91 protein-coding genes, 3 tRNA genes and 1 pseudogene (1 of these 95 running past the window's edge) are annotated in these 115,343 nt (G+C 38.4%); 41 read left to right on the top strand and 54 right to left on the bottom strand.

Annotated elements, in window-relative coordinates:
- A protein-coding gene (locus BFL47_RS07285) for an RNA polymerase sigma factor (RefSeq protein WP_069659142.1) crosses the window boundary here: on the bottom strand, window positions 1-376 show its 5' portion. It extends 140 nt beyond the left edge of the window; only the first 376 of its 516 coding nucleotides appear in the window; the start codon lies at window positions 374-376; the stop codon falls past the left edge of the window.
- Window positions 377-390: 14 nt separating this feature from the next.
- Window positions 391-1,284, bottom strand: a complete 894-nt coding sequence (locus BFL47_RS07280) for an alpha/beta fold hydrolase (RefSeq protein ID WP_069659141.1) — start codon at window positions 1,282-1,284, stop codon at window positions 391-393.
- Window positions 1,285-1,648: 364 nt separating this feature from the next.
- Here BFL47_RS07280 and fucP point away from each other — a divergent pair.
- A pseudogene (fucP, locus tag BFL47_RS07275) lies at window positions 1,649-2,819 on the top strand (L-fucose:H+ symporter permease).
- Window positions 2,820-2,938: 119 nt separating this feature from the next.
- Here the strand turns inward: fucP and BFL47_RS07270 are convergent.
- The 11 genes from BFL47_RS07270 to nirB all read right to left on the bottom strand — a co-directional run bounded on the left by BFL47_RS07270 (window position 2,939) and on the right by nirB (window position 17,625).
- A complete protein-coding gene (locus BFL47_RS07270; protein ID WP_069659140.1) occupies window positions 2,939-3,556 on the bottom strand; it encodes a molybdenum cofactor guanylyltransferase in 618 nt (205 codons plus the stop codon).
- A complete protein-coding gene (locus BFL47_RS07265) occupies window positions 3,537-4,004 on the bottom strand; it encodes a molybdenum cofactor biosynthesis protein MoaE (RefSeq protein ID WP_069659139.1) in 468 nt (155 codons plus the stop codon). Before BFL47_RS07265 ends, BFL47_RS07270 begins: the two co-directional genes overlap by 20 nt.
- Window position 4,005: 1 nt before the next feature.
- Window positions 4,006-4,239, bottom strand: a complete 234-nt coding sequence (locus BFL47_RS07260; protein WP_069659138.1) for a MoaD/ThiS family protein — start codon at window positions 4,237-4,239, stop codon at window positions 4,006-4,008.
- A 4-nt stretch (window positions 4,240-4,243) separates the two neighbouring features.
- Window positions 4,244-5,206: a GTP 3',8-cyclase MoaA gene (locus BFL47_RS07255; protein WP_069659137.1), complete on the bottom strand. Its 963-nt coding sequence runs from the start codon at window positions 5,204-5,206 to the stop codon at window positions 4,244-4,246.
- A gap of 45 nt (window positions 5,207-5,251) precedes the next feature.
- Window positions 5,252-6,745, bottom strand: coding sequence for a rubredoxin domain-containing protein (locus BFL47_RS07250; protein WP_069659136.1), 1,494 nt, complete (start codon window positions 6,743-6,745; stop codon window positions 5,252-5,254).
- Between the two features lies 1 nt (window position 6,746).
- Complete coding sequence (locus BFL47_RS07245; RefSeq protein ID WP_069659135.1) at window positions 6,747-10,262, bottom strand: nitrate reductase; 3,516 nt, start codon at window positions 10,260-10,262, stop codon at window positions 6,747-6,749.
- 27 nt (window positions 10,263-10,289) lie between these two features.
- On the bottom strand, window positions 10,290-11,600 hold the full coding sequence (locus tag BFL47_RS07240) for a NarK family nitrate/nitrite MFS transporter (protein WP_069659134.1): 1,311 nt from the start codon (window positions 11,598-11,600) through the stop codon (window positions 10,290-10,292).
- A 940-nt stretch (window positions 11,601-12,540) separates the two neighbouring features.
- Complete coding sequence (locus tag BFL47_RS07235) at window positions 12,541-13,737, bottom strand: molybdopterin molybdotransferase MoeA (RefSeq protein WP_069659133.1); 1,197 nt, start codon at window positions 13,735-13,737, stop codon at window positions 12,541-12,543.
- 3 nt (window positions 13,738-13,740) lie between these two features.
- Window positions 13,741-14,691, bottom strand: coding sequence for a bifunctional molybdenum cofactor biosynthesis protein MoaC/MoaB (gene moaCB, locus BFL47_RS07230; protein ID WP_069659132.1), 951 nt, complete (start codon window positions 14,689-14,691; stop codon window positions 13,741-13,743).
- A 29-nt stretch (window positions 14,692-14,720) separates the two neighbouring features.
- A complete protein-coding gene (gene nirD / locus BFL47_RS07225; protein ID WP_069659131.1) occupies window positions 14,721-15,095 on the bottom strand; it encodes a nitrite reductase small subunit NirD in 375 nt (124 codons plus the stop codon).
- A gap of 25 nt (window positions 15,096-15,120) precedes the next feature.
- Window positions 15,121-17,625, bottom strand: coding sequence for a nitrite reductase large subunit NirB (nirB, locus tag BFL47_RS07220; protein ID WP_069659130.1), 2,505 nt, complete (start codon window positions 17,623-17,625; stop codon window positions 15,121-15,123).
- An 873-nt stretch (window positions 17,626-18,498) separates the two neighbouring features.
- On the opposite strand from nirB, the gene BFL47_RS07215 reads away from it, so the two are divergent.
- The gene (locus BFL47_RS07215; RefSeq protein WP_069659129.1) at window positions 18,499-19,629 is read left to right on the top strand and encodes a glycoside hydrolase family 26 protein; all 1,131 of its coding nucleotides are present in this window, start codon (window positions 18,499-18,501) and stop codon (window positions 19,627-19,629) included.
- 10 nt (window positions 19,630-19,639) lie between these two features.
- Here BFL47_RS07215 and BFL47_RS07210 read toward each other — a convergent pair whose 3' ends face one another.
- The gene (locus BFL47_RS07210) at window positions 19,640-20,116 is read right to left on the bottom strand and encodes a rhodanese-like domain-containing protein (protein WP_069659128.1); all 477 of its coding nucleotides are present in this window, start codon (window positions 20,114-20,116) and stop codon (window positions 19,640-19,642) included.
- 1,129 nt (window positions 20,117-21,245) lie between these two features.
- Here BFL47_RS07210 and BFL47_RS07205 point away from each other — a divergent pair.
- The 3 genes from BFL47_RS07205 to BFL47_RS07195 all read left to right on the top strand — a co-directional run bounded on the left by BFL47_RS07205 (window position 21,246) and on the right by BFL47_RS07195 (window position 26,919).
- On the top strand, window positions 21,246-22,037 hold the full coding sequence (locus tag BFL47_RS07205) for a rhamnogalacturonan acetylesterase (protein ID WP_083257057.1): 792 nt from the start codon (window positions 21,246-21,248) through the stop codon (window positions 22,035-22,037).
- Window positions 22,038-22,116: 79 nt separating this feature from the next.
- Window positions 22,117-24,894 carry a glycosyl hydrolase gene (locus tag BFL47_RS07200; RefSeq protein WP_069659127.1) on the top strand — a complete coding sequence of 926 codons (2,778 nt, stop codon included), beginning with the start codon at window positions 22,117-22,119 and terminating at the stop codon, window positions 24,892-24,894.
- Between the two features lie 516 nt (window positions 24,895-25,410).
- Window positions 25,411-26,919 (top strand): amino acid permease, encoded by a 1,509-nt coding sequence (locus BFL47_RS07195; RefSeq protein WP_069659126.1) that lies wholly within the window; start codon window positions 25,411-25,413, stop codon window positions 26,917-26,919.
- Between the two features lie 120 nt (window positions 26,920-27,039).
- Here BFL47_RS07195 and BFL47_RS07190 read toward each other — a convergent pair whose 3' ends face one another.
- Window positions 27,040-27,489, bottom strand: a complete 450-nt coding sequence (locus BFL47_RS07190; RefSeq protein WP_069659125.1) for a hypothetical protein — start codon at window positions 27,487-27,489, stop codon at window positions 27,040-27,042.
- Between the two features lie 253 nt (window positions 27,490-27,742).
- Between BFL47_RS07190 and BFL47_RS07185 the strand changes: the two genes are divergently transcribed.
- Entirely contained in the window at window positions 27,743-29,077 is a 1,335-nt protein-coding gene (locus BFL47_RS07185) for an MATE family efflux transporter (RefSeq protein WP_069659124.1), read from the top strand.
- A 59-nt stretch (window positions 29,078-29,136) separates the two neighbouring features.
- Here the strand turns inward: BFL47_RS07185 and BFL47_RS07180 are convergent, their stop codons facing one another.
- Together BFL47_RS07180 and rpoN are read right to left on the bottom strand one after the other, a co-directional pair.
- Complete coding sequence (locus BFL47_RS07180; protein WP_016195223.1) at window positions 29,137-29,328, bottom strand: cold-shock protein; 192 nt, start codon at window positions 29,326-29,328, stop codon at window positions 29,137-29,139.
- An 89-nt stretch (window positions 29,329-29,417) separates the two neighbouring features.
- Window positions 29,418-30,890, bottom strand: coding sequence for an RNA polymerase factor sigma-54 (gene rpoN, locus BFL47_RS07175; protein ID WP_069659123.1), 1,473 nt, complete (start codon window positions 30,888-30,890; stop codon window positions 29,418-29,420).
- Between the two features lie 112 nt (window positions 30,891-31,002).
- On the opposite strand from rpoN, the gene BFL47_RS07170 reads away from it, so the two are divergent.
- Window positions 31,003-31,587, top strand: coding sequence for a riboflavin synthase (locus tag BFL47_RS07170; protein WP_069659122.1), 585 nt, complete (start codon window positions 31,003-31,005; stop codon window positions 31,585-31,587).
- A 27-nt stretch (window positions 31,588-31,614) separates the two neighbouring features.
- Here the strand turns inward: BFL47_RS07170 and BFL47_RS07165 are convergent, their stop codons facing one another.
- From BFL47_RS07165 to BFL47_RS07155, 3 genes are read right to left on the bottom strand one after another with little or no spacing between them, the layout of a single operon-like run.
- Window positions 31,615-32,316 carry a methyltransferase domain-containing protein gene (locus BFL47_RS07165; protein WP_069659121.1) on the bottom strand — a complete coding sequence of 234 codons (702 nt, stop codon included), beginning with the start codon at window positions 32,314-32,316 and terminating at the stop codon, window positions 31,615-31,617.
- Window positions 32,317-32,322: 6 nt separating this feature from the next.
- Window positions 32,323-33,459, bottom strand: a complete 1,137-nt coding sequence (locus BFL47_RS07160; protein WP_069659120.1) for an NAD(P)/FAD-dependent oxidoreductase — start codon at window positions 33,457-33,459, stop codon at window positions 32,323-32,325.
- Window positions 33,460-33,463: 4 nt separating this feature from the next.
- The gene (locus BFL47_RS07155; protein ID WP_069659119.1) at window positions 33,464-34,570 is read right to left on the bottom strand and encodes a type III polyketide synthase; all 1,107 of its coding nucleotides are present in this window, start codon (window positions 34,568-34,570) and stop codon (window positions 33,464-33,466) included.
- Window positions 34,571-34,965: 395 nt separating this feature from the next.
- On the opposite strand from BFL47_RS07155, the gene BFL47_RS19750 reads away from it, so the two are divergent.
- Window positions 34,966-35,074, top strand: a tRNA-Asp gene (locus BFL47_RS19750).
- A 219-nt stretch (window positions 35,075-35,293) separates the two neighbouring features.
- A tRNA-Asp gene (locus tag BFL47_RS19745) sits at window positions 35,294-35,403 on the top strand.
- A gap of 304 nt (window positions 35,404-35,707) precedes the next feature.
- On the opposite strand, the gene BFL47_RS07150 is transcribed toward BFL47_RS19745, so the two are convergent.
- Together BFL47_RS07150 and BFL47_RS07145 are read right to left on the bottom strand one after the other, a co-directional pair.
- Entirely contained in the window at window positions 35,708-36,541 is an 834-nt protein-coding gene (locus BFL47_RS07150) for a universal stress protein (RefSeq protein WP_069659118.1), read from the bottom strand.
- Between the two features lie 238 nt (window positions 36,542-36,779).
- Complete coding sequence (locus BFL47_RS07145; RefSeq protein ID WP_069659117.1) at window positions 36,780-37,271, bottom strand: YajQ family cyclic di-GMP-binding protein; 492 nt, start codon at window positions 37,269-37,271, stop codon at window positions 36,780-36,782.
- Window positions 37,272-37,596: 325 nt separating this feature from the next.
- Here BFL47_RS07145 and ppk1 point away from each other — a divergent pair, with 325 nt between their 5' ends.
- The 8 genes from ppk1 to BFL47_RS07105 all read left to right on the top strand — a co-directional run bounded on the left by ppk1 (window position 37,597) and on the right by BFL47_RS07105 (window position 46,665).
- Window positions 37,597-39,660 (top strand): polyphosphate kinase 1, encoded by a 2,064-nt coding sequence (gene ppk1, locus BFL47_RS07140; RefSeq protein WP_069659116.1) that lies wholly within the window; start codon window positions 37,597-37,599, stop codon window positions 39,658-39,660.
- The gene (locus BFL47_RS07135) at window positions 39,657-40,538 is read left to right on the top strand and encodes a Ppx/GppA phosphatase family protein (protein ID WP_069659115.1); all 882 of its coding nucleotides are present in this window, start codon (window positions 39,657-39,659) and stop codon (window positions 40,536-40,538) included. The genes ppk1 and BFL47_RS07135 overlap by 4 nt, the downstream gene beginning before the upstream one ends.
- 31 nt (window positions 40,539-40,569) lie before the next feature.
- Window positions 40,570-41,406, top strand: coding sequence for a sulfite exporter TauE/SafE family protein (locus BFL47_RS07130; RefSeq protein WP_069659114.1), 837 nt, complete (start codon window positions 40,570-40,572; stop codon window positions 41,404-41,406).
- Complete coding sequence (locus BFL47_RS07125) at window positions 41,403-41,789, top strand: DUF1634 domain-containing protein (protein WP_069659113.1); 387 nt, start codon at window positions 41,403-41,405, stop codon at window positions 41,787-41,789. The genes BFL47_RS07130 and BFL47_RS07125 overlap by 4 nt, the downstream gene beginning before the upstream one ends.
- Window positions 41,789-42,622, top strand: a complete 834-nt coding sequence (gene murI, locus BFL47_RS07120) for a glutamate racemase (protein WP_069659112.1) — start codon at window positions 41,789-41,791, stop codon at window positions 42,620-42,622. The genes BFL47_RS07125 and murI overlap by 1 nt, the downstream gene beginning before the upstream one ends.
- A gap of 78 nt (window positions 42,623-42,700) precedes the next feature.
- Window positions 42,701-45,340, top strand: a complete 2,640-nt coding sequence (locus BFL47_RS07115; RefSeq protein ID WP_069659111.1) for a valine--tRNA ligase — start codon at window positions 42,701-42,703, stop codon at window positions 45,338-45,340.
- Between the two features lie 7 nt (window positions 45,341-45,347).
- Complete coding sequence (locus BFL47_RS07110) at window positions 45,348-45,995, top strand: hypothetical protein (protein WP_069659110.1); 648 nt, start codon at window positions 45,348-45,350, stop codon at window positions 45,993-45,995.
- 22 nt (window positions 45,996-46,017) lie between these two features.
- Window positions 46,018-46,665 (top strand): hypothetical protein, encoded by a 648-nt coding sequence (locus tag BFL47_RS07105; RefSeq protein ID WP_069659109.1) that lies wholly within the window; start codon window positions 46,018-46,020, stop codon window positions 46,663-46,665.
- Here BFL47_RS07105 and BFL47_RS07100 read toward each other — a convergent pair.
- On the bottom strand, window positions 46,662-47,126 hold the full coding sequence (locus tag BFL47_RS07100) for a type I restriction enzyme HsdR N-terminal domain-containing protein (protein WP_069659108.1): 465 nt from the start codon (window positions 47,124-47,126) through the stop codon (window positions 46,662-46,664). The genes BFL47_RS07105 and BFL47_RS07100 overlap by 4 nt on opposite strands.
- A 68-nt stretch (window positions 47,127-47,194) precedes the next feature.
- On the opposite strand from BFL47_RS07100, the gene holA reads away from it, so the two are divergent.
- Window positions 47,195-48,223 (top strand): DNA polymerase III subunit delta, encoded by a 1,029-nt coding sequence (holA, locus tag BFL47_RS07095; RefSeq protein WP_069659107.1) that lies wholly within the window; start codon window positions 47,195-47,197, stop codon window positions 48,221-48,223.
- A gap of 45 nt (window positions 48,224-48,268) precedes the next feature.
- Here holA and BFL47_RS07090 read toward each other — a convergent pair whose 3' ends face one another.
- Window positions 48,269-49,600 (bottom strand): dihydroorotase, encoded by a 1,332-nt coding sequence (locus BFL47_RS07090; RefSeq protein WP_069659106.1) that lies wholly within the window; start codon window positions 49,598-49,600, stop codon window positions 48,269-48,271.
- 81 nt (window positions 49,601-49,681) lie between these two features.
- Between BFL47_RS07090 and BFL47_RS07085 the strand changes: the two genes are divergently transcribed.
- Genes BFL47_RS07085 through BFL47_RS07070 form a run of 4 tightly spaced genes read left to right on the top strand, consistent with a single transcriptional unit; the run spans window position 49,682 to window position 52,099 of the window.
- The gene (locus BFL47_RS07085) at window positions 49,682-51,040 is read left to right on the top strand and encodes a DEAD/DEAH box helicase (RefSeq protein ID WP_069659105.1); all 1,359 of its coding nucleotides are present in this window, start codon (window positions 49,682-49,684) and stop codon (window positions 51,038-51,040) included.
- Entirely contained in the window at window positions 51,040-51,291 is a 252-nt protein-coding gene (locus BFL47_RS07080) for a hypothetical protein (RefSeq protein WP_069659104.1), read from the top strand. The genes BFL47_RS07085 and BFL47_RS07080 overlap by 1 nt, the downstream gene beginning before the upstream one ends.
- 49 nt (window positions 51,292-51,340) lie before the next feature.
- Entirely contained in the window at window positions 51,341-51,670 is a 330-nt protein-coding gene (gldC, locus tag BFL47_RS07075; RefSeq protein WP_016195245.1) for a gliding motility protein GldC, read from the top strand.
- 24 nt (window positions 51,671-51,694) lie between these two features.
- The gene (locus BFL47_RS07070) at window positions 51,695-52,099 is read left to right on the top strand and encodes a hypothetical protein (protein ID WP_069659103.1); all 405 of its coding nucleotides are present in this window, start codon (window positions 51,695-51,697) and stop codon (window positions 52,097-52,099) included.
- Here the strand turns inward: BFL47_RS07070 and BFL47_RS20200 are convergent.
- Window positions 52,096-52,890, bottom strand: coding sequence for a methylated-DNA--[protein]-cysteine S-methyltransferase (locus BFL47_RS20200; protein ID WP_083257056.1), 795 nt, complete (start codon window positions 52,888-52,890; stop codon window positions 52,096-52,098). The genes BFL47_RS07070 and BFL47_RS20200 overlap by 4 nt on opposite strands.
- Before the next feature lie 45 nt (window positions 52,891-52,935).
- Between BFL47_RS20200 and BFL47_RS07060 the strand changes: the two genes are divergently transcribed.
- Together BFL47_RS07060 and BFL47_RS07055 are read left to right on the top strand one after the other, a co-directional pair.
- Window positions 52,936-53,595, top strand: a complete 660-nt coding sequence (locus BFL47_RS07060; protein WP_069659102.1) for a heme exporter protein CcmB — start codon at window positions 52,936-52,938, stop codon at window positions 53,593-53,595.
- 71 nt (window positions 53,596-53,666) lie between these two features.
- Complete coding sequence (locus tag BFL47_RS07055) at window positions 53,667-55,322, top strand: L,D-transpeptidase family protein (protein ID WP_245681324.1); 1,656 nt, start codon at window positions 53,667-53,669, stop codon at window positions 55,320-55,322.
- 266 nt (window positions 55,323-55,588) lie between these two features.
- Here BFL47_RS07055 and BFL47_RS07050 read toward each other — a convergent pair whose 3' ends face one another.
- Together BFL47_RS07050 and BFL47_RS07045 are read right to left on the bottom strand one after the other, a co-directional pair.
- On the bottom strand, window positions 55,589-56,560 hold the full coding sequence (locus BFL47_RS07050; protein WP_069659100.1) for a beta-ketoacyl-ACP synthase III: 972 nt from the start codon (window positions 56,558-56,560) through the stop codon (window positions 55,589-55,591).
- A gap of 129 nt (window positions 56,561-56,689) precedes the next feature.
- Complete coding sequence (locus BFL47_RS07045; RefSeq protein ID WP_069659099.1) at window positions 56,690-57,841, bottom strand: AI-2E family transporter; 1,152 nt, start codon at window positions 57,839-57,841, stop codon at window positions 56,690-56,692.
- A 405-nt stretch (window positions 57,842-58,246) separates the two neighbouring features.
- Here BFL47_RS07045 and BFL47_RS07040 point away from each other — a divergent pair, with 405 nt between their 5' ends.
- Window positions 58,247-60,076 (top strand): MutS-related protein, encoded by a 1,830-nt coding sequence (locus tag BFL47_RS07040; RefSeq protein ID WP_069659098.1) that lies wholly within the window; start codon window positions 58,247-58,249, stop codon window positions 60,074-60,076.
- Here BFL47_RS07040 and fmt read toward each other — a convergent pair.
- A complete protein-coding gene (gene fmt, locus BFL47_RS07035; protein ID WP_069659097.1) occupies window positions 60,071-61,000 on the bottom strand; it encodes a methionyl-tRNA formyltransferase in 930 nt (309 codons plus the stop codon). The two genes, BFL47_RS07040 and fmt, sit on opposite strands and share 6 nt — an antisense overlap.
- Window positions 61,001-61,138: 138 nt before the next feature.
- On the opposite strand from fmt, the gene BFL47_RS07030 reads away from it, so the two are divergent.
- Window positions 61,139-62,359: an ABC transporter permease gene (locus BFL47_RS07030; RefSeq protein ID WP_069659096.1), complete on the top strand. Its 1,221-nt coding sequence runs from the start codon at window positions 61,139-61,141 to the stop codon at window positions 62,357-62,359.
- On the opposite strand, the gene BFL47_RS07025 is transcribed toward BFL47_RS07030, so the two are convergent.
- The 5 genes from BFL47_RS07025 to BFL47_RS07005 all read right to left on the bottom strand — a co-directional run bounded on the left by BFL47_RS07025 (window position 62,360) and on the right by BFL47_RS07005 (window position 70,048).
- Window positions 62,360-63,703, bottom strand: coding sequence for a hypothetical protein (locus BFL47_RS07025; protein ID WP_069659095.1), 1,344 nt, complete (start codon window positions 63,701-63,703; stop codon window positions 62,360-62,362).
- Window positions 63,693-64,274, bottom strand: coding sequence for an RNA polymerase sigma factor (locus tag BFL47_RS07020; protein ID WP_083257055.1), 582 nt, complete (start codon window positions 64,272-64,274; stop codon window positions 63,693-63,695). The genes BFL47_RS07025 and BFL47_RS07020 overlap by 11 nt, the downstream gene beginning before the upstream one ends.
- A 103-nt stretch (window positions 64,275-64,377) precedes the next feature.
- On the bottom strand, window positions 64,378-65,184 hold the full coding sequence (mazG, locus tag BFL47_RS07015; protein WP_069659093.1) for a nucleoside triphosphate pyrophosphohydrolase: 807 nt from the start codon (window positions 65,182-65,184) through the stop codon (window positions 64,378-64,380).
- Between the two features lie 296 nt (window positions 65,185-65,480).
- Complete coding sequence (locus BFL47_RS07010) at window positions 65,481-66,668, bottom strand: C1 family peptidase (protein WP_069659092.1); 1,188 nt, start codon at window positions 66,666-66,668, stop codon at window positions 65,481-65,483.
- A 128-nt stretch (window positions 66,669-66,796) separates the two neighbouring features.
- Window positions 66,797-70,048 (bottom strand): amidohydrolase family protein, encoded by a 3,252-nt coding sequence (locus tag BFL47_RS07005; protein WP_069659091.1) that lies wholly within the window; start codon window positions 70,046-70,048, stop codon window positions 66,797-66,799.
- 134 nt (window positions 70,049-70,182) lie between these two features.
- On the opposite strand from BFL47_RS07005, the gene BFL47_RS07000 reads away from it, so the two are divergent.
- Window positions 70,183-72,075: a RecQ family ATP-dependent DNA helicase gene (locus tag BFL47_RS07000; RefSeq protein WP_069659090.1), complete on the top strand. Its 1,893-nt coding sequence runs from the start codon at window positions 70,183-70,185 to the stop codon at window positions 72,073-72,075.
- On the opposite strand, the gene BFL47_RS06995 is transcribed toward BFL47_RS07000, so the two are convergent.
- From BFL47_RS06995 to recR, 15 genes are all read right to left on the bottom strand, one after another.
- The gene (locus tag BFL47_RS06995) at window positions 72,066-74,633 is read right to left on the bottom strand and encodes a cation-translocating P-type ATPase (RefSeq protein WP_069659089.1); all 2,568 of its coding nucleotides are present in this window, start codon (window positions 74,631-74,633) and stop codon (window positions 72,066-72,068) included. The two genes, BFL47_RS07000 and BFL47_RS06995, sit on opposite strands and share 10 nt — an antisense overlap.
- A gap of 190 nt (window positions 74,634-74,823) precedes the next feature.
- Entirely contained in the window at window positions 74,824-75,315 is a 492-nt protein-coding gene (locus BFL47_RS06990; RefSeq protein ID WP_069659088.1) for a hypothetical protein, read from the bottom strand.
- A 9-nt stretch (window positions 75,316-75,324) separates the two neighbouring features.
- Window positions 75,325-76,059 carry a rubrerythrin family protein gene (locus tag BFL47_RS06985; RefSeq protein ID WP_170827286.1) on the bottom strand — a complete coding sequence of 245 codons (735 nt, stop codon included), beginning with the start codon at window positions 76,057-76,059 and terminating at the stop codon, window positions 75,325-75,327.
- Between the two features lie 87 nt (window positions 76,060-76,146).
- On the bottom strand, window positions 76,147-77,514 hold the full coding sequence (locus BFL47_RS06980; protein WP_069659087.1) for a sensor histidine kinase: 1,368 nt from the start codon (window positions 77,512-77,514) through the stop codon (window positions 76,147-76,149).
- On the bottom strand, window positions 77,511-78,188 hold the full coding sequence (locus BFL47_RS06975) for a response regulator transcription factor (protein ID WP_069659086.1): 678 nt from the start codon (window positions 78,186-78,188) through the stop codon (window positions 77,511-77,513). Before BFL47_RS06975 ends, BFL47_RS06980 begins: the two co-directional genes overlap by 4 nt.
- A gap of 39 nt (window positions 78,189-78,227) precedes the next feature.
- Window positions 78,228-78,689, bottom strand: coding sequence for a DUF2231 domain-containing protein (locus BFL47_RS06970; RefSeq protein ID WP_069659085.1), 462 nt, complete (start codon window positions 78,687-78,689; stop codon window positions 78,228-78,230).
- Window positions 78,690-78,834: 145 nt separating this feature from the next.
- Window positions 78,835-79,605 (bottom strand): tryptophan synthase subunit alpha, encoded by a 771-nt coding sequence (trpA, locus tag BFL47_RS06965; RefSeq protein ID WP_069659084.1) that lies wholly within the window; start codon window positions 79,603-79,605, stop codon window positions 78,835-78,837.
- Window positions 79,605-80,786 (bottom strand): tryptophan synthase subunit beta, encoded by a 1,182-nt coding sequence (gene trpB, locus BFL47_RS06960; protein WP_069659162.1) that lies wholly within the window; start codon window positions 80,784-80,786, stop codon window positions 79,605-79,607. Before trpB ends, trpA begins: the two co-directional genes overlap by 1 nt.
- Window positions 80,787-80,791: 5 nt before the next feature.
- On the bottom strand, window positions 80,792-81,379 hold the full coding sequence (locus BFL47_RS06955) for a phosphoribosylanthranilate isomerase (RefSeq protein WP_069659083.1): 588 nt from the start codon (window positions 81,377-81,379) through the stop codon (window positions 80,792-80,794).
- A 197-nt stretch (window positions 81,380-81,576) separates the two neighbouring features.
- Complete coding sequence (gene trpD / locus BFL47_RS06950) at window positions 81,577-82,569, bottom strand: anthranilate phosphoribosyltransferase (RefSeq protein WP_069659082.1); 993 nt, start codon at window positions 82,567-82,569, stop codon at window positions 81,577-81,579.
- Between the two features lie 238 nt (window positions 82,570-82,807).
- The gene (locus BFL47_RS06945) at window positions 82,808-85,174 is read right to left on the bottom strand and encodes an ABC transporter permease (RefSeq protein ID WP_069659081.1); all 2,367 of its coding nucleotides are present in this window, start codon (window positions 85,172-85,174) and stop codon (window positions 82,808-82,810) included.
- Window positions 85,175-85,465: 291 nt separating this feature from the next.
- A complete protein-coding gene (locus tag BFL47_RS06940) occupies window positions 85,466-86,926 on the bottom strand; it encodes an AcvB/VirJ family lysyl-phosphatidylglycerol hydrolase (RefSeq protein ID WP_211480952.1) in 1,461 nt (486 codons plus the stop codon).
- A gap of 32 nt (window positions 86,927-86,958) precedes the next feature.
- A complete protein-coding gene (locus tag BFL47_RS06935) occupies window positions 86,959-87,678 on the bottom strand; it encodes a DUF1003 domain-containing protein (RefSeq protein WP_069659080.1) in 720 nt (239 codons plus the stop codon).
- Between the two features lie 260 nt (window positions 87,679-87,938).
- Window positions 87,939-88,754: an SDR family oxidoreductase gene (locus tag BFL47_RS06930; RefSeq protein WP_069659079.1), complete on the bottom strand. Its 816-nt coding sequence runs from the start codon at window positions 88,752-88,754 to the stop codon at window positions 87,939-87,941.
- Between the two features lie 163 nt (window positions 88,755-88,917).
- Entirely contained in the window at window positions 88,918-89,523 is a 606-nt protein-coding gene (gene recR / locus BFL47_RS06925) for a recombination mediator RecR (protein WP_069659078.1), read from the bottom strand.
- A 72-nt stretch (window positions 89,524-89,595) separates the two neighbouring features.
- On the opposite strand from recR, the gene BFL47_RS06920 reads away from it, so the two are divergent.
- The 4 genes from BFL47_RS06920 to BFL47_RS06905 all read left to right on the top strand — a co-directional run bounded on the left by BFL47_RS06920 (window position 89,596) and on the right by BFL47_RS06905 (window position 94,816).
- Window positions 89,596-90,300, top strand: a complete 705-nt coding sequence (locus BFL47_RS06920; RefSeq protein WP_069659077.1) for an LOG family protein — start codon at window positions 89,596-89,598, stop codon at window positions 90,298-90,300.
- Window positions 90,301-90,509: 209 nt separating this feature from the next.
- Complete coding sequence (locus BFL47_RS06915) at window positions 90,510-90,848, top strand: RNA recognition motif domain-containing protein (protein ID WP_069659076.1); 339 nt, start codon at window positions 90,510-90,512, stop codon at window positions 90,846-90,848.
- A 99-nt stretch (window positions 90,849-90,947) separates the two neighbouring features.
- Window positions 90,948-92,321, top strand: a complete 1,374-nt coding sequence (locus BFL47_RS06910; RefSeq protein WP_069659075.1) for an exonuclease domain-containing protein — start codon at window positions 90,948-90,950, stop codon at window positions 92,319-92,321.
- A gap of 8 nt (window positions 92,322-92,329) precedes the next feature.
- Window positions 92,330-94,816 (top strand): hybrid sensor histidine kinase/response regulator, encoded by a 2,487-nt coding sequence (locus BFL47_RS06905; RefSeq protein ID WP_069659074.1) that lies wholly within the window; start codon window positions 92,330-92,332, stop codon window positions 94,814-94,816.
- Here the strand turns inward: BFL47_RS06905 and BFL47_RS06900 are convergent.
- Both BFL47_RS06900 and BFL47_RS06895 read right to left on the bottom strand, forming a co-directional pair.
- Window positions 94,804-96,132 carry a sigma-54-dependent transcriptional regulator gene (locus tag BFL47_RS06900; RefSeq protein WP_069659073.1) on the bottom strand — a complete coding sequence of 443 codons (1,329 nt, stop codon included), beginning with the start codon at window positions 96,130-96,132 and terminating at the stop codon, window positions 94,804-94,806. The two genes, BFL47_RS06905 and BFL47_RS06900, sit on opposite strands and share 13 nt — an antisense overlap.
- A gap of 128 nt (window positions 96,133-96,260) precedes the next feature.
- The gene (locus BFL47_RS06895; protein ID WP_069659072.1) at window positions 96,261-96,719 is read right to left on the bottom strand and encodes a ferritin-like domain-containing protein; all 459 of its coding nucleotides are present in this window, start codon (window positions 96,717-96,719) and stop codon (window positions 96,261-96,263) included.
- A 127-nt stretch (window positions 96,720-96,846) separates the two neighbouring features.
- Here BFL47_RS06895 and BFL47_RS06890 point away from each other — a divergent pair, with 127 nt between their 5' ends.
- From BFL47_RS06890 to BFL47_RS06845, 10 genes are all read left to right on the top strand, one after another.
- On the top strand, window positions 96,847-100,332 hold the full coding sequence (locus BFL47_RS06890; RefSeq protein WP_069659071.1) for a response regulator: 3,486 nt from the start codon (window positions 96,847-96,849) through the stop codon (window positions 100,330-100,332).
- A complete protein-coding gene (locus tag BFL47_RS06885; RefSeq protein ID WP_069659070.1) occupies window positions 100,332-101,165 on the top strand; it encodes a CheR family methyltransferase in 834 nt (277 codons plus the stop codon). The genes BFL47_RS06890 and BFL47_RS06885 overlap by 1 nt, the downstream gene beginning before the upstream one ends.
- Window positions 101,158-101,454, top strand: coding sequence for a chemotaxis protein CheB (locus BFL47_RS06880; protein ID WP_069659069.1), 297 nt, complete (start codon window positions 101,158-101,160; stop codon window positions 101,452-101,454). Before BFL47_RS06885 ends, BFL47_RS06880 begins: the two co-directional genes overlap by 8 nt.
- A gap of 2 nt (window positions 101,455-101,456) precedes the next feature.
- The gene (locus BFL47_RS06875; protein ID WP_069659068.1) at window positions 101,457-103,058 is read left to right on the top strand and encodes a response regulator; all 1,602 of its coding nucleotides are present in this window, start codon (window positions 101,457-101,459) and stop codon (window positions 103,056-103,058) included.
- A gap of 74 nt (window positions 103,059-103,132) precedes the next feature.
- Window positions 103,133-103,214: transfer RNA gene (locus BFL47_RS06870), tRNA-Leu, on the top strand.
- Window positions 103,215-103,277: 63 nt separating this feature from the next.
- On the top strand, window positions 103,278-104,621 hold the full coding sequence (gene tig, locus BFL47_RS06865) for a trigger factor (protein WP_069659067.1): 1,344 nt from the start codon (window positions 103,278-103,280) through the stop codon (window positions 104,619-104,621).
- 101 nt (window positions 104,622-104,722) lie between these two features.
- Window positions 104,723-105,427: an ATP-dependent Clp endopeptidase proteolytic subunit ClpP gene (gene clpP, locus BFL47_RS06860; RefSeq protein WP_016195284.1), complete on the top strand. Its 705-nt coding sequence runs from the start codon at window positions 104,723-104,725 to the stop codon at window positions 105,425-105,427.
- Entirely contained in the window at window positions 105,420-106,664 is a 1,245-nt protein-coding gene (clpX, locus tag BFL47_RS06855) for an ATP-dependent Clp protease ATP-binding subunit ClpX (protein ID WP_069659066.1), read from the top strand. Before clpP ends, clpX begins: the two co-directional genes overlap by 8 nt.
- Window positions 106,665-106,712: 48 nt before the next feature.
- Window positions 106,713-107,576, top strand: a complete 864-nt coding sequence (locus BFL47_RS06850) for an AMP nucleosidase (protein ID WP_069659065.1) — start codon at window positions 106,713-106,715, stop codon at window positions 107,574-107,576.
- Window positions 107,577-107,700: 124 nt separating this feature from the next.
- The gene (locus BFL47_RS06845; RefSeq protein WP_069659064.1) at window positions 107,701-109,062 is read left to right on the top strand and encodes a pyridoxal-phosphate dependent enzyme; all 1,362 of its coding nucleotides are present in this window, start codon (window positions 107,701-107,703) and stop codon (window positions 109,060-109,062) included.
- Window positions 109,063-109,251: 189 nt separating this feature from the next.
- Here the strand turns inward: BFL47_RS06845 and murA are convergent, their stop codons facing one another.
- The 4 genes from murA to BFL47_RS06825 all read right to left on the bottom strand — a co-directional run bounded on the left by murA (window position 109,252) and on the right by BFL47_RS06825 (window position 115,130).
- Entirely contained in the window at window positions 109,252-110,577 is a 1,326-nt protein-coding gene (gene murA / locus BFL47_RS06840; RefSeq protein ID WP_069659063.1) for a UDP-N-acetylglucosamine 1-carboxyvinyltransferase, read from the bottom strand.
- Window positions 110,578-110,601: 24 nt separating this feature from the next.
- Window positions 110,602-111,279 carry a DUF4290 domain-containing protein gene (locus BFL47_RS06835; RefSeq protein ID WP_016195289.1) on the bottom strand — a complete coding sequence of 226 codons (678 nt, stop codon included), beginning with the start codon at window positions 111,277-111,279 and terminating at the stop codon, window positions 110,602-110,604.
- A 63-nt stretch (window positions 111,280-111,342) separates the two neighbouring features.
- On the bottom strand, window positions 111,343-113,622 hold the full coding sequence (locus tag BFL47_RS06830; RefSeq protein WP_069659160.1) for an ATP-dependent helicase: 2,280 nt from the start codon (window positions 113,620-113,622) through the stop codon (window positions 111,343-111,345).
- 83 nt (window positions 113,623-113,705) lie between these two features.
- Window positions 113,706-115,130: a hypothetical protein gene (locus tag BFL47_RS06825; RefSeq protein WP_069659062.1), complete on the bottom strand. Its 1,425-nt coding sequence runs from the start codon at window positions 115,128-115,130 to the stop codon at window positions 113,706-113,708.
- Window positions 115,131-115,343 lie beyond the last annotated feature (213 nt).

The following is a 115,343-nucleotide window of genomic DNA, read 5'->3' as shown; positions in this document are numbered from 1 at the left end:
AGATAATAAGTCTGTCTGGCGACTCCAGCTGACTGACGCAATACCTGAGATGATCCAGTTGTTGTTCTTCTTCCTGTTTTCTTAAAAGGGTATCCTCGTAAGGCAGCTGCATAAAATCGGGTAGGGATATATGCTGATGTTGTTTGTTCTTTAAATTGAAGTTAATTGCGGTGTTTATGGCAATACGATAGATCCAGGTACTTACTCTTGCTTTTCCTTTGAAAGTGGTGATGCTTTTCCAGATCTGAAATATAATCTCCTGGTACAAGTCATCGGCAAGAAAAGCATCATAGATATATGCTCTGCATATCCTGTAAATACTGGCATGATTTTCTTTAATCAGCGCATTAAATAATTCTTCCTGTTGATTTTGCATAACCCGATTGCAGATTAATCAGCTTGAATAAATGTATTCATTTCCTGGTAAAACCAATCAGGTGCATCATACATAATAAAGTGCTTAGATAAAGGGGCAACTTTTACTATGCAGGTTTTACATGCCTGATATTGTTGGCGATAGCTGTTCAGTACGTTTTCTTTGGTAAATTGTGGATACTGTGCTACAGGTGCAAAGGCGGCCAGAACTAATACAGGAACCTGTATGGAAGCAATATCCTGACGCATATCGTGACCGAGCATTTCCACCATCGAATAGGCCATTGTCTTTCGATCGGAAGCTGCGCCCCAACGGGCTATCCTTTCCCATTTAGTAGAATCAGCGCACAGTGTTTGGGCTACGGCAAGCTGACTTGCTTCTAATGCGGTATAATTCATTTGGTTATACGCATTGAGTAGTTGTTGCGCCTGAACTTCATTGAAGCCGCCTTTTGCTGCCGGATTAAAAATACCTGCATAAAAAGGAAGCGCATCCACCAGGATCACCCGATCTAAGTGCTCTTTCATTTTTGAAGCAATACACAAAGAAAGAAAACCTCCAATAGAATGTCCCACCAAGATTACCTTCTCAAGTTTTTTATTCTTGATGTATGTTATGATTCCCTTTTCGTAAGCATCCAGATAGGGCGTTTGATTGATGGCTTTTTCACCTGCATATCCCGCAAGGGTAAAAACATGGCACTCATGTGTCTTGCTGTAACGTGCAACGGTTTCTTTCCAGACTTCTCCACTACAGGTTGCTCCGGGAATGAATAACTTGGGCTGGCCTTTACCTGTTACGGTTACATGGAAAGGGCTTGTATCCGCAGTTTGTGCCGATAGGTTAGTGTGCATTAAGATGCCAAAAATGAGTACCATTGGCTGAAATAATACTATTAGCTTTTTCATTTTTTTGTTGTTTTAACTCCTTAGTAAAGGCAAGGGCTATTTTATTACAGATTTAAGATAATTATTTTCAAGATCGATGTTATGGGTACCATTCTCTGGGTTATCTGCTGATAATAAGGGAACCCTTTTCGGTTAACCTAAGTGATAAATTTTGTCGGGTGTTAAATCCGTTTTGTTATTCAAATGACCTTGGTATTCATGTATTTGAAGGTAATACATAAAGAAATTAGCTCATTTCATTTTGCCTTTGTACTTTTGAATACCAATAAAATAAATAAACCACTTAATGAAAGACAGTATTAACTCAGTCGAGCAGCCTGTAGCCGCAAAGCCTGCTTTTACAGATAGGAAATTCGTTACCACCATGATCTTTGTTACCTCCTTATTTATGTTGTGGGGAGTTGCAATCACGATGGGAGATGTTTTAAATAAACATTTTCAGCATGTATTGAGTCTGAGCAGAACGCAGTCTGCCTTTGTTCAGTTCGCTATCTTTGGGGCTTATTTTGTAATGGGCATCCCTGCCGGATTGTTCATGAAGCGGTTTGGTTATAAAAATGGGGTACTCCTAGGTTTATCCTTGTTTGCAACAGGAGCCTTCCTGTTTGTGCCGGCAGCCAATACAGCCTCGTTTGGTTTCTTTGGTGTGGCCTTGTTTATTCTAGGTTGCGGTTTATCAACCCTGGAAACGGTGGCACATCCTTTTGTGGCTTCTCTTTAGTGACCAGCGGGTTAATTTTGCACAGTCTTTTAATGCACTGGGTGCTATTTTAGGTCCTGCTATTGGTTCGTACTTTTTATTGCGACATAATGTGGCCGGAAGTACAGACCTTACATCTGTCAAAATATTGTATCTCGTGATCGGGAGTGTGATTGCCCTGATCGCGATAGCCTTTTCTTTTGTAAAAGTTCCGCCATTAACGGATCCACATGCCGTAGTGTCAAATGGAGATGCTGTGAACGTGGATTTAACACCAGGTAAAAAGTTGTTTGAGCATGTGCATTTCAGATGGGCAGTGGCCGCACAGTTTTTTAACGTGGCTGCACAAAGCGGTACCTGGGCATTCTTTATCAACTATGGTCATGAGCAAATGGGTTTCAGTGAAGTAACTGCTGGTACTTACCTGGTTTTGTTTATGGCAATTATGTTAGCGGGACGGTTTATCGGTACATTCCTGATGCGGATTATTGCACCTCCTACCTTATTGGCTGGTTTTGCATTAGCCAATATTGTGATGTGTATTATCGTAGCTCAAGGCTGGGGCTGGCCTTCTTTTATCGCTTTACTGGCAATTAACTTTTTCTTCAGTATCATGTTCCCCACTATTTTTAGCTTGGGGATTAAGAACCTGGGAAAACATACTCAACAGGCATCTTCCTTTATTTCAATGGGTGTAGTGGGGGGAGCGTTGTTTCCGCTAATTATGGGTAAGGTGGCCGATAATGTAGGAATAGCGCATGCGTATTACCTACCGATTATTTGTTACTTGGTAATCTTTGCGTTTGGTGCCAAATTTTATAAAGTCAAACATTAAGGGGATTAGTTCTAATTACTAAACTTTATAAGTTAAAAACAAATAGAGTCTATAAAGTAGAATGTTAAGAGGATTGTTTTAAACACTAAACTCTTTTATGGAGTAAGCAAATAGATCGTTCACGAAGCGAGATTCGTTGTATTGTGATTAGAAAACGCTTTTTTATCAATAACGGGTATGCTTTTGTAATTAGAGGAAGAGATCACCTTATGTAAGGCAAAAGAGGTTAACTCGTTTGCATTTAATTTATTCATAATCTCATCTAATGCCTTAGAGGTATAGATTGCACATAAAGGTTCAAGAAATTCATCCTGCCCATAAACGTAATAATCAAACCTGGTATCTGCTTGATAAATAGCTATTAAATGGTTTACTGTGGCCTGATCCATTTGGATCATATCGCAACCAATTAGCAATAAATCTTTTCCGGGATGCGCGTGGTATACACTGAGTAAACCGTTTAAGGGACCTCTTACGTTTATCTGATCAAGAACGAGTTGTTCTGGAGGGAACAGGGGGCTATAAGACGAAAGCTGGGTTTCATTGATCGAAATGACGAAGGGAAGATTGCAGGTAAAAAGCAGGTCCGCTACTTGTTGTGCCCATGTTCGGGATGTCCCAGGTACTAAAAGAAGCCCTTTATCGCTTCCCATTCTTTTGCTCTCGCCTCCACATAAAACTACTCCGAGGATGTTGTTATCTAAACTGTTTTCAATGCTATTGATCTGCTGATTCATAAATGTGTTTATTCGGATCACCAGTCTCTTTTTGACAATTACAATTTCCTCCCCACTCTTTTGTCCCATCAGAAAAGTACTCACATTTCCAGATCGGGACTTCATGTTTGATGCGGTCGATAATATACCTGTTGCTGGCATATGCTTCAGTACGGTGCGGAGAGGCGGTTATCACTACTACGGCCGACTCACAAACCTTTACTTTTCCGATGCGATGTTGTGCTGTAGCAATTGTTAAGTTCCAGCGGCTTTTGGCTTCTTTTAAAATAAGGGCTATCATTTTGGAAGCCATAGTGATTTGCGATTCATACTCCAGGTAGGCAACAGATTTCCCCCCGTTATGATCTCTGACTTCACCACTGAATAATACAATTGCTCCTGCTGCAGGATGGTGTGCCTCTTGCAGCATACCTACTAAATCAATAGGTTCTTCTGTAATATATTTCATATTAGCCTCCACTGCTTGGGGGAATGATCATGATGTTATCGTCCCCTGTTATCTTATAATTATCTACTACAAAATCATCCGCAACAGCGAAACGACATCTTGATAGTACCTCTACGGAAGAGGGATTAAGCGTAATTAAGTATTGTTTTAAGTCAGCAATGGTATCAAGTTTATCTGCAATTTCAAATTCTTTCTTAAAATAGTCTTTTAAAACTGCGAATACTTCTATTTTCATGGGTTTATCCTCCGATATGAAGCATACTTAGTGTACTTCCTGTAAATTTTAGAGCTTGTTTTTGTGCCAGAGCTTCTTTGATTTTCCCTTCCAGCTCTAACGGGTTAAGGGCTTCTTTAATAGGTACCGGATGGTTGCTGCTTAAACAGCCATAAATATTTCCGAAAGTATCCAGTCTTAAACGATTGCAGTCCAAACAAAAAGGCTGACTTTCATTGGCTACTATTCCAAAACGATTTCCATTTGTTGTTTGCCAGTAGTTGGCGGTAGAAGACGTGGTACGCAGCAGGGGCATAAAGGAATGATGCGTACCAATTAGCTGCAGCATATCTTCCTGCGAAAAGAAATGTTTATCAGAATTCCCAAAGAGATGTCCCATTGCCATGATTTCAAGGAATCGTATAGTCAGCCCTCTTTCAAAGGCAAAGTTTAAGAGGGGTATGATCTGATTGTCGTTGAGCCCTTTCATAATAACGGAATTGATCTTTACTTCAATTCCTTGTTGCAGTGCGGAATCTATTCCTCTTAATGTGCGGGTTAAGTCATGGCGTCTGCTCATTTGGAAAAATACCAATGGATCAATGGCATCCAGCGATACATTGATGGACTTTAACCCTGCAGCTTTAAGTGAAGGGCTGAGACGTTCGAGTAATAATGCGTTTGTAGTTAATTTAAGATCATTTATTCCCAGGTCATGGACACCTTCAACAAAGGTAGCAAGGTTTTTATATAATAGAGGCTCACCACCAGTAAAGCGCACTGTACTCAGGTTTAACTGTTCATGAAGCCGTTTAACAAGTGCCAAAAGCTCCCATGCGCTTAAAGATTTATCTTTTGCAAGAAGATGATTTTGCTTGCTGTCTTCATTCCCACAGCTACAATACACACAGGCAAGGTTGCAGGTATTAAGCAAACTTATCCGGAGTGTTTTGAAAGACCTGCCCAATTCATCTCTGATTTCAACCATCACATAAAAATATTAGTTTGCCTGCTGCATTGCGTTTAACAGGGTCTATGCAAGGATTGTTTTGTCAATCGCCATAAAATCGTTCTTTCCATAATCACAAACCGGACAACAATATGTAGGATCCAAATCCTTAAAAAGAGTGTTGGGCTCTATGTTTTGGTATGCATCACCAACTGTTTCATCATAGATACTCAGGCAATGTGTGCATTGATAAACAAATACCTGTGCTTCTTCTGTAATGAACGTATCCTCTTCAAAATAAGTATCCCCCGTGTTCGTGTCTGTAATCGCTTGTTGCTGATAATAGTAATCGGATAGTTCAATTAAAACCTTGCTAAGTAAATCTCGTGAAATATTTTCTTTATAAGGAATATAATTTTTAGAATTAGGGTTGAAGTCTACAGTATGCAGCAAATCGAACTGATCTGTTTTAGAATTCGTTGAATCCTTTTCGAAAGGATGTTTACGGATGATGACTGATCCGAATAATCCCGTCTTTGGATTGATTTTGATGGCAAAACAAAGGTTGAATGTTCGGAGATCTACTTTGTCAAACTCTTTGATCAACTCTAGTTTTAAGTCCAACGCATAGTTACAAAGATCTTCACTTTGCCAGTTTAATTCATTTGAGGCATGCCGCACATTGATTCGATGTTTCCCTAATATGACATTCCATAACCTTCTGTCAATTGCTTCCACTCCTTTAATAATGACAGATTTCCAGGTAGTGGTGTGAATTTGAGCAATCCTGGTTTTCATGCAAATGGTACAGATGTCCTTTAAAAAGGCTACCGAAAATAGTTCATTCCTCCGATAGATGCCCAGCCAGTGTTTGTCATTGTACTTGTTGAATCCTTCGTAATAGGGCAACTGGAAATCAGGATGTTTCAGCGGAACAGAGATGGGTTGAAGAAAGAAGTGTTCTGCTGAATTGACTTTGGTTTCCAATAACTGCCCATCAATGTTTTCCTGGTCATAAAACAGATCACTATCCAGAAGAATCGAACTTTCAACCTGCTTGCTTAGTGAACTGATATCTTCTGAATAAATGAGTGAAGACCAGCAATAGATTTGATTTGTTTTAGGGAAACGAATATACAGGTGCCAGTAATTGCTGACATCTGAGGAAATGAAATTGAGGTTTCCGGTAAAGAAAGGTACAAAGGTTTGTGTGCTGTCTACCAGATTAATCTTGAGCCCCGGTTTGTAATTAAAGGCATCTAAAATATCTTTATATACGCCTTCACGTAACCAGGTTGAACTATCAAAGATATCTTCGGCTACATAAGAGCTAATAATATTCGGATATTCATCTGTATTGATCTCATATTCAGTGTCTGAAATAAAGAAATCATGCTCCAGGTCCTCCAGCGTTTCAGGGTTGACTTGAAGGTAAAGTTGTTGCCTGTTTCCAAATCTAACCGTATCAATGCCTGCTTTTTCAGCAGCCTTAAGGATTTCATAAAAATCTCCTACAGATACAATTCCTCCCGGAAGATTAACCTTTATAGTATATATCGTCGTTTCTTTCACTGCCATGCTAGCCTATATTTTCAAGAAGTTCTTCTTTCAAAGCGTCTTCTAGTATGCGTTTAACTTCCGGACGGCATGATCCACACCCTGTTCCGGCACCTGTTGAAGTACACAGCTCTGTAAAGTCATGGCAACCGTTTGTGATCTTCATTTGTAAGTTTCCAAAACCTACACTGTTGCAGCTGCATACCAATTTTCCTAAAACGGGTTCTGTTGTTTGTCCGCTTCTTAATAAAAGCAGCCGCTTGTCGCTTAACTCTGTTTTGTTGGCAATGAGTGATCTGAATTCCTGGAATTCACTCTTGTCGCCAATCAGGATAGTGCCTACTAAACGATCCTGATGAATGATACACTTTTTATAGTACCGCTTGGCTTTATCAATAAGGACTATTTCTTCGTAATTTTTATCATCAGGACACTCGGGCAAACCAATGCTACAGAGGTCAAATCCATGGATTTTAATGATGTTCATAAAAAGGCTGCCCTTGTAAAAGCTGCTAATATCTCCATTCATATATTTCGCTACGATATCTGCCTGCTGCTCTGCTGCTGCTGTTATTCCGTATAAGGTACCCTGAAATTCGGCAATCTCTCCGATGGCATAGATTGCCGGATCGCTGGTTTGCAGTCGTTCATTTACAACCACACCACGTTTGCATTCCAATCCACATGCTCTTGCCAGTTCAATATTGGGCGTAGTGCCAATGGCAATAATCATGGCATCACAGTTGATCTTGCGTCCGCTTTTAAGTCCTATTCCAGTTAGTTTGGAGCGGCCATAATAAAGTTGCACTTCATCATTGTAATAAATATCGCATCCCTGGTCTACCATTTCTTCATGTAAAAGCTGACTTCCCAGAGGATCCAATTGCCGGTTAAGGAATCGGGATACACGTTGTACGATGGTGATTTTTACACCGGTTTCCCTTAAAGATGCTGCCATTTCTAAGCCTAGTAACCCACCCCCTACAATAAGGACGTGTGCATTTTTCGGTGTGTGCTTTTTGAAGTTGTCTGCATCCACACGGCTACGCATAGTGAAGATGCCAGGTAAAGAGGGAACGTTTTTGGGTAATGCTGCCCGACTACCAGTCGCCATGATCAATACATCATACTCAGCTTTTTGTCCCCTGGAGTCAATTATATATTTAGCCGTTCTGTTGATGCTTTCGACACTTACCCCTCTTAAAAGACGGATGTTATACTTCGGCTCTTCTTCATCTTTCATTTTTACCAGTTGTCCCCAGGTCTGCTCCCCGCTAATGTAGTCAGGAAGCATCACCCGGTTGTAAAAAGGAAAGTTTTCCTTGCTGAAGATAGTTATTTGATCTTCTTTATTAATCTCTCTGCAGGATTTGACAAAGCCAAATGCACCTGCACCAGCACCAATGATGACAATCTTTTGGAAGGGTTTTATAAACTTTTCTACTTGTACCGCACAGAACTTAAAATCAGGTTCTTTGGAGAGCGGATCGATGAGGTTGCTGGTAATATTGTTGGCACGGTTGAGGTCATTACCCAGGATTTTTCCCCAATGCATGGGCAGAAAAACTACCCCTTTTTTAATTGTTGTGGTTACCTTTGCCCTTACTTGCACTTCACCACGTCGGGAACGTACAATCACAATCTGGTTGTCTTCAATTCCGATTACTTCCGCATCTTCAGGATGAATTTCAAGAAAAGCTTCTTTCGTATGTTGCTTCAGCTTACTTACTTTTCCTGTCTTGGTCATGGTATGCCAATGATCACGAACGCGGCCGGTAGTCAGAACAAAAGGAAAATTCTGATCGGGCATTTCACTGTTCAGTTGATCGGAAGGGCTATGTATAACCGCTTTTTTACTGGGAGTATAAAATAATTGATTGGTAAATAAACGCTTTGTTCCAGTCTCTGTCTTTTTATTAAAAGGCCATTGTAGTGTGTTGTGCTTCTTTATTAACTTGTAATCCAGTCCGTTAATATTGATATTGGTTTTAGAGGTTAGTTTTGCATGTTCCTTAAAGATCTCCTCCATGTTGGCATAGTCAAAACCTTTATACCCCATTTTAGTGGCAAACCGACAAATTATTTCAGCATCTGGTAGTGCTTCTCCCGGAGCATCTATGATTTTGTTTAAATGACTAATGCGCCTTTCAGAATTAGTCATGGTGCCTTCCTTCTCTGTCCAGGCAGCTGCAGGTAAAATAACATCTGCATATTGTAAGGATTCTACTGTATTGCTCACTTCCTGAACGACTACAAACTTTGCTTTTTTCAGCGCTTCTTCAACAAAACGCGAATTGGGAAGACTAGTTATTGGATTGGTACAAAGGATCCATATTGCTTTCAGTCTGCCGTCATGTAAAGCTTCAAACATTTCTGTTGCTGTAAGTCCTGCTTTATCAGATATTGTTGTGCCTCCCCAAAATTTTTGCACTTCTTTACGGTGTTCTTCATTCGCCAGGTCACGATGTGCCGGAAGCAGATTAGCTAAACCGCCAACTTCCCGACCTCCCATGGCATTAGGTTGTCCGGTTAAAGAGAATGGTCCTGATCCTGGTTTACCAATATGTCCGGTAATTAGGTTCAGGTTAATCAGACTTAGGTTTTTATTTACACCAACAGAACTTTGATTAAGCCCCATAGTCCACATGGTTAAAAAGCCTTTTGCCGCTCCTATATAAGTAGCGGCTAATTGGATATCTTCCTGTTTAACGCCACAAATTAATGCAGATTCAGCAAGCGTACGTTCAAATACAAGCTCCCGGTATCGGTCAAAGCCTTCCGCATGTTGGGTTATAAATTCAAGGTCAATGGCTCCATTTTCTATTAAGACTCTTCCAATAGCATGGTTTAGGGTAATATCAGTACCCGGATTGAGTTGTAAATGCAAATCAGCAATTCCGCAGGTATCCGTTACACGGGGATCAATAATGATAATTTTCACTTCCGGATGAGCTGCTTTATGCGCTTCCACCCGTCGCCATAATATAGGATGACACCAAGCCGGGTTAGCCCCGGTAACAAATAGGCAGTCGGCTAACTCAATATCATCATAACAAACCGGGACACTATCTTCACCCAATGCCATTTTATAAGCAGTAACTGCACTACTCATACATAAACGCGAGTTAGTGTCGATATTATTGCTACCGATGAATCCTTTGATAAGCTTGTTAATTACATAATACTCTTCAGTTAAACACTGTCCGGATGCATAAAAAGCAACCGAGTCTGGTCCATATTTATCAATAAAAGTTTTAAATACTGCTGCAGTACGATTTAATGCATCATCCCAGCTCACCCTTTGTAAGGGCAGGTTTTTATTATAACGCATTTGAGGATAAAGGAGCCGGTCACTTACATCATTTACCGTGTATTGGAGGTTCATTCCTTTACTGCACAACATGCCACGGTTTACAGGGTGATCTTTGTCGCCAACCACAGTAACTGTATTGTTTTTACTAACGGTAATGTCTACTCCGCAACCTACGCCACAGTAACAACAAGTACTTTTAAATATTTTATCTTTATCCACCGACATATACATTTAGCTTCTAATTCGTTTAAATCAGACCTCTTGAAGTGCCGGATGCAAGACATTTGTGTCGGATGTATGTCTTCTGTGAAACTTTGTAATAAATACGATTATTCCTATAACTAACACGCCAATGCCGATATAGTGAAAGGCATCCGCATAGGTCAGACTGGCCGATTTGAATAGAAATCCTACCAGCATAGCGCCAAGATTTCCACCTGCGCCTACAATTCCGCTGACAGATCCGATGGCATCTTTATTGATAAAAGGGACAATGCCATAGGTGCTTCCATTAGCCATTTTTAAGAATAAGGCGAAGAGTAACATACAGGCGATTGCTATTCCTAAACTTTGAGATTGTGCAAAGAGCGTGATGCCAATCCCTTCAAGGATAAGCATACAACCTAGTAAAAGTCCTTTTCCCTTTAATCCGTAAGACCGTCCCACTTTATCGCTCACATATCCTCCTAATGCTCTTGCAAAAATGTTCATGCCACCAAATATGCTGGCTAATGCACCTGCAACAATCATGGTAGTACCAAACCGATCCATAAAAAACGTTGCTGCTACATTGTCTACCGTAATCTCTATACCGAAACAAGCGCCATATGCCAGAGCCAGGATCCAGGTACGGTAGTCTTTCATGGCCAGTAAAAAGGTGCCTTTCTTTTCTTTTTTGGCAGTTTTATCTAGCTCACTAAAGTTTCCTTGTGGTGTATCCTTCGTGTATTTATAATAAATGACAGCCATAACTAAGAGGATCACTCCGGGAACAACCATAGCTAAGCGCCATGAGTCAGCATGACTTACCAAGCCTAGTCCTGCAAATCCGGCAGCAATTAAAGGCATGACTAAGTTGGTAACTCCTCCACCAAGGTTTCCCCAGCCACCGGTAACTGCATTGGCAGTACCTACTACAGAGGGGGCAAACATCATGGAAGTATGAAATTGGGTGATAACAAATGATGCTCCAATAATACCGATAACAAAACGGAATAATAAGAAGCTTTCGTAGCTGTTACTGAGGCCAATACACATCACTGGAATAGCTCCAATTACAAGAAGAATGGTGTAAGATAAGCGGGGACCCAATGTGTCGCAAAGTTTGCCAATAATTAAACGGGCTATAATTGTGGCTGAAACGGATGCAATGATGATGTTTCCAATCTGATCTTTGCTTAAGTGAAGCTGTTCGCGAATTAATGGCATCAGTGGGGCTACTCCAAACCATCCAAAGAAGCAGAAAAAGAAAGTGATCCATGTAATGTGGAACGTTCGCATTTGAATGCCCTTGGCGGAAAAGACATTTAGTTTGTTTAAGGGTTTGAAGTTTTTAGTTATCATGTTGATTTAAATTTTCTTGAACTATATAGTTGGATTTGTTACGCTTTTTTTTGTTAATATTATTTATGAGTACGTAATTGTATCTAAATCTTAATGATATTGCTTTGTAATGCTATAAATATAAGATAAATGATGGTATAAAAGTAATAATTTGCTATAAATAGCAATAAAATATAATTTATATGATGTTAATAGCCTTATGTTTTAATTTTAATTGATTTTATTGATTTAATAAGAAGTTATATTTATATTTTTATTTGATTTAGTTGAATTTTGTTTGTTTTAATTGAATTATAATTCAAAATATCTGATTATTAGACTATGTGAATATAGATTTTCTTAATTATTAGCCCTTATTTGATTTTTTGCCTTCAGGTTTAGGCAAAGGATTAAAATGTTTAGTAAGATAAGGTGTGGTTAAGGTTGAAGAAGTTAGATCATGGTGGTGTGTAATATAATAGAACTGATTGGGTGGTTTGGGGGTATATGAAAACAGGTAAGAAGTAATAGATTATTGATTGTGAGTTATTTTGCAAATCTCGTTACAAGAGATTTGCAATTTGCAACATACAGAAGGATCGCATAATAGTTATAAATAGCCTGAGTAATTATGTTACTTCTCAGCAACACCTGCATTTGTCTTTCCAACGGTCTAAAACAAGCGGTGTAAGTTATTCTGACACTATGCTTAGTTTAATTATAGAGAGGGACATGTTTTGAAATTCATTTATTTCTGGATATTTAAAATGATCAGTTGATCAATTTAAATATAGGCTGAAGGGTGTTTGGGGATCCATTTATTTCTGGGTATTTAAAATGATTCAATTATCCTTTGTAACTATTCAGGTATAACAAATCTACAATCCCTGAAACCTATCAAGTTATTAACATAGGAGAGGTTAAGATTTATCCTTTTTATTAACATTACAGTGAAAGGGCTTTATAAATAGTTATTGAAAGGATAAAATTCGATAACCTCTCCCATTAGTATGTGTTCTTTTTCAGCAAGGTGTACTGCTAGTCCGTTTGCATGTAATCCAGCAGTGATATCTCCAGAGCCATTGTATTTTGCAAGATGAAGTCCAAATTGTTCAGTAGTTATTCGTACTGGGAAAAACTCAGTTAGCTTGTTCTTTTTACTTCTGTTTTCAAGGAGAGGGAGTTTGTAGGGTATTCTTTCTTTAAACCCAAAGCTTTTATAGAGGTAGGATTCAACAAAAAGAGTGAAGGTACAAAGACAGGAAAGTGGGTTTCCTGGAAGAGCAAAGACCATACCCCCTGATGGAGATTGTCCGGTCCATATAGGCTTACCCGGCCGCATGGCCACTTGATGAAAGATCTCTTTCACCCCCAGTTCATGTAAGATCTGTGGAACGTAATCTGCATCTCCAGCTGAAACGCCTCCGTTGATGATCGTGACATCGGATAAGATAGCTTGCTGAAGGGTCTCTCTTAAAGCGTCTTTATTATCCTTAACATGGATACAAACTGGTTTGTTAATATTCCATTTCCTCAGCAGGGAGCGGAGCAGGTATTGATTGCTGTTTCGTATTTGAAATGCGGCGATCGGTTCATCTGGCTTAACTACTTCATTTCCTGTGGTAATTACAGCAACTGTTGGTAGTTTATAAACAGACACCTTTGTTTTTCCTATGGAAGTGAGCAGGCTAATAATTTGAGGGTCGCAGCGTAAGGGTGCTTCAAGGATCAGGATCCCAGCTTTTGCATCTTCTCCTTCCTTTGCTATATTCTGATAGGGTTTTAGAGATTCACCGTTCAGTATTACTACGTTATCCTGCTCTATGGAATCTTCCCGCCTGATAACTACGGTGGCTAAAGGAGGTGTAGCTGCACCAGTCATGATTTTGTAGCAATAACCGGAGTGTAAGGGTTGTTCCGATGCCTGACCTGCATAGATTACTTCTATGATTTTATATTCTCTTAACCCGTTTTCCCAGTCGCTGTGCATGATTGCAAATCCATCCATGGCTGCCCTGTTAAAGGGAGGGTAGTTGCGGTCGGCAAAACAGTCGTCCGCTAAGATCCTTCCATCTGCATCTTCAAGTGGACAGAATTCTTTATCAAAAGGTTTTGCAAGGGAATTAATAGAGGCTAAGGCTTCCTGAAAGTTTTTCATAATCTAGTGTCCTCCGCCTTTCATCATCTTACGGGCATGAAATACAGCAGGTAAAATGGCTTCTAACGATTCCGAAGCTCCATTACTGCTTCCCGGAAGGGTGATAATTAAAGTTTGAGCAATTGAACCGGCTACTGCTCGGCTCAGCATAGCTAAGGGGGTGCGCATTTGTCCGTAGGTACGCATCGCTTCTGTTATTCCATCGGCATCGCGTTCTAAAATTTCTTTTACAGCTTCAACAGTATGATCACGGGGACCTAATCCTGTTCCTCCGGTAGTGAATATAAAGTGCACATCATCGGTCACCCATTCTTTTATTTGCTTCTGGATCTCATCCTTATTATCAGCAACTATTTTATAATCTACAACTTGTGCGTTGATTAGTTCGAGTTTTTTTTGAATTAACTTACCACTTTTATCTTCCCGTTTACCTGCTGCTGTAGAGTCTGAACAAACCAGAATAGCGCAGGTGGAAGAAGTTTTAAAAAAAAGCTTCCGGTCGCTTTTACCCCCACGTTTTTTCAGAAGTTTGATGTGACCTATTTCCAGGGCAGTATCTACCGGTTTTAACATGTCGTAAATTTCAAGTGCAGCAACAGAAACTGCGGTAAGCATCTCCATTTCTATGCCCGTACGGCCAATAGATTTTGCCTCACCTAAAATGACAATTCCTTGCTGTTGCAATGTTGCAGGCTCAAAATATTCCTGATGTTCTTTTTCGGATAAAAAGCTAAATGAAATATCCATGCCATCAATGGAAACAGGATGGCAGTGGGGCAGAAGTTGTGGTGTAAGTTTTGCTCCAATGAAACCGGCAGCGCGGGCAACGTCAAACAAATTGCCTTTGGGCAACTGATTATTTTTAATAAGTTCGGTGGTTTCAGCTGAACAGAAAATAACAGCTACAGCCCTTGCTGTTCTTAATGTAATCTGCTTGCCGGTTATATCGCGCATGGAACAAATATTGGTAAAATTTATCAGGGTTATTGTATCCCAATAAACACTTGACCCGCGGAAAGTTTTACCGGATATGTTTTTATCGTATAATCTTCTCCTGAAGTGCATTCTCCGCTCAAAAGTGAGAATGTCTTTTTATGAAATGGACAGGCAACTTTCGGCTCACAGCTTTCTCCCGCACTACCAATCATGCCCCTTGCCAAGGCCATTTGCTGTTTATGGGGACAAAGATTCTGTGTGGCGTACCATTCCTTGCGGCGTGTAAAATTAAAGATGGCAATTTGTTCGCCCTTGTAATTTATGCACGCACCTCCATTTTCGGGTACATCTTCCTCTTTACAGGCCAAAATCCATTGGATTGAAGCCTCAGCTTGTAATTCTGTATCCGTATTTATCATCATGACTTTTTAATTAATGTGGGTGGATCTATAACCAGTCTTTAGCTTTTATCTGAGTTCTGAAGCTGTCAAATTCTACTGTTGGGTCTTTCTTTTCAGGGGCATTGACAAAGTGTACGAAACGTTTTCTTAGTTCTGGATTGTTTACTACTTCCTTCCATTCGCAATGGAAACTGTCAACCAGGCCTTGCATCTCTGATTCTAATTGTCCGCATATTTCAATACTGTCATTCAGAATCACATTTTTCAAATAAGGTAGCCCACCCTCCATCTTATTCAACCAGGTGGCAGTACGGGTAAGCGGGTCTGCTGTTTTGATATAAAACATCAGGAAGCGATCAATATATTTAATGCAGGTTTCTTTATCAATATCACTCGCTAAAAGCTGAGCATGCTGAGGCTTTGAACCACCATTTCCGCAGATATATAAATTCCATCCTTTTTCGGTAGCAATGATGCCGAAGTCCTTGGACTGTGCTTCTGCACATTCTCTGACACATCCGCTAACGCCTCCTTTTATTTTGTGAGGAGCTCTGATTCCACGGTAACGTTCTTCTATTTCAATAGCAAAGGATACACTGTCATGCAAACCGAAACGGCACCAGGTACTTCCTACGCAGCTTTTTACAGTACGTAATGCTTTCCCATAGGCATGTCCGCTTTCAAAACCAGCATCAATTAATTCTTCCCATATATCAGGCAGGTCATTTACATGCGCGCCGAACATATCAATACGTTGTCCACCTGTGATCTTGGTGTATAGGGCGTATTTTTTAGCAATCTGACCTAATATAATAAGTTTATCAGGAGTGATTTCGCCACCCGGAATGCGGGGAACCACAGAATATGTACCTCCTTTTTGAATATTGGCCAGGTAGCGGTCATTGCTATCCTGAGTAGTGCCTTGTTTTACAATGACATCATTCCATAAACTGGAGAGAATGCTTGCTACAACAGGTTTACACGTTTCGCATCCATCACCTTTTCCAAAATGATCCAATGCCTCGTCATAAATCTTTACATTATTTATTTTGATGACATCAAGTAGTTCCTGGCGGGAATAGTTGAAATGTTCACAGATCACATTTTTTACATAGATCCCGCTTTCTTTTAAGGAGCCGGCAATTAGATCTTTCACCATAGGGACGCAACCGCCACAGCATGTTCCTGCTTTAGTGCATTTCTTAATGCCATCCAGCGTAGTAATGTGATCTTCCTTAACCGCATGAAGAATAGCTCCCTTGCTGACTGATTCGCAAGAACAAATTAAAGCATCATCAGGAAGTGACATCGCACCTGAGCCTTCATTTGTTGATTCGCCTCTTGATCCTAAAATTAAATCTTCGGGGTTAGGTGGCAATATGATGTGGTTTTTAACCGTTTGTAGCAGCATATTGTATGACGTAGCATCACCAACCAAGATCCCTCCCAGAAGATGCTTGCCGTCATTGCTAATGTTGATTCGTTTATAAACACCTTTATGGCTATCGTCCATTACGATTGAACGGCAATCAGGTTCAGCAATAAAAGGATCTCCGAAACTGGCTACATCGATACCGATAAGTTTTAGTTTCGTGCTCATGTCGTAACCGCTGAAGCTTTTTTCGCTATTACATAACGTATTAACAGCAACATCGGCCATTTCGTAACCTGGAGCAACAAGACCATAAATCATTCCTTCGTGCAGGGCGCATTCTCCTATTGCAAAAATGCTTTCATCACTGGTTTGCATGTAGTCATTTACGACTACGCCACCTCGTGTACCTATTTTTAATCCGGATAGTTGTGCTAGTTCATCTCTGGGACGAATCCCTGCAGAGATTATCAGCATATCTACGGGGATTTGTGTGTCGTCTGCAAAATGTAATGCATCTATTTTATCCTCTCCACCAATGCGTGATGTGCTTTTGTTTAAATGAATCTTTAGCCCTAATTCATTCAACTTCATTTGCAACATTTTGCTTCCAGCCTGATCAATTTGTCTGGGCATTAAACGTGGCGCAAACTCAATCACATGAGGTTCTTTTATTCCCAGATCGATTAGTGCCTTGGCTGCTTCAAGTCCTAAGAGTCCACCACCTATTACAGCAGCCTCCTTTGCATTTGCCGCATAAGCTAATATCAAGTCGAGATCTTCAATGGTTCTATAAACAAATACACCTTGCTTTTCAATTCCCGGGATGTCGGGAACAAAAGCAGATGAGCCCGTTGCTAGTATGAGGTAATCGTAATGCTGATTGATCCCCTTTAATGTATGTACGGTTTTCTCTTCCCTGTTGATTTCCTTTACAGGATCATTGAGATGAAGATGTATGCCATTTTCTGCATACCAGGTTAATGGTGACATCGAAAGATCTTCGGCTGATTTTCCATTAAAATATTCACTCAAATGAACCCTGTCATAAGCAGGGCGGGACTCTTCTCCAAATACAATAATTTCAAAATTGGAAGTTTTAGCAATAAGCTTCTCACAAAACTTGTAACTCACCATTCCATTTCCAATAATAACTACAGCGGGCTTTGTTGTTGTCATATGTTCTGTTTTTAAAGCATTAAAACTAAATATTGTACAAATATGCTATTTATGATATATTATTTTAGTATTTATTAGCAATTATATGAATTTAAACATCAAATATGATACAATTCGACTAATATTTAGTGATTATTTTATTTAATGAGACAAAATATGATTTATAGTCAATTTTATATAATTAATACTGCTTAAAGATTAGTTTTTCGATATTTAAATGAATAATATTTGATAGTTATTGCTTTTAATCTTTTTATTTATGTCTTTATTATAGATTAGTGTTATGAATACTTTGTTTTAATGAAAAAAGGTTTATGAGAATTGGGATATATGGTGAAATTCCAAACACTTGGCTTTGTAATCAGGTAAATCATTCTTATAGGAAAGATAAAATTAACAGATCAAGTGTTATGTTTCGGAACTGAATACATTCACCAGTTTAGTTCAATCTTCAAGTATTCTAATCCGTTTAGCTTAATTCGTTCAAGCTTGTACATGTAGGTAAGCTAGTTGTTATCATCGTATTCTAATCCGTTTAGTTCAATTCTTTTAAGCTTGTACATATAGGTAAGCTAACTAGTATCATAATACCTTATTTAGTTTAGTTCAATTCTGATGTATACTAATAAAGTGTAGCAAGCTCAAGACTTTGCGAGTTTGTTTAAATTAAACTCGTTTTAAATGGCAATGCATATTTAGGTTAAGATAGTTGCATGATCGGATATAAAACTATCATGTTAATGAGGTACATAATTGTAAGTTTGTAATACTAAGCAATAGACCAGTGTAGGCTTAAATCAATTTATAAGTATAAAAATTGAAATGCCAATGCCTGTATCTTATATTATTCAGACCATTTGATCCATTTAGATAATGAAAAGCAGTGTATTATTTTTTCTTTCGTTCCTGTTATGCTACGTTAATAGTGAGGCTCAACAGGCAAAACCTACCGATTTAAAAGCTACTAAAGAGACCGTTAGTCTTTATGCTAATCTAAAAAATGTAATGAAAAAGGGGTATCTGGTTGGCCATCAGGATGCCCTGGCATATGGGGTGAACTGGAAATATGAACCAGGTAGGAGTGATATCAAAGATGTAACAGGTGATTATCCGGCCTTATATGGTTGGGAACTTGGCGGGATAGAGCTTGGTGCCAAAATGAATTTAGACAGCGTTCCATTTGATAAGATGAGGCATTACATAGAGGATGGATATCGCCGGGGTGGTGTAATTACGATCAGCTGGCATGGTACTAACCCCTATACAGGCAAAACGGCATGGGATCCAACTCCAGGATCAGTTGCAGCTATTCTTCCAGGTGCAGAAAAGCATGACGTTTATCAAGCGCAGCTGGATAAAATTGCAGACTTTCTTTTGAGTCTGAAAGGTTCAAAAGGCGAGCTAATTCCAGTATTATTCAGACCCTTACATGAGTTAACAGGTGGCTGGTTCTGGTGGGGAGCAAAGAGTTCTTCGGTAGACGAGTTTAAAACGTTATTTCAGTATACCGTAAAATATCTGCGTGATGTAAAAGAGGTTCATAACCTGCTGTACGTATACAATACCGGAGGAGAGTTTAATAACGCAGAACAGTTTCTTGAACGGTACCCTGGGGATGATCTGATTGATGTAGTATCTTTTGATACGTATCAAGGTGGTAAAGCAGAAATCGACACTGCCTTCATCAATGATCTCGACCGTCACCTGACTATCATAGAAGCTGTAGCAAAGGAGAAGAATAAAATCCCTGCTGTTGCAGAAATGGGCTTTTCAAAGATTCCCTATTCTAAATGGTTCACAGAAGCAGTAGCTAAAGCATTCACCGGGCATCATTTTGCGTATACACTTTTCTGGAGAAATGCCGGATACAAACCGGGTGATCAAACAACTGAATATTATGTTCCCTTTAAAGGACATGCATCAGCTCCCGATTTTATTAGCTATTATAATCTTCCGCAGACTATTTTTCAGAAAGAAGCCAGCAAGCTTAATTTGTATAAGTAGTTCAGACGACCTATTTTGATAGTGGATAACCCTTGTTGATCCAGTCCACTTTGATGTTTGTTGCCAGGTTTAAAAGCTTTGCATTGCTATAACCCAGTTCATTCAAAGCGATGATAGCGGGACGAATATTGGGACATTTATTAAATGGGCAACATCCGCAGTATACAACGATAGCTGCATTTTTAGGAACTCCCCGAACTGCGGTTTTAAATGCAATAAGGTTTTTCTGTACACTTGCAGCACCAATATTCCGCGCACCTTTTATATTTTCCACTACCCCTATGTTAAAGATCAGAGGCTTTTTTGCTTTAGGATTATTCAGTATTGCTGCCAGAGTAGAAGGTTGCATCAATTGGTTATTCTTCCAGGGCTCATTAGTTTTCCAGGAAGGATTTCCTGCTCCGGGTACAGATTGAGCTTGTAAAGCAGGGCAAGAAAGGATGAGTAAAAGAGTAATAATGAAAGATGTTAGTGTAGCTGTTTTCATTGTAAGTGTTTCGATGATCTGTGTTTAGCGAAGTTATCATTACTTTGCCAATTTATTTACCCAATCTTGTCACGTTTTTCATTTACATAGGTAGGCATGATTCAATTGGTTTAACAATTGCCGTTTATTTATGAAGATAAATCTACCTCTTTTACTGCCGGCTATTTCCGATTGAGTACGCTAATTCTATATGAAAAAGAGATATATATTGTCATTTCGCTTTATGTAACTTGTAATTGTCTGTATACTTTTCTACCTGGAATGAATTTTTACCCGCTTTATGTAAGGTAGATTAAAAGGTAGAAAGGACACTCATTTACGGAGGAACAGAAACTGAAAAGAGAACGAATTACAATGTAATCAGCTGGCGTAACATGTCAAATGCTATTTTAAAGTAACTGAGCTGTTAGCCAATCGTCAATGAGATTGCGTTATGATTTGCTTTAGCCAAAATTTCAAATCAAAATAAAGCAACATAGTAGCTGTACTGATTATAATTCAAAGCAAAAATAAGCTAGTAAAATTCCGGTCTAAGTCCGACTTAAACTAGCTAAAGTTGGACTCATTCTGGATTCTTATTGCATTCTTATTAGAATCATTAACTATTATTTAGCATTTATAGCCTTCATTTGATGATTTTTGATCATAAACGTGAAGCGTTCAGTATGTTTTTAAAATCATCCAAATCATAATCAAACGGTATAGAAGGAAGCCTATTTTTGTTATCGATTCTTAAAACGTACAGGATGCTACAGGTTGCAGAAATGAATATAAGACCGTAGAATCGTATAAAGAATCATTTTTAAACTACAAAGGATCTTAAGTTTTTACTAGTTATTAAGTAAATCTTTAATTATTAAGCGATTACTTCTATTCATGAAAAGGAAAATTCGAATCTATTCACTTGAAGAGTAGTTCGTTTTTTCATAGAGAGCGGGTTTCCCGGTAAATTATATGAAAAGATCTTGTTACACGAAAGATAAAGGATCGTTTATTAGCTTTGCCAGTCACGTTCCTTTTATAAAGAATATGAATTTCAACAGAGAAGCATATTCAGTATTTTAGTGAACATGATCCTATTATTGCCAGATATAAATAAAAAAACACTAATTAAATAAAAAATAAAGCTTTGAAAAAGAATTTGTTATTCAGAATCAGTTTATTGTCCGCAATAGTACTACTATCCTCTTTTATTCTGTTAAAACCCAAAGAAAAACCGACACTTTTCTTAATTGGTGATTCCACCGTAAAAAATGGAAAGGGAAAAGGAGATGGCGCGTTATGGGGATGGGGTAGTTTTATAAACGAGCGTTTTGATACAACAAAGATCAATATAGAAAATGATGCACTTGGAGGCACCAGCAGCAGAACGTTCAGAACAAGAGGTCTTTGGGATTCTGTATTGGAAAAGATCAAACCTGGTGATTTTGTTATTATGCAATTCGGACATAACGATGGAAGTCCTTTAGATGATTCTGCCCGTGCACGTGGAACCATTAAAGGAACGGGTGATGAGTTTAAAGAGATCTATAATCCCATTACCAAGCAACAGGAAGTGGTCCATACCTATGGATGGTATTTAGCAAAGATCGTTAAGGAAGCGAAAGATAAGGGTGCAATTCCTATAATATGCTCTCTTGTTCCGCGAAGTGACTGGAAAGATGGTAAAGTGAAAAGAGGAGAGGGTGATTATGGGAAATGGGCCAGGGAAACTGCTTTATCTACTGGAGCTTATTTTATTGATCTCAATACCTTAACCGCTGATAAATATGATGTACTGGGTGAAGCAAAAGTAAGCACGATGTTCCCTTCAGATCACACGCATACAAATAGGGAAGGCGCAGAAATCAACGGGGCCTCTGTTGTAGAAGGGATGAAAACAATCCAGGATTTAGCATTGAATCAATACCTGATTAAATAGCGGATATAACCAGTAAAGGAGAGCTAATCTGTAGCATGTTATAGATGGTATTTAATAAATTCTTAAGTTTAATTATTCAATGAGATTTAAAAAAAAGGTTATTATACTCCTGCTTCTAACGGGAACAACTGTTTTTAGTAGTGTTTTTGCCCAGACTTCTGCTTGGCCTGAAGTAAAGAAAGAAATGCAACCCTGGGTGCGTTGGTGGTGGATGGGAAATGCAGTTAATCAGCAGGAGCTTGGAGCCTCATTGCAAACCTTCCATGAAGCCGGAATAGGCGGAGTGGAGATCGCTCCTATATATGGGGTTAAAGGTGCAGAAAATGAATACATTTCTTATTTGTCACCCAAATGGATGGAGATGCTTCGGTATACTGTCAAACAAGCAGGTGAATTTAACATGGGTGTGGATCTTACGAATGGTACAGGCTGGCCTTTTGGTGGTCCACAGATTACATCTAAGGATGCTGCATCCAAATTAATCGTTCAAACGTACACGCTTAGTGCTAAAAGCAAGCTTAAGGAGAAGATTCTGGTAAAGGATCCTAAACAAGATGCTGCAACGTTTCAGTTTCTTACTGCTTATAGTGATCGGAATGAGGTCTTGGATCTATCTGATAAGGTGGCTGCTGACGGAACTTTAAACTGGTCGCCTGTATCAGGAAACTGGGAATTGTATGCGGCCTTTGATGGTAAAACCCGTCAAATGGTGAAACGGTCATCTCCGGGAGGAGAGGGATATACCCTGAATCATTTTTCTAAAGATGCGCTATCGACTTACCTTAAACGGTTTGATCAGGCTTTTGATCATAAATCGCCAGGTGTAAGGGCTTTTTATAATGATAGTTATGAAGTGTACGATGCAGACTGGTCAGAGAATTTTTTGGCTCTATTTAAAGCAAATCGTGGGTACGATTTTAGGCCATATATTAAAGAATTTGTAAGCAAAGAGTCTTCAGAACATGTGGCAAGGTTGAAGTCAGACTATCGGGAAACCATGTCTGATATGTTACTCACTAACTTTACCCGTCCATGGACTGAGTGGGCGCGTCAGTATAAAGGAATTACACGTAACCAGGCGCATGGCTCTCCCGGTAACTTACTTGATCTGTATGCTGCTGTTGATATTCCGGAATGCGAAACCTTTGGATCCAGTTATTTTCCTATTCCGGGTTTACGCAGGGATAGTGCGGATATCAGAAATGTAGATCCTGATCCTGTAATGTTGAAGTTTGCCTCATCGGCAGCGCATGTTGCGGGGCATAACCTGGTATCCAGTGAAACCTTTACCTGGCTTACCGAGCATTTTAAGACTTCTTTATCTCAATGTAAACCGGAAGTTGAACAGGTGTTTTTGTCTGGTATCAACCATGTGTTTTTCCATGGCGCTCCTTTCTCTCCGAAAAAGGCCTCATGGCCGGGATGGTTATTTTATGCATCAGTTGATTTTACGCCTGCTAATAGTTTCTGGCAGCATTTGCCGGGACTTAATACCTATATAACCCGTGTACAATCGGTGCTTCAATCAGGGAAATCGGATAATGAAGTTTTGATTTACTGGCCGGTATATGATGTGTGGAATAAGTCTGAAGGAAGAGATATGGCCTTAAAGGTGCATGATATCGATAAATGGCTTCACCCTGCACCTTTTTATAAAGATGTAACTGAATTGCAAACTGCGGGTTACGGACTAGACTTTATATCTGATCTGTTGCTTAAAAATGCGACCGCTGAAAATGGTCAAATCAAGACTAATCCTGGAGCATCACCTTATAAAGTATTGGTTCTGCCTAAATCAGAGTTAATTCCTGTAGAAACATTTCAAAAAGTTTTGCAACTGGCAGAAAGTGGAGCAACAGTTATTATCCAGAACCTCCCTTTAGATGTACCCGGTCTTGGAGATCTGGATGCTAAAAGGCAGCAACTGAAGACCCTGTGCGATGGTTTAGCGTTTTCTGATACTGCAAATGGAATCAAGGTAATGAAAATGGGATCAGGCAGGGTTATTTTAGCAGATGATGTGCAGAAAGCGCTAAGATTTGCTGGCTTCAATAGGGAAAAATTAACGGATACTGGTCTTAAATTTATCCGCAGACAGGATGGTGCAGATAAATATTATTATCTGGTTAATCATACGGATAAGGCAATTCACGAAAAGATCCCGCTGAACGTAAAAGCAGGCTCCGTTTTAATTATGGATCCGCAAAGCGGAAATTCAGGAACTGCTGCTATTGCTCCAAATGATATGGGTGTATCCGTTCAGGTGGAACTATTACCCGGAGAGGCATTGATTTTAAGAACAGCAGCAACAGCCAAAGCGGACGAGAAGAAATGGGTTTACCTGAATCAGGCTTTAAATCCCATTGAGGTAAAAGGTAAATGGAAGCTTCATTTTGTTGAAGGGGGGCCTTCTATTCCGGCTGATCGCAAGTTAAAACAAGCACAGTTATGGACTTCTTTATCCGATAGTGCCGCATCTTATTTCTCAGGTAGAGCGGAGTATACGGTCTCTTTTAAAATGCCACGTACGGAAGCAACTGAATATCTGCTTGATTTAGGTTCTGTTCATGAAAGTGCACGAGTATGGGTCAATGGAAAGGATGCTGGTATTTTGTGGAGCATTCCTTATCAAATGAGGATAGGTCAATTATTGCATCCAGGTAAGAATACAATCAAAATAGAAGTAGCTAACCTGATGTCAAACCGGGTTAGATATATGGATAGAAAGGGAATTGAATGGAAAATTTTCAAAGACATTAATATCGTGGACATTAATTATAAACCAATGGATGCTTCAAATTGGAAAGTACAGCCTTCTGGTTTGGATGGTCCGGTTACAATCACACCTTATAAATAATAAGCAATCAGGATGCCTTTGTTGCGCATTGGTATCCTGATTTACACATCTCCTTGTCTACCTAAAGAAATCTACCTTTTTCTTATCTTAGTCTCCAGACCGATCAATATTTTCTTTTATAAGAGAAATGTGATCAAAATTGGTGATTTGTAGAGGAAATTAAATTTAAAATACCACATGTATGGCTTATTGGTCCAAGTTTCATAAGATTTTGCTTCAAGTGTATTTTTAATGTTTTTATTTTATATAAATCAATAAAATAGTTTTGTTTTTTGGTTTTTTTGAATAAAACATTGAGTTATTTACACCTTAATTAGATAAATTGTAAATTATAACTAATTAAGGTGTAAATAACTCAATGTTTTAGCATTATAAGCAGTAAATTTGTTGCTTTGTGCATTTGTTTATTTTTTGTAATCTTTTTATTTTAATAAATGAAAAGGTTTACATTAGGATAATCTTTTTTGCATCATCTAATTTATTATTTATAAATATTGAGAAACCTTAACACACAAAATGAAATTTAGAAAACCTCTTGATTCACTATTGAAGGAAGCATCAGAAACTGGAGAAGGAACTCTTAAGCGTACATTAAGTGCGGGTAACTTAGTTGCATTAGGTGTAGGAGCTATTATAGGTGCAGGCCTTTTTGTACGGACAGCTGCAGCTGCAGCTGATCATGCTGGTCCATCAGTAACCTTATCGTTTATACTGGCTGCAGTAGGTTGCGGATTGGCTGGTTTGTGTTATGCAGAATTTGCCTCTATGATTCCAATCGCAGGATCTGCTTATACCTATTCTTATGCCACCATGGGTGAGGTTGTTGCTTGGGTTATTGGTTGGGATTTAGTGCTTGAATATGCTGTAGGAGCTGCTACGGTCTCTATTGCCTGGTCTGAATATCTGAATAAGCTCTTAGAGACGTTTGGTGTCTCGATACCCTATGCCCTCTGTCATTCGCCTTTTCAGGTGTCTCCGGATGGAATTAACGGGATTATTAACTTGCCTGCCTTGTTTATTGTTGTGGTGCTTTCTTTGGTGTTGATCAGAGGTACTAAAGAATCAGCTAATATTAATGGCATTATTGTGATCCTTAAAGTGGCTATTGTGGTCGTGTTTATTGTAATTGGCTGGTCATACATGAACCCTGTCAATCATACTCCTTACATTCCTGTAAATATTGGTGAACAAGATTTTATAACCGGAAAAAAAGGCTTTTGGGATTACTTTGAGAATGACTTTGGCAAGTTTGGAATGAGCGGAATTGTCAGTGGAGCAGGTGTAGTTTTCTTTGCTTTCATTGGTTTTGATGCTGTTTCTACTGCTGCACAGGAGGCGAAAAATCCAAAAAGAGATATGCCTATCGGGATCCTTGTATCTCTGTTGGTCTGCACTGTATTATACGTATTGTTTAGTCATGTATTGACTGGCGTTGCCAATTATCATGAATTTTCAACAGCAGGGAAAGAAGCTTCCGTGGCTTATGCCATTGAAACGTATATGCATGGATACGGTTGGCTTTCTATCTTAATTACTGTAGCTATTCTTGCCGGATTCTCTTCGGTTATTTTAGTTATGCTTCTTGGACAGTCTCGCGTATTCTTTTCCATGTCAAAAGATGGTCTTGTACCGAAAGTGTTTTCTGAAGTGCATCCTAAATTTCAAACGCCATATAAATCCAACCTTATATTTTTAGTATTTGTTGGTTTGTTTGCTGCCTTTGTACCTGGAGATGTAGTGGGTGATATGACGAGTATCGGTACCTTGTTTGCGTTCGTTCTTGTTTGTATTGGTGTTATTGTAATGCGGAAGAGTGATCCGGATGCATCACGTCCTTTCAGAACTCCATGGATGCCTGTACTTCCTATAATAGGAGCATTGGCCTGTATTTTAATGATGATTGGTTTAGGAAAACATAATTGGGAACGTTTAATCGTATGGATGCTGATCGGCTTTGTGATCTATTTTGGCTATAGTATCAAGCACTCTGTAGTTAGAAAAAATAATAAGGATAGCGAGGCATAAAAAATAGATCATAAAAAAGAGGCTAAATCATTTAGCCTCTTTTTTATGATCTATACTAATGAACTGTTCTTTATTAGTAGTTCAATTGAATCAAATACAGTTTTTTATTCAAATAACTGATTAACTATTTTCTGTTTCAGCAACAGTTGATAGTTCGTTGGCTGGTTTAGTAGTTTTAGCTACGGTCTTTCTTGGTGCACGTTTACGAACAATAGGAGCTGCGGCAACTTCAACTGTAGCTAATTTGCTTTTTGAAGGAGTTCTAGGCTTTCTTGAGGTTGGTGTCTTTTTTTCTGCAGGGGATACTTCAAAAGAATTAACCTCGTCTTTAATTGCTTCTGCATCAGCTTGAACGGTTTCAGTAAGTTCCGCTTTAGAAATACCTTCTTTTTTAGCTAACTTCTTAGCAATAAGGGAAGCTGCTTGTTTAACTTCCTTAGTTACTTTTTTGGGATCTTTTCCCTGACTAATAATACTTTTAGTAATCTCAGCTGTTAACTGTTCTTCAATTGACTTACTAATTGTCTTTCTTGCTTTTTTTACAAGTGATTTTTGTTTATCTTTTTTCATGAATTTAATATTTATAAAAATGAGCATCATGTTTGTTATTGATACTTTTTGGGGGATGAATATAAGGCAATGATTTAATTTTAAATGATATACAATAATACATGAATAATACCTTAATTTAATATTATCATTATGTTAATTATTTTAAGCCGATAATGTTTGATTAATTATAAATAGATGTACAGTTTAACAAGAGATAAACTATTTTTATAAATCTTACTTACCTTTGCAACCCTTTTAAAAGGGTTGAAATATGAGGTCTGAAGCAACAAAAACAATACGATTAGCACTGCCCATCATCATAGGCGAATTGGCTCAGATGTCACTTCATCTTATTGATGCGGCTATGGTTGGAGCGATAAGCTATAAACAACTTGCCGCAGCGGCTTTAGTATTGAACACCCTAAACATACCTTTTGTATTTGGAATAGGAATTACGATCTCTGTTTCGCAAATGGTTTCTATGGCTCACGGAAGAAGAGATGGCCAGCTCGTCTCGCATTACTTCTTTAATGGATTTTGCCTGTGTGCGGTTTCTGCTATTTTAATCTCCTTATTGTTAGTGTTCGGCCGCAATGTACTGTATCACTTAGGGCAAGATCCTGAAGTGGTTGTATTGGCATTGCCTTTTATGAAACTGATGGGACTGTCGATCATTCCCATGTTGCTATTCATGACCTTAAAGCAGTTTACCGATGGACTGGAATTTACCCGTACAGCCATGATGCTCTCCTTAATTGGTTTGCCAATCAATATATTTCTTAATTGGGTGCTGATTTATGGAAATTTGGGGTTTCCAAGACTGGAACTGTTAGGTGCAGGTTGGGCTACATTGATTACACGTACGTTAATCTTCATTATTCTGGGATTGGTTATATTAAAACATACCACATTTAAAAGATATGTGATGGTAGCTAAAAGTCAGTGGAAAATCAAAGGCCAAACACTAAAAGAACTGTTACATATTGGTATTCCCAGTAGTCTGCAAATGGGAATGGAAGCAGGAGCGTTTGCCGTGTCAGGTATCATTATCGGGACCTTGGGAGCTGTTTCTCAAGCATCTCATCAAATTGCATTGAGTTGTGCATCCTTTACTTTTATGGCGTCAATGGGGCTTGCTCAAGCCGGTTCCATTCGTGTGAGTAATGCCTTCGGTCGTATGGATTTCAAAATGATATCTAAGATTGGAAATACCACACTGATTACGGCTCTGTTTTATGGGATATTCTGTGCGGTTGCCTTTACCGTATTCAGGTTTCAGTTACCTAAATTTTTCAATACCAATAAAGAGGTACTTGAATTAGCGTCTACCTTGCTGTTATTTGCTGCCGTCTTTCAGATCTCTGATAGTACACAGGCGATAGGAGCAGGGTTGTTAAGGGGTATAAAGGATGTAAAGGTGCCTACTATTCTAGTGGCTATTTCGTATTGGGTAATCGGCTTGCCTGTTGGTTATGTTCTGGCATTTCAATTTAAGATGGGTGCTTCAGGTATGTGGTTAGGTTTAATTACCGGACTTACGCTCGCTTCCGTATTTCTTGTTATCCGATTCCTGAAGATGTCTAAAAGGAATCTTGTAGCTCAATAATAGGGCAAAAAAAAAGCATCTACCATTTGGCAGATGCTTGTACAATGATCTATGTGTTATTAAATAACTTCTACATTCACCGCATTAAGGCCTTTTTTGCCTTTTTCAACTTCATACTTTACACGATCATTCTCACGAATTTCGTCTACAAGTCCTGTTGAATGAACAAAAATATCAGGTTCACCACTAGCTGGTACGATGAATCCGAAACCTTTAGTTTCATTGAAAAATTTTACTGTTCCTTCGTTCATTATATTGAATTTTTATAAAGGCGCAAGATATAACTATTTATCTGATAAATAATCCTTTAATTGTCAAAATAATGTAGAGGAATTTAATTTTAAAGTTCTTTTCTTAATCGTGCTACCGGGATATTCATAGCTTCCCTGTACTTTGCTACGGTACGGCGTGCGATATTATACCCCTTTTCTTTCAGTATTTCCGCAAGCTTTTCATCAGCTAAAGGATGTCTTTTGTTTTCATTTCCAATGCACTCTTCTAAAATGCTTTTCACTTCTTTATTGGATACTTCCTCTCCACTTTCAGTTTGAATAGCTTCAGAAAAGAACGATTTAAGTAAAAAAGTGCCGAATTCTGTTTGTACATACTTAGAGTTAGCCACCCTGGATACGGTTGAAATATCCATTCCAATGCGGTCGGCGATATCTTTCAGGATCATTGGTCTGAGGTTCCTGTCAGCACCGGTAAGGAAATAGTCATACTGATAATGCATAATCGCATTCATGGTTTTCAATAAGGTTTGCTGGCGTTGTTTAATTGCGTCAATAAACCATTTTGCCGAATCTAACTTTTGTTTGACGAACTGTACTGCTTCTTTTAATTTTTTATCTTTTTGTGCAGACTTATCATAATGTTGAAACATCTCCTGGTAGGAGCGGCTTACTTTAAGCTCAGGTGCATTTTGAGAGTTTAATGTTAAAACGAGGAAACCTTCTTTATTACTGATATGGAAATCGGGGATAATCTGAAGCTGTTTGGTAGTTACTGCTTCAGAATCACCCGGTTTAGGGTTAAGTTTTAAAATTTCAGCTATAATTTCTTTGAGCTCACTTGAATTTACATTCAGCGACTTCTCCAATTTATCGTAATGTTTTCGTGTAAACTCGTCCAGATAGTCTTCTACTATTCGGATTGCTTTTAATATGATGAGATTTTGCTGATCCTTTTTTCGGAGCTGAATAAGTAAACACTCTTGCAAATCGCGGGCACCAATGCCAGGAGGTTCAAAGTTCTGGATCACTTTGAGCATTTCTTCAACTTCCTCCTCTTCTGCAAATATATTTTGCGAAAAGGCCAGGTCGTCAATAAGAGAGGTCACTGAACGTCTCAGGTAACCATCGTCATCCAGACTTCCTATAAGTTGTTGGCCTATCTGGAAGTCCTTATCTGATAAAGGGATAAGATCAAGCTGTTCCTGAAGGTTTTCATAAAAAGAGCTTTGAACAGCAAAAGGAATTTCTTTTTTATCCTCTTCATCGTCACTATTTTTATCGTATTTAGAACTGAAGTCGTTTAAGTTATCTTCCTGAAGGTAGTCGTCGATGTTGAATTCATCATAATCTTCCGATTTCTCTTCATGGTCGAACGTATCATCCGGGTCTTTATCCGGATATTCTTCAACAGGATCATTCTGATTCGCAAGACTTAAATCTTCCAACGCAGGGTTTTCTTCCAACTCTTCTTTGATACGAGCATCCAAAGATACAGTTGGCACCTGTAATAGCTTGATGAACTGGATCTGTTGAGGAGATAGCTTTTGAAGTAGTTTCTGTTGTAGGTTTTGTCTTAACATAAATAGTGTGCCAAAATTACATATTTAATTTAAATCATAAATAATTTTGATTTTAAATATACGAAGACAATTCGCAATTTGAGCAGAATCAGCTTTTGTTTATCTTTACAACATGTTTACAGGTATTGTTGAATTCACAGGTCAGGTTATTGCCTTACAAGAAGATAAAGGGAATTTGAATATTACAGCTTCTTCTCCTTTTTCTGCTGAGCTTAAAATTGACCAGTCAGTTGCCCATAATGGGGTTTGTCTAACTATTGTCGCATTAGATGAACACGCACATACTGTGACAGCAGTAGAAGAGACCTTACAAAAATCTAATCTGAGAGCTCTGGCTATAGGCGATTTTATTAATCTGGAAAGGTGTATGCAGATGAATGGCAGGCTTGACGGACATATAGTACAGGGGCATGTTGATCAAACTGCAATTTGTGTAGCTGTCAATGAATTAGAAGGGAGCTGGTTTTATATTTTTGAATATGATTCCTCAATCGGAAACATAACCGTAGAAAAAGGTTCAATTTGCGTAAATGGTGTGAGTCTTACTGTTGTTAATTCAGAAGCAAATCGTTTTTCTATTGCTATCATCCCGTATACGCATGAGCATACCAACTTCAAACAACTAAAGCGGGGTGATACTGTTAATTTGGAATTTGATATTATAGGGAAGTACGTTGCCAGATTGTTAAATAAATAATGCAATGAAAGCCTTTGGCTGATTTATTCAGGAATTATAAATAACAACCTGCCATCTGAACGCCCATTTCCATTCAATTTTATATTTGTTTACCCCTGCTTTTGCCAATAACGACTTTAGTTCATCTTTTTTAAAACTACGTCTTACCGATAAAGGGCCATCGTTGCGCATCATTTTATTGGGGATCACAACAGTAAAAATAGCAATTAGTGAATAGTATAACAGCCAGTGACGGTGTAAATCAGTGACTATGACTCCTCGTTTAGCAGTTTTTGCCATTTTTTTAATCAGTTGAACCCAGGCATCATCTTCAAAATGATGTGTAAACAGACTTGATAAGATGATATCAAATTGATTTTCCTTTAGATTATCACTCATCACTTCAGTTTGTATGTATTTGATGTTCAAATAACCGTTGGTTTCTTTCTGCGCAAAAGATAGAACCCCCGAAGAGGCATCCACTCCGGTTAACTTTATAGGGATTTTCCTTTTTTTCGCCCAGTCAGCTATTGCCTTTAAAGCATCTCCACCTCCGCATCCCCAGTCACTAATATGATTTCCTGATTGTACCGGAAAGTGCTCTAGTGCTTTAATTAAACTAGCATGACCGCCAAACCAGGCATTTAAATTACCCAAACCTTTAAGTACGGGTTCCAGCTCAGTTTTCGGTAAATCAAAGTCATCCATAATTTCGTCAACACCACGAATACGCTTGCTGAAATCAACCATATGTTTTTATTTTAAGAGTCCCAAAGGTTTACCATGAGTGCGTTTTATTAAGTAGCCTGCCATCGCTGGCGAACCATTCAGCAGATGGATAGCCAGGTTCATCAAGGTGTTGTTTCCAAATATAAATTGCAATTTGCGTCCGGTCCATAAACGCTTTGCAAATTGCTTATTCCAAGCCTCAATGTAAATTTGTTCTAATTTATTTCGTTGCTCTAAAGAAAATGGAGCTCCATTTTTATAGCATCGGACAATTATCTCAGACAGGATTTTAGCTGAATGAATGGCCATCGTCATGCCGTTGCCACATAAAGGGGCAATCATTCCGGCTGTATCGCCACTCATCAAAATATGTTGCTCTACCGGTTGCTTTTTCTCAAAAGATATTTCGTTAATCACCTCGGGTTTATCCATTAGCATCTCTGCGTTTTTAAATAAAGCCTTCTGGTAAGGGTTTTTGTTTATCAATCCTTCTTGCAAATCTTGCAGGTTGCCATACTGCCGTAAATCATCGCGATGAGCCAATGAGCAGATGCAATAGCGGTCATCCTCAATTTTTGATACCCCACAATAGCCATTTTTAAAACTATTCAGCTGAATTAAATCATCGGGAAAATCAATTTTAGCATGGATCTTTATGCCGATATAAGGACTGCGATGGTGAAAAAAGCTTCGGTTTAGCTTGCTATCCAAGTTAGACCGTTTGCCGAATGAGCCGATAACCAGGGGGGCTTTAAGGATTTGATCAGGCAATGTAACCTCAAAACTGTTTTGCTTAAACTGAATATCTTCCACACGTGTATCCAGCATAAAGGTTACACCCTTCGCCTTGCACCTTTGATAAAGATAATGATCAAAGGTATATCGACTTAGTCCAAAACCACCCAAATCAAGTTGTTGTGCAAATTTTGCTCCTGAAGTGGAGGTTACTTCGAGTCGTGTAATATGTGATGCATGGAGAGCAGTGACATCAATATCAAGTTCCTTAAGAAAGGGGAGGACTTCATTTGAAATGTACTCACCACAAACCCTATGGAAGGGATACGACTTTTTTTCTATAACGGTAACTTGTAATCCAGCTTCGTTCAGTAATAGCGCATTAAATAATCCTGCTAGTCCTCCACCTACAATAATTACGTCGCACATCGTTTTAACAAACCTTAAGAACCATACCCTCAACCGTTAAACCTGGCCCAAATGCAAAGCTTAAAACACGTTGATTGGATAACATTCCGGCATTTAAAATCTTTTGCAGCACAAATAAAATGGTTGCCGATGACATATTACCATATTTCCGCAAAACCTCATAAGCAAAAGTGTTGCTTTCTTCAGGCAGTTCCAAAGATTCCTCAACAGCTTCCAGGATCTTTTTACCTCCCGGATGAATGGCATACAATTCAATTTGCTCTTTTGTGAGACCAGCCTTTTGAAGTAAGCGGTCAGTAACACCTTTTATATTTTTCCTGATCTGCTTGGATACTTTAGAAGTAAGTTTCATTTCGAAACCAGTGTTGCCAACAAACCAGCCCATTTCATTACGACTTTCGGGTAAAAACTCCGAGTAAAAGTTTTCAATTATGAGACCTGTTCCGTTACCTGATTTATTAGTAGAATGCTCAATGAGGACAGCAGCTGATCCATCAGAAAAAAGTGAATTAGCAACCCAGTTATCTAAGGTGTTCGTCTTTTGAAAATGAAGAGTGCATAGCTCAACAGAAACCAGCAATACCTTTGCCTTAGGATCAGCTCTGCAAATATAATCGGCAGCTTTCAATCCGTTAATCGCACCATAGCAACCCATGAAATTAATACAAGTGCGTTCGGTGGTACGTTTAAGTCCCAGCTGTTCCACTAGGTCAACATCAATTCCCGGCGCATACATTCCGGTACAACTAACCGTAATCAAATGGGTTATTTGCTCTGTTATTTGATCATTAAAATGGGAAAGACAATTTTGGGATGCTTGCAAAGCTATCTTGATAGCTTTTTCCTGATAGATTTGAAGTCGCTTGTGGGTAGTAACAAATGGTTCCAGATCAGCAGAGGGTTCAAAAAATGTAAAATCAACCGGTTGAGCGTCGAAATCATTAATCACAGAGTAGCGGTAATCAATACCGGAATTATCATAAATTGTTTTTAGCCGGGCAGCATGGTCCGGACTAAGAGCAAAAGCATTCACCATGAAAGTGTATATGTTTTGCTGCGAAAGCCGATTTTCCGGATTGGCAATTCCTATTGCACTGATTAAACTACTCATTTGCTATATTAAGTTTATTGATTCGCCTGCATACAGTATTGTGAAGTATTATTCACATCATCAATATTATAAGTATTTGTATGTTTTACTAAAGCATCAAATATGTAATTTGTTTTTCAATATATTGTCATTTAAAACTGTAGGAAATTTGATTTTACTTATTCATTCAAATAAAGTACTATGGGTTTTTATATTACGTTACTATAATAGTGTTTTTAAAAGGGCAATGATACCTGGTATTAAAAGAAATTACTTCTGTTGGTTTTTGAATTTGTCATAGAATTGCCTTTAAAGCTATTAAATTGATAATAAATGTTAAAATGTGTTAAAGTATTTGCAATTATTAATAATTTAACGATATTTGTATCAACAAGTTTTTAGGGCTTTTAAAATACTGTAGGGTGGTGAAATTGGCAGACACTCCTCCTTGTCCCGGTGGCGGAGATTATGGGAAATCCGGAAACGGTTAACCACTCTTTGAAGGTTCGATTCCTTCCCTTACAGCTCCTTTCAATAATTTAGGTTTATAATTGGTTAGTTTGAGCTCTCGCCCATCGAGAGCTTATTTTTTTGCCTAAAATTCTGGTTTATATAATTTTCATAAAAGCTAATCCCCTATTACTTTATTTACATTTATTAATATTTTATTTTAAAATATTTGCAACGTATAGGTTATGTTATTATCTTTGAGTCAACAAACGGTTATCAGTTTGTTAATTATACTGTAGGGTGGTGAAACTGGCAGACACACCTCCTTGTCTCGGTGGTGGAGATTATGGGAAAACCGGAAACGGTCTAACTACTTCTTGGAGGTTCGATTCCTTCCCCTACAGCTCCTTTCAATAATTTAGGTTTATAATTGGTTAGTTTGAGCTTCCGCCCATCGGGAGCTTATTTTTTGTCCAATTTTTTATTTAAAGAAAAGTCGTAATTGCTAGAATTTCAGGTATATAGTGTAGGGGATGACTCCGGATAAATAAGTATACCTATGTTAGCTTTTGATTTTGTAAGTTCTTTAAGAGGGCTGAGTTTTATAGAAAACTGCTTTTAAAAAGCAAAGACCGGCATTCGCCGGTCTTCCGCTACTTAAACTCCAACCCCTTGGTTCTTTTATGCAGAGGGATTCTGCATTATAATTTAGTTCTTTCCAAATGGAATAGATAATAAAGGAACTTTACTACGTGAGGCCATTGCACAGGTTTTGCTTCTGTGAAGCAGGGAATCCCATAAGCCATGTTTTTGTGGTACCATCACAAGCAAGTCTGCATTGTACTCTTTCATGCCTTTTTCAATCCCTTCAATGATGCTACAGCCATCAATATCTCTGTAGGTATGATTTAATCCGCTAAAGCTTTCATCGTGCGGATGTAGGCCGGCTAGTTCTTCAACAAGTGCAAGATCAGCTTTTTTCATTAATTTTTGTACATGAAGAACCTGTACTTCTGCGCTCATTTCAGCGGCAATCTCTTTTAGTTTAACTAATGTTTTGCTGGCTGAGTGACAGTTATCATCACAAGCAAATAGTATTTTACTCATGCCTTTAAATTTTGCGTCGATAGGTACTACCAGTACGGGATATTTGGCATGATGGATGATTGATGTGGTGGTATTACCAAATAATCTTTGGTCTAATGTTTCTCCTCTCATTCCCATTACAACCAGGTCGGCGTCGTATTCAACAACTAAGCGATCTAATTCAGACTGGATTTCAGATAGTTTACTTACACATTCAACTGGTACATCGTATGTGCATTTTGTTTTCAAAGCAATGTATTCTAATGATGCTTTGTTTGATGCGATAATTTTTTCAATTTCTGATGCAGGCAATAACGTGTTTGCAGCATGCGGGGGAATAACAAAGGAATTATATAAAACTAACTTAGCATTTGTGCATCTGGCAAGAGCAGCTGCATATTCAAGCGCATTGTTTGCATCTTTAGAGAGGTCGGTGGCTACGATTATAGTTTTCATAATCTTCGGGGTTTTTGTTGATGTAAAGTTAGACAGGTTACATTGAAGAAAAAATGATAATGATTACTAAATAAGGTAATATAAGTCGTTAGAATCGCTTAAGTTAAACAAAATGCTCCTTTAAGAGAGAAGAGTTAGGAAGATTGATTCCAATTATTCGTTCTCAAAGAAGCATTTTAGGTGTTCGGCAGAAAGATTTAGTATAATAAGTTATTCCGCTGGACATGTATGTTGGTTTTTAATTCCTCATATTGATATATTGAAGAGGTTGGCCAAAGTCTTCCGTACGGCATAAGGTGATGACAGCCTGCAGGTCATCAATCTTTTTAGCCTGAACTCTAACTTGTTCGTCCATGATGGAAGCTTGAACTTTTAGTCCGCTGTCTTTTATTTTTTTGATAATTTTTTTGGAGGTTTCCTTATCAATGCCTTCTTTAATTTTGATCTCTTTCCTGATCATATTGCCGGATGCGTATTGTTCTTTTCCGGTTTCCAGAGCATTGGGGTCTAGTCCTTGTTTAACCATTCTTGAGATAATGGAGTCCAGAATGGCTTTGAGGCGCATATCATTCTCGGTCACTACTGTAATTTCATTGGTCTTCTTATCCAGATTCACTGTGCTCTTTGAATCATTAAAGTCAAATCTGTTTAAGATCTCTTTTTTTGCGGTATTAATCGCATTATCAAGAGTTTGAGCATCTATCTTACTTACAATATCAAATGAAGGCATATTAATGTGGTTTTAAAAGACGAAATTACAGATTTAAAGCTCAATTATTAGTTTGTGAGAGATTAATTGTCAGCGATGTTATGTGGAAAGACCATGAGTTAGCAACTGAACAGTATACAAAGTATTAGGTTTTTTATTATTGAATTATATTAATTGCAATTCACTACGAAGCATATTTTACGAATACATTAAAACACAGAACACTCTTTTATGCTTAACATTAAGATGCCTGATAACATATAAGGCAATTATTTAATATTAAATTAACACTAATATGCGCAGATTTGCGTCATTCGGTAGCAATACCGGAATCTTATTTATATAAATGGCTAAGGTAAAGATTCAGCTTACTAATCGGGAAATCAGTTGGTTATACTTCAATGAGCGTGTGTTGCAGGAAGCTGCAGATATCTCGGTTCCTTTAATAGAAAGAATTCGTTTTCTGGCAATCTTTTCCTCTAACCTGGATGAGTTTTACCGGGTTAGAGTGCCGACATTAATTAAGTTGGCCAATATAAATGAAAAGGCTAAGGAACTTTTGGGTTATAATCCTAAAAAAATAATTAAAGAGATTAAAGAGATTGTTGTTAATCAGGAGCGTCGCTTTGACGATCTGTATGAGAATGGCATTATAAAAGAACTGGAAGAAGAACGGATCTTTATTATCAATGAGCGGCAGCTGAATGTAAAGAGAGGCGAGTTTTTAAGAAGCTACTTTAGAGAAAAGCTGTTGTCTACGCTTGTTCCGATTATGCTGAACGAAAATAAACCTTTTCCGGAGTTGAGGGACAGGGCTATTTATTTTTTCGTGCGCCTCAGTAAAAAGGATAAAAAAGAAAAATCGCAATATAGTTTAATTGAAATTCCGCTTAAGAGCCTGGAGCGATTTATTGTATTGCCGGAAACGAATAATCTGAAGTATATCATCCTCCTGGATGATATTATCCGTTATTGTCTGGACGATATCTATTTTATTTTTGAATATTCAGCCATAGAGGCCTATTCCATACAGTTAACGCGTGATGCGGAGTTGACGCTGGATACGAGTATCAGCGAGAAGTTTATTGATACCTTAACAAAGAGCTTGCAGAAAAGGAAAAAGGGCAAGCCCATGCGTTTGTTGTATGATAATAATATGCCCCTGGCGATGTTAAACTATCTTGTTGCCAAACTTGATCTTACGGCAGATGGTTTAATTCCAGGGAACCGGTACCATAATTTCAGGAACTTTATTAGTTTCCCTAATGTTGGACGGGCTGAATTAGAATATCATAAAGATGCACCTCTCCCAGTTAAGAACCTTGACCTTGGTAAAAGCATTTTTAGTCAGATTGCTAAACGGGATTATCTGATTAATTTACCTTATCAGTCTTTTGATTACATTATTCACTTTCTTAGGGAGGCTGCCATAGACCCTAAGGTTACGGAAATCAATATCACGGTATACCGTCTTGCTGCTAATTCAAGAGTCATTAATGCTTTGATCAATGCGGCAAAAAATGGTAAAAAGGTAAATTGTCTGGTCGAATTAAAGGCTCGCTTTGATGAACAGAATAATATTTACTGGATGAATAAACTTGAAGAGGAGGGTGTCAATGTGAGTTATGGTCTGCAGGATTATAAGGTACACTCCAAAATCTGTTTGGTTACCCGAATGGAAAAGGGCAAGCCAGTTTATTACGCTAGTCTGGCCACTGGCAACTTCAATGAGAAAACGGCTAAGTTGTATGCTGATCATAGCATTTTTACGACACATCAGGGTATAGGAAATGAGTTAAAGCGCCTGTTCAAAGGTTTGGATAAAAAGGTGTTCTATGATGATTATAAATTTCTGGTGGTATCACCACTGGAAACCCGAACTAAGGTCTATGCGCTTATTGCTGATGAAATAAAAAATCAGGCACAAGGCAAACCTGCTTTTATTATCTTGAAGATGAATAGTCTGGCCGACGAGGCGATGATAGGGAAGTTGTATGAAGCCAGTAATGCTGGGGTCAAAATACAGTTGATTGTTCGGGGCATGTGTTGCCTGATTCCTGGAATCGCGGGAATGAGTAAAAATATTGAAGTGATCAGTATTGTAGATAAGTACCTGGAACATGCCCGGGTGTGGGTATTCGGTAATGGGGGCAATGAAAAGGTCTTTTTATCGTCAGCCGATTTTATGACCCGTAATCTGGATCAGCGTGTGGAAGTAGGCTTCCCAATATTAGATGCTGAAATTAAGAAGGAGTTGCTGGATATTATTCACATCCAGTTGCTGGACAATACGAAGGCCAGAGAGATCAATGCCTCAAATACAAATCGTTATCACCGGACGGACGAGGAGGTAAAACACCGAGCCCAGATTGATATATATACATATTTAAAAAACAAATCATTATCGTGAGATATGCAGCCATTGATGTTGGATCAAACGCCGTTCGTTTGCTCATTGCAGACATAATAGAAAACGGAACAGAAATAACTTTTAAAAAAAATACATTTATACGTGTGCCATTGCGCCTCGGAGACGATGCTTTCCTGGATAAAAGGATTGGGGAAAAGAAGTCTGAGGATTTAATTAGAACCATGACTGCATTCAAATTATTAATGGATGTGTATAAGGTTAAAGAATATATGGCTTGTGCTACATCAGCGATGCGCGAAGCAGGAAATGGTGGAGAGCTCATCAAGCGGATTAAAGCGGAGGGCAACCTTGACCTTAAAATTGTGGAAGGAACGGAGGAAGCCAATATTATCTATTCTACACATATTGCGGAGCGTTTAGACTTCAACAAAAATTATCTGTATATTGATGTAGGTGGAGGTAGTACTGAGCTTTCTATCTTTGTACAGGGCAAAGTAGAAGATTCAAAGTCCTTTCCTATAGGAACGGTGCGGATGCTTGATAATGCGGATATTCCGGAAACCTGGGATGAGATGCATACCTGGATTAAAAACCACACCCGCATTTATAAAAACCTGGTTGGTATTGGTACCGGGGGAAACATCAATAAGTTATTCCGCTTATCGGATGAAAAAGAGGGTAAGCCACTTAGTATTTCCAAATTAAATGAGATCTATTCGCAGTTAAATGCGTACTCACTAAAAGAGCGAATCGGTGTACTAGGCTTAAATCATGACCGTGCGGATGTAATTATTCCTGCCTCGGAAATTTATCTTACTGTCATGAAATGGGCATCTATTAAACAGATTTATGTGCCTAAAGTAGGTATGGCAGATGGTATTATTCAGGTTTTAATAGATAAATATTTAAAAGCCTAGTTGGTATGTCTATTTTTGGACATATATAAATATGACTGTACTACTTTTTACGTTAATTCTTTTCGTTGGGGCTTTTGCAGCAGGGCTTTTGGGCTCTTTAACCGGACTGGGAGGGGGAGTAATCCTGATTCCTCTTCTTACGCTGATCTTTAATGTAGACATACGGTATGCTGTAGGCTGTGCTTTAGTATCTTCCATAGCGACATCTTCAGGTTCGGCTGCTGCCTATATTAAAGAAGGGATTACGAATATCAGGATTGGTATGTTTCTTGAAATTGCAACTACTACAGGGGCAATTATCGGGGCGCTTATTGCGGTTTATACCTCTACAAATGTGGTTGCTGTGATTTTTGGTGTGGTGCTGTTATTTTCGGCACTCATGGCCTTACGAAAGAAAAATGAGGATGCGGATACGGAGGATAAAAGTATTCTGGCTCAAAAGTTAAAGCTTAATGGAACGTATCCTACGACAAATGGAATTGTGGCCTATAAGGTAAGCCGGGTGATTGGGGGATATTCCCTGATGACGATTGCAGGGATTACATCAGGTTTGCTGGGGATTGGGTCAGGCGCTTTAAAGGTTCTTGCAATGGATACCGTCATGCGGATTCCGTTTAAAGTGAGTACTACAACGAGTAATTTCATGATTGGGGTAACTGCTGCAGCTAGCGCGGTGGTATATTTGCAAAGGGGGTATATTGATCCAGGTTTGGCTATGCCGGTTGTTATCGGGGTTTTAATCGGGTCTTTTGCAGGCTCCAGAATTCTGGTCAAGGCAGATGTGAAAAAGTTAAGATTGCTTTTTAGTGTGGTAATTGGCTTCCTTGCGTTGGAAATGATATATAACGGTTTAATGGGTAAGTTATGAAGAGTTTATTTCGAACCGATAAAGATGTTGCATCAGTATTAGGTCAGCTATTACGGGCAGGTGTAGTCACGTCCAGTGTAATTGCTTTGATTGGGGGAGTTATTTACTTGATGGCCCATGGTGCAGATAGGCCGCATTATACCGAATTTATAGGTGCGCCGGAAAATCTGCGACATATCAATGGAATTATAGCTGGTCTGCTGGTATTTGATGCCCAGGCAATTATTCAGACAGGCGTATTGGTGTTGATTGCCACTCCAATATTGAGGGTGTTGCTTTCAGCAATAGCCTTTGCGATTGAAAAGGATTATCTGTATGTAATCATTACTTTAATTGTTCTATCCATCATTGCTATTGGTATGTTTGGGGGGCTAGGAGGATAATGAAAAAGGGACCTATAGGAATATTTGATTCAGGATACGGAGGATTGACGGTATTTAAAGAAATTGAAAGCCGTCTGCCTCAATATGATTTTGTTTATTTGGGTGATAATGCACGTGTACCCTATGGTACGCGATCGTTTGAAACGGTATATCAGTATACCTGGGAATGTGTGCAGCATTTGTTTGCTATGGATTGCAATCTGGTAGTTCTTGCCTGTAATACAGCATCAGCAAAGGCCTTGCGGTCTATCCAGCAAAATGATCTTCCTTCGTTTGACGTTGATAAAAGGGTTTTAGGTGTAATCAGGCCAACGGCAGAGGTTGTGGGTACCTATACTAAAACTGGGAAGATCGGTATTTTAGCTACACAAGGTACGGTCAGTTCAAATTCGTATGTGATTGAAATTAATAAGTTTTTTCCTGATATAAAAATCTTTCAGGAGGCCTGTCCTTTATGGGTTCCTCTGGTAGAAAGCAATGAGTTCAACACGCCGGGTGCTGATTATTTTATTGAAAAGAATTTAAATAACCTGTTTAAGCAATCTCCGGATATTGATACCGTGGTATTGGCTTGTACGCATTATCCATTGCTTGTTGATTCGATCAGCAAGTTTTTACCTGTTGGAATCCGATTGGTTTCCCAGGGTAAACTTGTAGCAGAAAGTTTGGAAGATTATCTCGAAAGGCATACGTTGCTGAAGGAATCATGTTCTTTAGGAACGCGTCGTAATTTCTATACTACGGGTGCCGTAGGCGACTTCAATGAAAAGGCTGCCATTTTCTTAGGCCATGGAGTAGGTTATGGGATAGAGTCAAAACATCTGCCACTTTAAGTCATTTCCGTTTTTTATGCCGCAAATTGGTTATTTTTGCAAAAACTTAATTTCGACTTCCCTTTTAATTTCTTTAAAATGAATATCTCTACAACATATAGTCCTATTGAAACAGAAGACAAGTGGTATAGCTACTGGTTAGGAAAAGGTTTTTTTCATTCCGAACCTGATGACCGGGAAGCTTACACGATTGTGATTCCTCCACCGAATGTTACCGGTGTTTTACATATGGGGCATATGCTTAATAATACCATTCAGGATGTGCTGGTACGAAGGGCCAGGATGCAAGGGAAAAATGCATGCTGGGTTCCGGGTACTGACCATGCTTCTATAGCAACTGAAGCTAAGGTTGTGGCCATGCTTAAAGAACGTGGTATTGCCAAGAAAGATCTGAGCAGGGAAGAGTTTTTGAAATACGCCTGGGAGTGGAAAGAAAAATATGGTGGTATTATCCTGAAGCAATTGGAGAAACTGGGTGCCTCCTGTGATTGGGAAAGAACCCGTTTTACGATGGATGCCGATCTATCGGTAGCGGTTACCGATACGTTTATTCATTTGTATAATAAGGGATTAATATATCGCGGGATTCGGATGGTTAACTGGGATCCTCAAGGGAAAACAGCGGTTTCGGACGAGGAGGTGATCCGTAAGGAAGTCAATCAGAAGCTTTATTATATCAAATACCCGGTTGTTGGTACTGACGATTTTATTGTTATTGCTACTACGCGACCTGAAACCATTATGGCGGATAGTGCAATATGCGTGAACCCCCGTGATGAACGGTATATCGATCTGAAAGGTAAGAAGGTTATTATTCCTCTTGTAGATAGAGAAATTCCTGTTATTGAGGATGAATACGTAGAAATGGAATTTGGTACAGGTTGTTTAAAGGTGACTCCGGCGCATGACTTAAATGACTATGAGCTGGGTGTTAAACATAAACTTCCTGTTATTGATATTTTAAATGATGATGGTACTTTAAATGAAAAGGCCGTTATTCTGGTTGGTGAGGATCGTTTTATAGCACGTAAGAAAATTGCTAAGCTGCTTGATGAAGCGGGCTTATTGGAAAAGGTGGAGGATTATAAATCGCAGGTTGGTTTTTCTGAACGGACCGATGCTGTTATTGAGCCCCGTCTTTCTTTGCAATGGTTTTGCAAAATGGCCGATATGGCTAAACCTGCACTGGATTATGTGGAGGATGGTGAGGTGAAGCTGATTCCGGAAAAGTTTGGTAATACCTACCGTCATTGGATGGAAAATGTGAAAGACTGGTGTATTAGTCGCCAGCTTTGGTGGGGACAACGGATTCCGGCATGGTATAATGCTAATGGGGAATGGGTGGTTGCTGCAACACAGGAAGATGCTATTGAGGCTTTCAATAAGGCTGGTCAGGACAGTGAAAACCTGGTTCAGGATGAAGATGTGGTAGATACCTGGTTTTCTTCGTGGTTATGGCCCATGTCTGTTTTCGATCCATCGGTTTGCGGACATCCGGAAAAAGAGGGTAACGCTGATATCAATTACTATTATCCCACAAATGACCTGGTTACAGCACCTGAGATCTTATTTTTCTGGGTTGCACGAATGATCATTGCAGGTCATGAGTTTAGAGGTAAAGCGCCTTTTGAAAATGTATATCTGACTGGTATTGTACGGGATAAGCTGGGCAGAAAGATGTCTAAGTCGTTAGGGAATTCTCCAGATCCGATTGAGCTTATCAATCAGTACGGTGCTGATGGTGTTCGCGTAGGGATGCTTCTTTGCTCTCCTGCCGGTAATGACCTGATGTTTGATGTTTCTTATTGTGAACAGGGGCGTAATTTTGCCAATAAGATCTGGAATGCGTTTAAATTGCTCAAAGGCTGGTCTGAAAATACAGTAGCGATTGAGAATGCGGAAAATAAGGTTGCTATAGCCTGGTTTGATAGTCGTTTTAATGAGGCTCTTGTAGAAATTGAAAGTCATTTCGCTCAGTATCGATTATCTGAAGCATTAATGGCTATATATAAATTGGTGTGGGATGATTTTTGTTCCTGGTACCTGGAGATGGTTAAACCTCCTTATCAGCATCCTGCTGACCGTGAAACGGTGGCGGCTACTACCTTCTTCTTTGAGAAAATATTGAAACTGCTTCATCCTTTTATGCCTTTTCTTACTGAGGAGCTTTGGCATGACGAGATATTTGGTGCGCGTGAGGAAATGGATTGTTGTATTGTATCAGAATATCCTAAAACAGCAGCGACAGATGACAAGCTTTTAAAGGAGTTTGATATGATTAAAAAGGTGGTTTCTGAGATTCGTAATATTCGGAACAGTAAACAGATTTCTCCCAAGGACCCATTGCCTTTAGCAATTAAATTGAATTCAGAGATTGATTATACCAGTTACCTGTTTGTTTTAAATAAGCTGGCTAATTTAAGTGAGATTGTTTTTGTTGATGATCAGCTTAAAGGTGGGGCATCATTTATGACTGGGCGTGATGAGTTTTTTATCAGTCTGGAAGGTAATGTTGATCCATTGGTTGAATTTGACCGGATGTCTAAGGAACTGGTCTATCTGGAAGGTTTCCTGGATGCAGTGAATAAAAAACTTTCTAATGAACGGTTTGTTCAAAATGCAAAACCTGAAATTGTAGCGAATGAGCAAGCAAAACAAGCGGATGCAGAGGCTAAAATTTCTATCTTACGTGAAAGTATTAAAACGCTGCTAATCTAATCTGAATATGAAGTTTTCCGTTTATGTATTCGTATTGGTTTTTCTTTTTGGTTGTCAGCAACAGGGAAAAAATGTACAGACAAAAAAGAAAGTGAAAGAGGTGGTTGTGGATTCTGCTTTTCTTATTTCTTGTGAGGGAGTAGGGGAGATCAAGATCAATTATTCTTATGCTGAGCTTAAGAATAAAGTGGGAGCCAAAGCCTTAACGGAACATGAAAATTCTATTTATGGAAAGTATACAACGATCTGGGAGAATACGGCTAAACAGTTAAATGTGTATTGGAAGGAAAAAAGCCAACCTTTTAAAACTATTAAATATTTAGAAGTGAATAGTCCGGAATCTCCTTATGAAACGCAGGACTCGTTGCGGATTGGTTTAGACTTGCGCAGTCTGGTGAATAAGAATGGAAATATGCCATTGACTTTCAGAAACTTTTATGCGAAGGGAAACAGCGGACTTATAACTAGTTTTAATGGAGGAACGCTAGAGAAAAATAATTCTTGTGTAGCGGGTGTGTTAGAATGGACCAGTCAGGAGAATGTATATAAAGCAGATTATGACGCTTTTAAAAAGCAGGAAATAGTTGAATCATACGAAAAGATTCTGGATCATATTGAAGTACGTCTGAGCAGTATCAGAGTGTTAAATAAATAATGAATTTTAACTTAAAGATTTTATGAAACGATTGTTATACCTGCCGCTATTGTTTCTGTTTTCATGTACCAATAATTCGACTCAAAAGTTGCCTACCATTGCAGGATTGAGTGAATCAGACCTAAAAAATTCTTCGGAAATTACGTGTTGGGGAATTGGAGAAATTGAGCTTGAAGACTCTTATGCTTTTCTGGTTGAAAAAGTTGGAGAGGAAAATTTAAAGCAGGATTCTCTTTTTGAAGAGGGGGGCTTCCAAGGGATGGTTACCTCCATTTGGAAGGGTAGTGCTAAAGAGATTCTTGTGCACTGGAAAGAAAAAAAAGCACCTTATACAACCATTGAGGCTTTGGAGATTGCTCATCCTTCATCTGTGTATCACTTTGTAAATGGTATCAAGATAGGTACAACACTTTCTGAACTTGTTAAACTGAACGGAGGAAAGGACTTTTCTTTATGGGGTTTCGGATGGGATCACGGAGGGAGAATTAAGGATTTCGATAGTGGGTCCCTTTCAGGTGATCTGCCCTGTTTTAATGGAGTGTTAGCATTACCTGATTCTGCTATAAAAGACAAAGAGTTAATGGGTGACCGGTTAATCAAGGCCTCTACTATTTTGCTATCTAAATATGATCCTGCTTTGGTTAACATACGGGTTAAAAATGTAGGCTAACCGAGATCTGTATAGTGAGGAAGGCTTTCTATGAAAATGTAACTCTTAAGCTCAAAGTCGATTTGGCAATAGTAATGGTTTAATCCGTTGGTTACTGCTAATAGTGGTATGCGATGTATAATGTTATATCGCGCAATCTGATCAAAAACCTTTTGATCTATTTTAACTCCGGGAGCTTTGCATTCAATTAAAAGTATTTTCTGTCCCGATGAATTATAGGCAATAAGGTCTGTCCTTTTTTGTAGCGTATTAAGTTTTAGCCCTCCTTCTAATTTAATAAGTGATTTTGGATAGCCTTTTTCTTGAATAATATACTGAACGATATGTTGCCTTACCCATTCTTCAGGAGTTAATACCAGGAACTTTTTCCTTATCTCATCGAAAATATAATTGGTGTCTTGTATCTGTTTTATTCTAAACGGATAATAAGGGAGATTGAGTTTAACAGGATCAAATTGCACGTTTCAAAATTGGTAAAAAAAAATGATTTTTCAGCTTTGAGGATTCTGATGTATCTTAGCCTTATTCTATGACGGCTTCCACATTAATAAATGATCTTAAGGCGCGTAAGTTTAAGCCTGCTTATCTTTTCCATGGAGAAGAAGCATATTATATTGATCTTTTTAGTGATTATATAGAAAAGAACTTGCTTTCGGACGCTGAAAAGGGGTTTAACCAGACCGTTTTTTATGGAAGGGATGTCGACATGATGACAGTATTAAACTCTGCAAAGCGGTATCCAATGATGAGTGAATTTCAACTTGTGCTGATTAAAGAAGCACAGGATATGAAATGGGGCAAAGATACGGATGATAAGAAAAGTCAGGATCCACTCCTGGCTTATCTGGAACGTCCGCTTGCGAGTACGATTCTGGTATTTTGTTATAAACACGATAAGTTTGATAAGAGACGCAAGTCCTATAAAGCTTTTGAAAAGGCGGGTGTGGCTTTTGAATCGGCTTCCATCTACGACAATAAAGTGCCGGGCTGGGTAGAGGATTATGTCAGGGAAAAGGCGTACAGAATGAATCCTCGTGCTTCTGCGATGATTGCAGAGTATTTGGGGACTGACCTTTCCAAGATATCCAATGAGCTGGATAAATTAATGCTCAATATTCCAAAGGGAAATGAAATTACTGCTGAGGACGTACAGGATAATATAGGGATTAGCAAGGAGTATAATGTTTTTGAACTGCAGGCAGCTTTAGCAAAAAGGAATGTAATTAAGGCCAGTCAGATTATCACTTATTTTGCTTCGAATCCAAAGTCTAACCCTATACAATTGATTATAGGTGCATTAAATACCTGGTTTACTCGGATTTTGAAGTTTCATTACATAACGGATAAGAGTCAGCAAAATGTGGCTAAGGTATTAAGTGTAAACCCATATTTTGTAAAAGACTTTGAAATGGCGGCTAAAAACTATGAGTTGGGCAAAGTATTTGATATCATTAGCTTATTACGGGAATACGACTTGAAAACCAAGGGTGTTGATTCTACGGGTAATACAGACAGTGGAGAGTTAATGAAGGAATTGGTTTACAAAATTATTCATTAATTCCCCAGTTTTATAGTATGGGTTTTCTTAATAGCTTGGTTCGATTTAATTAAAGAGCAGTCTTTCGCCCATTTTTAGTTCTTTGAAGTTGCCCTGATCATACGCTAAATGTCCGGATACAATAGTATGAGTGACAGATGAATTAAAGGTATGTCCCTCAAAAGGACTCCACTGACATTGAGAAAGGAGATTGGATTTTGTTACCTGATTGCTTTTATTCAGGTCCACGAGTACCAGATCGGCCCAATAGCCCTCCCTTATAAATCCTCTCTTTTCGACATGAAAACAAATGGCAGGATTATGGGCCATTTTCTCCACAACTTTTTCTAACTGTATTTTCCCTTCCTTAAATAAGTCAAGCATTGCAGTCAAACCATGTTGTACTAATGGGCCACCTGATGGTGCATGGGAGTAAGACTGGCTTTTTTCTTCAATAGTATGCGGGGCATGGTCAGTAGCAATGATATCAATTCTATTATCAAGGACCGCTTGCAGAATAGCATCCCGATCGGTCATCGTTTTAATAGCAGGGTTCCATTTTATCCAGTTTCCTTTTTCTGCGTAATCCTGATCAGAAAACCAGAGATGATGAATACAAGCTTCTGCAGTAATGCGCTTTTCGCGAAGCGGCAGGGTATTCTCGAAAAGGTTGGTTTCGATTGCAGTTGAGATGTGCAGCACATGTAATCGGGAGTTGTGCTTTTTTGCAAGAGCTACGGCAAAGGATGATGATTTGTAACAAGCTTCAGCACTACGGATTAAAGGATGCATCCATGGTTTTAACTGATCGCCGTACTTTGCTTTAAATATTTCAAGGTTATTTCGGATGGTGCCTTCATCTTCGCAATGTGTTGCTATTAGCATAGGAGTAGAAGAAAATAGGGCATCCAATGTTTTTTCGTTATCAACGAGCATATTTCCTGTAGAAGAACCCATGAATACTTTGATGCCGCATACGTCTTTCGCATTGGTAATCAGCACTTCTTCCAGGTTCGTATTGGTGGCACCCATAAAAAAGGAGTAGTTTGCCAGGGAATTTTTTGCACCAATGGCATATTTATCGGCTAGAAGTTGTTGGGTAATGGTGTTTGGTACGGTGTTAGGCATTTCCATAAAGGAGGTGATGCCACCTACAACAGCAGCCCTGCTTTCGGAGTATATGGTCGCTTTGTGTGTTAAACCTGGTTCGCGAAAGTGGACCTGATCGTCGATACAACCGGGTAAAAGATGTAATCCCTCTGCATTAATTTCAAGATCTGCTTTTCGGTCTATGCCTTCATTGATTTGTTCAATGAATCCATCTTTGATAAAAACATCGGCTTGAAAAGTTTTACCTTCATTGACGAGGGTAGCAGATTTGATGAGAATAGATGACATATTTAGAAAGATTATCAAAAGCGAAGTTAAGCAATTATCAATCGGTGGGCATAGGTCATAACTAAATAGTATCTTTACTGAATGCCTTCTTTCGAAGATTTTAAATTAAACCGGCAAATTTTGAATGCAATTGCCGATGCTGGGTATACGGAACCAACACCAATACAACAGAAAGCAATCATGCCAATTCTTTCTGGTCAGGATATTATGGGTATTGCACAAACTGGTACCGGTAAAACGGCAGCCTATGTTTTGCCTATTCTCATGAAGCTAAAATATGCCCAGGGAATAGATGCTCGCGCCTTGATACTTGCTCCTACCCGTGAGTTGGCAATGCAGATTGAACAAAATATAAAAGAATTCGCGAAATATACCGATCTGCGTACTGTAGTGATTTATGGTGGATTGGGACCAAAGACTCAGATTGAGCAAATTGCTGCCGGACTAGATATTTTGGTAGCAAGTCCCGGTCGTTTTCTTGACTTATACCTGGAAGGACATATTTCTACCAAGTTTTTGCAGTTTCTGGTCATAGATGAAGCGGATAAAATGATGGATATGGGATTTATAGGATCCATTCACCGTATTCTAGAAGTCGTTCCCCGCAAACGTCAGAACCTTTTGTTCTCGGCAACAATGAGTGAACTGGTACATAAGATCTCCGGTGACTTTTTGAAGTTTCCTACCATTGTAGCGGTTGATCAATCAGCTACTCCAGCGGAAACAGTGAGACAGTTGATCTATTATGTACCCAATTTAAAAACAAAAATTAATTTACTGCAACATCTGCTTAAGAATGTGGAGGACTTTCATAAGATCATGATCTTTTGTAAGACCAAAACGGTGGCCGATAATATCTTTAGTTACCTGAAGAGAAGACATGGAGAAGATCAGGTTAAAGTTATTCACGCCAATAAGGGTCAGAATACGCGGATTAACTCCATTAACGCTTTCAAAGAAGGTGAAATTAGGATTTTAGTAGCAACAGATGTAGCCTCCAGAGGGATTGATGTAACTAATGTGAGTCACGTGATTAATTTTGATGTACCGATCATTATCGAAGATTATGTACATCGGATTGGTCGTACAGGTCGTGCATTGAGTACCGGAGATGCGATCACCTTCTGTAATGAAGCGGAGCAATATTATGTGCGGAAAATTGAAAAGCTAATCAGACAGCAGATCCCTAAGGCGGAAATCCCTGAAGGTGTTTTTGTTGAAGAGACCCCGTATGAGGAAAAGCAGTATATTGCCAAGGAGATAGATTTACAAAAAAGGAAAGATGACCCTGATTTTAAGGGTGCTTTTCATGAAAAGAAATTTGCTATAGCCGCTAAGCTAAAAGCTTCAAGAGCTTATCAGGGAGGCGGTTCTGGTGGTAAAAGTTCAGGAGGAAAGTCACCAAAGCAACACTCTTCGCGAGGGGGTAAAAAAAGATAATGGCTATAAGGTTAACTCCTTTAAATATTACTTCCTCTGCATTGCTGGTGACTATTGGATACACCTTTTTAGATGCTGATCATCCCGGATACAGCATCAATATCTGGTTACTGTTCAGTCTTTTTTTACTCAGCACCTGCTCCGATATTCTTTTTAGGGGAACAATTAAAGATTTAAAACGTGTTTGGTTGATAGAACTGCTTTTTGTTGTTCTGGTTGCAGCACTAACGCTTTTGTTAAAGCGTATTTAAGGATAAGCAGTCAGGATATGATCTCCTGAGTGTAATGTAAAATATAGAGATGAAAAAAGCAGAAATTAAAATCACGGTAGAGTTAGACGACAATAATGTGCCTGAAAATATAACCTGGGAATCTACAGATGCAGAAACTCAGGAACGGTTAGCAGCAAAAGCGATGATGCTTTCCTTGTGGGATCATAATTACAAAAATGCATTGCGGATTGATTTATGGACCAAAGAGATGCCCGTAGATGAGATGAAACGCTTTTTCTATGAGACATTGCAGACGATGGCCGATAGCTTTCTCAGGGCTACAGGAGAGACGAATATTGTTGAAGATCTCCGGGATTACTGTGCACATTTTGCAGAGAAAATGGAGATTAAACAATAGGTTTGTTGAGTTTTAAACGTTATCATGAAATCTAAAAATTATTTCGGTCTTTGTGGTTCATTCCTTGTTATTGCAGGAGCATTGAGCCCTTTAGTTCATATTCCAGTAATAGGTAACTGGAATTACCTGGATCTGCATTCTGGTTTAGCAACCGTCGTATTAATTATTGCGGCTATTGGGGTATTTGCTTCTTTATCCGGGCGTAATGGATTATTGAAGTTTGCAGGTTGGGCAGAATTGGTTCTGGTGCTTTTAACCCTTTCCGCTGTATATTTTAAAGTAAATGACTCATTTAGTTTTATTCCCCTTAAAAGCCTAAGCCGGGTAGCCGTAGGCCTTGTTCATTATAAATGGTTGGGATGGGCACTATTAGCCCTCGGTTCTGTTGTAATGATCGCCTCTGGTTCATCAAGAAAGAAGAAAATTTAAAATAACAGAGTTTGTCCTTGTTTGGTGACTTTAGCTTCATGTTCAAGGAGCCACTTCTTACGCCAAAGTCCACCGGCATAACCAACAAGATCACCTGAACTTCCAATAACACGATGGCAAGGAATGACTATAGCTAGTTTATTCCTTGCATTTGCATTTGCTATCGCCCTGATGGCTAATGGTTGTTTCATGAGTGTTGATAGTCGGGCATAGCTGATAGGAGTTCCTGCAGGTATCTCGCAAAGATTAGTCCAAACCCGTTGTTGAAAGGGAGTGCCCTGAGGTAACATAGGAAAGTCAAATGATAAGCTGTCGCCATTGAAATAGGCGTTTAACTGTGATTTGCAAAGTTCTATTACTGTATTGGTGTTTTCTGGAATTGGGTTACGATCCGTTGATGCACCACCTTTACTGTTAAATATTTCAAGTATTGGATTATTATCCTCCAGGATACTTATTTCATTATTGATGTTTTTTGATCCTGCTTGCCTGTCATCAATGGAACCTATTCTTTTTGTAGAACGTTCTGCTACTCCTGTATGATCTTCAAGAAAACGAATTTCATCAGTAGCCTTTTTAGGTATTGCCTTACTATTATCCAGAATATTTACATCATCTTTTTTGTTTTCTTGTGCTGCTATACCGTTTTGAAGAGAACCAATTTTAGTGCTGTTTTCAAGAATTATTTTCCTGTCTTCTAAAAATTTAATTTCATAAACAGCCGTTTCTGTAGCATAAATAGCGATATCTCCAAGTGGACTTTTTATTGTGGATGAAAACTGTGGCTCCATACACGAATATAAGTATTTCAGAAGGAAGAAGGTTATCTTTGTGTTATGGATTTACTGGGACATGTGGGATTTCTTATCAGGAAAGAGATCGTATTGGAATGGCGTTCGAAATATGCATTGAATGGCATACTGTTATATGTAGTATCAACCATATTTGTATGTTACCTGTCATTCAAGCAGATTAATCCGGTAACGTGGAATGCTTTATTCTGGATCATTATGTTGTTTGCTTCGGTAAATGCTATTTCAAAAAGTTTTTCACAGGAGAATTCAGGCAGGCAATTGTATTATTATACCATAACGAGTGCCAGGGCAGTAATCTTATCCAAAATAATCTATAATATCTTACTGATGTTGTTGCTGTCGTTGATTGCTATCATCTTTTATACCTTGGTTTTTAGTAATCCTATTGGTGATCCCTGGTATTATCTCTTGTCCGTTGTAATTGGCAGCATCAGTTTTGCATCAGTTTTTACTATGATATCGGGGATATCCTCTAAAACAGGTAATAGCAGCGCATTAATGGCCATATTGAGTTTCCCCATAATTATACCATTGCTGATGGTATTAATTAAGTTTTCAAAGAATGCGATGGATGGATTGGATAGGAGTGTGAGTTATAATGAAATGGGTGTTCTAGCTGCTATAAATATTATTATAATTACGGTCTCCTTGTTGCTTTTTCCTTTCCTTTGGAAGGACTAATAAGCGCCTAGAATTCCTTGCAGGATATCAAACTAAGCATTGCTTTTATGGTTACTAGTAAAACACATACAATGATAAAAATTTCTTTTATATCAAGATCTAATGTTTTTTATTTGGCTTCATCGTTATTGCTTTTCTTTTTGGCAACAGGGTGTAATAAACGTAAGTCTGCTGAAAAGACTGCTCTGGATAGCACCTATATTGTTACCTATATGAATGCAGAACCCAAGTTTAAAAATCAATTAGGTTGGGCTAAGTCATTTTATAAAGCGAGGTCATATCAGCTTGGTTGGTTTAAAAATGATGAATTGGTGCCTCAAGCATCTAAATTAATTCAAATTATAGATAAATCTGCTGAGGAAGGACTTGATCCTAAAGATTATCAGGTAGTAGACCTGCGCGGATTAATAAACCAATTTAAGGGATCTTTGAAAGATAAGGAGTTAAGAGACTCATTGGAAAAGCAAATCGATCTTGCTTTGTCTGCTACTTACTTTAATTGGGCTGCTGATTATTATCGTGGTTTGCTTGCACCTAGGGAAAGCCGGAAGGCGGATTGGGACATTAAGCTAAACAAAATGAAACTTGATCTTTCCCTAAAATCCATGTTAGAGGAGAACAGAGATGATGATTTGTATTTTAAGCCGAATCATGTTGAATATGCTAATTTAAAAAAGGCTCTTGCTAATTACCGTGAGGTACAAAGTGCGGGTGGATGGCCAAAAATACCTGTTGGCTCAACTGTTCAGGAAGGAAAATCTTCTGCAGTTGTTCCTCTTTTAAATCGAAGGCTTGCGGGTTATTTAGTAAAGGATAGTACCATGCTGGCCAGTGATAGTACCACTTTTTCAAAAAATTTAAAGTCAGCGTTAAAGCAATTTCAAAGTTTGAATGGACTAGTTGTTAGTGGAAGATTAGATAAAAAGACTATAGAGACTTTAAATATTCCCGTTGAAGACCGGATTAAACAGATTGTTATTAATATGGAGCGATGGAGATGGATTCCTCAAAGCTTTGAGCCTGATTATCTTATTGTTAATATACCTGAGTTTAGGCTTCATGTATATGAAAAGGGGCAGGATAAGATGACCATGAAAGTAATTGTAGGCAAAACGCTTCATTCAACGCCTATATTCAATGATAAAATGGAAGATGTCGTAATTGCTCCCTATTGGAATATTCCTCCTGGAATTCTTAAGAAGGAAGTGGCTCCTCAAGCAGCAAGAAATCCCGGTTATCTGGCATCAAAGGATATGGAAGTGGTAATTAGAGGGAGCAATACAGTAGTAGATCCTAAAAATGTAAACTGGTCTTCTGCAGGTACATCAAGCTTTAAATATTTGGTTCGTCGTAAACCTGGTCCTCAAAATGACTTGGGTAATGTAAAATTCATCTTTCCAAATTCCCTGAACATTTATCTTCATGATACACCTGGTGATGAGCTGTTTAATCAATCAAAGCGCGACTTTAGTCATGGCTGTGTGCGGGTAGAGCGGCCAATGGATCTGGCTGTTTACCTATTGCGGAATGTTAAAGGTTGGGATAAGGCTAGAATTGAGGAGCAGATAAAAAAGAAAAAGGAACGATATGTGCCTTTGAACGAGAAGTTACCCGTTTACCTGGTGTATTTTACAGCTTCAGCTGATGCAAATGGTCGGGTACGTTTTTTTGAAGATATATATGATCATGATAAAACATTGAAATCATTATATTTTAGTAAACTTTAAAAGCAACAGTAGCGTATGATCGTTTATTTATTGCGATGGTAATTGGGCCGAATTTGCCTCATAATAACAGATATTAATTCGAGTCTTACAGCTGGCGTTGATGAGTTTAAGGGTTACTCCTTTTTTGGTAGAAGATCAGATAGTAACCGAAGAGGTTGAAGCTGATTCTGATTTTTTATTTGTGATTAAATAAAGATTTGTGATTAATTAAAGCATTGTTATTACGGGCAGACAGACAATACCGCCAGGCTTTCTCTGTCTTTCTTTTAGAGTGTTATTAATGTGCCTGCAAAACTAAAGCCTCCTCCAAAACCTACAAGTAAAATGCAATCCCCTTTTTTTATTACACCTTTCAAATACGCTTGGTGCATAGCAATGGGTATCGAGGCTGAAGAGGTGTTACCAAAGTATTCAATGCTTTGTGGCATCTTCTCAAGGGGATAACCGATCTGTCTGGATACGGCCTCTATGATGCGTAGATTTGCACTATGAAGAATGATGCGATCTATTTGTGCTAGTGTTATCTTGTTCTTAATTAGTAACCTTAAGATGGTATTTGAGGCAGTCTGAACGGCCCATTTAAATACAATTCTGCCACTTTGATGACTTTTGCTGTCCGCTAAAATTGGCGTTTCATTGATCATGGAGGAAAGGGTAGATCGATACAGGTGTTGCCCTCCACTTCCATCAGTTCCGAATATAGATTCCTTTATGTTTTCTTCTGTTGAGGCTTCAACAAGAGCTACTCCTGCACCATCGCCGAATAGAATACAGGTGCTCCGGTCTTTAAAATCAATTATTTTTGATAGGGTGTCTGCTCCAAATACCAGGACTTTGCTGCAGGTACCTGAACTAATTAAACTTTTTGCGACTATTAATCCGTAAACGAAACCTGCGCAAGCGGATGAAAGGTCTATTGCACCAGCATCATTAATTTGGAGCTGATGTTGCAATTTGCTGGCTACGCTGGGTATGGTATGATCAGGTGTTGTGGTGGATACAATGATGAAATCCACATCAATTAGCGTAATGGATGGATTTTCCTTAATTAAATTGAGTGCAGCTTTAACACATAAGTCGCTGGTAAACTCATCTGCAGAAGCAAAGCGTCTTTGAATAACTCCGGTTCTTGATTGAATCCATTCATCAGAAGTGTCCACAATGGTTTCAAAATAGTTATTGTGTACAATATTATCCGGAGCATAAGAACTGAAGGAACTAATCTTTGCTTTTATCATATTTTGAAAAGGCAAAGGTAAGTATTAAAGGAAAGACAATATTAAAACATACCTCTACATTTAATAGGTTTTGTTTTTACAGTATGGGTTATTGGATAATGAAAGGTTAATTTTTTTTGTACTTCTACCTTAATTAGTATGTCCATCCCCAGGAACAGTATGATTTTCAACTTCCAATTCGTTACGTACATTATCTGACCTCATTCGCAATCGAGAATTATTCATCGGGCTTTCTTTAGGGTTTTCATCCCCCAATAAAACACCCCAGGGTTTAAATATCTCTGATCGGTCAAATATTATCTTCATCACAGCAATAATTGGGAGCGAAAGAAACATGCCGGATATGCCGGCAATTGCTCCTCCTGACAATACCCCAACAATAGTAGCCATTGCATTAATTTTAACTTTTGAACCGACAATTCTAGGCATCAATATATTGTTATCTAAAAACTGAACAAAAGCAATAACAAAGAGTACAATCAGAACCGGGGTTAGCTCTCGAGATGAAGCTAGTGTTAAAATTACGCCAACTAAATTACCTATTAACGCACCTACGTATGGTATCAGATTTAAAAAAGCAAATAATACGCCAATTAAAAGTGCATGTTTTATGCCTAAAAGCAACAATATCCCTCCTAACATAATGGTCATATAGGTAATCTGTATCAATAATCCCATCAAATAACTCTTAATAATTGATTCGCTTTCTCCAAGTACATCCTCAACTTTACCATGTTCATCTTGAGGGAACCACATGAAAACAAAGCGTAGAAGGAGGTTTTTGTAGGTAAGCATCAAAAATACATAAATGGGCAATAGGGCAATAAAGACAAGTGTGGAAGATAATGATGTTGCTGCACCTGTTAATAAGGCACCGGCATAGGTAAGGAGTTTATTGCTTTGTTCGTTAATGAAAGTGAGTTGCTCGGTAGTTGAAAAGTGACTTATGGAATTAATCCATAGGCTTATAGACTTAAGATGCAAGGAAACGTTCTTTTGAATTTGAGGGAAATCAGATACTAATCGGCCAACCTGCGAAGAGAAAAACCAGCCTATCAGTGCCACCAGCGTTGCCATAATTAAAATTGGAAGGAAGATGGCCAGCGAATTGGGGAATTTTAATCTTTTGAAAAAACGATAAAGGGGAAGCAATACAATGCTGATAAAAAATGCCATAACTAAGGGCATTATAATATTATTGGCAAGAATAATAAGGGCTACAATTAAAAAGACCCCTAGTAGTTCAATTGATCTTTTAACTGTTATAGGCATTTCCTTCATGTTTTTCAATTTATAAATTCAACACAAAATAGTTAATTAGGTTGTAATTATTCTAATATTTTAGATTTTAATAGAGAAATAAGGGCACTCAAATCTAACTTATAATTAAACAGCACCTTCCTTTCACATCCTACCCACCTTCTCCGCACCTTTTCCGCTCTGGATGAAAATAAGGTGGAAATTAGACCAGAATTAAATCTATTCCATTTTAAAGTTGTACTTACCGATCTTCAGTTTAAAACAACATGCAATTATAAGTTTTTTGTTCTGCTCATTCTTTGTTGTTTTTCTTTTCATGAAACAGGATATCGAATTTAGAAGCTGAAACAGATTTTGAACTTCTTTATTTTTCTGTTCAATTATAATATTTGACCATTATTGAAATCTTATTGGTATACTTAAAACATGAACAAAGATGTCGCAGCTTATTATAGTGAGAAGGTGGATTTGGCGGAAAAGGAGATTGTCAGACTAGATAAACGCATTAATTTTTATTCTTTTTTGCGTGTTTTGGTTCTTGTAGCTGCTACATTATTAATGTGGCAGAGTGTTAAGCTTGAGATCATCTGGACTGTTTATTTTTCTATTTTTTTAGGGATACTGGCGTTTGCTTATTTAGTAAATAAGCAAAGTAAATTTTCAGCACAGAAACAATTTAATTTGTCTTTAAAAAAGGTAAACCAAAATGAATTAGGAAGTCTGAAAGATAGAAGCACTATTTATGATGATGGTACGCAATGGATTGATGATAATCATAGCTATACCTCTGACCTTGATATCTTTGGGAAGTTATCCTTGTATAGTTTGGTAAATCGCTGTGCAACCTCATTTGGTAAGCTGGAAATGGCAGAATGGCTCAAGGACAGTAGTTCTAAAGTGGATGTAGGATTAAGACAAAAGGCAGCTATTGAATTGGCTACAAAGAAGAACTGGAAGATGCACTTTCAAGCCAACCTATTGTTTGCACATGAAGAACAAGGTAAATCTAATATCAATGGATTGTTTAATTATCTGGAAACAAGTGTTGACCTGCATAAATCCTGGATAGCATATTATGTTAAATTTGTTCCCTATGTCTTTTATGGTGCCGCAATTGGTGCTTATTTCTATCCGCCTTTTCTATTGCTGATGTTCCTGTCCGGACTTGCAAATATTACTCTTGTTTTAGCTTATAGTGGTAAAGTAAATCAAGCGCTGAATATGACAGGAAAGGCTGGCCAGATCTTGTCAAAGTACTCTGATGCGTTTAGAATGATAGAAGATGAAAAATGGGAATCTCCTTTGTGTATTACGCTATCTAAAACATTAAATCCCTCCGGCTCTGCCCAGTATACTTTATCCCATCAGGTTAAAAAGTTAGCAGAGATCTTAGGGAGGCTGGAGTATCGGCTCAATATGTTTGTAGGCCCAATTCTGAATATCAGTATGGCATGGGATGTGAAACAATACCTGCAGATTCAAGAATGGAAGATCAACAATAAAGAACATATCAAAAACGCCTTCCACAGTGTAGGATCATTTGAATGCCTGTTGAGTATTGCTGGTTTACATATCAATTATCCGGATTGGTGCTTTCCTGCTATTCAGGAAGATGAGTACTATACCCTCACTGCTCAAAATATAGGCCATCCGCTAATTCAGGAGAATGTTCGGATTTTAAATAATTTTCACCTTCAGGATGAACTGAAAATAGATATTATAACCGGATCGAATATGGCTGGTAAAAGTACATTTTTACGAACCTTAGGTATTAACGCAGTTTTAGCTTTCTGTGGAGCGCCAGTTTGCGCACATGAAATGCGACTTACAAACATGAAAATCTTTACCTATATGCGGATAAAAGATTCGCTGAATGAAAGCATCTCTACCTTCAAAGCGGAATTAAACAGGCTTCAGCTTCTTCTGGATGTATTAAACAGCGGTGAAAAAGTGTACTTCCTTATTGACGAAATGCTAAGGGGCACGAACTCAGTTGATAAATATTTAGGTTCCAAAGCAATCATTGAACGGTTAATTGAACAAAAATCTGTAGGTATTGTAGCCACACATGATCTCCAGATCGCTAACCTAGAAGATGAATATCCTGCATATATCAGAAACTTTTACTTTGACATAAAAGTAATCGATGAAGAGATGATGTTCGACTACAAGTTAAAAAAAGGCGCCTGCAAAACGTTTAATGCTTCCTTGTTATTAAGAAAATTAGGAATTCTGGTGCATAAAGAGGAGCTATAACCGATAGCCCCTTAAAAAATCAGTGATATTAATTCTCTTTTTGCCTTCCATCTGGATGTTTTCTAATAAGATAAAACCATCTGGACAAGCAAATTTTAAGTATGTTTTTCCATCACTTAAATGATTTCCAGGCTGCACTTCGTGGTTTGTTAATTCATATTTAGCGGCAAAAATCTTTACCGTCTTCCCGTCTAATGAAGTGAAGGCGGTAGGGTAGGGACTCAATCCTCTTATTAGGTTGTACACATCTTTTACAGGCTTGTTCCAGTTGATTGAACAGGTGTCTTTAAAGATTTTTGGTGCATGTTTAGGTTCTTCTGCTAATCCATTTTGAGCAATAACTTCCTGCTGTGAAATTTCATCATACTTATTTTCTTCCACCGCTTTCACTGTTTTTACTAAAAGGTTAGCACCAACAACCATTAATTTATCGTGCAATTCACCCGCTGTTTCATCTTCCAGGATCTCTACACTTTGAGAGAATAAAATATTTCCGGTATCAATTTCATGCTGTAGAAAAAAGGTAGACACACCAGTTTGTTTTTCGCCATTGATAATAGCCCAATTTATAGGAGCGGCTCCCCGGTATTGAGGGAGTAAAGAACCATGGAGATTAATCGTTCCTTTTGCGGGCATATCCCAAACCACTACTGGAAGCATTCGGAATGCAACAACAATCTGAAGATCGGCATTAAATGTTTTTAACTCTTCCAAAAAAGCTTCATCTTTCAGTTTCAAAGGCTGGAGTACCGGTAAATCATGTTCAACGGCATAACGCTTTACAGCAGATTCCTGAAGCTTCTGGCCTCTTCCTGCAGGCTTATCCGGTGCTGTCACCACTGCTACTATGTTCTGACCATCCTTAAGTAAAGCATCTAATGATGCAACTGCAAAATCGGGCGTACCCATAAAAATTATCTTCATTACACGGTTATTATTAATTAGGCCCTTGTGACATATGTTAAATATGGACGGATACTAAATGCAAGATTAAAGATATTCTGCTTATCTATGACTCAGAAAAATGTGCATCTTTGCTAAAATACAAAAATTATTTAAAGCTTGAATTTTTCATCTTTTGTTGCTAACAGGATAACCTTTCAGTCACAGCGAACTTTTTCAAAGTTAAGTGTGCGTATTGCCATCATTGGTATTATACTGGGTTTGGCAGTCATGATACTTTCTGTAGCTGTGGTTAAAGGGTTTAAATCTGAAATAAGAGAAAAAGTAAGAGGCTTTTCCGGAGATATCATCGTCATGAAGTATGATTTAAATGCATCATACGAAAACTCACCTTTCATTATCAAAGCTGATTCACTACAAATTCTTAGTAAAGTACCTAATGTGGACTATTACCAGGCTTATGCTTTAAAGCCAGGTATTATTAATGCCAATAATGAAATGGAGGGGGTGGTGTTAAAAGGGGTAGACAAAAACTTTCATTGGGATTATTTTAAAAATATTTTAATATCCGGACATGTGATTGACTTTAGCGACAGTGTTAAAGCAAAAGGACAGATCCTGATCTCAAAGGTCATTGCGGATAGATTACAATTAAAAACAGGTGATGATTTCCTGATGTATTTTGTACAGGAACCCCTTCGTAAAAGGAAATTTAGTATTGTTGGAATTTACAATCTGGGGATAGAAGAAGTAGACAGGACCTATGTCATTGGAGACCTCTCTGTGATACAAAGATTGAATAATTGGAAGCAAAATGAGGTAGGTGGGTATGAGTTAAGAGTTAAAAATTTTGATCGGGTAGATCAAACCTCATTAAATGTAAGTGATGCACTCAGCTTTGGCTTGCAGGCCTTTTCCATTAAAGAGTATTATACCACAATATTCCAGTGGTTGTCCTTATTAGACGTCAACACACAGGTAATTCTGGTTCTAATGCTTGCTGTAGCCACAATCAATATGATTTCAGCATTACTGATCATCATTCTGGAACGAACCAATATGATTGGTATTTTAAAGGCCCTAGGCTGTACCAATTGGGGAATACAGAAGATTTTTTTAAGGAATGCCGCCTACCTGATTGGCATAGGATTATTACTAGGAAATATAGTAGGCATAGGATTAGGGTTATTTCAATCCTATACTCATTTTTTTAAGTTGGATCAAGCCTCATATTATATGTCATTTGTCCCTGTTGAACTTGACTTACCTGATATAATATTATTAAATTTAGGTACCCTCTTGATCTGTTTACTTGTACTAATTATTCCTTCTACATTAGTGAGTAAGATTTCACCAACAAAAGCGATCACCTTCAAATAATTATCGCGTGGTAAAGCTCCATTTGAGGTTAAGACCTGCAGCACCAAAACGTAAATTTTGAGCTCCCAAGCCACCTAATGGATATTTTAAAAATGGTTCAAGAGATAACTTGCTCTGTTTGCCAATTGGGTATCCGTATCCTACTGATAGGTTAAGCATTCTTGCAAAGTCAAATGTACTTGAGTTGGTAGTAGTTGTTTCATCAGGATGTTCCTGAAATGCGTTTGATTCTAAAGAATTGTAACCATAAGCATATGTATACGTTTCATCAAAAAAGAAGTTAGAACTTAAACCTGCAACAATATAGAGCTCATTCTCTTTCCGAAACACGGTGTATTTTAAATTGATCGGGACATCCAATCCAAGTAAAGATGCGTCATATCCATTTATGGAGTAGTTAATAGCTGATGTTTTTGTTTCAGCACTGGAAACCATTAAATTACTAACTCTCGACGTGGAAGAGGTTATAAAAGATGCTGCTACTTGTTCAGGTATTCTTTTATTGTATTTAAGGGTGTTCTGAGCGAGAGATAAACCAGTTGTAAACTTCAGGTTGCGTGTTATGCCTAATTCAGATGAAACTCCCACACCAGTATTCATGCTAGATTTACTACCCTCAGCATAAGAAACATGACTGCCAGCGAAAAGACTAAATGAAAATTTGGAGTCTTTTTTAACCTTTACAATTGGCGCCTTATCGTTAGTCAGCACCGCAATTTTTGCTTGTTGTAATTTATCATAATTGTCTGCTACAGCAGATAACGGTCTATTTAGCTCCTTATAAGCTTGTATTTCAGTCTCTTCTGTGTGTTCTCGCAATGTAGTGAGCTCTTTATTCAGAGGGATACTGGTAGTTGTACCCGTATCTGCATTATCCAAAATAGCGTATTCCTTAGGAATTGATTCAGGTATATTTTTTGAATTTGTATGAAGAACTACAGATTCAGTAACACCTGATTTGATAAATTCAGGTTGCTTTATACTTGAATAAGTTGCCCTAACAGGTTGGTGAACTGTTTTTTTAGCATGTACATTAGAATCACTTGTCGTTTCTAATGTATTGTTATTTAAAGTTTGATCCACACTATTTTTAGAAATAGTATGAATCTTATCCTTATTAATATTCTGATCGTTAATGCTTTGGTTAAAGAATATCCATGTGCCCGCAACAAGTAATAATGCAGCAGCAACCGACCCTAACCAGTAAATAAACGGAGAACGTACCTTGTTTTCAGGGAATTTTTTACGCAACTCCTTCCAACCTAAATCAGCAGAATCATCTTCGTAAAGATTAAAAACATGCTGGATTCTTTTCAAAAGCTTTTTGTCAAAGTTATCCTGCATAATTACCCTCCTGTTGAATCCAGTGTTTCCTAAGCTTCTCTTTAGCCCTGCTTAAATACACCCTCGAAGAGCTTACCGGTATAGATAGCATTTCGCCAATTTCGTCGTGACTGTAACCATCTATTTCATATAAGTTAAACACCAGCTTTTGTGTTTCAGGTAAAATATCTAATAATTTTAAAATGTCCTTCGCATTAATGTTTTCAATAATATCAGGTGCTTTTCCAATATAAATAGCTTCATCTATATCTGCCTGATTCATATGTTTCAAATTTCTTCTTCTGTGATCTATTGATGTGTTCACAATAATTCGTCGTAACCAAGCTTTAAAAGGCTGATGTTCATTGTAAGATTGAATTGACTTAAATACCTTAATAAATGAATCATTAACAACTTCTAAAACATCATCCCTATTCTTTAAGTATCTCATTCCAACTCCCATGGCATATCCATAGAAATGTTTATAAAGCTTTTCCTGAAACTTTAATTCTCCCGACTTGCATTTCGAAATCAGTTCATCTTCAGAAAAGCTCTGAGTAACATGCATGGAGTTGGATTCGTTTTTAATCAATAAATATTTAAATACTGTGATGATATAAAACGATCTGCTGTGCTTTATAATGTATACGCAGACCTTTTTAATATTGCGACAACAAAAGAGTTATTTTTTAAAATTATATGGTTTTAGCTTCATTCCAAAAAATATCCATTTCTGCAAGAGTCATATCCTGGAGTGCCTTGCCTTTTTCGGCAGCCTTAAGTTCCAGGTACTGAAACCGCTTAATAAACTTTCTATTGGTTTTCTCAAGTGCATTTTCAGGGTTGATCTTGATAAAACGGGCATAATTAATTAATGAGAACAACAGATCACCAAACTCTCCCTCCGCTTTATCCATGTCAATAGGAGTGTCATCGGTGGTATTGAACTCCTGCTTAAATTCCTCCATCTCCTCTTCCACTTTTTCCCATACCTGAGATTTCTTTTCCCAATCAAAGCCCACACCTTTTGCTTTTTCCTGAATACGTGAGGCTTTAACAAGTGCCGGTAGGGAAGGAGGAACTCCGCCAAGTACTGACTTATTACCCTCTCTTAATTTGATTTGTTCCCAGTTGCGCTTTACATCTTCCTCATTTTCAACTACTACATCACCGTAAATATGTGGATGCCTGATGATGAGCTTTTCACAAATGCTATTCAATACATCAACGATATCAAAATCACCTTTCTCAGATGCAATCTTTGCATAGAAAACTAAATGAAGCATGATGTCACCCAATTCTTTCTTTATTTCCTGATGGTCACCTTCAAGAATAGCATCTGATAATTCATATGTTTCTTCAATAGTAAGATGCCTTAAACTTTCAATCGTTTGTTTTTTATCCCATGGACATTGCTCACGAAGCGTATTCATGATAGTTAAAAGGCGTTCAAATGCGGATGCAGGGTTATTTCCCTCTGTGGGAATGATGTTTTGAGGCATAGAAATATAGTTTAAGCAAAAATAAGTAAAATCAACATACTAATTAGGTGACCAGCTTAGTTGAAATTGTACACTGCCGACTATTTAACTTTATACGTACTATCTTGACTGTACGTACCATAAACAAACAAAGGGCTGTAAGCGATTATTCGCCTGCAGCCCTTTGTTTTGACTATTATGTTTTGGGAAATTTATAGTGAATAGCTCAAAGTAAGAGGAATTTACTATAAATCGGGTATGTGGAAAGAAATTACCTTAGGTAAAATGAGGCAATAATCATATTTATCTTACATGGTTTATTCTCCTATTTCTTTCCTGATAGCTGAAGGAATACCATTTTTATTAAGCAAGAACGCTGTAGATTTAAACCTAACAAAGTTTTTAGTTACATATAAATACCCTTTGTAATCGTTGGTTAAACCCCATGAATTCTTTACAATATAGTATTCTTTGCCATTTTGGTCTTTAGCTAAACCAACAATGTGCATGCCGTGATCATCAGTCGTATTGTAATTATCAAAATTCTGCTGTCTCATTTCAGGAGTGATTGTCATTTCCGGTTTCGGACCATCAAATAGTTCATTCTTCTGCTGATCCGTCATGTCGTCATATTTAATTTCCGGTACGTAAGCAACACCATTCTTCCAGCTGAAACTTTTTTCACTTACATCAGTTGCCCAAGCTACTGTAAATCCCTTTTTCAATGCATTATCAATGATTGTCGTAATATCATCGATTTTAACATTATAAACCTGGTCAAATGACCAGTTGTCGGGAACTAATAAGGTGAATTTTTTGTAATAAGGGTAATCCGTAAAAGAGGAAATTTCCACATAATCATCCGGGTTTATACCAACTCTTTCTTTTGCAAAGCTTTGAGGTGTATACGTTTTACCTTCATAGGTAAAAGACTGAGGTACCTTTCCTAAATAAGCGTCAATTGCTCCGCTATAAGCATTAATCCAGTTTGGCGTTAAGGTCTCATTTGCGTTTTTAACTACTGCTTCTAGAATGCCGGTCGTAATACTTGCCATTTCAGCAAACTTATTCTTCTTTGTGCCATAGTTTAAACCAGTATAAACGCTTTGTGGAACAGTACCATATTTACGGTACATATTGATTACGTCATGCAATGCACCTCCATCACCTAGCCCAACTGAACCATGCATCCTTACATAATTCTTACCCTTTTCAACATAAACATAGCGCGCAGTAAAAATTGGAGACAGTTCAACAGGCTTACGTCCTTGCTTAATCATTTCCGATTCAAGGAATGAGTTGGTAGAATAACTCCAGCAGGTACCTGATGATCCCTGGCTTTTGATCGAAGTGTTTTCTAAATTAATGATTTCTGTGAATTTAAATTTTTCTTTACTGTTAATGCTTTGATTGGAGTCTAATGATTTTACTAGATTATCCTGAGCAAAGCTTAAGTTTGTCGCTGCAAATAAAACAGTAACTAAAATAGAGAATTTGTACTTCATTAGTTTGTTAAAGTAATTATATGGGATAAAATTTCAAAAATAAGAGATAATAAACCGCATCTCTCTTGTAAGATCGTAAAAATAGGCGATCTATCCTTAAAAAGGCAGTCAATACTGAAATTAAATTATTAATCACATTCAGGATGGGTGAAAATAAACGTATCGGAGGTTCCTTCTGCACCCATTGTATCTCCTTTTAAGTATTGCCACCAGAATTTAGGATGTTCCTTGGGACGATTTCCTTCCTCATTCATGGTTTGAGCATCATAAAGCCTTCCATTAATCATAACAGATTTAATTTTTTCTGAATTTCTAATGTCTATAAGAGGGTTAGCATCCAATACAATCAGGTCAGCTAATTTGCCGGGTTCAAGTGATCCGATTTCTTTGGACATGCCTAAATAGTTAGCCCCGTTTATAGTTGCAGCTCGTATCGCTTCCAAAGAGCTCATTCCGCCCTGTGCCAACATCCACATTTCCCAATGCGCTCCAATACCTTGTATCTGACCATGAGAACCCAGGTTTATTTTAGTTCCTCCATCTGAAATGTATTTAACAGCCTTCGAAACCTCAATATGTCCATAGTCTCCAAATTCTGATGTTGTCCTTCTTCTGGATTTAACATCAATTATTGACCTTGGAGTAAAAGTTAAGAGCTTCTCATTTTCCCATACGTTAGTGCGGTCATACCAAAAGTTCTCTCCTGATTGCGCGCCATAACTCACAATAAGGGTAGGGGTGTATCCAGTCTTACTTGCATTCCATAGTGATTTTACATCCTTATAAACCGGAACTACCGGAATGTTATGTTCTACACCAGTATGTCCATCCAGAATCATAGACATATTAGTAAAAAAGGTAGATCCCCCCTCTGGAAAAACGTCCATTTTTAATTCACGTGCTGCCTGTATAATTTGCTGTCTTTGTTCTCTTCTTGGTTGATTGTATGATTTTACAGAAATAGCCCCTGCCATTTTTAACCTTCGTAAGTTGGAACGGGCATCATCCAGACTGTTAATAACCGCCTTGAAGTCACCGTCAGCACCATATAATATCGTTCCTGTAGAAAATATCCGGGGGCCTATAATGGTACCTGCCCGAACCATTTCTGCCTGACTAAATACCATTTCAGTATTACTTGATGGATCATGAGATGTGGTTACGCCATAAGCCAGATTTGCAAAATAACTCCAATCTTGTTGTGGAGATATTCCATCCGGACTAGTTGGTAAATGCGCATGTACATCTACTATCCCTGGCATGATGGTTTGATTGTCTGCACTTATTACTTTTGCGTCATCAGGTATTTGAACCTGATCAGCAGGACCCACAGCAAGTATACGATTTTGATCAATTACGATAGTTCCATTCTCGATCACCTCGTCCCCTTTCATCGTAATGATCCGGGCATTTGTAATCGCGATCTTACCTACAGGGACATCAGATTTTATCCTTAATCCGATCTCAATACCCGAAGTATCAATGGGAGGTAAAGTAGCCGGGGCACCTTCAGCAAAGCTAAATGAGTTCTTTAGCTCTCTGCTGAAATACTGAGAGCCTAATGTCCAGTTCAGCTTTTTACTGTCCCTGCTCCAGTGAATGTAAATTCCCGCATCCCTTGTCACCCTTGTTAAGGGCAAAGATTTATTTGTAGCAGAAAGATCGATTGCGTTCGCCGTATTGATCAAAGGAGTAATGTAGGCATTGAATAATTCAGTAAAGGCTAGCCATTTACCATCAGGACTCGGTACAAATTGACTAACATAAGTAGACACGTAATGAACGCGTTCGTTACCACCATTCAGGTCTACACTCATGTATGCCTTTTTATCATCTTTGCTGCTCTGAAAGAAAACCCGGGTATCATTGGCATTGAATGAAGGGCTAACGCCTTTGGAGGAAATCTTCACAGGTGTTCCTCCATTTACTCCTGTAATATAAATGCCGGCACCAGTGCCAAAAGTATAACCCAGCATCGCATTTCCCACTCCTTTTGTATAAACTATTTTATCACTTCTATTTGAAAAGTGAGGGGTATAATAATAACCTTTCTCCGTTGTTACGATGGTAGATTGTGAATTTTTCAGATCTAAACGTTTTATAGAACCCTTATTCTCATCATTCCAATTCACATATACCAGCCATTTGCCATCCGTACTAAATTCAGGATCATATTCAAAGTCAAGCCCCTTGGTAATCCTCTTAGGTTTTCCATCAGGAAGACTCTTTAGGTATATGAACCCACCCGAATTAAAGGCTACTGTTTTCCCATCTGCCGATGTAGTCAATTCTCTGATCGTCTTCGAATCAAACTCATCACTGAATACCTGATGTTCGAAGTTTAAAGCCTCTGCAATAGTCTGAGTAGATCTAACTTCAAATGGGATCTCGGTTACGGTTTGCGAAAGTATATCCAGATTCCTGATTTTTCCTTTTGCATAGAATACAATGTTCCGACTGTCAGGGCTCCATGCAAAGTTTGGATAAACACCAAATATAGCCCAGGTCTCCTGCTGATCGCGTGATAATTCAGTATAAACAGGCCATTCTTCGCCCGTAGAGAGATCATGCAAATAGAGAACCGACTTTAACCTTACCCTTTTTACAAACGCAAGCATTTTACCATCCGGAGAGATTTGTGGTCTTACCGCACCACCTGGTCCACCTGCAATTTGTGTCGTTTCCCCGGTTTCCCTGTCTAGGCACTTAATTGCGTATATTTCTTTATTCGGATCTTTATTGTACTGAAAATAGGGACCAGGACTTACATCTTCACTGTAATATAGGTATTTTCCATCAGGTGATACTTCAGGTTCCCCTGCATCCTGCTGATCATTCTTGCGTTTAGTCAGCTGAACACCCTCACCTCCAGAAATATGATACATCCACATTTCACCAGCACCCAATGAACGCGTATTTGTAAAATGCTTACGGGCAATCAAGTACTGGCTATCAGAAGTCCACACTGCATTATTCAGCAAGCGAAAAGTTTCTTTGGTAATCGAATGTTTATTGGTACCATCATTTTTCATGATCCATATATTGTCACCTCCTTCACGATCACTGGTATAAGAAATGAATTTTCCATCAGGACTAAATCTAGGCTGCACATCAAAAGCCAGTCCACCGGAAAGTAAAGTGGCTGTTCCTCCTTCAAAAGGCATTTTATATATATCACCTAAAAGATCAAAAACTATTTCTTTACCATCAGGACTCAGGTCCAGATTCATCCACGTACCTTCATTTGTACTGAATGAAACTACCTTAGAGGGGCTACCTGGTTTTTCAACATTCCATGCTTTTGTATCTGTTTTTTGCTGAGCAAAGGTCTGTTGACATAGCATTAAAGCTAATAAAATGAGTGTGTGTATCTTCATCATATCAATTTAAAGGTACGCAAAAATAGACCTTCTGATCAGAAAGTCGTTAAAAAACTAATACAAATGGTAACGATTACGCGGCAATAATTGTTATTTTCATAAATTCTGAAAGATATTAATGTATGTTTGATTCGATGACGATATACGAGATCCTGAAAAAATATTGGAACTACGACTCTTTCAGGCCGTTACAGGAAGATATTATCCAATCTGTTCTCGAAAAAAAAGATTCTTTGGCATTAATGCCAACAGGAGGAGGGAAGTCTATCTGTTTCCAGGTACCAGCAATGTTGCAATCCGGGATCTGTATTGTAGTATCGCCGCTTATTGCACTGATGAAAGATCAGGTAGAGAATTTAAAAGCAAGAGGAATAAATGCCGTATCAATAGTATCCGGAATGTCTAAGCGCGAAGTAGATATCCTCTTGGATAATTGCATATATGGGAAAATTAAATTTCTATACCTTTCTCCTGAACGCCTTTTATCACCAATAGTAAAAGAACGCATCAGTCACATGAACGTGAATCTCATCGCTGTCGATGAAGCACACTGTATTTCGCAATGGGGGTATGATTTCCGTCCGCCTTACTTAAGAATAACTGAACTAAGGGAATTACATCCACTCGTACCCATTCTTGCACTCACAGCCACCGCAACAGTACGCGTTATTGAGGATATTCAAAACAAGCTTGCCTTTAGAGTACATCATGTATTTTCAAAAAGCTTCAAAAGGAACAACCTGAGTTATGTGGTGTCTCATGAAGAAAATAAGATCCGCAAATTGCTTTCAGTCGCCAAGAATATAGAGGGGACAGGAATCGTATACGTTCGCAACCGCCGTCAAACGCAGGAAATATCTAAAATACTAAACAGTGCCGGTATTGAATCTGATTACTACCACGCAGGCCTGGAAACTCCCGAAAGGAGTTTAAAACAAAAAGCATGGATGAAAAACCAGAAACGGGTTATCGTTGCCACCAATGCTTTTGGGATGGGGATAGATAAACCGGATGTCCGTTTTGTGGTGCACATGGATATTCCTGAAAGTATGGAGGCCTATTATCAGGAGGCAGGAAGAGCAGGAAGGGATGATAAAAAAGCGTATGCGGTCATGTTATATCATGTAAGCGACCGCGATCTACTGGAAAAAAGACTAGAACTTAGCTTTCCAACCGTTCAGGAAATCAGGAATGTATACCAGTGTCTCGGTAATTATTATCAGATCGCACATGGTTCAGGGGAAGGACTTGTGCTTGAATTTGATATAGGTGACTTTTGTTCCCGGTTTAAGCTGGATGCCATAAAAACCATCAATGCGTTGAAGTATCTCGAGCACGATGAGTATGTAACGGTCTCAGAAAGTGTTTATCTCCCTTCCAGAGTTCAGATTATTGTCCCTCCTGAAGATCTTTATCGCTTTCAAATACAAAATGCTTTCTATGATTCGTTTATTAAGATTTTACTCCGTTCCTATGGGGGCATGTTTGATATATTTACTTCTATTCAGGAGTATGATGTAGCTAAGCGAGTAGGAAAAACCCGTCAGGAAGTAGCAGATATTCTCAATAAGCTTCAGGATTATAAGTTAATAAGTTACCTTCCTCAAACCGATAAACCTCAGCTTCAGTTTATCAAAGCAAGGGTGGTTACTGATAACATGTACCTCGATGTAAAGTACATGAATGAGCGAAAAGTCATCATGGAAGAGCACATTCGGTCTATACTGCATTATGCTGAAGCAAAGATCTGTCGCAATATCATGTTACTACACTATTTCAATGAGCCGAATGCGGCTAAATGTGGAATTTGCGATGTATGCCTGGAAGAAAAAAGACAGGCTAATTCAGCAGGTCTAACAGACCGCATCACCTATGAGCTGATTGATGTGCTGGCCGGTCAGCATCTCAACCTGGAAGACTTAATATCTTCCGTTCAGTCCGGTAACGAAAAAGAACGCATAGAAGTACTTCGGAATCTGATGGATGCAGGCAAGGTTAAAACCGATAGTGATAAGTATTATTTATGATTTATGGTTGTCTTCACCTTTATCAGGTATTTAATCAATTCAATAGCAACAGCAGATCCCAAGGTAACCAGTAGTACAATCTCCATCGCATTCCAATCCAGAACGCGCGTCTTAAAGATTGAATTGAAAACAGGAACATAGACCACTACCAGTTGCAATACGATAGTAAGCAGGATAGCCCCCCACATACCTGGGTTAGAGAAAATGCGGGACGAAAACATAGAATGATGTACAAAGCGAACCGATAAGGCATTCACCATCTGCACAAAACAAAGAACAGTAAAAACCATAGTTTGCTGTGTTCGGGTATCATATCCATGATGTACCGCAAAATATTGAGTAAATAAAGCCGCTATTGCCAGTACAATCCCGGTAGTTATAATTTTAACAGTAAGACCACCAGCAAATAAGTTTTCCTTAGGAGGACGGGGAGGCCGTTTCATAATATCTTTCTCTGCAGGTTCAGCCGCAAGAGCAAGACCCGGCAATCCATCCGTAACCAGGTTAATCCAAAGAATATGAATAGGAAGCAGGGGAATGGCCAAGCCTAAAAAAGGCGCAAGGAAAATGGTTAAGATCTCCCCTAAGTTGCAGGACAAAATATACAAAACGAACTTTCTGATATTATCATAAATTCTTCTTCCTTCTTTAACTGCTTTAACAATGGTCGCGAAATTATCATCAAGCAAAATCATATCAGCCGCCTCTTTAGATACATCCGTACCTGTAATGCCCATCGCCACACCAATGTCGGCCTGTTTTAATGAAGGCGCATCATTCACCCCATCACCAGTCATGGCTACAAATTCGCCGTTTGCCTGTAAAGCCTTTACAATGTTTAATTTCTGCTCCGGAGACACGCGTGCAAAAACAGCGATATGTTCAATTTCCCGAATTAGTTCCTCTTGAGAGAGATGAGTTAAATCAGCACCAGTTTTACTTTCAGCACCTTTCTCAATAATCTGCAAACGTTCCGCAATCGCAGAAGCAGTGAGAGGCTGATCTCCGGTAATCATTACAGACTTAATTCCTGCCGTTTTACATTCCTGGATAGCCGCAATAACCTCTTCCCGGGGCGGATCAATCATCGCAATCATCCCCAGAAATTCTAAATCCTTTTCCAGTTCTTCAGTCATCTCTGGTTTCTGATCGAAAACCCTATAGGCGAAAAACAACACACGTAAGCCTTCAGCCGCCCATTTGTGATTCATCTCCAGCCATTCAGGAATTTGCTCTTTATATTTTTCATCCAAAACCTCTACAATCTTCACCGGCGCACCCTTAACAAAAAGCAACCACTTATTCTGATGCTCATGTAAAGTACTCATCCGCATACGTACCGAATCAAATGGTACTTTTGCTATAAGTGGATATTTATCTTCAGAACTTTCTACCGAATGGCCCTTTTCCATGGCATGGCTTACCATGGCAGTTTCTGTCGAATCTCCCAGAAGCTCCTCATCTTCCGAAAGCCGCACCTCATTATTTAAAATCATGGCATGTCGAAGTAACTCTTCCTTTCCAGGAACAGCCCATGTATTTTCAACCGTCATCACATTTTGTGTCAGCGTTCCAGTTTTATCACTGCAGATATATGTAACAGAACCCAAAGTTTCTACGGCAGGCAACATGCGTACCAAAGCTTTTTGCCTCACCATTCTGCGGGCACCTCCAGCAAGCGCAATAGTAATAACAGCAGGCAAGGCTTCGGGCAAAGCTGCTACTGCCAGGGAAAGTGCCGTTAAAAACATCGTGAAAGGAGGCTCACCGCGCCAAAGTCCAAAGCCAAATACAACCAGACAAATCACGACCACAATTACCGCAAGTTGTTTACTGAATACTTCCAGCCGTTTTTGAAGTGGAGTTTTCTGATCGTTAACATCGAGCAAACCTGCAATTTTACCCAGCTCAGTATTCATTCCAGTAGTCGTTACCACTGCTTTTGCAGTACCATTACTGATAATAGTACCCTTAAAAATCATATTATGCTGATCACCGGGAAGCAAATCAGGCTTTTTAATCGCAGCTATTATTTTATCAATCGTATGGCTTTCTCCCGTTAAAGCAGCTTCCTCTGTTTTAAATGAACTTACTTCCAATAACCGAGCATCGGCAGGTACAATATCTCCAGCCTCCAGTAAGAGCAGATCTCCAGGAACAAGTTCCGTTGTCTCCACCTTAACAGGATGTCCTTCCCGCAGCACCAATGCATGTTGTGAAGACATCTTTTGCAACATACGTACCGATTCCTCCGCATTATTCTCCTGCGTATAACCAATTATTGCATTTCCGATAATGATGGCAAGAATAACATAGGCGTCCGTATGTTCCCCTACAAGAAAGGAAATTATCGCAGCAACAATCAGGATGATGATCATCACATCCTTAAACTGATTCAGTAAAATAATGAATTTACTTTTTTGCTTAGCAGCCTTTAAGCTGTTATCTCCAAATTCTTTACGAAGGTCTGCGATGTCCGCATTCTTTAACCCGGATGACGTTGATGATTTAAGTTGTTTTAAAACTTCTTCTTTACTGAGCTGATACCAGACTGACATTATACTATTTCAAGGATGTACTATACTAAGTCAATCCATTATTCTTCATTTTGTTTTGCAAGAAAAGGAATAAAAGAAAAACAGAGGCTTAAAACAGTTGCTGCTTAAAAATGAAAACTATTCCTTAAAAAGGTTTTATCAAGATAAGAGATTCTTAAAGGAATAGTTTTAAAGATGATTGTTCAGCTAGTTAATCATCATCTTTATCTCCGGCTTTTACACCATTCAAATCTTGTACAGTGTTAGAGCTAATCTCAATGTGCCTGATTTGTCCTCCAAGATATCCCGTTCTCGCCACTATCCCAAAGCTTATTAAAGAAACAACAAGCATCATTATTGATGCATTCTTTACCAGTGAGCTGTTTTTATAAGTGATAAAAGCAGCAGGGAAGGATAGTGCGCCTAAAATGATTAAACTAACTAAAGCAACCATGGCTGAATCTGCATGCAGTTCAATTATGTTTTCCGAAACCCCTTGTAACCTTTCAATTGATTCTTCAGTGCCTTCGCCTGTCAGGTAAGCAATTCCAGCACCAAAGGCTGAAATTATAAAAAGGATATAGGCTGCTATTTTTGTTTGATTGCTTTTGCTCCATAATCCGTAACCTAATACGATGGCTCCTAGCAACGAACCAAAAATTGGAAGATGGGTGATGATTAAATGCAAATGAACTTGACTCATATCCGTAATTTAAACAGAGGTTAATTTTAAAAATTTATCTGAACTAGTCATTGAAATTCCACAGCGTGCTGGAGCAGTAGTTTCATATGTATTGCCACAAGTTGAACAGATATAAAAAACAGACGGTAAATTTTTATCCGTTTTATTATTCAGTGCTATTAAAGCTGTTGTGTACATTACTTTATGTTTTTTTTCTGTTTTATAGGCATAATTCAAGCTTATAAGGGCCATTTGATTATTTGCAGTATTTGCAGTTGTAATAAAGTCAGGATACATAGTGGTTACCTCATATGTTTCTCCTTTAATGGCATCTTCTAAGTTTTCTTTGGTTGATTTTATAGTAAATTCAGGTTTTATCGTAGGCAGGACAGTACCTGATTCTTGCAACACGGCTTTATGGTTGTTCGCATGAATGTTTTCAGATGTAGAAGCTGCCTTGAAAAGTAAAGCGATTTGATGATAACCCTCTTGCTCTGCCTTTTTGGAGTATGCAGCATATTTTGCACTTGCAGTGGTTTCACCTTTAAATGCAGCCAGCATATTTTCAGTGGTTTTAGCCTTTACATCTGTGCCTTGTTTTACCAATGATTCGTTTCCCTCATTTTCCTTGCCTTCATTTTCCTCAGATTTACTTTCATTTTGTTCCGGTGATTTCATAGCAGTATTCTTACCCGAATTTCCACAAGAAGTAAGTATCATGCCGCTTAATGAGATTAATACCGTAATAATTAATAGCTTTTTCATTTTTATAGTTTTTGAATAAATGATACCACAAAAATGCATCTGCAATCCTTCAGGATAACTGTATGATTTCTTAAGATTGGCTTAAGTTTACCTTGGAAATCTCAATGAAAAGGTCGTTTCTCCTGCAATACTTACGACTGAAATATCAATATGAAGTAAATCGGTCAATTTTTTTACTATTGCCAAGCCCAAACCACTTCCTGAAACCTTTGAGTTTCTTGATTCATCTGTTCTGTAAAAGCGGTTAAATAAAAAAAGTATTTGCTCTGGTGTGATACCGGGACCATCATTTATTATGCACATGGTGTTGCTTTTTTTATCCCAATTACAGTATATTTTACCACGGTCTAAACCATATTTTAAGGCATTACTGAAGAGGTTATCTGCAATCATGGCAAGGAAGAACTTATCTGAGAAAACAATTGTTTCCTCCGGAATATCGATTGACAACTGTATGGACCTATTTGTTATTTCTTTTTCCCATTTAAGTGCAGCTTCTGCCATTATTAGATCCAGCGATACCATTTCCCTCTTACTTGATCCTGATTCCAATCGTGCCAATTGCAATAATTGATCTAATAATTGATTTAATCTGTCTGTTTGCCCGATCACATTTTTTATTTTTTCTTCATATTGTCCAGGATCTCTTTCTTTACGAATGAGTATCTCCAATGTGCCTCTTATGCCTGCAAGGGGAGTTCGTATTTCATGTGAGGCATCAGCAGTGAATTGTTTCTGTTGTTGAATGCTGATCTCTATTCTGCTTAGTAATTCGTTTATGGTGTTTGCAAGCTGATATAATTCATCTTCATTTTCCGGTAATGGTAGTCTTGTATTGATATTCGAATCGTTAATACTTGATGCTGTCCTGATTAATTGATGCACAGGAGCAATCGCTTTTGAAGCGGCTATATAAATAACAATATAGAGCACAAATAAAAGAATAGGGAAGGCAATGCAAAGGGTGAAAAGCAAATTATTCAATACATTGTGCGACTCTTGTTGAGAAATGCCTATTGTTAATTGTCCTATAGTTTTTCCATCATCATTAATTACGGGAAATTGACCCAATCTCAACCGTTGTTTATCAATTTGAGAATTAAAAAAGATTTCTTTTTTAGTAGAGGGGTTGAATAGAAAAGTGATCTTTTGTAGATTAGCTGATTTAAATACCATCCGGTCTTTATTATCCACTATCTGAATAAACGTTGGGTTGATTTCTACTTTATTATGTTCAGCCTCTTCCCACTCAGGCATTTTATTGATGATTATAAGGTCTCCTTTCCAGTCGAGTGTATTTAAAATCTCTTCTTTTTCCTGCGTAATATCATTATCCAAATGCCGGTAAGAACTGAAATGTACTACCCCATATATCACAATAAAAACAATTGCTGTTGTTATTGCAACGGCAAGCGTATTAAACAAAGCAATTCGTTTTTTAAAGCTTACTTTCATAAATGAGGATTTACCCGATAACCTATGCCACGAATAGTTTGAATAAATGACACTTTGCCCCCATCATCCAGCTTTTTTCGAAGCGCATTAATGAATACGTCAATTACAGAGGTATCTTTATCAAAATGGATATCCCAGATTTTTTCAATGATGCGGGTGCGTCTGCATACTTTACCTTTATTGCGAAGCAGATGCTCTAACAATGCAAACTCCTTTTGTGTTAGCTCTATAGAAAGGTTGTTTTTTGTCACCTGATGGGTGTCGGTGTTCAGTACGATGCTATTTGTTTCAAATACAGTTTGCTCACCTTCTTTGTTCCGCAGCAGCACCTTGATCCTGGCCAATAGTTCTTCAAAAGCAAATGGTTTTTTAAGGTAATCATTTGCACCGGCTTCCAAACCGAAAATAGTATCATCAACGGTGTCTTTAGCCGTTAAAAATATTACAGGTACTATTTTGTTTATTTTTCTGATATTTCTACATATTTCTATACCACTCAGGCCAGGCAGCATCCAGTCCAGTAGTATAATATCATATTCGTTGATATTTTCTATGGCCATGTTAAGCCCAAGTCGGCCATTTATTGCCACATCAACTGCAAATCCTTCTTCTTCCAATCCTTCTTTTAAGAAACCGGCAATAGCTGTTTCATCTTCTGCCAATAAAATTCTCATAGGGTTAAGTTAGATAAAATATCTACTATCTTGTCCAATTTAATCCGGAGAAGAAAAATCAGGTAATGCCAACGTAACACCTGCTCCATGTTTATAAACCAACTCGCCGCCAAGATATCCTGTCCTAGAAATTAATCCGATAACACCAGCAAAGAGTAGTATGCTCAGAATCCTAAATAAAGGCCTATCGTATTTAAGAAAATAGATGACCAGATAAACCACAGCGGTGAAAATAGTTACCCAAAGAGATAACGTTGCAGCTTGTTCATGCAGCAAAAGTGCAGTATTCAATGAGCCTTCTTCCATTCCTTCTCCTGCTACATGACCTGCCAGATAGGCAACAACTGTGCCTAGGGTACCTGAAATTATTAGGTAAAACGCAGATTGATGGAAAAAATCTTTATTGTAAAAAAAAGCAATAATCTCCGACATAAAGCCGAAAATTAATAAGGCGATTGGAAAGTGAACGGACATTGCATGAAAGTGTGTTGCTGATATCATAACGATAATTTACCGTAAAGATCGTACGTTTCTATTCAGAACACTTTAATAGAATCTTAAGATTAGCTTAAGATTCTATCGGATACCGTTCTATGCTGACTGTAGCATATTTCATTTAATCATATATACATAGCTTTGCAGGTAATTACCCTTTTAACTCCTTTATGAATTTCGGAATCTGCTCCATATAATGATCCTTTTCTAATATTTTCACAAAAGCCGTTCCTACAATAGCCCCATTCGCATATTCACTTGCCTTAGCAAAACTAGTATGATCTGAAATACCAAAGCCAATCATCGTTGGGTTCTTGAGCTGCATGTTCTTGATCCTTGAAAAATAGTTTTCCGTCTGATCAGAAACATTTAAATCCTTTCCAGTTGTAGATGAAGAAGATAAAAGATATATGAACCCATTACTCAGCTCATCAATCTTTTGAATGCGCTCATCAGATGTTTGAGGTGTAATCAGAAATACATTGCTAATTTCATTCATGCTAAAATATTCCTGGTACAAATCCTCATATTCATACATCGGAAGATCAGGGATAATCATCCCATCTACACCTACTTCCTTACAAGAGGAACAAAAATGTTCCACTCCATATTGCAATAAAGGGTTAAAATAACCCATTAAAAGTACAGGTATCGTTACCCTGCTTCTCAGTTCTTTCAATTGCTCAAACAGCACCTTAATGGTCATTCCATTATTGATTGCTGTAAGTGAACTGTGCTGAATAACCGGTCCATCTGCCAATGGATCGGAGTAAGGGATGCCGATCTCAAGAAAATCTGCACCTGCCTTTTCAAGCGCTTCAGCAATATCCACAGTGCTATTCAAATCCGGATACCCGGCAGTAAAATATATAGAGAGTAACGATTCTTTCTTCTGTTCAAAAAGTTGATTAATTCTGTTCATTATAGTCCGAAATATTTCATGTAGGTATCCAAATCTTTGTCTCCACGTCCTGAAAGACAAACTACAACGGTATCATCTTCTTTAAACTTCATCTTACCCAGATAAGCTAAAGCATGAGCTGTTTCAATAGCCGGAATAATTCCTTCCAGTTTAGAAAGCTCCATTCCTGCCAACATAGCCTCATCATCAGTGATACTCACATATAAAGCTCTTCTGGATGTAAACAGATGGGCATGTTGGGGACCAATTCCAGGGTAATCCAAACCAGCAGAAATAGAATAAGGCTCAACAACCTGTCCATCCTCCGTTTGCATCACCAAAGAGCGGCTTCCATGAAGCACTCCTTCTTTTCCCAATAGTGTAGTCGCTGCCGATTCACCCGAATCCACACCCTTTCCAGCTGCTTCTACAGCAATTAACTTCACATCCTCATCAGCCAGAAAATGATAAAACATGCCCATGGCATTACTTCCGCCACCTACACAAGCCAGTACATAATCAGGAGTCGACTTGCCTGTCTTCTCCTGCAACTGCCATTTAGTTTCCTCAGAAATGATCGATTGAAAACGGGCAACCATATCAGGATAGGGGTGAGGTCCAACCACCGATCCTAAAATATAATGCGTATCAGTAGGGTGGTTAATCCAGTCGCGCAGCGCTTCATTTGTCGCATCTTTTAAAGTCTGACTTCCTGAAGTAGCCGGAATAACGGTAGCGCCCATCATTTTCATACGGGCTACGTTAGGAGCCTGACGTTCGATATCAACGGCACCCATATAAACAATACATTCAAGGCCCTTCAATGCGCAAACCGTAGCCGTAGCCACACCATGCTGACCAGCTCCCGTCTCTGCTATAATCCTCTTTTTACCCAAACGCTCTGCTACCAGAATTTGTCCTACCGTATTATTTATCTTGTGCGCTCCAGTATGGTTTAAATCTTCACGCTTCAAATAAATCTTAGCGCCGTATTTTTTAGAAAGACGTTCTGCCAGAAACAAGGGCGAAGGACGTCCCACATAATCTTTAAGCAGCATCACATATTCTTCCTGAAATTTAGGATCCTCTATAAACTCGAGGTATTTTTCTCTTAGTTCTTTGATGTTGGGATACAACATCTCCGGAATATAAGCACCCCCGAAAACTCCGTAATATCCTTTTTCATCTACTTGATAATTCATAACCTTCATTTAAAAATCTTTTTTAACTTACTATAATCCTTTATGCCGGGAGATAATTCAAACTTGCTGTTCAAATCAACCGCATATAACCGGCTGTCATTTATTTGGGCAATAGTATCCAATTGATCCAGATCGATCCCCCCACTTAAAAAGAATGGTTTATTCGTATTGTTTTGACGAAGTAACTCCCAATCGAAAACTTTACCTGATCCACCATGTTGAGCAGTACTGGTATCGAATAAAAAATAATCTACCGCATCCAGGTAATTTTCAAGTGATTTAAAGTCAAAGTTTGCATGAATGCCAAACGCTTTAATAACTTCAATACCCTTTTCTTTTATTTTGAGGCAGAATTCAGGCGATTCATTTCCATGGAGTTGTACAGCATCCAATTGTAGCTCAGTACCCCACTTAGCTATCGTAGCAAGATCAGCATTGACAAATACGCCGGTTTTTTTTATAGAAGAAGGGAGTTGCCTAACTATTTCCGCATCTACTTCTCCTGCATATCTGGAAGATAAAGGATAGAAAATAAAGCCCATATAATCTGGTTCCAGTGCAGCAATCTCCAGAATATTTGCAGTGTCTCTCATTCCGCAAACCTTAATTTTCCTAGCTCTATTCGTTAATATATCCACAAACCCTATTTTTTTGTAGCCTTTCAGCTAATATTTATAAGCTTAAATTTTCCTTACTTATTTTGTTAAAGCCACCGCTCTTAAATCCTTACCCGTCGCTTCTAATATATTTACGCAAAATCATGCTTTAACCTTTGATTGACTGACCTTTTTTATTTAACAGCCAATAAATTACTGAAACTTTTGAGTGCCTTTTTCGAAAGAAGTGATTCCTCTGCCTCATAAAAACAGTCTGAAAATGATTTATCAGGATGAATCGTCTTAATCGCTAATGCCGCATTTGTCAGCACTACATTATTTTGCGCTGTCGTCGCATTCCCCTGCAAAACATCTTTAAATATATTTGCCGATTGTTCTACTGTACTTCCCCCTGTAATCTCCTGAGGATTTACTTTTTCAAAGCCCAGTTGATCCAATGTATACAACTTTTCCCCATAATTGGAGTACGTCTTAAAGCTCCCGGTTAGTGAAATTTCATCGTAACCATCTAAAGCATGTACAATGGTGTAATTTTTATCCGTTTTCTGATAGAGGTATCCATATAACCGTGCCAGCTCCAAACTAAATACCCCTACAACCTGGTATTTAGGTTTAGCCGGATTAACCATTGGCCCAAGCATATTAAAGAACGTTTTAACGCCCAGCTCCTTACGGACGGGAGCAACATTCTTCATTGCGGAATGAAATAGCGGCGCATGCAGAAAGCATATTCCTGCTTGCTCCACGCTTTTTTGAAGTAAGCCAGGGTCATTGGTGAACTGATATCCCAAATGTTCCATCACGTTGGATGAACCACAACCAGATGATACTCCATAATTTCCATGTTTGGCGACCAGGTAACCCGCACCTGCCACTACAAAAGACGCAAGGGTAGAGATATTAAAGGTATCTTTTCCATCTCCGCCTGTACCACATAAATCTATCAAACTATATTGTTCAAGTCCAGGATCCAGACAAAGCTCCAGCATCGCGTCGCGAAACCCTTCCAGTTCCTCCAAAGTGATACTTCTCATGCAATAGGCAGTCATAAAAGCGGCCATTTGAGATTGGGTGTATTTTCCCTTCGTAATGTTTTTCAAAATTCCTTTAGCTTCTTCAGAATTAAAGGTCTTGCGTTCGAATAATCGGTTTAATATCTCTTTCATTTGATCATTTCTTTGCCCGGCAGGACAAAAAAAAAGGTTGTCTGCCGGACAACCTTTTGTATGTTATTTGAAAATATACATTTACGGTTAGCCTCTACGATCGCTCGCATTGCCATAACCAAAGAATTTGTACATTGTTTGTGTTCATGATTTGGTTACAAATATGAGCATTTCTTTGTTAATAAGTAAAATTAATTTCAAATATAGATTAATAGTCTGCAACTGTTTTAGCCATAATTTATTCACTCCTTAAACTCTTCACCGGATTAGTCAACACAGCACGTATTGCCTGCCAACTTACCGTAATAAGACAAATAAGCAGGCTCAATAGCAGTGTAACTGCGAATACCCAAATACTTATTGAAGTATGATACGTATATTTTGCCAGCCATTGGCCCATATAATACCAGCTGATAGTTGACCCTATAATAAAAGAGAGACAAACCAGTCCCAAAAACTCCTTTGATAAATTTAACCACAGGTTACCGGCTGAAGCACCCAAAACTTTACGGATGCCTATTTCTTTACGACGTTGTTCTGCAGAGAAAGAAGCTAAACCGAAAAGACCTAAACATGATATGACCACAGCCAGACAGGTAAACCCGGCAGACATGGTACCCAATAGCTCCTCTTGTGCGAATTTCTGACTGAATTTCTCATCAGTGAACTTATATTCGAAGGGGAAATTAGGATTATGTTTTTTATAAATACCCTTTAATAACGCCAGGCTTTTTGATACAGATTGTTTAGGGTTAAGCCGTAATCCAATATTGCCTTGCCAATCTTTCATAAAGCCGATTATGGCAGGCTTTACCGGTTCATAAGGCGATCCCCATTTGAAATTATCCACTACGCCCACAACTGTACGCTGGGATTCCTGCCATTTAATTTGCTGACCTATTGGTTCTTTAAGCCTCATCATTTTCACGGCTGCAAGATTAAGAATGACCCCGTTAGAATCGGATGGGCGGCTTATATCAAAATCCCTTCCCGCAATAAGCTTTAAACCATAGGTGCTGATAAAATGCCACGAAACTGCTATCTGGTCAATAGTTGTTTTATCCTCACCGGGTAATTGTCCATGCCATTCAACTCCCCATGTGCTGCTTTGGTTTTCAGTAATTGGACCGGAAGTTAACGCTCCATCCATTATGGCACCAGCGTTTACTGCCTCCTGCCGGAAAGACTCGAATTCAGTAAGCATGTCCCCCTCGGATGTTAGCTCAACTAAACCATTGCGATCATAACCCACGGGCTGGTCCTTAATGTAACTGATTTGTTTGTAAATAAATATACTTGAAACTATAAGGCAAATAGCAAATGAAAATTGTACAACAACCAGTACCTGTCTGGGTTTTATGGTTCCTGTTGTTAATATAACCTGTCCTTTAAGAACTTTGACCGGCTTAAACGATGATAGGAAAATGGCTGGATAGCTTCCTGCTAATAAGCCTGTTGCAATAGTTACTCCTAAAGCAGCGAACCAGGCTAATGGATTTTTATAAGGGATAGAGAGCTGTAGATGGATCAGCGAATTGAAATAAGGCAAAAGCACCATCATGAACAGGATTGCCAGTACAAACGAGACCAAGGCCATGATAAGAGACTCACCCATAAATTGCTGAATGAGTGTGAACCGGTCAGCACCCATAACTTTGCGAACACCAACCTCACGAGCTCTACGAGCGGAGCGAGCTGTGGAGAGATTCATGAAATTAATACAGGCAATCGCTAAGATGCCAATGGCCAAAAAAAGGAATAGTCTTACATAGTCAATAGCACCACCAGTGTTTACCCCATTTTTAAAATCACTATACAAGTGCATCCTGGTAAAATCATACAGAAAGATGCTGTTCTCTTTGTTATCAGGATCATAGCGACCAATCAGGCCTTTTAGTTTTTTATTTAAAGTGCCAACCGAGGTTCCATCACGGAGCAAGGCATAAGTGAAATAGGAGTAGTTTCCCCAACCGGCAGTTTTTATCCAAGGTTGCTGTTGCTCCAGACCGCTCCATGGAATAAGCGCCTCGAAGTTAAAAGTTGAATTACCTGGGAGATCCTTTATGATCGCGCTAACTGTTAAGGGGGTCTTATCGTTGAATTTTATTACCCGTCCAACTGGGTTTTCATTGCCAAATATGGCTTTTGCTCCCGACTGTGTGAGCACAATTGATGAAGGGTCAGATAAAGCACTCTGTTTATTGCCAGATATAAAATCAAAGCTGAACATATTAAGCAACGAAGGGTCGGCCGCCATGGTGGTTATTTTCAATGCCTTGTTGTTGTAATTCACCAGATTAGGATAGCCCCAGTTGGTGCGCGCTACCTGTTCTATTTCCGGATAATCCTTTAACATAACCCCAGCAAGTTTTACAGGCGTAGGCCTACCTGTATTGATGATACCGTTGGATTCCTTATTGCGCAAAACGGTATATAAGCGACCGGCATTCGTGTTGAATTTATCGAAGCTAAACTCATTATAAACGTATAAAAGCAGCATAAAGCTTACGGCCATGCCAACGGCAAGCCCACCAATATTAATAAGGCTATACAACCTGTTTTTAAATAAGGTACGCCAGGCAATTATGAAGTAGCTTTTTATCATAATGAGGTTCAATTTTCTTCAATAGTTCATTGACATACATCTAAAATATATGCCAATAACGTAAATCGCTAATTGATAGCTAATTAGTTAATAGGCCAGCCACCCGATTGTTCGTAATCGTCACACCTTGTGTTCGTTAATGATACAACTTCCCTCCATAATTCAATATTTGCTATGAAGTTTGATTCCTCATTGCATAAAGATACGGGACTGTCTCATGATACAGGCTAAAATCGAAAAATGAATGATGAAACAACCCGTATTATGACATAAAGAATTTTGAACAATAAGCTATTTTACGTCCAGGAAATCAGAAATTCGGGATGCAATAAGCGAATAATTATTATCAAAATGATGACTCCCCGGTATCATTCCAACTTTGATACCTGCCTTTTTAAACAGTTCTGCTGTTTCAGCGTCCTCCTGCTGCCCGAAATAACAAATAGGATGAAAGGCTTTTATTTTCTGTTCCTCTCTGAGCACATCATAATCTTCGCCGCTACCAGCCACGCCCAGCATGTCGGCAACATGGATTTCAAAATCGGCAGTTACCTCCGGTGATAACGATACCACTCCAATGAGTTTCTGCTTCAGTTGTTCGTTTAGCCTGGAAGCAATAAAGGGCACCACACTAGCTCCGAAAGAATACCCAGCTAGTATAAATGATTCTTTTTGATATTGTTGAAGGTAATGTAAAACAGCCTTGCTCACATCTGAACTTGTTTCCCTCGGAGTTTTTTCATTCCAAAAATACTTTTGTGCGTCCAGCCCGATCACGGTCAATTTTTTTCCGGCTAAAGCTTCAGCCAATGACTGGTCAAAGCTGGTCCATCCCCCGTCACCTGAAATCATAAAAACCAGGGGAGCATCGCTTTTTACAACAGTAGGGATTACCGACAGTGGCATGTCGCCTGGCAGAGGGTCCAGTCTTTTTCGTTTTAGTACTTCATTCTTTGATTCCTGCACCTGCGTGAAGGAAGGAGCCTGCAGAATTTTCTTATAGGCATCCATAAACTGGGGCATCCAGTTGCTGTGTACAGAGAAACCATGCCCGACTTTGGAAAGAGTAATCAGTTCTGCTTCTACCATGCCTGAGAGAAACTCTTTGGTGGCCTCGTAGGGGCACACCTGGTCGGTTATCCCATTCAGGACGATAAAGGGAGCACTAAGCTTTGCAGCTTTTTCAATGAAAAATGTTCCGGCAGCCTTCATCTTATGCGATTTAAGTCCTGCTCCTTCGCATAATTGTTTCCATGTTTTAAGATCAGGGCAAAAACCAAGTGACAAAGCCCCTTTAAATGTGTTGGCCGGCGCCTGTACAAGCATTGCGTAAACCAGTGTAGCCCCTGAAGAATAACCAACAAGAACCGGTTTCTGATAGGCCGGGAAATGGAATTTCTTCTGAAGCATCAGGCTAAGCCGCTCGAAGTCTGCAGCTGGATAAAAGCAGGACAATTTTTGACGATATAGTGATTTTAAGTAATGCCGAATGTCGATGCCAGCTACCATTGCTCCTTCAGTAGCAAGGCTTTTAGCCATTTGTATTACTCCTTCATTCCATCCTCCGTCTCCCGAAACAAAGAGGACCAGTGATTCAGGCTTTCCTTCAGGATGATAGAGTTGGATCTGTTCAAACGGCCCGTATTTTAAAGAGTCTAGCCTTTTTTCAGCTTTTACAGTGACCACAGTTGATATAAAAAGAATGAGTACCTCAGTGATGCGGAGACTGATCTGCTGGAAGTTCATAAACATATCTGCTGGTAATAAATAAAGGGTATTATCATTTAGTTTTCATGTTTCGAAAGATTATCCCGGTCTTTCTTATCAGCCATATCTTCTAGAAGATCCATCTGCATCTGCTGCAATTCCAATAGTTTCTGGGTCTGGTGCATCATCAGATGATCAATTTTCTCATGAAGCATCCTGATTTCAAGCTCAGCCTTGAGATTTACTTTATAATCATATTCACTTCTCTGGCGATCCTTGGTCTCCTGCCTGTTCTGACTCATCATAATTACCGGAGCCTGCAAAGCTGCAATACAGGATAGAATCAGGTTCATAAGAATATAGGGATAGGGATCAAAAGCTTTGGTCGCAAGGATAATAGAGTTTAATAAAATCCATAGAAGCAGTAAGGTAAAGAAGAAAATAATAAAAGTCCAGCTTCCGCCAAAAGTAGCTACCCTGTCTGCAAGTCGCTGTCCGAAGTTGGGATTTTTAGAATCACCTTTAGCTAGATTCTCCGACACCAGTTCCTGCCCAGCTATAGCCTGTATCACTTCCTGTTCCATTTTATCAAGGTCTCCTGATTCATCAATGATAATACTTTCAAGATATTTCTGACGGTAAATTTTTAGCGCTTCCTGACTGATAAGAACCTCGCTGGTAATTTTAGGATAGTCTTTTTTGATGAAGTCCAACAGATTTCTCCTAATGGTATCAGCGTGGACCAGATCTTTTTTTTCAAATTCTTTTCCTGTGATAAAACATTTTTCTTTTCCCATTGATATTTTATGCCTGATAAATTTAATTAGAATAGGGTGCAATAGCCTGAATTGTCTGTTAAACTTAATATAATCCTATGACAAGAGTAACACTGATATAAATGATTCCAAATTGAATCTATGTTGAGTCCGACATAAGTCCATGTTTTGACAGTAATACATGGACTTATGTCGGACTTATTATAGCAACATTATGCCATCATTAACTCAAACGTTACCATCAATCCCCAGTAAATCAAAGAAAATTAACCAATCAACCCTTACTTAATTAAGGCATCCTTCTCTCTGGTAAACAGCTCATATACCTTTTTATCTACCCAGGCAGGAATCAGTTTATTCAATAATACAGCCAGTTTACCCTGACGGGTTAAAATTAAAGTCCGTTTTTTATTGATAACCGCCTGTACAATATGTCTTGCCACTTCATCAGATGACATCATCTTTTCCTCATCCATACTCGTTTCTCCCTGTTGGCGGCCATCTTTTGCCAGTGCTGTGTTCCTGATATTCGATGCTGTAAAACCTGGCGCAGCAATCATTACGTGCAGACCTGTTTTTAAGTTCTCCACCCTTAGTGCTTCCAGAAAGCCATTCATGGCAAACTTCGAAGCCGAATATCCTGTTCGGCCGGGGAGTCCCCTATAGCCGGCAATGGAAGATATGCCCACTACTGAGCCCCGGGCTTTTAGCAATTCAGGCATGGCATATTTGGTGCAATATACCGTTCCCCAGAAATTAACGTCCATCAGGTTTCTGATCACGACCAGGTCCAGGTCTTTAAACAATGCCCGCATACTAATTCCTGCGTTGTTAATCAGTATGTCAATACTTCCGAAGGTGATCAAACCTTGTTGGATTAGCTGTTTGCAGTCCTCTTCCCGAGATACGTCACATTGTACAGCGATGGCGTTTACTGCATATTTTTTTTCAATCTCCTGGGCAATTTCGCAAAGTGTGACATACTGCCGGGCGCCTAACACGAGGTTGGCTCCTTGTCGTGCGAATTCTTCCGCACATGATTTGCCTATTCCGGATGAAGCTCCGGTTATAATGACCGTTTTGTTTTTAAGACTCAAAGCAAGATTCTTTAAATTTATATTCCAAAGGTGTTAAATTATTGTTTTACAGGTGGTAAATTGATATTCTAAAGGTGTTGAACTCATGTTCCATATATTTTAAATTCAGACTCCTAAAATTAAAAATTGATATTCCAGAAGATTAAACTTAACAGCCGAATGGTTAAACCCCATAAGGGACGCGTGTGGCAATGGAACGGGCCAGGGTAATCTCATCAGCATACTCTATTTCTCCGCCAAAGGCTATTCCACGAGCAATGGTACTGATTTTACATGGGAAATCTTTTAGCTTTTTATAGATATAAAAGATCGTGGTATCGCCCTCCATGGTCGCACTCAAGGCAAGGATTACTTCCTGTACCGGGGATGTCCGCGCCCGTTCCACCAATGGTTCAATATTTAGCTCCGATGGACCTACTCCATCCATAGGAGAAATTAATCCTCCTAAAACATGGTAGACTCCAAAATACTGGTTTGTGTTTTCAATAGCCATCACATCACGGGTATCTTCCACAATACAAATCAGGGTTTTATCTCTTTTAGGAGAAGTGCATATTTCGCATACCTCCGCATCGGAAATATTACCACAGATTTTGCAGAAGCGAATTTCTTTCTTTAAGCGGATGATGGATTCACTGAAACGACCGACATCTTCGGATGGCTGACTGAGCAGATGCAGAACGAGTCGTAATGCAGTTTTTTGACCTATACCGGGAAGCTTAGAAAATTCATTAACCGCATTTTCCAGTAGACGTGATGAAAAATTCATTTTGCAAAGTTAATGATGGTTATGAATTAATAAGAATGGATGTATATTTAGACTTTAATATTATATTCTAATATGATTAGCGACGATAAGATTAGAAGTGCATTCGAGAATAAGAACTGGCAGGATATCAAAGTGACTGATTCCTGGCAGATATTTAAAATCATGGCTGAGTTTGTAGATGGCTTTGATAAACTGGCAAAAATAGGTCCATGTGTTTCTGTGTTTGGATCGGCAAGGACCTCGCAGGATAGTAAATATTATAAATTAGCAGAAACGATAGGACGTTTGCTCACCGAAAGGGGATACGGCGTGATTTCCGGGGGTGGACCTGGAATTATGGAAGCGGCAAATAAAGGCGCTTATGAAGCAGGGGGGAAGTCCGTTGGATTGAATATTGATCTGCCTTTTGAACAGTTTCATAATAAGTATATCGACCGGGACAAACTGCTGGAGTTTGATTATTTCTTTGTCCGCAAGGTGATGTTCATGAAGTATTCGCAAGGATACATTGTTCTGCCGGGAGGCTTTGGTACTATGGATGAGCTGTTTGAAGCGATTACTTTAATTCAGACCGGAAAGATAGCCCGGTTTCCAATTGTGTTGGTAGGCAAGGATTATTGGGAGCCCCTGATGAGTTGGTTTGAAAATCACATGCTGGAAGCAAAAAATATTAGTTCCGACGATTTAAATTTGTACAGATTGGTGGATACAGCAGAAGAAGCAGCTGAGCATATATTCAAATTTTATGAAAAATATGTATTGAAACCTAATTTTTAGTCTATTTTTCTCACTTTAACGTATTAATCTGCTAATAGTTACCTTTTTGTGAAATAAATGGACAAATTTAAAAAAAAAATTCGTTTAATTAAAATTCTCCCTATATTGTAACACGAAAACAAGTAAAAATAGAAGAGCATTAAATTAACAAAACCCCTTATACTAATTAACAAATTACCTACTCCAGTTAACTCAAATACTAAATTACGATGAAAATTTTTGTGGCAAGCCTACCCTTCAAACTTGAAGAAAGTGATATCAAGGAAACATTTGAAGAATATGGTGAAGTATCTTCTGTAAAACTTGTCCTGGACAAAGAAACGGGAAGAAAGAAAGGCTTTGGATTTGTGGAAATGCCTGATGACGAACAGGCAAAGAAAGCAATTTTAGATTTAAATGGACTTGAGATTTTTGGCAGAGCAATTGCCGTTACCCAGGCGGAAGAAAAACCGAATGGTGGACGTAAAGGTGGCTTTGGCGGAGGTGATCGCGGTTCATACAATAAAGGTGGATACCAGAAAGGCGGTCGCGATTCAGGATCTTACTAAGTTACATAATAAAGATGCATCTTTTACTTTCTAGTAAGAGCTGCATCCTTATTGTATTTTCTTGTAGCTAAATATGTTAGTATTTAGTAAGTTTGTACTATGTATGCTATTGTCGATATCGAAACTACAGGTGGCCATGCTTCTTCAAATGGTATTACCGATATTGCGATTCTCATTCATGACGGAAGCTCTATAACCAAAAGGTTTCACTCACTTGTAAATCCAGGTACTTCTATCCCTTATTTTATTCAATCTTTAACCGGTATTAATGATGAAATGGTTAAGGATGCTCCTTCTTTTAATGAAATAGCAGGAGAAGTTTTTAGTTTGATCAGTTCAACTGTTTTTGTGGCGCATAACGTCAACTTCGATTATTCCTTTTTAAAACATCATTTAGCTGCATCCGGGTACGAACTGAATTGTAAAAAGCTGTGTACCATTCGCCTGGGAAGAAGGATATTTCCTGGTCTTCCTTCATACAGTCTGGGAAAACTATGCCACAGTTTAAATATTCCAAATACAGACCGTCATCGTGCTTCAGGAGATGCAGAAGCTACTGCAGTGCTATTTTCTATGTTGTTAAAAAATGACCTCAATGGTCACGTAGAGCAGTTTATTAATAAAAAAACGAGCGAGCAGCAGCTTCCTCCTCATCTGCAAAAATCAGACATTGATCAATTACCAAAACATCCTGGTGTTTATTATTTTCATGATAATCGAGGAAAAGTGATCTATGTAGGTAAAGCGATCAATATCAAAAAGAGGGTGTGTTCTCATTTTACAGGTAATAATGCAGGGAAACAGCGTCAGGAGTTTTTAAAAAATGTATGCTTCATCAGTCATAGAACCTGCGGAACAGAGCTTATGGCCTTCATCCTGGAAGCTGTTGAAATAAAACGGTTATGGCCTGCAAATAACCGCTCCATGAAACGGTTTGAAGCCGCTTATGGCTTATATACCTATGAGGATCAAAAAGGTTATCTGCGCTTGGTCATTGATAAAAAGCGAAAAAATTCATCCCCGCTTCATAGTTTTAATACTATTTCTGAAGGTTATAGTCTGCTTCATAACCTTATCAAAAAGTTCGAGTTATGCCCGCGCCTCTGTTTTGTTCAAAAAACAGGTAAGGTGTGTGAGATACATTCTTCCGATACGGGATGCCATGGTGCTTGTTGTGGAAAAGAGGATGCTGGATTTTATAATATCAGGGTAAATCATGCAGTTTCAGATTTAAAAACAATACTGCCTTCTTTTTTGCTTATAGGTAAAGGACGCACGGATGAAGAAAAAAGTATTATCATGATGGAGCAGGGAAACCTACACGGAATGGGATATGTTTCCAACAAAATGGACTTCTCAAATCTTGCTACTATAAAACCATATTTGGAGTTATACCCCTCCAATGATTATATTAGGAATATCATCATGAACCATGCTTCAAAATATCCTGAGCGTGTGTCTGCTGGATTTTAAACAAATACATGAGCTATTTAAGGAAAAGTTCCTTTACAAATTCATTAAAGGGAAAGGTAATTATTGCTTTTTCAATCGGATTTATTGCCTTTATTTTAGCCTGGACGGTTAGTAAAGTTGCCTTCAAGAAAATGCTTACGACAGTTGTGACTATAGCTGCTCCTGATAAAAAATTGCTTATTGTCAATCAGTTATTCCGCGATATCACCAAACTGGATCAATTTCAGCGCAGCCAGAATATGCAGAAGACCCCTGTATCTTACAAGTCCTTTATCAGGGAATCTGATTCGATCCGCTGGAAGATGAATATATTAAAAAAACTTTATCGTCATCAAAAATTTCAGATCGGACAGGTAGATAAGATGCAGGACCTCCTGAAGAAACGGGATAGCTTATTTCTAAGTTATCTGCGCGTTCGGGAAGGGTTGATTAATGACCGTGTTTTTTCGAGTCAGATCAATTCGCTTACCGGTTTGATCAACCGGAGTTCATCTGAGATGGACAGTACGATTGTGAAAACGGAACAAACACAATCCACCACCACTACACCTTCAGAGAAAGTAGTGAGGGACCGTGGTTTTTTCAATCGATTGTTTGGAAAAAAGAAAGGGAATACCGTTTCTCCTGAAATAAAGAAAGAAATTAATATTACGATTGATACTGTAGCCCGTGCTAACACCGATAGTGTGATTCAGGAGATGGAAGATGCGGTTAAGGGTTTAGCAATCAGGCAAAAGCAAAGAAGTAATCGGTTTATTAATCAGGAAATAGAGCTTGCTAATGCTGGAAATATTCTGATTAATCAGATTCTTGACGTGCTTCAGCAAGTAGAGAAGGACGTGTTGAAACAGGTTGAAGTGAATACGAGTAAAGCGAGAGGAGTGGTGAATCATAGTGCAGACCGGATCCAGCTGATTATGCTGACATTCATGTTTATTACTGCGTTTCTTGCTTACTTAATATTAACGGATATCAGTAGAAGTAATACGTATCGGGAAGAACTGGAAGCCGCCAGAGATGAAGCGGAGTATCATGGACAAGCAAAACAACGGTTTTTATCCAGCATGAGTCATGAGATCCGAACGCCACTTCAATCTATCATTGGTTATGCAGAACAACTGAAGGACCAGGAAAAGATTGATAAGAAAAACGTGGATGCAATATATGGTTCATCGATCCATTTATTGCATATTGTGAATGAGGTGCTGGACTATAGCCGCATTGTATCCGGTAAATTTAAGTTTACCAGGAGTTTGTTTGATGTTTCGGGAGTTATGGAAGAAGTTGTGACCATAATGACCCCACAGGCAGAGAAGAAATCTCTTGGTTTAAGGTTCAATAATCTGATTACAGGCTCCTCTTTATTAATAGGAGACCCATTTAGGCTGAAGCAGATTTTATTCAATTTGATTGGTAATGCGATTAAGTTCACGGAATCAGGAGAGATCATCGTGAATGTAAAAAGCCGTATTATCAAGAGGAAATCGTACCTGACTATTGAAGTGATTGATTCGGGAGCTGGGATCTCGGAAGAAGATCTTCTCCGCATATTCGCTGAATTCGAACAAGCCGGCAACAATGCTTTTAGCAATGAAAACGGTACGGGTTTAGGTTTAAGTATAGTAAAGGCACTAGTGGAAGGGCAGGGTGGACGCATAGAGGTTCAAAGTAAACCGGCAATAGGGACCTGTTTTACCCTTCATCTGAAGTATACGGTGCCAAGGGAAAATATGAAGATCATAAAAGCTTTACCAGAAAGCACGGAGGGGTTTCCGGGGCTGGTTTGGTTAGTTGATGATGATGCTTTTATTCTTCAGCTGTGCTGTACTTTATTGGATAAACATGGCATTCGATATAAGTCTTTTAATCTGCCATCGCTAATGCTGGCGGAATCTGTACCTGATGATCTGGAGATGATCATGATGGATATCAGGATGCCTGAAATGACTGGGTTGGAGCTTTGCCGCCGTATGAGGGAAATATTGCCGGCTGCTGTAAAGATAATTGCTTTAACGGCACAGGCGCTTCCTGAAGAACGTGTTTCAATCCTCAATCAAGGATTTGACGCGTTATTAATGAAGCCGTTCAAAGAAAGTGATCTGGTAGATGTATTGTATAGCCAGCCTGTTGCGAAAGTAGATGTGTCGTTAGTGATTCCGCATGAAGGGCTGGATTTGACGGCGATTGGGAAAATGGCAATGGGTGATGAATCTGTCGTAAAGAAGATTTTGGAGCGCTTTTGTGATGATTCGCGTGATGACGTAAAAGAATTAAAAGCGAGTGTGGAGAGCAAAGAAAATGAAACGGTTGCTTTGTTGTTGCATCGTATTGCAGGGCGCACGGCTCAGGTAGGTGCAAAAGATCTGGGAAGAAAATTTAGAGAGGAGGAACTTCTTCTTTATGCACACCCTGTAGTAGAAGATGCACAGAAAGAAAGAATAAATGGATTGATTGATGAGCTGGAACAGTTAACGACAGAAGTTTATTCAATCTGATATTTTTCCATTTTATTATAAAGCGTTGTGCGGTCTATGTTTAATAATTTTGCCGCCTGAGTTTTATTGTACTTTACTTTGCGAAGTGTTTCCTGTATGAGTTCTCTTTCGTTTGCTTCATTGAGTGCTTTAAGGTCAGTGCCTGTTGGTTTGGGAGCCTGGTGAAGAGAGTCAATCATTTCATCGGGTAATGATTCAATTCCAGCTTCTTCGCCCCGGGTTAGTAATACCATGCGCCTGATTACATTTTTTAATTCCCTTAAATTTCCAGGCCAGTCATACTGTTCAAAAACATGGGTCACTTCAGGCGATAAGTTCTTTACATTCCTGTCCAGTTCGGCATTAGCTAGCGTAATAAAATGATAAAGAAATACTTTAAAATCGCCATTACGACTTCTTAAAGCGGGAACATGGATTTTAAATTCATTTAAGCGGTGATAGAGGTCTTCGCGGAACTCCCCTTTGGCTACACTGTTCAACAGGTCATCGTTAGTCGCTGCAACAATTCGCACATCTATTTTAATCTGCTTGTTACTTCCTAATGGTTGTATAACACGTTCTTGAATGGCCCTTAATAACTGGACCTGAACTTCATAGCTAAGATTGCCTACTTCGTCCAGAAAAAGGGTTCCGCCGTCAGCGACCTCAAATTGTCCTTTTTTATCAGATAACGCACCTGTAAAAGCACCTTTAACATGACCAAATAATTCACTGGAAGCGAGGTCTTTCGATATGGAGCCGCAATCTATCGCTACAAAAGGACGTTGAGCGCGTTTACTGGATTTATGAATGGAATTAGCTACATATTCTTTCCCTGTTCCACTTTCACCCTGAATAATGATAGACATATCAGTAGGGCCGACCAGTTCAATGTAGTTATGTAGTTTTTTTGATTCCGTGCTTTCCCCCTCAATAAATGTAGAAGGTTCATTTTGTTTGATTTCAGGAGCTAGTTGTTTCCTGTTTAAGGCATCATTGAGGATCATCTCAAGTTCATCCGGGTTTACAGGTTTAGTGATAAAGTCATGTGCTCCTAATCTTATCGCTCTTACAGCTGTCCTTACATCATGAAAGCTGGTCATGATAATAGAAGGGATATTGGGATTATTATTTCGTGCAGCAGCCATTACTTCAAGACCATTACCATCAGGAAGGCGATAATCAAGCAACAGTAGATCGTATTTGTTTTGTTCCAGAGATTTTAAGCTGGCTTTTAACGTATGTGTTACATGAACCTTATGGCCTTTTTTTTGAAGGAAATTGTCTAATATAAGTGAAAAAGTGGTATCATCTTCCACCAATAATATATTCGCCATAGTGAGAGCTTTATGATAAGCTATTTACAAAAATAGGTAATTGGTTAGATATTTGTACTTTTCATTGGTTTGAACGATAAAAAAACGGGTGCCACATAGACAACCCGCTCGTAAAACTTGTTGAAAGATCAATTTGCATATTGATCTTTCAGTATTTGAATATTTTTAAGGCAATCCGCTATGCCTGTACGCTGATCAGCTAATGCAGTCGCAATTTCGGCATCGAGACCTAAATCTGTTAACCCTTTGTCGTATGCTTCCAGGGCGGACTTTTCGCCGGTGACGCAAGCCTCTAGAATTGCCGCATCATCGTTTTTAGTAAAAGTTGTTTTGATATCCATCCATACCCGGTGAAGGGTTCCAATAGATCCACCTGTTTCATTGTCAGGATTGCCTCCAAGTTGATGAATAGCCTTTTTAAGTTGCATTTCAAACTCAGCACGCTGAATGGAATACATGGAAAAAAGAGTTTTAAGTTCTGTGGAATCGACGTCCTCTGCTGCAGTTTTATATCCCTGTTTTCCATCATTACATATGGAGAGTAAATGCATTAAATTGTCAATTGATTTTTCATTAAAATTTCCCATTATTGAGTTTTGTGATGTGTAATAGATTTAGTTCTAGTAGCACAACAGCATGAGGATTAAAGAGTTTTATAATATGAAGGAGAAATGTTATTTAATGCTACCTTTATTAATATATTCAATGCATTAAATGTTCAAAAAATTTTCCTTCCAAAATCAGGTTCTTGCTGGTTTCATTTTAACATTTCTCATCGTTTTTATAGTAGGAATTGTTTCTTATTACAGCATCAAGGATCAAGTTAATGATGCCAGTTGGGTAGATCATACTAAACAAATTGTATTATTAAATAATGAAATTGAACTGCACCTAATTACAGCAGAAGCTGACCAGCGTGGGTACATGATCACGGGCTTCAAATATTATCTGGATGATTATAAGAAAGAAGTCTTGCTGATCAGTCCAGGCTTTCTGAAGCTGAGAGCACTTGTAGCTGATAATGAAAAACAAATCAGGAATATTGATTCACTGAATTATTATACCTCCTTGAAAGTTGAGATGATGGGTAATTTCATTCAGGAATATACTGAAGGTAAGGATTTTAAAGATCCTTCCATGCTGCTGAAGTATAAAAAAGCTGTTCTTTACCGGGATTATATCAGATCATATAATAGGAGTATCTATGATATGGAACGCAAATTATTGTCCATTCGGGAGAGAAAAAGTGAATTTGGAACTAGCAGGACCATATCTATTATATTAGGAGGCTGTTTTCTCCTCTCTTGCCTTTTGATAGTCCTCTTTATTTATATCAAAAGGACATTTAGAAGACAGAAAGTTACAGAAGGAGCTATTCGTGACGTCAATGTTCAGTTAAATAAGCTTGCTAATGAAAATGAGAGGAAGAATTGGTTTCTAACAGGAGCGAAAAAGGTGGAGGTCGTGATGCGGGGGGAGCAAAACTTGAAAGAGTTGTCGGAGAATATAATTGGATCTTTAGCGGAATATGTGAAGGCTCAGATTGGTGCCTTTTACTTGTTTGAAGGTAATAAATTAAAAATTTCTGGAGCTTATGCCTACCCTGATGAAGAAAGTACAAAAAGGACGTTTGGGCCTGGAGAGGGTTTGGTTGGACAGGTAGCGGTTGATAAAAAGCAAATACTAATTCAGGAAATACCCGATTATTACATTAAGCTGAGCTCTGGATTTGGTGATATTAAATTAAACTCACTTTTAGTTCATCCTGTATTTTTTGAGGATAAACTGATTGGTGTGATTGAATTGGGTTTTGTTAAAGAAATAACGGTAACGAAGCTTGAATTTATTACGCAAAAGATAGATGGAATAGGGGCTTCGCTGAATTCTGCTGATGTAAGGGCTAAGCTTGAAAAATTGGTTAATCAAACCCAGCAACAGGCTGAAACATTAGCGGCTCAGCACGAAGAATTGAGCGCGACTAATGAAGAACTTCGCCAAAAGACACATCAGTTACAGGCTTCGGAAGAAGAATTAACGGTTCAACAAGAGGAATTACGACAATCGAATTCAGAACTGGAAGAAAAAGCAGAAATGCTGGAAGAGCGTAATCTTGCTGTGGAGGAGGCTCGTAAGGCAATAGGGGTTAAAGCAAAAGAACTGGAACAATCTAGTAAATATAAGTCGGAATTTTTGGCTAACATGAGTCATGAACTTCGAACTCCTTTAAATAGTATCCTGATCCTGGCGAAAATTCTCAAAGATGATAAGTTTAAAACACTGAACATGGATCAGATCAAATATGCAGGTGTAATACATAATGCTGGGAGTGATTTGCTTAATTTGATCAATGATATTCTGGATTTATCTAAAATAGAATCCGGAAAGATGGATATTGAATTGGAAGATATTGATTTAAATACCATTGTCTCAGATCTGCAGCAATTGTTTGATGAAGTTGCACAGAATAAAAAGATTAGTTTCAGCATTCAGATTGAAAAAGGAACGCCTAAAAGTATTTATACGGACAAACAGCGGATTGAGCAGATTGTGAAGAACCTATTGTCTAATGCTTTTAAGTTTACACCTGAAAATGGAAGTGTTGGGGTTAGCGTTGGGTTGGCGGAAAAAAGAGTGGTGTTTATAAAAGATCAATTAAAAGAGTATAATGGAAAGATTCTGTCCATCCGGGTTAAAGACTCTGGTATTGGAATCAGTAAGGATAAACAACAACTGATTTTTGAAGCATTTCAGCAAGCAGATGGTTCTACCAGTAGAAAATACGGCGGTACAGGGTTAGGATTGTCTATATGCAGGGAATTATGTAATCTATTGGGTGGCGAAATTCAAATCGAAAGTGAGTATAATTTAGGAAGTTCCTTTACGCTTTATTTGCCAGTAGAAGAGGTTTCTAACGATTATACCACAACGGCTTTAGAGGTAATAACGGAAATTCAGCCCATTAGTATTGCTTCTTCTCCTGTAAAAAAGAAAAATTTCAGTGATGACAAGTTGCATACTTTGCTCATTATTGAAGATGATGTGGTATTTGCTGATATCTTAAAGGAATATGCTATTGATAGGGGATTTAGTCCTATTCTAGCCTTTCAAGGCGATACTGGATTTCAAATGGCGCTTGAACATAAACCGGATGCCATTGTGCTGGACATCATGCTTCCGATTTTAGATGGCTGGGCTGTTCTTAAAAAATTAAAGGCTGATCCATTAACGCGTGATATTCCGGTACATTTGATGTCGGCCCGTGATGAAACGAATTCAAAAGCAAAGAAGGAGGGGGCCGTTGGTTTCCTTAAAAAACCAGTTGAAAAGGGCCAGCTCGATCATGCCTTTGATATTCTGATTGATAATAGCGGGAAGGAAAAAACAAAAAGAGTGCTCTTGATAGAGGACAATGAAATACAAAGTGATGCGCTTGTTGCTCAATTCAAGTCGAAAAATATAAAAGTAAAACAAGCTTTTAATGGGAAAGAAGCGTTGGCTATTTTAGAAGAGGATAGTGACTTTGACTGTCTTATTTTGGATATGAAGCTTCCTGATATCTCAGGTGTTGATCTTTTGGAAAGAATAAAGTCGGATGAAAGGTTGTTGGATATTCCTGTTGTGATCAATACAGCAATGGAATTGGATAAAGACATCCTGGCAGATGTAATTAAGCATACGAATGCGATGGTGCTTAAGAGTAATAAATCCAATGACAGGTTGCTTGATGAAGTAAATTTGTTTATGAATAAGATTAAATCAGGAAGTAACAATGTAAAAGTAGCTTCATCGGGACATTCGGTTAAAAATAATTCCACGTTGGAAAAGGCGATGCAAAATAAGACTGTGTTGCTTGTGGATGATGACATGCGAAATATCTATGCCCTGTCATCTGCTTTACATGAGTATGAGGTGAAGGTGGAGATTGCCAATAACGGAATAGAGGCTTTAAAGAAGCTGGATGAATTTCCTGAACTAAATATTGTTCTGATGGATATTATGATGCCTGAAATGGATGGTTATGAGGCCATGCGCGAGATTAGAAAACAAAAGCGGTTCAATAAACTTCCTATTATTGCTTTAACGGCTAAAGCGATGAAGAATGATCGGGAGAAATGTCTGGAAGCAGGGGCTAACGATTATATATCGAAGCCGGTTGACATGGATAAATTATTGTCCATGATGCGGGTCTGGTTAAGCTGATGATGTCAAAAGATGTAACTGAGCAAATTTCCTATCCGGAATTGGAGGAATTGATTCAATGGGTAAATTGGATCCATGGTTTCGATTTCAGCGGATATTCGAGAGCATCATTGAAAAGAAGGGTGACAAGAATGCTGCATTTTTATCACTTGTCTTTATATGATCTGAAGGCATTACTTGTAAATGATCATGATTTCTTTGAAGAATTTATAGTGCAAATTACCGTTAATGTTACGGAGATGTTTAGGGATCCTCTTTTTTATGAAGCTTTAAGGGAAAAAGTTGTTCCTTATCTGGCTTCCTATCAAAGAGTTAAAGTTTGGAATGCAGGGTGTTCCACCGGAGAAGAGCTTTATTCCTTTGCTATATTGTTAAAGTTGGAGGGGTTTTTAGATAGGTCCTTTTTGTATGGGACCGATATTAATCCCCAGGTTTTGGAGCAGGCAAAAAAAGCAATATATAATCTCTCCGACATGAAAAGTTATTCGGAAAATTATCATAGTGTTGGTTTTCCAGGTTCATTGGCCGACTTTTATGTTGCTCAGTATGATGCTGCAGCTATTTCTAATGAGCTAAAAAAAAATACGCTATTTTCAGTGCATAATTTAGTTTCAGATGCGGTATTTAATGAATTTCAGGTTATTTCCTGTAGAAATGTACTGATTTATTTTAATTTGGAGTTGCAAGCCCGCGTAATTAAACTGTTCTATGATAGTTTATGTCCTTTTGGATTCCTTTGTCTGGGGTCTAAGGAAACGTTACGAGGCGCGGAGATCAGGGATAGATTTAGGGTGATTGACAGAATAGGAAATATATATCAAAAAATTGAGTAGCTGTAGAGAAAGTAAAATCAGAAAAGCAAGAGTGGCAAAAGTTTTGCTTCAGGGATGTTCTGCAGGGAGCTTTAATCTGGTATTTGAACTAGTCAAAAAAAAGTCTTTGAATTTTCCTTTATCTGTTGTTGTTGTGATTCACAGAAGTAGAAAATACTCTTCTTTTATAGAAGAGATATTGGATAGAAACTCAGATTTAAAAGTTGCGCTGGCTGATGTGTTGGTGTTGACTAATGAAGGGATCTTGCTTTTATTGACAGTATTAAGTAAAAAATTATTTTTAAGGTAAAAATGGAAGTGCTTAAGATTTTAATCGTTGATGATAAACCGGAGAATATTGTCGCTCTGGAGGCTCTTTTGGATCGTGACGATATTGAATTAGTGACTACAACCTCGCCAAACGAGGCTTTGCGGTTATGTTGGGAGCAGGATATTTCCATTGCTCTTGTAGATGTTCAAATGCCTCAAATGGATGGTTTTGAGCTGGTAGAGATCTTAAAAGGTAATCCCAGGACACGTGAAATACTGGTTATCTTCGTTACTGCCATTTCAATGGAGACGAAGTATGCGGTAAAAGGTTACTCAACCGGAGCTATTGATTATCTGTACAAACCCCTCGATCCGTATGTGACATCGGCAAAAGTGGATTCATTTATTCAATTGGCATGTTCTCAACGCGAGGTTAAAAGAAAGAACGCAGAGCTGCTTCAGTACCAAAAGGAGTTGATTATAGCTAAAGAGCAGGCGGAACAAGGCAAGCGTATCAAGGAAAATTTTTTGGCTAGTATGAGTCACGAGATAAGGACTCCTGTAAATGGTATTCAGGGTTTAATTCATTTACTGCAGTATACGAATCTGGATGAAGAGCAGATAAAATTGCTGGATCTTCTTAAAATTTCCTCAGGCGCCTTGTTAGGTATCATCAATGATATTTTAGATATATCAAAAATTGAAGCAGGGAAATTTAAGATTGTCCGCGCGGAGAGTAATATCATTAATCAGGCTCATGCAATCATTGGCTTACTCCAATATAAAGCGGTAGAAAAGGGGATAGAATTAAAGGTTGATATTGAAAAAGCAGTGCCTGCAATGATCATTGTCGATTCGTTGCGGATTAATCAGATTTTAATGAACCTGATTGGTAATGCTGTTAAATTTACGGACAAGGGATCGGTTACGCTCTTTGTTAAACTGATAGCAACAAAGGGGAATCAGGCTCAGATTCGATTTGTGGTACAGGATACCGGTATCGGAATTGAAAGCGATAAACTGGATACTATATTTGATAGTTTTGAACAGGCGGATGATAATACACAGCAGCTTTACGGTGGAACTGGTTTGGGTTTATCAATTGCAAAAAGGCTGGCTGAATTAAAGGGAGGGGAAATTACTGTTTTTTCGGAGTTTGGTAAAGGTGCGAGTTTTGTATTTACAAATTGGTATCAGGTTGTTTCTGATCCAGAGATTAATGCTTCAGTAGATCTTTCTGAATTGCCCTTTCTGGAGGGCTTGGAAGTATTGGTTGCAGAGGATAACCTGGTAAATCAGTTTATGATCAAGAAGGTCTTAGAACGCTGGAAAATAGAAGTGGAGATGGTTGAGAATGGGGCGTTGGTATTGGAACGATTAAAAACCAAAACATACGATTTGCTCCTGATTGATTCAAACATGCCGGTAATGGGCGGGTTTGAGGCTATTCGGAAAATTCGTGCGGATATAAGTGCATCTATCAGCACGATCCCTATTATTTCCTTATCGGCAGCTGTTCTTGATGAAGAACAACAACGTGCTTTAGATGCTGGAGCGAATGATATTATCACTAAACCATTTGACCTTAGTGTCTTACATCATAAGATTAAAAAATGGACGCGTAAGGTGTTAAAAAAAGATTAAATTTATTTTAAATAGTACTTGTTTTATTGAAAATAAAAGCTAGTTTTGCATTCCAAATTTATAACAATCCTAATGCGGAAGTGGCGTAATTGGTAGCCGCACCAGACTTAGGATCTGGCGCTGTAAGGCGTGGGGGTTCGAGTCCCTTCTTCCGCACATAATTCCCCTCGCTTACACGAGGGGAATTTTTTGTATAACACTAAAAGTAATTATCATAATATGAATATCACAGAAGAAAAAATTGATAACTTAAACTCATTAGTTAAAATAAGCATTAAACCTGAAGACTATCTTCAAAGTGTAGAGAAAGCGATTAAAGCTCAGGCAAAAAAAGCGAAACTTCCAGGATTCAGAGAAGGACTGGTACCTGCTTCTCATATCAAGAAAGTATATGGTAAAAGTATCCTTGTTGATCAGGTGAATACGCTTTTGAATGATTCCATCAAACAATATATTACAGACAGTAAATTAAATATATTAGGTCAGCCATTGCCACATGCAGATACGGAAAAACACAACTGGGATTTATCAGATGAATTTGAGTTCAAGTATGAAGTAGGTCTGGCTCCTTCATTTGAATTGGATTTTTCGGATAAGGATTCTATTCCCTACTATACGATTAAAATTGATAATGAAACACTGGAGTCCAGAATCAAAAATATCAGGAAGAGTTATGGCAAAATGACAAACCCTGAAGTTTCGTCAGAGAATGATGTGCTTTATGCAGAGTTGACACAGCTTTCTGCCGATGGCTCTGTTTTTGACGATGCTATACGTGCAACTAATTCGGTACGAATTGACCTTGTCAGTAATGATGAGGTTAAAAAGAGTTTGATCGGTTTAAAGATTGGAGACGTGATTGAGTTTGATATTCAGAAGGCGTTTGATCATGATTCTTTCCAGGTTTCTAAGATCCTTAAGATCGACGAAGTGGATGCAAAGGATCTGACATCTAACTTTCAGATGACTGTTAAAAATGTGAATCGTCTGGATGAGTCGGATTTGAACCAGGAGTTCTTTGATAAGGTGTTTGGTGAAGGAATTGTAACTACAGAGGAGCAGTTTCGTGAAAAGATTACCGGAGAGCTGGAAGCGATGATGGTGCAGAATAGTGAAACTAAATTTCAGAGTGATCTTGTGAAATACACTATTGGCAAATACGAGATGCAGCTTCCTGATGAATTTCTGATGCGTTGGTTGAAAGTGACCAATAAGGATTTGTCGGATGAGGACTTGCAAAAGGGGTATGCTGATTTTGCGAATAACTTAAGATGGACACTGGTGGCAGACAAAGTTGTTAAAGAAAATCAAATAGAGATCAAATATGAAGATGTATTTGAATCTGCAAAAATAAAGTTAGGCGCTCAACTGAGCATGTACAGTCCGCAAGCTATTACAGATGAGACATTATCAGATTATACGGTACAGTTTTTACAGAATCAGGAAAGTGCAAGTAAATCTTTTGACGAAGTAAAAACACGAAAAGTATTTGATTACCTGAAAAGTGTTATTACTTTAGATAGCCAGGACATTGAATACAATAAGTTCTTGTTATTGGATTAAGTTTTTATGGTTGTGAGAGTGCTTATGCCATCAATCTTAATCAAAACTTATATTAGCATAAATACTTTTATATATAAATTCAGACCATTAACTTTAATCCAATGAATATTGACAAAAATGAGTTTCGTAAATACGCGGTAAAACATCATCGCATTGGTAGTCAGCACGTAGACAGTTTCATTGGTAGGGTAGAGAAAAGTGCTCTTCCAATGTCTATGACACCATATATTATAGAAGAGCGCCAATTAAATGTGGCACAGATGGATGTGTTTTCGCGGTTGATGATGGATCGTATTATTTTTCTGGGAGATGCCATCTATGATACAAACGCAAACATTATACAGGCACAACTTTTATTTTTACAATCTACTGACGCAAAAAGAGATATACAGATTTACATCAACTCACCTGGAGGCTCAGTATATGCCGGACTAGGTATTTACGATACGATGCAGTATATTACTCCTGATGTGGCCACTATTTGTACAGGTATGGCGGCATCTATGGGTGCAGTTTTGATGTGTGCAGGTGCTGCAGGCAAACGCGCTGCTTTAGCGCATTCACGTATCATGATCCATCAACCATTAGGTGGTGTGCAGGGTCAGGCATCCGATATTGAGATTACTGCCCGTGAGATCCTGAAATTAAAGAGAGAGTTATATGAAATCATTGCCCTTCATTCAGGCCAGGATTATCAAAAAGTGCATGATGCATCAGACCGGGATTACTGGATGATCGCAAGTGAAGCAAAAGAGTTCGGAATGATTGATGAAGTGCTGGGAGAAAACAAAGTAAATAATGAGTAAGAGCTCAAAGGATATTAAGTGTTCCTTCTGCGGATCTGGTAAGCAGGATACATTAATGCTAATAGCTGGTCTGGATGCACACATTTGTGATAAATGTGTTGCCCAGGCTAACCAGATTTTGGCAGAGGAATTGTCGGTTCGTAAAACAAAGGGTACAGGATCTTCCGTTACGCTGATGAAGCCTATGGAAATAAAAGAGCATCTGGATCAGTATGTTATCGGTCAGGATGAAGCCAAGAAAGTGTTAGCAGTAGCGGTTTATAATCATTATAAACGGCTCAACCAAAAGGTGGAGAAGGATGAAATAGAGATAGAAAAGTCCAATATCATTATGGTTGCTGAAACAGGAACCGGAAAGACCTTGCTGGCAAAAACTATTGCGAAAATCTTACATGTACCATTTTGTATCTGTGATGCAACGGTGTTGACAGAGGCCGGTTATGTAGGTGAAGATGTAGAAAGCATTTTAACACGCTTGTTGCAAGCGGCAGATTATGATGTCGCATCTGCAGAACGGGGGATTGTTTATATTGATGAGGTGGATAAAATTGCCCGTAAGAGTGATAATCCATCGATTACCAGGGATGTTTCTGGTGAAGGGGTACAACAAGCGTTGTTGAAAATTCTTGAAGGTACAGTTGTGAATGTTCCTCCTCAAGGTGGGCGTAAACATCCGGATCAGAAAATGATTGCTGTGAATACGAATAATATTCTATTTATCTGTGGTGGCGCTTTTGATGGCATTGACAGGAAAATTGCAAATCGTTTACGGACTCAGACAGTAGGTTACAAGATCAATGATGTGGATGATGATAATATAGATTTAACTAATTTATATAAGTATATCACTCCCCAGGATCTTCGTTCGTTTGGTTTGATTCCTGAATTGATTGGAAGGCTTCCGGTAATTACGCATCTTAATCCTTTGAACAGAGGGGCATTGTTAAGTATATTAACAGAACCCAGGAATTCGCTGGTTAAGCAGTACAAAAAGCTTTTTGAATATGAAGATATTAAGCTTGAGTTTGACAAAGAGGTGCTGGAATTTATTGTAGATAAGGCAATGGAATTTAAACTAGGAGCAAGGGGGCTCAGGTCTATTTGTGAATCGATCATGATTGATGCGATGTTTGAAGTTCCATCCGAAAAGCGGCAAGGCAAGGGGCTGGAGATCACGTTGAGCTATGCTCTTGAAAAGTTTGCTAAAACGGATATAAAAAAGCTTAAAGTAGCATAAGAGAAACCCCGAAGAGATTCGGGGTTTTTTTATCATAAACCTAAAATTATGAATGAAGAAAAAGAGGTAAAAAAGGATAGTGAACTGGTAGAACAAGCCAAGAAAATTAAGGAAGTAGAAAGCCCTATTCGGAAGGGACTTAAAACTAAGGAGCAGATTGTGAACAATTGGCTTCCAAGATATACAGGACGTCCTTTGGGTGATTTTTCTCAATTTATTCTTTTAACTAATTTTTCTAAATATTTGCAGTTATTTTCTGAATGGCACGATAACGCTCCTATAATGGGTCTGGATAAACCTATGCAGAGCGTTACAGCGGATGGTATTACCATTATTAATTTCGGAATGGGAAGCCCATTGGCGGCAACGATGATGGATTTGTTGAGTGCAATTAAGCCTAAGGCAGTTTTGTTTTTAGGAAAATGCGGTGGCTTAAAGAAAAACAATAGTATCGGAGATCTTATACTTCCGATCGCTGCTATTAGAGGAGAAGGTACATCGAACGATTATATGCCGGCAGAAGTTCCTGCACTCCCTGCTTTTGCGCTTCAAAAGGCGATTTCTACTACTATCAGGGATCATTCCCGCGACTACTGGACCGGTACTGTCTACACGACAAATAGAAGAGTTTGGGAACACGACAAGAATTTTAAGAAGTATTTAAAAACTTTGCGTGCTATGGCAGTGGATATGGAAACAGCTACTGTGTTTACAACCGGTTTTGCCAATAAGATTCCTACGGGTGCTTTATTGCTGGTTTCGGATCAGCCGATGATTCCGGAAGGAGTGAAGACTACAGAGAGTGACTCAAAAGTGACAGAGAAATTTGTTGAGTCACATTTAAAGATTGGAATAGATTCTTTAAGGCAGTTGATTAATAATGGGTTAACTGTTAAGCATCTGAAGTTTTAAGGGTATTTTATAAAACCAGATTGATTGAATAAGAAGCTCAGAGGTCTTTTCCCTGGTAAGTCATCTATTTGTTGTAAATTTTGCTTAGCCTATTGATTTAATAGATAATTATTACTTTTGCTCTATGTGGTACAATAACATTTTGGAAACTATTGGGAATACCCCTCTTGTTAAACTGAATAAGGTAACTGATGGTATTAAAGCTACTGTTCTGGCTAAAATTGAAACCAGTAATCCTGGCAATTCAATTAAAGATAGGATGGCGCTTAAAATGATTGAAGATGCTGAAAAGGCAGGGTTATTGAAACCAGGGGGAACAATCATTGAGGGAACTTCAGGTAATACAGGAATGGGTTTGGCCATTGCTGCCGTAATAAAGGGATACAAGTGCATTTTTACTACTACAGATAAACAATCAAAAGAAAAAGTGGATGCGTTGCGTGCATTTGGTGCGGAAGTGATTGTATGTCCTACTAACGTAGACCCTGAAGATCCAAGGTCTTATTATTCCGTTTCATCGAGGTTACAAAGGGAGGTTCCAAACTCATGGAAGGCGAATCAATATGATAATTTGTCAAATTCTATGGCCAATTACGAACAAACTGGTCCGGAGATTTGGCAACAAACTAATGGAAAGGTCACGCATTTGGTTGCCGGGGTTGGTACAGGAGGAACATTATCGGGTGCTGGAAAATATTTGAAAGAGCAAAATCCTAATATTAAGATCTGGGGAATTGATACTTATGGATCTGTATTTAAAAAGTATAAAGAGACCGGGATCTTTGATAAAAATGAGATCTATCCTTATATTACAGAGGGAATTGGGGAAGATTTCTTGCCGCAGAATGTTGATTTTTCTGTAATTGATCATTTTGAAAAGGTAACAGATAAGGATGCTGCACTGATGACCAGGGAGATTGCCCGTAAGGAAGGTATTTTTGCTGGTAATTCCTGTGGATCAGTAGTGGCTGGTTTGTTGCAGATGAAAGATCAGTTGAAGGAAGGTGATCTGGTTGTGGTTATCTTTCATGATCATGGTACACGTTATTTAGGTAAGATGTACAATGATGACTGGCTGAGAGAGCGTGGTTTTCTTAAAGATGAAAAACTAACCGCAAGATCAATATTGCATAATAGAGATAATCAGGAGATTGTAACCATAGATTCGGATAAATCGGTTCTTGAAGCAATTAATACGATTAAATCTTTGAATATATCGCAGTTGCCTGTTACTCAACAAGGGATGGTTGTTGGGAAAATAACGGAGACGGATATATTGAATTCGCTATTGGAAAATCCTGCTGCTAAGTCTTATAAGATTTCGCAGGTGATGACTAAGCCTTTTCCTTTTGTGGATATCAATACTTCAATAGAAAAAATTTCGTCATTGATTAGTAAGGATAATACGGCGGTACTGTTGGAATATGAAAATGGTAAAATGGAAATAATAACGCAATTCGATATTATTAGTGCGATGTCGGTTTAGGATTAGTACAAGTTTTCAGACTATCTCTGATCTTACACTAAATTCAATATAAGGCGGGCCATCCATAATATCTTCCATCAGATATTGATTAACAACGATATAATCCACATTGAAATTCTCAATAAATAAAGAAAGGCTACTTCAAGTATGAAGTAGCCTTTCTTTATTTACGTTATTGCCTTAAAATGCTTAATGCGATTTTGGCATGATGTTGATTCGTTTGATATCAGCTCCCAGAGCTCTCAAACGAATGTCAATATCCTGGTAGCCTCTTTCAATCTGTTCTATATTGTGAATGATAGATTTTCCATTGGCGGAAAGGGCGGCTATTAATAAAGCTACACCAGCCCTTATATCAGGGGAGGTCATTTCAATTCCTCGTAGTTTTACCTGTTTGTTTAAGCCAATAATAGTTGCCCTATGCGGATCGCAAAGGATTATTTGGGCGCCCATGTCAATCAGTTTATCCACGAAGAATAAGCGGCTTTCAAACATTTTTTGATGTACAAGAACGTTGCCTTTTGCTTGAGTTGCTATAACAATGACAATACTGAGTAAGTCGGGAGTGAAACCTGGCCATGGTGCATCGGCAACTGTTAATATAGATCCGTCAATAAAGGTATCAATTTCATAGTTTGACTGGGCAGGGATGTAAATATCATCGCCTCTGCGTTCCAACTGAATACCTAATCGCTTAAAGACTTCAGGGATTATAGCTAATTCTTCATAATGGACATCTTTGATGGTGATCTCTGAGCCTGTCATAGCCGCAAGGCCTATAAAGGAGCCAATCTCAATCATATCGGGCAGTAAGCGATGTTCAGTGCCACCTAACTTTTTAACGCCTTCAATAGTGATTAAATTGGAGCTTATTCCTGAGATCTTGGCACCCATTCTATTTAGCATCTTACATAGTTGCTGAATATAGGGTTCGCAGGCTGCATTGTATATGGTTGTAGTCCCTGTAGCCAGAACAGCAGCCATGATAATATTGGCAGTACCGGTAACTGAGGCTTCATCCAACAGGACGTATGCTCCTTTTAAATTTGTAGCATCCACATTGAAAAAACTGGTGTCTGCATTATAGTTGAACTTTGCACCAAGTTTCTCGAATCCAAGAAAATGGGTATCCAATCTGCGTCTGCCAATCTTATCTCCACCGGGTTTAGGAATGGCTGCTTTTCCAAACCGTCCTAATAAAGGACCTACTATCATAATAGAGCCTCTTAAGCTACCGCCTTTGGATTTAAAATGTTCGGATTGAAAAAAATCAAGATTGATATTCTTCGCTTCGAAAGTATAGGTGTCTTTACTTAAACGTTCAACTGCAACACCGAGATCTCCTAAGAGTTCAATGAGTTTATTGACGTCTACAATATCAGGGATATTACTAATAGTAACTTTCTCTTCAGTTAAAAGGACAGCTGAAATAACCTGTAATGCTTCATTTTTGGCACCTTGAGGAATAATTTCTCCCTTCAGAGGCTTGCCTCCGTTAATTTCAAATGCATTCATGCCTTGGATATTTAGTTTTACAGGTTAATAGCGTTTTCCCGGGTTTTTAGGACGGTTACTCCCATTTCGGTTATTCGAGTTTTGTCTGTTTTTGTTATTTTGAAGGTTGTTCTTCTGCATACCTTTAGGCCGGATGCTTGAAGGAGCGGGGCGGACATCAACTTTGTTCAAGTTTACATTATCTTCAAGAGCAAGTTCGCCGTTAGACAGCTCTTTTAAATCTTGAATGATTGTTTCATCTGTTACCGAGTCTTTATTCCATGTGACATAAGCCATTTTCATGAAATTCGCAATAGACTGCACCATGAGTTGTTTCCGTTCAGGATCTTCAATTTCTTTAGCCTGAGCAATGAGGACTTCAACTGTTTTTCCGTAATGCTTATAACGAATTCTCTTCTGTGGATAAGCCAGAGCTTCTGGTTTTACGTTTAAAACGTCGGCTGTTGGAATAGGGTATGGAGAATCCACATCTATCTTGAAGTCGGAAATGATTTGTAGATGATCCCACAGTTTATGTTTAAAGTCAGCTACATCCCTTAAATGTGGATTTAAAAACCCCATGAGGTCAATAACTGCCAAAGCATGGCGGTTTCTTTCGTCTTTAGTAGGAAGGGTACAAATATGAGCAACCATATTTTGCACGTTTCTGCCGTATTCTGCAAGGATTAATTTGCTCCTTGTACTATTATAGTCAAATGTCATTCTAGTCGTTTTGTTTTTGGAGGGAAGGTTCCCAGTCAGACTGTTCAATAGTAGTAATAAATATTAGATTACTATACGAAGTTTAGCAAATTTAAGCAAAAGTTGTTTCTGTCCTAGCTCTTTGAAAAATATAGTTGCTTTAATATCAGATTTATTACCCTCAATATTAATTACTTTGCCATAACCAAAGCGTTCATGTTCAACTTCCATGCCAACTTGTAGCCCGGATATATCAGAAGGGGCAAAACCTTCGCTCGGTATATGCGCTTTAGGCAGCATAGATGTGGTCTTTCTGATAATACCCGAATTGGGTTTAATCTTGGAAAATGTATCAGCAGATTTGCCAGGGGCTAATGTATCGTCAAAAAATGGATTTTTATCAGTAGGCTTCTGTTGGTTTTTAAATTCAAGTTCGAGGAATTGTGCATCGATCTCATCCAGGAACCTACTGGGCTCGCAACTGGTAAGTGTGCCCCAACGATATCTGGACGTAGCATAAGAAATAGTCAGTTTCTTTTCAGCACGGGTAATAGCGACATAGAACAGTCGTCTTTCCTCTTCGAGGTCAGCCCTTGAATTGATTGACATTTGGGAAGGAAACAGGTTTTCTTCCAGCCCTACTACATATACATGAGGAAATTCCAGCCCTTTAGCGGAGTGGATGGTCATGAGAGAAACTGTATCCGCATCCGGATTTTTGTCATTATCATCGTTAGTTAAAAGAGCTACATCCTGCATGAAAATATCCAGACCACGGTCTTCGATATCTTCACGTTCACTAAACTCTTTAATCCCGTTTAATAATTCTTGTATGTTTTCGTATCGGTTAAGGCCTTCAACAGATTTGTCGGTGTATAGATCCTTCAGCAATCCGGAGTGTTGAGCGATATGCAGAGCCGCTTCATAAGCGGTCTGGTTTTTTGCTATTACTTGAAAGCTTTGAATCATAATGGCGAAGTTGCCAATAGCTGTAGCCGATCGTTGTTCGAGGAATCTCCCAGCGTCAGAAATTACTTTCCAAGGAGTGATTTTATGTTGATCAGCAGCGATAATAATTCTTTCCATAGAAGTATCGCCTATTCCTCTTTTTGGATAATTTATAACTCTTTTTAACGCCTCTTCGTCATTAGAATTGAACGTGAGTCTGAAGTAAGAAATAAGATCCTTAATTTCTTTTCTTTGGTAGAATGACAGACCGCCATAGATTTTATAGGGAACATTAAGTTTTCTTAGGGCTTCCTCCATGGAACGCGATTGCGCATTAGTACGGTATAAAATGGCAAAATCATTGTACTTTAAACCCTTTACTCCACGTTCCTGAAGAATACTTTCGGCAACGATCTTTCCTTCTTCATTGTCGCTAAAGGCTCTGGCCACTTTTATTTTATCACCTTCTTCATTTTTAGAAAAGACATTTTTCTTCAGTTGGTTTTTATTGTTGGCGATGATGCTATTGGCAACGTTTACAATATTTTGAGTTGAGCGGTAGTTTTGTTCTAGTTTAAATACCTTTAAATCAGGATAATCCTTTTCGAAATTGAGTATGTTTTGAATGTTTGCTCCGCGGAAGGCATAGATGCTTTGTGCATCATCACCAACGACACAGATATTTTCATTAATTGCTGCTAATTTCTTGACGATCAGATATTGTGAATAATTCGTATCCTGGTACTCATCAACCATCAGATATTTAAATTTATTCTGGTATTTATACAGGGCATCGGGATGTTCTCTAAGCAGAACGTTTGTTTTGAAAAGAATATCATCAAAATCCATTGCACCAGCTTTGAAGCAGCGCTGAGAATAGATCTGATAAACTTCACCTAAGCGACCCCGGCCTGTTGCGGTATCCTCGGACTGGATCTGCGCATTTTTTAGATATTCAGGAGCAGAAATTAAATTGTTTTTTGCAGATGAGATCCGATTGTATACAAAGTTAGCATTGTATAGTTTATCATCCAACTGTTGCTCTCTCAGTATGGCTCTAATGAGGCTTTTACTGTCGTCTGTATCGTAAATCGTAAAGTTTGTCGGGTAACCTATTTTCGCAGCTTCCACGCGCAATATTTTTGCAAATACAGAATGGAATGTGCCCATCCATATGTTTTTAGCTTCCGGGCCGACTAACTCAATAATACGCTTGCGCATTTCCTTTGCCGCCTTATTGGTAAAGGTGAGTACCAGTAAATTGAAGGAGTCGACTCCTGATCTTATCAAATGGGCCACCCGAAAGGTGATCACCCTTGTTTTTCCAGATCCGGCACCCGCTACAATCATTACCGGTCCTTTTGTCTGCTCTACTGCTGCTCTTTGTGATGGATTCAATCCCTCTAAATATTCCAAAACCTGATCCTTTTTATGAATTAGCAAAATTATAAAAAATGAGGGCAGAATCTTTGACTATATAAATCTTTATTAATAAAAAGCTAAAGTCCTTTATTATCAAGGCGATGTAAGTTGATATTGATGTTTTTAATCTTATCATCAATATCATTTATGCACTTGCCAACTTCCTCAATAAACTCTTCACTGCCAATAAGCTTGTCCTCTTCCAATAACATTAAACCCTTCATGGTTGCTATAGGGCTTCGTATCTGATGCGATAGATGTGAAGAATACGCAGAAAGCTTGCTGTTTTTAATTTGAAGGTCAAGTGTTCGTTCTGTAATTATTTCTTCCAAGTGGTGATTGATTCTGTTGAGGTTTTCTTTCTGGAGGAAAATTTCATCATTAAGGGACTGAAGTTGCTTGTTCGTTTTGTTTTTCTTTTTAACATTAAAGGTAAGGAGAAGAACAAGTGCAGTTAAGAGGAAGAGTACAATAGCTGATGCCCAAAAGATTATTCGGTCTGTTTTTTGACGCTCTAATAGAATTAGGGTTTGCTTTTCTCTTTCGAGGTGGCGTTGCTGTTCTTGGAGAAGACCTATTTTTTGTGATTCTAGCTTAGAGAATGTAATGCTATCCTGTGTATAAACGTCCTGAAGATAGACTAGTGCTTGTTTATAGTTTTTTCTTTTCCTTTCAAGTTGATAAGCTGTAATGGTATAATCTTGTGATAGCTTTGGGTCTTTAACAAGCTCTGTATATGCTTTCCCTTCGTTCAATGAAGCTTCAGCTTTTACAAAATCATTACGGTCAATATAAATAGATGTCAAAGTAAGGTTTATACTTGCTACCGTATTATTTAATTCATTTTCTTTAGCATTTTTATTTGCTTCAAGTAAAAGTTTTTCTGCTAAATCAGTTTGTTTTAGGTTAAAATAAATCACTCCTTTATTTTGCAGCGCCTGAGTGATTCCGATTGAATTTTTTAGGAGACTAAACATGTTATAGCCCTTATCTAGATAATTTAAAGCTAAATTAAATTTATGTTGTCTGAAATATATAATTCCGATATTCATATATAAACCAGCTATTAAGTCTGACATTTTAAGTTTAGTTGCTAGAACAAGAGATTTGTTAAAATACATTAGACCCATTTCCGGATCAACCTCTCTATAAAGATTCCCAATATTGTTGTAGACTTTAGCAAGTCCTGGTTCATAATTATTTTTGGCAAAAATACTTAAAGAGTTAAGAAAGAATTTCAACGCCTTTTCGTTTTTCCAAATATAAAAGTATCCAATGCCTAATATTCTTTGAGCCTCGGCCGATCCATTAGAATATTGAATTTTATTAGCAATCCCTAAGGCTTTTTTCCCATATTGAATAGTTTGCCCAGGATCTGTTAATCGGATCCTATATCCTAAGGAATTAAGATTATCCACTTTTAAACTATCATTCTCTTGTGAGTATGAGTTAAAAAATGATAAAAAATATATGGTGATAGTTAATAGATAATAAAGTTTCATCCTAGAGCTTAAAGGAAATGTAAATATTTATTCAGAAAAGCTACTTTTTTTGGTTGTAACTTATCATATCTAAAGAACAAGAATATGAAAAGTATTTTTCTTTTCATATTCTTTTAAACAGGCATTGCTAGTAATTAGAAATCATATAAGAGATACAAAGATTAAAATTAATTATATATGCATATATTGTTGTCCGGTAAAACCGGGATTAGT

It is taken from the genome of Arcticibacter eurypsychrophilus (assembly GCF_001730525.1).
Classification (GTDB): domain Bacteria; phylum Bacteroidota; class Bacteroidia; order Sphingobacteriales; family Sphingobacteriaceae; genus Arcticibacter; species Arcticibacter eurypsychrophilus.
The sequence above is the reverse complement of the archived record's forward strand: the minus strand, read 5'-3'. Positions and strand labels throughout refer to the sequence as shown.

Coding starts and splice junctions, on each gene's coding strand:
- BFL47_RS06835 (WP_016195289.1), bottom strand. CDS start 111,279: ATGACATTTGACTATAATAGTACAAGGAGCAAATTAATCCTTGCAGAA.
- BFL47_RS07115 (WP_069659111.1), top strand. CDS start 42,701: ATGAATATCTCTACAACATATAGTCCTATTGAAACAGAAGACAAGTGG.
- BFL47_RS07055 (WP_245681324.1), top strand. CDS start 53,667: ATGATAAAAATTTCTTTTATATCAAGATCTAATGTTTTTTATTTGGCT.
- BFL47_RS06845 (WP_069659064.1), top strand. CDS start 107,701: ATGTGGTACAATAACATTTTGGAAACTATTGGGAATACCCCTCTTGTT.
- BFL47_RS07085 (WP_069659105.1), top strand. CDS start 49,682: ATGCCTTCTTTCGAAGATTTTAAATTAAACCGGCAAATTTTGAATGCA.
- BFL47_RS06905 (WP_069659074.1), top strand. CDS start 92,330: ATGAGCTATTTAAGGAAAAGTTCCTTTACAAATTCATTAAAGGGAAAG.
- BFL47_RS07210 (WP_069659128.1), bottom strand. CDS start 20,116: ATGAAAACAGCTACACTAACATCTTTCATTATTACTCTTTTACTCATC.
- rpoN (WP_069659123.1), bottom strand. CDS start 30,890: ATGTTAAGACAAAACCTACAACAGAAACTACTTCAAAAGCTATCTCCT.
- BFL47_RS06900 (WP_069659073.1), bottom strand. CDS start 96,132: ATGGCGAATATATTATTGGTGGAAGATGATACCACTTTTTCACTTATA.
- BFL47_RS06910 (WP_069659075.1), top strand. CDS start 90,948: ATGTATGCTATTGTCGATATCGAAACTACAGGTGGCCATGCTTCTTCA.
- BFL47_RS06970 (WP_069659085.1), bottom strand. CDS start 78,689: ATGATATCAGCAACACACTTTCATGCAATGTCCGTTCACTTTCCAATC.
- BFL47_RS06990 (WP_069659088.1), bottom strand. CDS start 75,315: ATGAGTCAAGTTCATTTGCATTTAATCATCACCCATCTTCCAATTTTT.
- tig (WP_069659067.1), top strand. CDS start 103,278: ATGAATATCACAGAAGAAAAAATTGATAACTTAAACTCATTAGTTAAA.
- trpA (WP_069659084.1), bottom strand. CDS start 79,605: ATGAACAGAATTAATCAACTTTTTGAACAGAAGAAAGAATCGTTACTC.
- BFL47_RS07215 (WP_069659129.1), top strand. CDS start 18,499: ATGAAAAGCAGTGTATTATTTTTTCTTTCGTTCCTGTTATGCTACGTT.
- BFL47_RS06995 (WP_069659089.1), bottom strand. CDS start 74,633: ATGTCAGTCTGGTATCAGCTCAGTAAAGAAGAAGTTTTAAAACAACTT.
- BFL47_RS07165 (WP_069659121.1), bottom strand. CDS start 32,316: ATGGTTGATTTCAGCAAGCGTATTCGTGGTGTTGACGAAATTATGGAT.
- gldC (WP_016195245.1), top strand. CDS start 51,341: ATGAAAAAAGCAGAAATTAAAATCACGGTAGAGTTAGACGACAATAAT.
- BFL47_RS07280 (WP_069659141.1), bottom strand. CDS start 1,284: ATGAAAAAGCTAATAGTATTATTTCAGCCAATGGTACTCATTTTTGGC.
- BFL47_RS06915 (WP_069659076.1), top strand. CDS start 90,510: ATGAAAATTTTTGTGGCAAGCCTACCCTTCAAACTTGAAGAAAGTGAT.
- BFL47_RS06885 (WP_069659070.1), top strand. CDS start 100,332: ATGATGTCAAAAGATGTAACTGAGCAAATTTCCTATCCGGAATTGGAG.
- BFL47_RS07240 (WP_069659134.1), bottom strand. CDS start 11,600: ATGATAACTAAAAACTTCAAACCCTTAAACAAACTAAATGTCTTTTCC.
- BFL47_RS06980 (WP_069659087.1), bottom strand. CDS start 77,514: ATGAAAGTAAGCTTTAAAAAACGAATTGCTTTGTTTAATACGCTTGCC.
- BFL47_RS06940 (WP_211480952.1), bottom strand. CDS start 86,926: ATGTTTATGAACTTCCAGCAGATCAGTCTCCGCATCACTGAGGTACTC.
- nirB (WP_069659130.1), bottom strand. CDS start 17,625: ATGACAACAACAAAGCCCGCTGTAGTTATTATTGGAAATGGAATGGTG.
- BFL47_RS07040 (WP_069659098.1), top strand. CDS start 58,247: ATGAACAAAGATGTCGCAGCTTATTATAGTGAGAAGGTGGATTTGGCG.
- BFL47_RS07250 (WP_069659136.1), bottom strand. CDS start 6,745: ATGGCAGTGAAAGAAACGACGATATATACTATAAAGGTTAATCTTCCG.
- BFL47_RS07110 (WP_069659110.1), top strand. CDS start 45,348: ATGAAGTTTTCCGTTTATGTATTCGTATTGGTTTTTCTTTTTGGTTGT.
- BFL47_RS06935 (WP_069659080.1), bottom strand. CDS start 87,678: ATGGGAAAAGAAAAATGTTTTATCACAGGAAAAGAATTTGAAAAAAAA.
- BFL47_RS07005 (WP_069659091.1), bottom strand. CDS start 70,048: ATGATGAAGATACACACACTCATTTTATTAGCTTTAATGCTATGTCAA.
- ppk1 (WP_069659116.1), top strand. CDS start 37,597: ATGGCTAAGGTAAAGATTCAGCTTACTAATCGGGAAATCAGTTGGTTA.
- BFL47_RS06875 (WP_069659068.1), top strand. CDS start 101,457: ATGGAAGTGCTTAAGATTTTAATCGTTGATGATAAACCGGAGAATATT.
- moaCB (WP_069659132.1), bottom strand. CDS start 14,691: ATGCGCGATATAACCGGCAAGCAGATTACATTAAGAACAGCAAGGGCT.
- BFL47_RS07190 (WP_069659125.1), bottom strand. CDS start 27,489: ATGAAAAAAGATAAACAAAAATCACTTGTAAAAAAAGCAAGAAAGACA.
- BFL47_RS06890 (WP_069659071.1), top strand. CDS start 96,847: ATGTTCAAAAAATTTTCCTTCCAAAATCAGGTTCTTGCTGGTTTCATT.
- recR (WP_069659078.1), bottom strand. CDS start 89,523: ATGAATTTTTCATCACGTCTACTGGAAAATGCGGTTAATGAATTTTCT.
- BFL47_RS07125 (WP_069659113.1), top strand. CDS start 41,403: ATGAAGAGTTTATTTCGAACCGATAAAGATGTTGCATCAGTATTAGGT.
- BFL47_RS07145 (WP_069659117.1), bottom strand. CDS start 37,271: ATGCCTTCATTTGATATTGTAAGTAAGATAGATGCTCAAACTCTTGAT.
- murI (WP_069659112.1), top strand. CDS start 41,789: ATGAAAAAGGGACCTATAGGAATATTTGATTCAGGATACGGAGGATTG.
- BFL47_RS07000 (WP_069659090.1), top strand. CDS start 70,183: ATGACGATATACGAGATCCTGAAAAAATATTGGAACTACGACTCTTTC.
- BFL47_RS07045 (WP_069659099.1), bottom strand. CDS start 57,841: ATGAAGGAAATGCCTATAACAGTTAAAAGATCAATTGAACTACTAGGG.
- BFL47_RS06920 (WP_069659077.1), top strand. CDS start 89,596: ATGATTAGCGACGATAAGATTAGAAGTGCATTCGAGAATAAGAACTGG.
- BFL47_RS07010 (WP_069659092.1), bottom strand. CDS start 66,668: ATGAAGTACAAATTCTCTATTTTAGTTACTGTTTTATTTGCAGCGACA.
- BFL47_RS07105 (WP_069659109.1), top strand. CDS start 46,018: ATGAAACGATTGTTATACCTGCCGCTATTGTTTCTGTTTTCATGTACC.
- murA (WP_069659063.1), bottom strand. CDS start 110,577: ATGAATGCATTTGAAATTAACGGAGGCAAGCCTCTGAAGGGAGAAATT.
- trpB (WP_069659162.1), bottom strand. CDS start 80,786: ATGAATTATCAAGTAGATGAAAAAGGATATTACGGAGTTTTCGGGGGT.
- BFL47_RS07235 (WP_069659133.1), bottom strand. CDS start 13,737: ATGAAAAACTTTCAGGAAGCCTTAGCCTCTATTAATTCCCTTGCAAAA.
- BFL47_RS07080 (WP_069659104.1), top strand. CDS start 51,040: ATGGCTATAAGGTTAACTCCTTTAAATATTACTTCCTCTGCATTGCTG.
- clpX (WP_069659066.1), top strand. CDS start 105,420: ATGAGTAAGAGCTCAAAGGATATTAAGTGTTCCTTCTGCGGATCTGGT.
- BFL47_RS07260 (WP_069659138.1), bottom strand. CDS start 4,239: ATGAAAATAGAAGTATTCGCAGTTTTAAAAGACTATTTTAAGAAAGAA.
- BFL47_RS07270 (WP_069659140.1), bottom strand. CDS start 3,556: ATGAATCAGCAGATCAATAGCATTGAAAACAGTTTAGATAACAACATC.
- BFL47_RS06895 (WP_069659072.1), bottom strand. CDS start 96,719: ATGGGAAATTTTAATGAAAAATCAATTGACAATTTAATGCATTTACTC.
- BFL47_RS07195 (WP_069659126.1), top strand. CDS start 25,411: ATGAAATTTAGAAAACCTCTTGATTCACTATTGAAGGAAGCATCAGAA.
- BFL47_RS07255 (WP_069659137.1), bottom strand. CDS start 5,206: ATGGTTGAAATCAGAGATGAATTGGGCAGGTCTTTCAAAACACTCCGG.
- trpD (WP_069659082.1), bottom strand. CDS start 82,569: ATGAAAGAGATATTAAACCGATTATTCGAACGCAAGACCTTTAATTCT.
- BFL47_RS07090 (WP_069659106.1), bottom strand. CDS start 49,600: ATGTCATCTATTCTCATCAAATCTGCTACCCTCGTCAATGAAGGTAAA.
- BFL47_RS07150 (WP_069659118.1), bottom strand. CDS start 36,541: ATGAAAACTATAATCGTAGCCACCGACCTCTCTAAAGATGCAAACAAT.
- nirD (WP_069659131.1), bottom strand. CDS start 15,095: ATGATGATAAATACGGATACAGAATTACAAGCTGAGGCTTCAATCCAA.
- BFL47_RS06975 (WP_069659086.1), bottom strand. CDS start 78,188: ATGAGAATTTTATTGGCAGAAGATGAAACAGCTATTGCCGGTTTCTTA.
- BFL47_RS07070 (WP_069659103.1), top strand. CDS start 51,695: ATGAAATCTAAAAATTATTTCGGTCTTTGTGGTTCATTCCTTGTTATT.
- BFL47_RS07130 (WP_069659114.1), top strand. CDS start 40,570: ATGACTGTACTACTTTTTACGTTAATTCTTTTCGTTGGGGCTTTTGCA.
- BFL47_RS07245 (WP_069659135.1), bottom strand. CDS start 10,262: ATGTCGGTGGATAAAGATAAAATATTTAAAAGTACTTGTTGTTACTGT.
- BFL47_RS07050 (WP_069659100.1), bottom strand. CDS start 56,560: ATGATAAAAGCAAAGATTAGTTCCTTCAGTTCTTATGCTCCGGATAAT.
- BFL47_RS06850 (WP_069659065.1), top strand. CDS start 106,713: ATGAATGAAGAAAAAGAGGTAAAAAAGGATAGTGAACTGGTAGAACAA.
- BFL47_RS06945 (WP_069659081.1), bottom strand. CDS start 85,174: ATGATAAAAAGCTACTTCATAATTGCCTGGCGTACCTTATTTAAAAAC.
- BFL47_RS20200 (WP_083257056.1), bottom strand. CDS start 52,890: ATGGAGCCACAGTTTTCATCCACAATAAAAAGTCCACTTGGAGATATC.
- clpP (WP_016195284.1), top strand. CDS start 104,723: ATGAATATTGACAAAAATGAGTTTCGTAAATACGCGGTAAAACATCAT.
- fmt (WP_069659097.1), bottom strand. CDS start 61,000: ATGAAGATAATTTTTATGGGTACGCCCGATTTTGCAGTTGCATCATTA.
- holA (WP_069659107.1), top strand. CDS start 47,195: ATGACGGCTTCCACATTAATAAATGATCTTAAGGCGCGTAAGTTTAAG.
- BFL47_RS07185 (WP_069659124.1), top strand. CDS start 27,743: ATGAGGTCTGAAGCAACAAAAACAATACGATTAGCACTGCCCATCATC.
- BFL47_RS06985 (WP_170827286.1), bottom strand. CDS start 76,059: ATGAAAAAGCTATTAATTATTACGGTATTAATCTCATTAAGCGGCATG.
- BFL47_RS07170 (WP_069659122.1), top strand. CDS start 31,003: ATGTTTACAGGTATTGTTGAATTCACAGGTCAGGTTATTGCCTTACAA.
- BFL47_RS07060 (WP_069659102.1), top strand. CDS start 52,936: ATGGATTTACTGGGACATGTGGGATTTCTTATCAGGAAAGAGATCGTA.
- BFL47_RS07180 (WP_016195223.1), bottom strand. CDS start 29,328: ATGAACGAAGGAACAGTAAAATTTTTCAATGAAACTAAAGGTTTCGGA.
- BFL47_RS07200 (WP_069659127.1), top strand. CDS start 22,117: ATGAGATTTAAAAAAAAGGTTATTATACTCCTGCTTCTAACGGGAACA.
- BFL47_RS07025 (WP_069659095.1), bottom strand. CDS start 63,703: ATGCAGGATAACTTTGACAAAAAGCTTTTGAAAAGAATCCAGCATGTT.
- mazG (WP_069659093.1), bottom strand. CDS start 65,184: ATGCCTCAAAACATCATTCCCACAGAGGGAAATAACCCTGCATCCGCA.
- BFL47_RS07160 (WP_069659120.1), bottom strand. CDS start 33,459: ATGTGCGACGTAATTATTGTAGGTGGAGGACTAGCAGGATTATTTAAT.
- BFL47_RS06825 (WP_069659062.1), bottom strand. CDS start 115,130: ATGAAACTTTATTATCTATTAACTATCACCATATATTTTTTATCATTT.
- BFL47_RS07265 (WP_069659139.1), bottom strand. CDS start 4,004: ATGAAATATATTACAGAAGAACCTATTGATTTAGTAGGTATGCTGCAA.
- BFL47_RS07155 (WP_069659119.1), bottom strand. CDS start 34,570: ATGAGTAGTTTAATCAGTGCAATAGGAATTGCCAATCCGGAAAATCGG.
- BFL47_RS06955 (WP_069659083.1), bottom strand. CDS start 81,379: ATGAGAGACACTGCAAATATTCTGGAGATTGCTGCACTGGAACCAGAT.